The organism is Yersinia artesiana (assembly GCF_902726545.1).
In the GTDB taxonomy this organism is placed as follows: Bacteria; Pseudomonadota; Gammaproteobacteria; order Enterobacterales; family Enterobacteriaceae; genus Yersinia; species Yersinia artesiana.
On record NZ_CACVAD010000020.1, the window covers coordinates 1 to 86141 of the forward strand.

Below are 86141 nucleotides of genomic sequence, written 5' to 3' on the forward strand. Positions count from 1 at the left end.
GCATTTATAGTAACCAAGATTAATCAAAAATGCCATAGAGATTCTGTATGCATTCCCATTAAGGTATAAGATTTATGAGTTATCAGTGTGAGCAAGGGACAGAAATTTGGTCTTATTGTCATTCAGTTTGGCAGCTACAACTATCGGCCCGGACTATATTCACACTAATGCTATTTGTCTGAAGAATATTTGACAAACAAACCTGTGAGGGAAACGCTTTCACTTGAAAATTTGTCAAAGATGCACTGCATTCCCGTAGCCATCAACCTGTCGATGCGTTCACGTTTCTGAGCAGCTGTTAATATCCTGTCCCGGCGCATCATTTCAATTTGGGCGTTCAATGCCTTGACCGGCTTTTGGGTAGCTCCCATCACATAACTTCCCAGCGTGCCTGTGTTTCCATGAAGTTATGTGCCACCAGCTACAACAATGTGCCTAAATCGGTGTCCGGTTTTAGTTGACCGTTACACCTGTTATTGAGGCTTTAAAGAGTCAAATGGCAAAGGGCGACATTGTTATTCGCTCGGTTCCGTTGGAACAGCATGGAATGCGATGCTCAAGAAGGCGGGAATAAAACACAGAAAAGCCTATGAATCTCGCCATACATTTGCATGTTGGGCACTAAGCGCGGGGACTAACCCAAACTTTGTTGCTAATCAAATGGGTCATGCATCAGCACTGATGATTTACAACCTGTACGGAAAATGGATGTCAGAAAACAACCTTGATCAGATGGCAATCTTGCACGCTGGTTTTGATAATGGTGCCCCACTGATGTCCCAAACAATAGCTATCTGATATAAATTTCTTATATATCAATAGTTATCTGGCCCACTGCGGTTTATTCAAGATGTGGTCTTGCCAATCAATCACTTCACTCTCGCGCACAGCAATATGACGTACCGAAATTCGCTCGCCATGCATGGCCGATTTTGAACCTGTTAATAAGGGGTGCCATTTGGGTAAGTCATGACCTTCACCAATTAAGCGATAGGCACAGGTGGGTGGCAACCATTCAAAAGTCACCAGATTTTCGCGAGTTAACTTGATGCAATCTTCTTCTAATTCAAAGCGACGCTCATAATTACGGCATTGACAGGTTTTAATATTGAGCTGATCACAGGCCACATTGGTGAAGTAGATTTCATCAGTGTCCTCATCAATCAATTTATTCAAACAACATTGACCGCATCCGTCACACAGTGATTCCCATTCGCTATCTGACATCTCTGCGAGTGTTTTTTGTTGCCAAAAAGGAAGTTGTGACATAACGGTATCCGGTGTAGTGAATAAATATAGAGTTAAATGAGCGGGTCGTTATAGACGCTTTGGCTACCAGATGCAAGTTTTGCCGCCAGAACCATAACCCTGACGGCATATATTCACTTAAAGTACACGGGTGCTCAACGTCTTGCCATTCAGGCCAATTTTTAGCATATCGCCCGAAGCCATCGGCCCGACGCCTTGTGGCGTGCCGGTCAAAATAATATCACCAGGCCGTAAGGTAAAGAAGCGGCTGATATAACATATCAATGGCAGGATAGGTGTAATCATATCGCGGGTGTTTCCCTGCTGACGGACTTCATCATTAATGACCAGAGATAACTCGGCCTGTTGCGCATCACCAAACTCAGCGACAGGAATAAAACCCGAAATCGGACACGAACCATCAAATGCTTTGGCCTTTTCCCACGGCTGGCCCGCCTTTTTCAACCCAGACTGTAATTCGCGCAAGGTTAAATCTAATGCCACACCGTAGCCCACAATCGCGCGGGCAGCTCTATCTTCATTGGCTTGTTTTAACGGCATACCGATCAAAACGGCTAATTCTACCTCATGATGTACAGCACCAAACTCTTTCGGAATAGCAACCGGCTGGCGAATATCACACAATGCCGTTTCAGGTTTGATAAACAGCACTGGCTCGACTGAGGTGGTACTGCCCATTTCTTTAATATGTTCGGCATAGTTACTGCCTACGCAAACCACTTTATTTACTGGAAATTCCAGCAAAGCCCCTTGCCAGTCTCTATGTTGATACATACTGCCTCTCCTGATTACAATCCTGATAGACACTACCCGCCGCCAAAAACGCTGGTGTACGGCGCATTTTGGCTACAGGCTTTATTGACTAATGCCATCTGCCATCATACCAATGCTGATGGCGAAATAGTAAGAACGATTCCAGTGCATAATAGTGCGGAAATTATCATAAACCAGAAACGCGCGCCCTTGCACATCATCAGGCACGATCACCCAGGCACGTAAGTCAGGGTTAGCGACACTCCCCTTGGGGACAACACCCAGTTGCTGCCATTGTGCCACTGTCTTGGCTTGACCGTCTTTCAAGCCAGCAAGTGCAACATTGAAGCCCTCTGGCAACTGTGCTTCCTGACCCCAACCGATACCCGGTTTCCACCCCTCAGTAGACAGATAGTTAGCAGTAGAAGCAAATACATCATCAATATTATTCCAAATATCGACTTTGCCATCACCATCACCGTCAGCACCATAGGTCAGGAAAGAGCTGGGCATAAACTGGCTTTGCCCCATAGCACCAGCCCATGAACCTTTTAACTGCGGATCTTCAACCCGACCTTGTTGAATAATCTGCAATGCGGCGATCAACTCTTTGGTGAAAAACGCCTCGCGCCGCCCTTCAAATGCTAAAGTCGATAAAGCTGAAATCACATCTTCCTTACCTTGAATCTTACCAAAACCACTTTCCATTCCCCACAGCGCCACAATATAGCGCTCAGGGACTCCGTAACGTGCCGTCACTTGTGATAGTTGGGGTTGGTAGCGCTGATATATCTCTTTGCCTTGGGCTATTTTGCTCGGTGTCAAAACTTTGGCGAGGTAATCATCCAGTGTGACCTTTTTTTCTAACTGGTTTCGATCTGATTGAATCACCCGATCAACAAAATGAATATTGGCAAAAGCAATATCCAGCGTCGCCTCACTGATCCCTTTGGCACGAGCCTGAGCTTTCAATTGTTCAACATAAGCAGGAAACTGCGCCGGGTCACGCCCCTGTTCGGATAACATTTTTTTGTTGTTATTGCTGGTAGGTGATGGGGCTGCTTGCGGTGCAGCAACCGGTGTTTGTATTGGCGCGGCTGTGTTCTTATTAGCACACCCCAAAGATATAACAGCCGCAAAAGCGACTGTAATCATTGACAATTTCATCGACGCGTTCCTTTATCAAGCCACAAGCCGTGAGGGAACTAGGCTTTCGTTTCACCCAAATGCATTTTTAATAAGCTTTCTGGCGGCGGTGGGACTTGCAGATAAAACCCCTGCTCTACGAGTGCGCTTTTCACTTTTTCGATATCCGCTGTGGCTAAGCTTTTACGCTCATTAAGTGAAAGCTGCATCGCAAATTGGGGTTTACCAAAGCTGCTGAGTAACTCAGCCGGCACTCGCGAAAAATCGTCTTTCTTTTCAATATAAAGGTAAGTTTGATCCCGTTTCGGGCTTCGGTAGATAGCACAAAGCATATTCTGGACTCTAGTCGATAAATTCAATAGTCATAGCAGGCGATTATAACACGCCCTGCTATATCACCTATCCGAGATATCAATAGACGGGAATATCGATACCGATACGGGCAGCACAAGGGTCCGGAACTAAGTAGGAATTTCTAGCGTTGTCTGCGCGTGGGCGTTGTTGATATTCCCGCTGTTGGCATTTCACCTGTTTTTCTTGTTCATTCCGTGCCGCCTCTGCATCCTTTCTCGCTTTTTCTTCATCCAGTTGGCGTTGCCATGATTGAGCATCAAGGGCGGTAGCCCCCAATGCCTTACGTTTTTCAAGATAATCTGTAGAAACTTTACTATCTTTTGGAATATCAGCGTGATAGCTAAAATCAGCCCCAACTTGCAATGGTGTTGATATGACAATAACGCAGATAAATGATAGCGGGATGAAATTCCTTTTCATCATTGATTTCCTTTAGATTAATGAATGTAGAAGCCGAAAAATATCACAAAATGATTATCATTCTCAATATTAAATAACTAAAAATAGCGGTAATTTGTCTCGTTTATAGACAAAAGCAAAACCATTCAAGTTTGTGACTCATTTCGGCTTTGTCGATACATGGCTCAGATTGACAAAGTATTGAGTGAGATTTCTCCGAAATAATATTACGAAGTATTTCACTCATCGGATAATAGCCACATTACACCCTCATATTTCTTCATCATAAAAACGATAATAACGAGTATGAAGCCAGTCTGGCTGTTGAAAAAATAAACAACACAATCATGACAGTGATATTAACCAAATATTGACAAACCGGGGCTAGCGAATAAGGAGAAGTTATGCTGTAATTTCCTACAAGATTGGCATCATTGGGATGTTGGGATTCAATATATTGATACGGATAGATTTATTTTTATATTACCTATAACATGCTTGGGAAGATCAGAATATTGTACCCCGAATGATATTCCGGGGATTAAACGCAGCTGAAACTGAGTCAGGATAGATGTCACAATCGCCAATTGAGTTAAAAGGCAGTAGTTTTACCCTATCGGTCATTCATTTACATGATTCCCGACCGGAGGTAATCCGTCAGGCATTACAGGAAAAGGTCGATCAAGCGCCCGCTTTCCTGAAAAACGCCCCTGTTGTGATTAACGTTGCAACGTTACCTAACGGTGCTAACTGGAAAGATCTCCAACAGGCTGTCACTTCAGCGGGTCTGCGTATTGTTGGCATCAGTGGTTGTCAGGATGAACGTCAAAAACGTGCGATAGCGCGGGCTGGTTTGCCATTACTGAGCGAAGGTAAAGGTCAGAAAATGGCACCAGAGCCGGTGGTGAGTCCGCCGGAGAATGTTCCTACCAAGACGCGAATCATCAACACGCCTGTCCGTTCTGGCCAACAGATTTATGCCCGTAATTGTGATTTGATTGTTATCAGTAGTGTCAGTGCTGGAGCTGAATTAATTGCCGACGGTAATATTCATATCTATGGAATGATGCGCGGTCGTGCGCTAGCAGGCGCATCAGGTGATGCGCAGTGCCAGATTTTTTGCACGCATCTGGGTGCTGAACTAGTCTCTATCGCAGGGCAGTACTGGTTGAGTGATCAAATACCCAGTGATTATTTTGGTCAAGCTGCGCGTTTGCATTTGCTGGATAACGCATTAACTATACAACCTTTAAATTAAGCCCTTTTGACAAGGAATCCATTTCATGGCACGCATTATTGTTGTTACATCGGGTAAAGGGGGCGTTGGCAAGACCACATCAAGCGCGGCTATCGCAACCGGCTTGGCCCAAAAAGGTAAAAAAACCGTTGTTATCGATTTTGATATCGGACTGCGGAACCTAGACTTGATTATGGGTTGTGAGCGCCGGGTGGTTTACGATTTTGTTAATGTGATTCAAGGTGACGCCACGTTGAACCAGGCATTAATAAAAGATAAGCGCACGGATAATTTGTATATTCTGCCCGCTTCTCAGACCCGTGATAAAGACGCTCTGACCAAAGAGGGTGTCGAAAAGATTTTAAACGATCTTGGCGAAATGAATTTTGAGTTTGTAGTGTGTGACTCACCTGCCGGCATCGAAAGCGGTGCGTTAATGGCACTGTATTTTGCTGACGAAGCTGTCATCACGACCAACCCTGAAGTTTCTTCAGTTCGTGACTCAGACCGTATCCTCGGGATATTGTCATCCAAGTCACGCCGAGCTGAGAATGGTCAGGAACCAATTAAAGAACATCTGCTGTTGACCCGCTACAACCCAGGGCGTGTTAATCGCGGCGATATGCTTAGCATGGAAGATGTCCTTGATATTCTGAGGATACCACTGGTTGGCGTTATTCCAGAAGATCAGTCCGTATTGCGCGCCTCGAACCAAGGCGAGCCTGTGATTCTGGACAAAGAGTCAGATGCCGGTAAAGCTTATGACGATACCGTTGACCGTTTGCTAGGAGAAGAACGTCCCTTCCGCTTCATTGAAGAAGAGAAGAAGGGCTTCCTGAAACGCCTTTTTGGGGGATAAACCATGGCTTTGTTAGACTTTTTTCTGTCCCGCAAAAAACCGACAGCCAATATAGCCAAGGAACGGCTGCAAATTATCGTCGCTGAGCGTCGTCGTGGGGACAGTGAGCCCCATTATTTGCCTGACTTGAAACGCGATATTTTGGCGGTTATTTGTAAATATATTCAGATCGACCCTGAAATGCTGCATGTGCAATTTGAGCAGAAAGGGGATGATATTTCGGTACTTGAACTTAACGTGACATTACCGGAAACGGAAGAAACGCCTAAATGATTTCTTCGCAATAGCTACCCCCTGTATTTATTTACAGGGGGTAATTCTTTTTTTGTTAGCTGTATATATATACAGTTTTATTTTTGTTATATATATACCCGCCCAAACAAGAAAATCCTTAACGCTTATTTCTGCTATTAATATTGCTGTAAAATCTCAGTCAATTCCGTAGCCATTAAATCTCCACGCCAGCCACTTAATAACTCAGGTTGAGTTTCTGCTGACTTCAATTTCCAATGCCAACTCAGTAATTGGTTTATTTGCCGGCGTGACGCTAACAATTCACTGCTTAACCCACTGCGCTCACTGACCGACACAATAAGTGCTTTAATATCTTTAAAGACTTTCTTGTAGCCCGGCTGATCAACCAGATTGATAACCGGTGGCGGCAGTTGATCTTCAGGAACGGCATTCCCTTCGACAACCAGTGCCAGTAAGGTGCGGCCATGATAGCGAATCTCCTGCCCACTTAAACCCAGAGAGTCAAGCTCACCCAGCGAAGTTGGCTGATAACGGGCAACTTGCCACAGGTTCTCTTCGCGAACCACAAAGTTCACCGCCAGATCACGTTCACGAGCCTGACGTAAACGCCATGACGCCAGCTTTTGCAGACAAGCCAACTGATGGCCGCGCAATTGCCAGGCATTGGTGATTTCACGGTAGGCTAATTCGGGATCGAGTGTTTCACTGCGACGGCGACACAACAGCTCACATTCGTCTTTAGCGGCATCCATACGCCCTGCTGCTTCGGTCGCTTCAACTAATTTAGTGGCTAACGGTAACAGGTAAAATACGTCAGCAGCCGCATAATCACACTGCTTTTCACTTAGCGGACGAGCAATCCAATCCGTGCGAGATTCGCTTTTATCTAATTCGACCCCTTCAAATTCATTCACCAACATGGCGAAACCGCAAGATAACGAACGGCCAGAAAATGCCGCCAACACCTGAGTATCAATCATCGGTGTAGGCATGAGTTCAAAAGCATTCAAGAACACTTCGAGATCTTCACTCCCGGCATGTAGGTATTTCACTACATTTAAATCTTGCAACAACTCACGGAAAGGCTGCCACTGCGTGATGGGCAAAGGATCAATCAGCGAAAGTTGTTCACCGTCATACAGTTGAATCAGGCCCAACTGAGGGTAGTAGGTGCGGGTTCTGACAAACTCTGTATCCAGCGCAACATGGGCATGTGTTCGGGCTTGTTCGCAGACCTGCTGCAACGCACTGTCGGTCGTGATCAACTGATAATTCAAAACGTGATTCTCTATTAGTCGTTAGTTCTATGGCAAACACAACAACGCCGGTGATAACCGGCGTTGTTGATGATGATTGAGTGACTCCCTCGTTAAGCTAAGCCGCGTTTTGCTCGCTAGTCTTAGCTTTAATCTGATCGTCACGCAGTTCCCTGCGCAAAATTTTGCCAACATTCGATTTTGGCAACTCGTCACGGAACTCTACTATTTTCGGTACTTTATACCCTGTTAGGTAGCGGCGGCAATGGGTTAGCAGCTCTTCCTGAGTCAATGAGGCATCTTTTTTTACGACAAACAATTTTACTGTCTCACCGGAAACCTCATTAGGCACCCCGACAGCGGCAGACTCCAGCACTTTCGCATGTAACGCCACCACATCTTCAATCTCGTTGGGGTAGACGTTAAAACCTGAAACCAGAATCATATCCTTTTTACGATCAACGATGCGCAAGAAGCCTTGTTCATCTAGCGTCGCAATATCACCTGTTGCCAGCCATCCGTCTTTTAATACTTCATCTGTTGCTTCAGGGCGTTGCCAATAGCCTAACATAACTTGCGGCCCGCGCACCCACAGTTCGCCCGGTACCCCCATGGCAACATCATTGCCTTCATCATCCACTAACCGAACATCGGTGGAAGGCACGGGTAAACCAATACTGCCACTGTAATGTTTCAAATCATAAGGATTACCAGTGACTAACGGCGAACACTCGGTCAAACCATAACCTTCCAGTAAATGTTTCCCGGTCAATTTTTCCCATTTTTCGGCCACCGCTTTTTGTACGGGCATACCGCCCCCCACCGAAAGCCGTAATGTCGAGAAATCTAATTTGGTGAATTCTTCATTATTTAACAACGCATTAAATAACGTATTCACTCCCGTTATTGCCGTGAAGGGGTAGCGACTGAGCTCTTTCACCGTACCAGCAATATCACGCGGGTTGGTTATCAGTAAACTGCGCCCGCCCAACTCGATAAATAACAGGCAGTTCATGGTTAAAGCAAAGATATGATAGAGAGGCAGTGCCGTCACTACCAACTCGTGACCTGGCTGCAACAATGGCGCGTAAGCAGCCTTGGCCTGCTCCAGGTTTGATTGCATGTTACGGTGCGTTAACATGGCCCCTTTCGCCACGCCGGTAGTACCGCCGGTGTACTGCAAGAACGCCATATCGGTATTGATGACATCCGGCTTCACATACTGCATCCGCCGACCTTTCTGTAAGGCGGTGCGAAATGAAATGGCATCAGGTAAATAGTATTTTGGCACCAGGCGCTTGATATATTTCACCACAAAATTAACCAGAGTCCCTTTTGCGGTCGACAATTGGTCGCCCATCCGCGTCAAAATGACGTGTTTGACCTGGGTCTTAAATACGATTTTTTCCAATGTATGAGCAAAGTTGGAAACAATAACGATGGCCGCAGCGCCACTATCATTAAGCTGGTGTTCTAATTCTCGCGGGGTGTACAAGGGGTTAACATTCACCACAACCATTCCGGCGCGCAGAATACCAAACAAAGCGATAGGATATTGCAGCAGGTTCGGCATCATCAATGCAACACGGTCGCCTTTTTGTAACCCCAAGCCTTGCTGTAAATAGGCGGCGAAAGCACGGCTACGCTCTTCCAGCTTACGGAAGGTCATCACCTCCCCCATATTGATGAACGCAGGTTGGTCCGCATAACGCAATGCGGCATTCTCAAACATTTCCACCAAAGAAGAATAGCGATCCGGGTCAATTTCTGCGGGGACATCTGCCGGATACCGCTTGAGCCATACTTTTTCCAAGGTAGCACTCCTGAAATTATTATTAGTCGCCCAAATAGGGAGGCAAACTTATTTACACCAGAACTTTAACAATATTTTAACTCAGCTTACCAGTTTGCTTTTAAACAATTTTGAGGTTGGGATATACATCACTATTTTCTGGCGTTGAGATCATAGAAATAATCAAGTTGAAAAATAAATCTCAGTAAAATCAACATACTATTTTAATTTAATAAAATTAAATAATATAAGCTTTTGATTATAAAATCTTTTATTAAAATTCTGCATGTGATAGATGCAAAAAGGGCGCTGAATTCAGCGCCCTTCTGTTAAATACACTTCCGCGCAGGTAACCGGCCCACTACTCCGTAACGATAGTTTGTATCGGTGCTGGCCCCGGATTGTACCAACCGCCCCACCCAGGCCCCCACATGCCAGGGTTACGATAACCCCAAGGCCCCATGGTTGGCGGCATCAATACTTGTTGTTCAAGGTGCCAACGCTTATAACCCGTAACATTCATCACCACGAAGTCATAAGGGGTCATGCCGATTTTACCCGCTTCAACACCGGTAATCGGCCCGACAACAGTGACAAGATGCCCACGGAAATCGACCGGTTCCAGGAAACCATTCACATAAGCAATAACACGCCCTTGTGAAGGTTCACCCAAAATAGGTCTGGCTCCGGAATCTAACGGTACGCTAGCAATTTCAAGCCGGGTACGTCGAGCCTCGTTGGTCACATTAATAACCGTTCCACCAAAGCGCGCTTCCTGACCGATAAATACTTTCGGATCGGTTCGAACCAAATTAAGGTTTTGCTGTGGTGTCGCAGTTGTTCCCTGAATCGCTGGCGGGATCGTGACACAACCGGAAAGTAGCAAAACGCCTAATCCTAGCCAACCATACATCCATTTATGGCTTCTGTTCCTGGTAGGTTGAGTTGTTGACGTTATTATCGCCATAACCTGAGGCTCCTTATCATATCTCTATCTTGGTATTTTAGACTCTAAACAGCATGACAAGTTGCTATCTTCTTAATTCTTCAAATTACAGCAGCAACGCCAGGTTCTAGCGACCAGGAAGTTTTTTCCAGGTCACTTCATTGCGCAGATACACCGGCTCGGCATTCTCCACATTGACAACCTGCCCATTCGCCCATGATGATAATGCCAGCGGCAACATATCTTCGGCATGGGGCAAGGTGATTTCACCGTCAACCAGCACTACACTGCTGCCGCTAATCAGATCAGGATAAGTCTGCCAGCCCGTCCCCACCGTTGACCAAGTGCCACTCAATGATTGCGCGTGCTCCAGCGCTTGTGCCGGTGTCATCACCGCTTCACTCGCGTCGCCAAGCCACAGCCCTGCGTCGTTGCGCTCAAATTCGCCCCAATAAACTTCGCCCATCCGCGCATCTATCGCCGCTAAAACGCGAGATGCCCCTGTCAGGCGAAACGCCCCCTGAGCCATGGTTTGCAAGGTAGAAACACCGATCATTGGCAAATCAGCGCCCAATGCCAGCCCTTGGCCAATGCCGATGCCAATTCTTACACCGGTAAAGCTGCCGGGGCCACGACCAAAGGCCAGTGCATCGAGTTGTTGCAGTGATAGGCCCGACTCAGCCAACACTTGCTGCACCATCGGTAAAATTCGTTGAGTATGTTCTCGTGGGCAAAGCTCAAATAAAGCCTGAACCTCACCGTTGTTCCAGAGTGCGACAGAACAAGCTTCTGTTGCGGTATCGATCGCTAAAATTCGCGTGGACATGCCAACCTCGGCAGGAAAAGAAGATGAATTCAACACAGGGCGCGCATGATAGCACACCCCTCCTCGCTTTTCCCTCAATCGCGCTGCTTGAGAAAAGCGATAGCTTTCGCTAAATCACGGGTACGGGGCGCGGGGGGCAAACTATTAAGGAACATCGCGCCATAAGGGCGCATCACCAAACGGTTATCACAGATGACTAACACGCCGCGATCATCAATATCACGAATCAAACGCCCGACACCTTGCTTGAGCGTAATAACGGCATCGGGTAATTGCACATCATTGAACGGGTCGCCGCCACGCAGGCGGCAATCTTCAATGCGCGCTTTCAACAAAGGGTCATCCGGTGAGGTAAACGGCAGTTTGTCGATGATAACGCAAGATAAAGCATCACCCCGCACATCCACCCCTTCCCAAAAGCTGCTGGTCGCCACCAACAGCGCATTGCCCGCCGCCACAAATTGCGCCAGAAGCTGCCCTTTGCTGGTTTCCCCTTGCACCAATACCGGTAACGTCATGCTGGCGCGGAACTCTTCCGCCAGCCCGCGCATCATCTGGTGCGAGGTACACAGGAAGAAACAGCGCCCTTTATTGGCATCAATCAACGGCTTTAGCATCACGGCCAGTTTACGCGCCGCCCCCGGCTCATTGGCGGAAGGCAGATTGCGTGGCACGCACAGCAATGCTTGATTGGCGTAATCAAACGGGCTAGGCAGCAACAGTGTCCTGGCATTGGTCAGCCCCAGTCGGGAGGTGAAATGCTCCAACTGATCATTCACCGACAGTGTGGCTGAGGTGAAAATCCAGGTGCCGGGTTTTTCTTCGATTAACTCGCGAAAGCGGTCAGAAACTGAGAGTGGCGTGAGCGCCAGAACAAAATGCCGTGAGTTACATTCATACCAATAGCTGTAACCGGGCATGGAGACATCTTTTAATCGTTTCAGGCGGTTGCGATACACCGTAGCGCGTTCAAAGGCCGCATCCAGCATGGCGCTACGCCCCAAAGAAAGCTTCATAACGTCGTAACACAGCTCCAGCGCATCATCGAGCAACAGCAACGCCCGCTGAATGGCAGGTTGCTCCATCACATCGCGCAGATTACCGCGATAACCTGGATCCCCCAACACCAAACGAAAATCTTGTGTACTTTGTGTCAGGCGGTCGGCACTTTTTTGTAATTGCGCTGAGTCACGCACCTCAGTGCGATAGGCAATAATAATATCTTTTGCCAAATCCATTAGCTGCCTACTGGTCAGTTGCTGACCAAAATATTGACTGGCAATATCAGGTATCTGATGGGCTTCATCGAAAATCATCACGTCGGCAGTGGGGATAAGTTCTGCAAACCCGCTCTCTTTCACCACCATATCCGCCAGAAACAAATGGTGGTTCACCACTACCACGTCAGCATCCATCGCCCGACGGCGCGCTTTGACCACAAAACAATCTTTGTACAGCGGGCAATCGCTGCCCAGACAGTTATCATTGGTGCTGGTGACTAACGGCCAGACAAAGCTGTCTTCTGCCACTTCACCACAGGTACTGATATCACCGTCAACGGTTTCCGCCGACCAACCGCGCAGTCGAACTAAATCCACTAAAGTTTCACTGGCAAGTTCGCCACCCGCCAGAGATTGCTGTTCCAGTCGCTCCAGACACAGGTAGTTCGAACGGCCTTTGAGTAACGCCAACTTTCCTTTGTATTTTAGGGCCGTCGCGACCGTGGGCAGATCGCGGGAATAGAGTTGATCCTGTAATGCTTTGGAGCCAGTGGAGATAATAACTTTGCAATCAGCCCGTAAGGCGGGTGCCAAATAAGCAAATGTTTTCCCCGTACCAGTACCGGCCTCCACCACCAATTGTTGTTTGGCATCAATAGATTCACTGATTGCCGCAGCCATCTGGCGCTGGGACTCACGGGGATTAAAACCTGTAATGGCCTGTGCTAATGCACCATCTGTTGCAAAATCGTCTGTCACGCTGTCTCTTCCGGGCGAAATCAGCGGTGATTATGCCAAGCCTAACGCCTCACGACCACACATTCTCGCGGCGAGCTATGCTACTCTAATGCGATAACTGACATTCACATTCACACAAGGGAGTGAAAATGAGTATTGAGCGCATTAATCCAGAAAAACGTTGGTCAGACGCAGTGGTATTTAACAACACTATCTATTACACCAGCGTACCGGAAAATTTGGATGCAGATGCTACGGCGCAGACGGCAAACACCCTGGCTGCGATTGATATGATATTGAATCAGCTCGGCTCAGATAAAAGCCGTATTTTGGATGCCACCATTTTTCTGGCTGATAAGGCCGACTTCGCGGCGATGAATGCAGCATGGGATGCCTGGGTGGTTGATGGCAGTGCGCCGGTCCGCTGTACCGTAGAAGCCAAGCTGATGAATCCAAAGTATAAAGTTGAAATCAAAATTATTGCGGCTATTTGATTAGCAGCCAAATTTCCTTGGCTTGTCTCAGACTAATCACAACGTGAATAGGCGGGGAAATGTGCCGAATGGGTCGTAGCGGCGTAAGCCGCCGGAGCGCCCATCGGCGCAGTCGCCCCGCCAGACTCCAGATTAGGATAGCTTTATCATTACCATGCCAGCCAGCAACAAGGTCAAGCCGATCCAGCCTTTATAGTTCAGGCGCTGATTAAATAAGATCCAACCGGCTGCTACAGTGGCGGCGATACCGAACCCGCCCCATAAAGCATAAGCCACTGACAACTCAATACCTTTTACTGCCTGTGCCAACGCACTGAATGCCCCTAACACTGACAGCAGCGATAATATGCCCAGCCACACGCGGCGAAAACCATCTGACATTTTCAGCAAGATATTGGCGATGATTTCCAGAACGACAGCTAAAAGCAGAAACGCGATATGGTAAAACTCAAGCTGTTGCATGATTATCACCTGAGTTTCTGCTTTGACTGTTTGCTTTCTTCGGCTTACGAGTCCCTGATTTCACTAACATTATGCCACCGACCAGGGTGACTAAACCGGCAATTTTCAGTGGCGATAAGCTTTCATCAAACCACAACACACTGAAGACTGTAATAATCAGGATACCAATCCCTTCCCACAGAGCATAGGCCACACCTAAGGCCACTTTCTTCACTGCCAGCGCCAGCATGATATATGAGCCAGTTATCATAAAATACATCACGATATGCCCGGTCATCTCACCACTGATACTGGCGTATTTCATTGATAACGTGCCGATAATTTCAGCAACAATCGCTAAACCTAAAAATATCCAATAAATCATCATTCTTCTCCTAACACGCATAAACGCACGCTAAGGTCTATTTGTTACGGTTATCCTCACTCGGCACCCTATTCACAGGGAATAGACGTGCGCAGGCCGTAAGAAATAGAAACTCACTTGGCGTATAAATTTGGTTAACTACGGAAGAAGAACGACGCTACAGCTCGCTGCACCAGTGATGCTCACTGGCCAGAATGGCGGACAGGAAGAGTTGACAGGTAGAAGGTTTGAAAGTAATTCCATTAATTTTCATCATAATATATCTCTTTTTTTTAGCCACACGCGGTTTAGCTACATTCTTGTATGCAAAACTTAGTGTGATACGCCTAAAACCCTCATCAAATTGGAATAATTAACTGCTGTATTTTTACCACAGTCAATTTTATAAAGCAAACCATCAATTTGGTAAATAGTTTATAAAAAGAGATTATAAAATAATAAGTTAGTGATTCCAAAAAAACAAAACCCCTGCATCGCAGAGGTTTTATCATTGGCAACGAATGCCTGTATCTCCCATCAGTTCAGGAGGTTAGAGCAACTTATGCGCTAGCACCGGCAACAGCTTGTTTGGCTAATTCAGTAATGCGAGCGTAGTCACCTTTTTCCAAGGCATCAGCAGGAACTAACCATGACCCGCCGATACACAACACGCTTTTCAGCGCCAGGTAATCACGATAGTTATTCGGTGTGATACCGCCAGTTGGACAGAAACGCACTTGAGAGAATGGGCCGCCAATGGCTTGCAAGGCTTTCACGCCGCCGTTAGCTTCTGCCGGGAAGAATTTAAACTCACGCAGGCCATAACTCATGCCCAGCATCAGTTCTGAAACCGTGCTGATCCCTGGGATCAACGGTATAGAGCCTTCAGTCGCTGCTTTGAGAAGTTCATCTGTCAACCCCGGGCTAATAGCAAATTGAGCACCAGCCTCAACCACGTCAGCCAATTGCTGCGGATTAAGAACAGTCCCCGCGCCAACTATCGCTTCAGGCACTTCTTTAGCAATGGCGCGGATAGCCTCAACAGCACAAGGGGTGCGCAACGTCACTTCCAGCACCCGAACACCACCAGCCACCAGGGCTTTTGCTAATGGTACCGCTTGCTCGAGCTTATTAATCACGATCACCGGGACAACCGGGCCTGCGGTCATGATTTGTTCTGCGCTCGTTTTCCAGCTTTTCATCAGTTGTTATCTCCACTTATGCCGATTGGCATGTACTCACCCGAAGGTGTTAGTTGAAATATGGCAGGCAGAACATGCATTCCGGCTTTCTGCCTGCCATAAAGAATCACAATGCGAGCCGGCTAACGACTCTTTATTATTAATTATTTAGGCTATAGTCATAACCTAAATATTTATTCGAACTCATTCCATGAACGACCATCACGAGTGATCATGGCAACAGACGCCACTGGCCCCCATGTCCCGGATTGGTAAGGCTTAGGAGCCTCATTATCAGCAGCCCATGCATCCATGATGGAATCGACCCACTTCCAGGCTTCTTCTACCTCGTCACGGCGCACAAACAGTGCCTGAATACCGCGCATCGTCTCCAACAGCAGCCGTTCGTAAGCATCAGCCATATGCTGTTCGTTAAATGTTTTAGTAAAGCTAAGGTCAAGTTTGGTGGTTTGTAAGCGGTGCTTGTGCTCCAGACCTGGCACTTTATTCAGCACTTCAATTTCGATGCCTTCATCCGGTTGCAGACGAATGGTCAGCTTATTTTGTGGCAGTTGCTGATAAGATTCACGGAACAGGTTCAGCGCAGGGTTTTTAAAGTACACCACCACTTCAGAACATTTGGTCGGCAGGCGTTTACCGGTTCTCAGATAGAACGGCACACCGGCCCAGCGCCAGTCATCAATATCGACACGAATAGACACGAACGTCTCGGTATTGCTGCTCTTATTAGCGCCCTCTTCTTCCAGATAGCCCGGCACTTTATTACCTTGCACAAATCCAGCGGTATACTGACCACGCACCGTGGTTTCGCGCACATTGGTGTGATCGATACGGCGCAAAGAGCGCAGCACTTTCACTTTTTCATCACGGATACGGTCAGTGCTCAAATCGGCTGGCGGTGACATGGCAATCATGGTCAGAATTTGCAGCAAATGGTTTTGAATCATGTCGCGCATTTGGCCGGCCTGATCAAAATAGCCCCAACGCCCTTCAATCCCCACTTCCTCAGCGACAGTTATCTGCACATGGTCAATCGTGCGGTTATCCCAGTTTGACGCAAACAGCGAGTTGGCAAAACGCAGAGCCAACAGATTCAATACTGTCTCTTTACCTAAATAATGGTCAATACGGTAAACCTGACACTCGTTGAAGTATTCGGCAACCTGATCGTTAATCACCCTTGAGGAGGCTAAATCTTTCCCCAGTGGTTTTTCCATTACCACCCGCGCTGGCTCTTTATTCAGCCCTGCCTCGCCCAAGCCTTTGCAGATTGCACCAAAAGTATTAGGTGGCATAGCAAAGTAATTGATCGTTATGCGGTTTTTTTGATCCAACATTTTGCCCAATTTGGCAAAGTGTTTGCTGTCATTAACATCTAAATTACAGAAGTCGAGACGAGAACTGAGTTTTTGCCACAATTCATCATCCAGCTTCTCTTTCATAAAGGTATCGAGGGCTTCCTTTACCACGGCTGTGTACGCGTCTTTATCCCAATCGGCACGGCCTACGCCGATAATCCGAGTTTCAGGGTGGATGTGACCCGCTTTCTCTAATTGGTAAAGGGAAGGCAACAGTTTCCGGCGAGCCAAGTCTCCCTTAGCGCCGAAAATCACCAGATCACACGCCTGGGCTGCCTGGGCTGTATTAGTTACCGCCATGTTATTCTCCTCGTTGCAGGATATTTGTAATTTTCTTACATTACTAATGTACTCTCTTTGACTATAGCCAGTAAACCCAGATAAAAGTGGGTCAAAAAAGGTCAAAAAACACGCGATAGAGTGGCAAGCCGCGTCAAATCAGGCGGTGCAACTTTAAAATGTAATTTTATGACGTTTCTGACAACCATTTACCATTATGAAAATTAGACACAGGTCATATTCTGGTGAAAAAGAGTCACTTCTTACCAGATGCCTCTGCCAACGGGTCCCAGCTCGTAGTATATTTTCATTAAACCGGCATAGATTTCTCCTTTAAATGAAATCGGTAAAACCCATGGGTGATTCTCGATATATGAATACGCTGGAAAATATCCAAAATAATCTGGACCTCCTGAGCAAATCGGAACGGAAAGTTGCCGAGGTGATCCTCGCTTCCCCACAAACTGCCATCCACTCAAGTATCGCCACTCTCGCCAAATTGGCGAACGTCAGCGAGCCCACGGTAAACCGTTTTTGCCGTCGGTTAGACACCAAAGGTTTTCCTGATTTTAAACTTCATTTGGCACAAAGTCTGGCTAATGGCACACCTTATGTGAACCGAAATGTTGAAGAGGATGATAGTGTAGCCGCTTACACGGGGAAAATATTCGAATCGACCATGGCCAGTTTGGATATGGTGAAGAATAATTTAGATATTGCAGCCATTAATCGAGCTGTCGATTTATTGACACAAGCGAAGAAGATTTCTTTCTTCGGCCTGGGCGCATCCGCTGCCGTGGCTCATGATGCCATGAATAAATTTTTCCGCTTCAATATCCCGGTGATCTATTTCGATGATATTGTCATGCAACGCATGAGTTGCATGAATTCCAATGAGGGTGATGTCGTGGTATTGATATCTCACACTGGGCGAACAAAAAGCCTGGTAGAGTTGGCGCATTTGGCTCGTGAAAACGATGCCACCGTGATTGCCATTACCTCGCGTGATACCCCGCTGGCTAATGAAGCAACACTACCGCTGTTGTTGGATGTGCCAGAAGATACTGATATGTACATGCCAATGGTGTCGCGCATAGCTCAATTAACGTTAATTGATGTGTTAGCCACCGGATTCACGCTGCGTCGCGGTGCGAAATTCAGAGATAACCTAAAACGGGTCAAAGATGCATTGAAAGAATCCCGTTTCGATAAAAACTCACCGCGAGTCAATAGTGGTGAGTAACATGCCAGAAGCCACACGCAGAATGCAAACTCACTTTGTTTTGTGCTAGCGCAGCTTCTGAAATGGTAATCTGACATATTATTGGCACATAATTTTCACCATGGCTCCGGTAAATATTATCTGAGCCGATAAGTTAAGATAGTTTGAGTATATTTTACTATCGGATTTATTATCCGCTGTTTTAACAACACCATGCTTCACCAGTCAACGGAGTAAGAGATGTCCAGACGGCTTAGAAGGACCAAAATTGTTACTACACTGGGGCCGGCTACCGACCGCGACAATAATCTGGAAAAGGTTATTGCTGCTGGTGCTAACGTAGTCCGCCTGAATTTTTCCCATGGTAGCGCTGAAGATCATGAATTACGGGCCAATAAAGTCCGTGAAATCGCCGCCAAACTGGGCCGGCATGTAGCGATTCTTGGCGATCTACAAGGTCCTAAAATCCGTGTATCAACCTTTAAGGAAGGCAAAGTATTCCTTAATATTGGCGATAAATTCCTGCTAGACGCCAACATGGCCAAAGGTGAAGGCGACAGGGAAAAAGTGGGTATCGATTATAAAGGGTTACCTGCTGATGTGGTTCCCGGTGATATCTTGTTGCTAGACGATGGCCGTGTGCAGTTGAAGGTGATTGAAGTTCAGGGCATGAAAGTCTTTACTGAAGTCACCGTCGGCGGCCCGCTCTCTAATAACAAAGGGATTAACAAGTTAGGTGGCGGTCTATCGGCCGAAGCATTAACTGAAAAAGATAAAGCCGATATCATTACAGCGGCCAAGATTGGCGTTGACTTCCTGGCCGTCTCCTTCCCTCGTACCGGCGAAGATTTGAACTATGCTCGTCGTCTGGCCCGTGATGCAGGGTGTAATGCTAAGATCGTCGCTAAAGTAGAACGTGCAGAAGCCGTTGCTACCGATGAAGCGATGGATGATATCATTCTGGCCTCTGATGTGGTGATGGTAGCTCGTGGTGATTTGGGCGTTGAAATTGGTGACCCTGAGTTGGTGGGTATTCAGAAAAAACTGATCCGCCGCGCTCGCCAACTGAACCGTGCGGTGATCACTGCGACTCAGATGATGGAGTCGATGATAACCAACCCAATGCCAACCCGTGCTGAAGTGATGGACGTGGCTAACGCAGTGTTGGATGGTACCGATGCGGTGATGTTGTCGGCGGAAACTGCCGCAGGTCAGTATCCGGCTGAAACCGTTGCTGCGATGGCAAAAGTTTGTCTGGGTGCAGAAAAAATCCCCAGTATTAATGTGTCAAAACATCGCCTGGATATGCAATTCGATAATGTCGAAGAAGCTATTGCGATGTCGACCATGTATGCGGCAAACCATCTGAAAGGTATCACTGCGATTATCGCCATGACCGAATCAGGGCGCACTGCATTGATGATGTCCCGTATCAGTTCAGGTTTACCGATTTTTGCCATGTCACGTCATGAACATACTTTGAACCTGACTGCCATCTACCGTGGTGTCACGCCGGTGTTCTGCGATACTCACACTGACGGTGTTCTTGCGGCAACTGAAGCGGTTAACCGCTTGAGAGACAAAGGTTACCTGCTTTCCGGCGATCTGGTTATTGTCACTCAGGGTGATGTCATGGGGACGATCGGCACGACCAATACCAGCCGTATTCTGCGTGTTGAGTAATATGACTTGGTAGTAAAAGAAAAGCAAAAACCCGCTGACAGCCAGCGGGTTTTTTTATGTTTACTCATTAATTCCAGCGCTGCAACTGCGCTAAGCGTTACAAGTCTTTGCGGACATAAGGTTCTATTTCACCTTCTTTGCGGGTTTTCAGCAATTTTAAAATCCAGGTGTATTGCTCTGGATTCGGCTTAACCAGCAGTTCAACTTCTTCATTCATACGGCGCGCAATATAAGCATCGTCTGCATCTGCCAAATCATCCATTGGTGGACGAATATAGATATCAAGGCGGTGTTCACGATAATTGTAGACAGGGAACATTGGAACGATCGCCGCACGGCAAACCTTCATCAACCGGCCTACTGCCGGTAGTGTGGCCTTATAAGTCGCGAAGAAATCAACAAACTCACTTTGCTCAGGGCCGTAGTCCTCATCGGGCAAGTAATACCCCCAGAATCCCTGACGCACGGAGCCGATAAAAGGCTTAATACCACTCTCACGCGCATGGATACGACCACCAAACCGCAAGCGCGCGCTGTTCCATAAATAATCGACGACCGGATTACGTTGATGATGGAACATACCCGCCACTGGCTTGCCTTGCTCAGCTAATAACATGGCTGGAATATCTATCGACCAGGCATGGGGCACCAACAAAATAACATTGCGCTCCTGTTGTTGCAGCCCGTCTAAAATATCCAGCCCATGCCAATGAACACGCGTCAGCACTTTCTTAGGATCGCGGAAACACAGTTCCGCCATCATCATTAAAGGTTGTGCTGCGGTCGCAAACATTTGATCAATAATATGTTCGCGCTCTGCTTCCGGCAGCTCTGGCATACAATAAAGCAGGTTAATGCGGGCCCGGCGACGGGCACTTTTAGCCAATTTACCGGCAAGACGCCCCACCCCGGCCAATAGCGGATCACGGAATTTCGGGGGGACATAAGCCATCGCGGCCATGGCCCCCGCACCTAACCACACTCCCCAAAAACGAGGATGTAGGAAGGATTTTTTGAATACCGGAATAAAACCAGCTGCGTCGTTTTTCTCTTTATGCATGGGGAACTCTTGGAATTGGCGGTGAGCTAATAATATAACGCTGGGTAGAACCGCGCCGGTAGCCCATCGCTACCGGCGGGCGATTAATCCAGTTGCAACTGCGGAATGACCTGTTTAGCAACAGCCAGATAGTCGCTGCGATCTTTACCACTCAACCCTTCTGAACGCGGTAACTTGGCGGTCAATGGGTTCACAGCTTGCTGGTTCATCCAAAATTCATAATGCAGATGCGGGCCAGTGGAACGGCCGGTGTTACCTGACAATGCGATGCGATCACCACGTTTCACTTTTTGACCGGGTTTCACCAGTAGCTTCTTCAAATGCATATAACGGGTGGTGTACTGACGGCCATGACGGATAGCAACATAATTCCCCGCCGCCCCACTGCGTTTAGCAATAACCACTTCACCATCACCCACTGCCAGCACCGGTGTGCCAACTGGCATTGCAAAATCCACCCCTTTGTGTGGTGCGATACGCCCTGTTACCGGGTTGATTCGACGCGGATTGAAGTTAGATGAAACACGGAATTGTTTCATAGTGGGGAAACGCATAAAACCACGCGCCAGGCCAGAACCCTGGCGGTCATAGAATTTACCGTCTTCGGCACGGATAGCGTAATAATCCTTACCACCTGAGCGCATACGCACCCCGACCAATTGACTTTGCTCACTGCGACCATCAAGTATTTCACGAGACATCAACACCGAGAACTGATCACCTTTGCGCAGCTTGGCGAAATCTAACTGCCATTGTAATGCTTTCGTCACCGCGCGAATCTCAGCAGCCGTCAAACCGGCCTTTCTGGCGCTGGTAACAAAACTACCATCAAGCCGACCAGTAAGAACGGTATTGGTCCAGTCGCCTTTCTGTAACTCTTTTGTTTCTTTGAAATTATTGCCTACGCGGTCATAGGTACGGGTTTCTCGACGAGAAACTTCCCAGGTCAGGCGCTGCAAATCACCGGTATCATTGACGGTCCAGGAGATTTGTTGCCCGATCTTCAGATTACGCAAATCGCGGTTTTGGGTTGCCAGCAGAGAAACATCGGAAATATCGATGCCATATTGAGTAAGAATGCTGCCAAGAGTATCCCCGGTTGAGACGACATACTCGTGGACACCAGTTTCACTGACATCTTTAGCATCTAATTCATCTTGTGGGATTTCATCATCAGGGGTCGGCTGATCAATGGGTTCACTGGCTTCAGGCAATAAAATACGAGTTTGGCTGGTATCTAATACCACGCTTTTGGCGATTGGCTCATGCTCCGGATGATAAACAAAAGGCCGCCAAACAGCGACGGCCAATGTCATTACAGTCAACGACCCCAGCATGATACGGTGGGGGCGTGGGAGATTGTTATACGCCAAGGTGATAGTTCGGACTATCTGCTGCACTTATGAGTATCCTTTTAATCTTACTTCAGGCAGCTCACGTATTGGTTCGACAACTGAGACATAAAGTTCACATAGCTGTCCTTGCCTAATACTATGCCACTCCCCAAAGGATCTAAGGTGCCTGAACGCACGTCTGTTCCTTTGGCGACAGCATTAATGACGGCCGGCCTGAATTGTGGCTCAGCAAAAACGCATACCGCTTTATGCTCAACCAACTGTGTTCGAATTTGATGTAAACGCTGCGCACCAGGTTGAATTTCAGGATTGACTGTAAAATGCCCTAACGGGCTCAAGCCAAAGTGTTTTTCAAAGTAGCCATAAGCATCATGAAAAACGAAATATCCTTTCCCTTGGGCAGGCTTTAGCATAGTAGCAATATTTTTTTCATTTTGCGCTAGTTGATCCTCGAATCGGCGCAGGTTTGCATCTAATTTGTCCTTATTTTGTGGCATAAGTTCCAATAATCTGTCGTGAATAGCAATTGCAGATTGTTTGGCGATGGTTGGGGACAACCAAATATGCATATTATATTCGCCGTGGTGATGCTCATCATGCTGATTATCTTTAGCATGATCATGGTCATGCCCATCGCCTTCCCCTTCATGTTCATCATTTTCGTTACCTTTCATCAATAAAGGCATGACTGAAGGTAACTGCGCCAGTGCTATCTGCTTATTATCAGCAACTTGAGTTAAAGGTTTCGATAAAAACGCTTCCATTTCTGGCCCAACCCAAATAACCAGGTCAGCGCTGCGTAACCGCTGGACATCTGATGGGCGCAGGGCATAATCGTGCGGTGATGCACCATCGGGCAGTAATACCTCTGTCGGCAATACGCCATCAGCAATGGCTGAGGCAATAAAACCCAGCGGTCGCACTGATGTAACGACCGCAGCAGAGGCAATATTAAATGGATTAGCCATTAATATGGCACTGGCCAACATTGCGCGCTTTAGCCATTTATTTTTGTGTAACATAATACGAATTCTCGACGTTTTGATGGGTTAAGCGTAATATTATAACATTCAATCGGTTCTGCAAACGTAATCATAATGTCCACACTGGTAACTCTAAATAAGATATCCGTCACTTTTGGTAGTCGGCGGGTGCTCAATGATATTTCCCTTTCGCTGCGTCCGGGAAGAATTCTTACTCTGCTTGGGCCAAATGGCGCGGGCAAATCAACCTTGGTGCGCGTGGTGTTAGGGCTGATTGCGCCCACCAGCGGCTCGATTATTCGTGATCCGGGTTTGCGCATCGGCTATGTGCCGCAAAAGCTCCATCTGGATACCACGTTGCCACTGACAGTGAGCCGTTTTATGCGGCTAAAACCCGGCGTCAAAAAAGCAGATATCTTGCCAGCACTTAAGCGGGTGCATGCTGCTCATCTATTAGATCAGCCGATGCAAAAACTCTCCGGTGGTGAGAACCAGCGGGTGCTATTAGCTCGCGCATTACTGAATCGCCCACAGTTGCTGGTGTTAGATGAACCAACGCAAGGTGTTGATGTTAATGGACAACTCGCGTTGTATGACTTGATTGAACAATTACGTCGAGAGCTCGGTTGTGCCGTCCTGATGGTGTCCCATGACCTACATTTAGTGATGGCTAAAACCGATGAAGTATTATGTCTCAACCAGCATATTTGCTGCTCCGGCGCGCCAGAGGTAGTCTCAACGCATCCTGAGTTTATCGCCATGTTTGGTCAGCGTGGCGCTGAGCAGTTAGCGGTTTATCGTCATCACCATAATCATCGTCATGATTTGCACGGAAAGATTATTTTGAAAAACAGTGGGAGCCGTGGCGCATGATTGAATTATTGTTACCCGGCTGGCTAGCCGGTGTGTTGTTGGCAACCGCGGCTGGCCCTCTGGGGTCATTTGTAGTCTGGCGGCGGATGTCCTATTTTGGCGATACCTTAGCGCATGCATCATTACTCGGTGTTGCATTCGGTTTACTGCTCAATGTAAATCCATTTTATGCAGTCATCGTGATGACCATGTTGCTGGCCCTGATTCTGGTGTGGTTGGAACGCCGTCCACAACTGGCCGTCGATACATTACTCGGGATTATGGCTCACAGCGCATTATCTTTGGGCTTAGTGGTGGTTAGCCTGATGCATAATGTGCGGGTCGACTTAATGGCTTATCTGTTTGGCGACCTGCTTTCAGTTACATTAAGTGATATCTGGTTGATAGCCGCAGGAGTGGTGGTGGTGCTCGGGATATTGTGCTGGCAATGGCGGGCGTTGCTATCAATGACTATCAGCCCGGAACTGGCTCATGTGGACGGTGTTAATTTAGAACGCGTCCGGATGCTGCTGATGCTGGTGACCGCACTGACTATTGGCTTGTCGATGAAGTTTGTTGGCGCACTGATTATTACATCCTTGCTGATCATTCCTGCCGCCGCCGCGCGCCGTTTTGCCCGCACGCCAGAACAGATGGCCGGTATTGCCATTGGTATTGGTATTGTTGCCGTGACCGGTGGCTTAACCTTCTCTGCTTTTTATGATACCCCGGCTGGCCCGTCAGTCGTGTTGTGTGCCGCAGTGATGTTTATCTTAAGCCTGTCGCAAAAAGCGCGCGGGTAATAATTGTTAAGTGGGGTTTTATTGATAAACCCCATGAGGTTAATGAAAAAGTGCTCGTAACGGTGAAAACAGGCAGATCGTAAAGACGCCGTAAACCCTTCCCTGGGGGTTCGAACCGCGCCATCCCTGGCGCGGACGCTTTACTCTTCTACCTGCCTTCACCTTGCAAGATCGAGTTATCAATGTTTGTCAGCAGTCTGGTGGGGTTTATATTAATAAACCCCATTCTTAACTCTTTCTCCTATTTGCCCATCACTTTCCATAACCATCAATTCTGTTTTTTATATTTTAATTAGTGAACCACAAATACAAGAAATAGGCAGTGTAATACCCTGCTTAGCATTCAAAACAATGAGCAATATATTGATTATGCAGATTCCTAATTTGGTGCTTTTGCTGCGTTGGTTATGGCACTACTTATCCCATGGCTTAACCGAATGATTAATACATCAACCACGAGAAAACCTTCGCCTGAGAATAGCGCGATCAGGACTGGCATCAGCGCAGCCCTGCATCAAAGAGGTTTACTCTTCGCGGGTGATACCAAAATGTTTATAAGCATGATTGGTAGCAATCCGCCCGCGCGGAGTACGCTGAATAAAACCTTGTTGGATTAAGTACGGCTCCAGAACATCTTCAATGGTTTCCCGCTCTTCACCAATTGCCGCGGCGAGGTTATCTAACCCCACCGGGCCACCCATAAACTTATCGATGACCGCCAGCAAAAGTTTTCGGTCCATAAAATCGAATCCTTCAGCATCAACATTCAGCATATCCAGCGCTTTCATCGCCACATCGCCATTGATAGCTCCATCGGCCCTCACCTCAGCGAAGTCACGCACCCGGCGTAACAAACGGTTGGTGATACGCGGTGTTCCTCTGGAGCGGCGTGCCAACTGGTGCGCGCCTTCTGGGGTCAATTCAAGCCCCAGACACTTGGCGCTGCGTGAAACAATATGTTCTAAATCAGCAACTTGATAGAACTCAAGCCGCTGTACAATACCAAAGCGGTCACGCAATGGAGAAGTCAGTGAACCGGCTCGCGTAGTCGCACCAATTAAGGTAAAAGGCGGTAGGTCGAGTTTGATGGAACGCGCAGCCGGGCCTTCGCCAATCATGATATCCAGTTGATAATCTTCCATTGCCGGGTAGAGAATTTCCTCTACCACTGGAGATAATCGGTGAATCTCATCAATAAACAACACATCATGTGGCTCAAGGTTAGTCAACATAGCGGCTAAATCACCCGCTTTTTCCAACACCGGGCCGGAAGTGGTGCGCAAATTAACCCCCATTTCATTAGCCACAATATTGGCCAATGTCGTTTTACCCAGACCTGGAGGGCCAAATATCAGCACATGATCCAACGCATCACCGCGCTGTTTTGCCGCCTGAATGAAGATTTCCATTTGCTCACGGACATGGGGTTGCCCGACATATTCAGCCAATAGTTTCGGGCGAATAGCCCTGTCAATACTCTCTTCATCACTGATAACACCCGCAGAGATCAGGCGGTCTGCTTCAATCATTATCTACCTCTACCTATAACGCAGCACGCAAAGCATCACGGATCAGGGTTTCACAATCGGCACCCGGTTTAGCTATTTTACTCACCAAACGGCTGGCTTCTTGCGGTTTATAGCCCAAAGCCACCAGCGCAGAAGCGGCTTCCGCTTCGATATCGGCATCTGAAATTTGTGACGAATTGCTGGCAGGCAATTGAATATCACCGGTATTGTTGAACAAGTCACCATTGAGGCCTTTAAAGCGGTCTTTCATTTCAACCACTAACCGCTCAGCGGTCTTCTTGCCGACCCCCGGTAATTTCACCAGAGTGGTGATATCTTCGCGTTCAACCGCAGCCACAAACTGCTGCGCTGACATGCCGGAAAGAATGGCCAGTGCCAGTTTTGGCCCCACACCATTCACTTTTATCAATTCACGAAACAGTGCTCGTTCCTGCTTATCATTAAAACCGTATAGCAGTTGAGCATCTTCGCGCACCACAAACTGAGTAAAGATAATGGCTTCCTGCCCCACGTCTGGCAGCTCATAAAAACAGGTCATAGGCAGTTGGACTTCATAACCAACACCGTTTGTTTCCAGCAGCACCAGGGGTGGCTGTTTTTCCAGAATGATACCTCTGAGGCGCCCTATCACGTTGACTCTCTCCTCGTTTACCCACATTCGGGTATAAACATAATGGCTGTTTATAGCATAAAAAAGGCTGGATGGATATCCAGCCTACAATAACAGTTAACCTGCTCGCATTAAAATACCCGTCAGCGAAGCCTCCCGCGCGCCAGCATCATTTGGTCATTGCCCAAACGCAGGGTATTTTGACTAAGATGGCAATGGGTTATGGCGATGGCAAGCGCATCTGCGGCATCAGCCTGAGGGTTCGCAGGAAGCTTCAACAGTGAGCGCACCATGTGCTGAACCTGGCTTTTTTCCGCCGCACCCGTGCCTACCACGGTCTGTTTAACCTGGCGAGCAGCATATTCGGAAACTGGCAAATTCAGGTTCACCGCCGCAACAATCGCCGCTCCTCGCGCCTGCCCCAGCTTTAAGGCCGAATCCGGGTTTTTCGCCATAAACACTTGTTCGATTGCAAAAAAATCGGGTTGGAACTGAGTGATAATTTCAGTGACACCTGCATAAATCAACTTCAGGCGAGTAGGCATATCATCAACGACAGTGCGGATGCAGCCACTGCCCAGATAGGTGAGCTGACGACCTTGTTGGCGAATTACGCCATAACCGGTGACACGAGAACCGGGGTCGATGCCTAATACGATCGCCATACCAGTTTATTCACCTTGTTCAGTGCTTCTAATGTCATGCACCGGCCACAAAATGTGGCCAGTATTTAGGGTATTAAAATAGAGCTAACTAGCAAAATAAACACTGAGTTACAGTGTTGCTGCCACTTCATCAGAGATTTCACCATTGTGATAAACCTCTTGTACATCATCTGAGTCTTCCAGCATATCAATCAGACGCAGCAGTTTTGGTGCAGTTTCAGCATCAAGTTCGGCTTTGGTTGATGGAATAAGAGAGACTTCAGCGCCTTCGGCAACCAGACCGGTAGCATCCAATGCATCTTTCACCGCGCCGAGAGATTCCCAGGCAGTAAACACATCAATAGCACCATCATCATAGACCACGATATCATCAGCACCCGCTTCCAGCGCTGCATCCATCACCGTATCTTCATCCAAACCCGGTGCGTAGGAGATAACACCTTTTTTGGTGAATAGATAAGAAACCGAACCATCAGTCCCCAAATTACCACCGGTTTTGGTAAATGCATGGCGAACTTCAGATACGGTACGGTTACGGTTATCACTTAAGCATTCAACCATTACGGCAGTGCCGCCTGGGCCATAGCCTTCGTAAATGATGGTTTCCATATTGTTATCTTCATCACCCCCCACACCACGGGCAATGGCGCGGTTCAGGGTGTCGCGTGTCATATTATTTGACAGCGCTTTATCGATAGCCGCACGTAACCGTGGGTTCGCACCAGGATCACCACCGCCCAGACGTGCAGCAGTCACCAATTCACGAATAATTTTAGTGAAAATCTTACCGCGCTTGGCATCCTGTGCCGCTTTGCGGTGTTTTGTGTTGGCCCATTTACTATGACCTGCCATAAATAAGTATCTCCAAAATAGCCTAATTAGACTGAATAAAGAACGTACTCTTCAATCGCTTGCTGATTGCTCCAGGACTTGGTTAATGCTGCGGCATCCGCAGCATCTAACCACTGGTAAGCAAGATGTTCGGTAATCTCAACATCCCGCTCTTCGGGTAACGCCAAACAGAACCAATGTTCTTTATTGCGCGTAACACCCGGCGCATAGCGACGGCGCAAATGCACAAAGAGTTCAAATTCCACACAGCGCTGGCAGTCGAACAGCTCCAGATTTTCACCCAGTATATCAATGCCGACTTCTTCCTTTACTTCGCGCTGGGCGGTTTCCAACGGCGTTTCATCACCTTCCAGACTGCCGGTGACCGACTGCCAAAAATCAGGATCATCACGCCGTTGTAACATCAACACCCGGCCACTGTTTCTGGCGTAGATCACCGCCAGTATGGATTCGGGCCGTTTATAATTCATTACTGATTCTCTTCTGCGGCGCTATCAGTGGCCCCTTTCTTCGCTACCACGCTGATAGACAGCTCTTGCAGTGAAGCAGGATTGGCAAAACTTGGCGCATCAGTCATCAGACAAGCCGCAGCCGTGGTTTTCGGGAAGGCAATAACATCACGAATGTTATCAGTGCCGGTCAACAGCATAACCAGACGATCCAAACCAAAAGCCAGGCCCGCATGTGGTGGAGTGCCGAATTTCAATGCATCCAGCAGGAAGCCAAACTTCTCACGCTGTTCTTCTTCATTGATACCCAGAATACCAAACACTTGTTGCTGCATTTCAGTGCGGTGAATACGCACTGAACCGCCACCCACTTCGTAGCCGTTAATCACCATATCGTAAGCATTGGCAATAGCGGTGGTCGGTGCCGCAGCCAATTGTTCCGGACTCATGTCTTTAGGCGCAGTGAACGGATGGTGCATAGCGGTTAAACCGCCTTCGCTATCGTCTTCAAACATCGGGAAGTCAACGACCCACAGCGGCGCCCATGAATCCAGTTTGGTCAATGCCAGGTCACGGCCGACTTTGAGACGCAATGCGCCCATGGCATCAGTCACCACTTTATAGCTGTCAGCACCAAAGAACAGAATATCGCCGCTTTCAGCCTGAGTGCGGGCCAGAATGGCTTCCAACACGTCCGCACTGAGGAACTTCGCGATTGGGCTTTGTACCCCCTCAAGACCTGCGGCACGGTCATTCACTTTCAACCATGCCAAACCTTTCGCGCCATAGATGCTGACAAATTGAGCGTATTCGTCAATTTGCTTACGCGTGACCTGTGCACCACCCGGTACCCGCAATGCTGCGACACGGCCTTTGGCATCATTGGCTGGGCCGGAGAAGACTTTAAACTCAACATCTTTAACTAAATCAGCGACATCGACCAATTCCATTGGGTTGCGCAGATCCGGCTTATCAGAACCATAGCGACGCATAGCTTCGGCAAAGGTCATCACCGGGAAATCACCGAGATCGACACCTTTGGTTTCCTGCCATAATTCACGCACCAATTTCTCCATCACTTCACGCACCTGATCGGCGGTCATGAAAGAGGTTTCAACATCGATCTGAGTAAATTCTGGCTGACGGTCAGCACGTAAATCTTCATCACGGAAGCATTTTACAATTTGATAGTAGCGATCAAAACCAGACATCATCAGCAGTTGTTTGAACAGCTGCGGAGACTGCGGCAGTGCATAGAACTTGCCTTTATGGACGCGGCTTGGCACCAGATAGTCACGCGCACCTTCCGGAGTCGCTTTGGTCAGCATCGGGGTTTCAATATCCAGGAAACCGTGGCTGTCCATAAAGCGGCGCACAAAGCTGGTAATTTTAGCGCGCGTTTTCAAACGATCAGCCATCTCAGGGCGACGCAAATCCAGATAGCGATATTTCAGGCGTTGTTCTTCGCTGTTGGTCTGATTAGAGTCCAGTGGCAACGGCTCAGAACGGTTAATGATATTCAGTGTATTGGCAAAGATTTCCACTTCACCGGTCGACATATCTTTATTGATTTGGCTATCAGGACGTGCACGCACAGTACCGGTAATCTGGATACAGAACTCATTACGCAGTTCAGAAGCTTGCTCGTAAGCGGCTTTATGATCGGGATCGAAGAATACCTGAACAATGCCTTCGCGGTCGCGCATATCAATAAAAATCAGGCCACCGAGATCACGACGACGGTTAACCCAACCACAAAGTGTCACTTCCTGGCCAACATGGGACAGATTCAACTGCCCACAATACTCAGTACGCATACAATATCCTTTTACTCAGCCGATGCCGCACGCGTTATGCACTGTCCGTGCGGCTATTTTCTGATTAGCTCTTATGAGCCTCAGCTACTACTGTCTGGTTTACTCTTATTATCTGGTTTGCTGTTACTGCCCGGCTTGAAATCTGTCGCATACCAACCGGTGCCTTTCAATTGAAAGCCGGCCGCAGAGATAAGTTTCGCTAACGCGGGCTGATGACACGCAGGACATTGAGTCAGTGGCGCGTCGGAAAATTTCTGCAATTTCTCTAATCGATGGTTGCAAGCGCTACACGCATATTCGTATATAGGCATATATGTATAGGTATTTTGGATTAAAGAGTGTTGAAAAAAGGGGGTCATTATAAAGGAAATTCGTGGCGTAGATAAGAGCGAACGCACAGCTCAGGCACGACAAAACCTCTTTCAGTGCTGTTTTAACACATCATTTAACAAAATTATCTCCTCACAAGGACGTCCCGATAACATATGTTGGCATAAACTGGTCAGCAGATTAAGTCTACCGTCCAGAATTTCTCCAATCATATCGAGGTATAACACCATGAAACTTGATGCAAAAACCACCGCATTGGTGCTGATTGATTTGCAACAGGGGATTTTACCCTTTGCCAAAGCCCCTTACAGTGCAGAACAGGTCGTCGCGACCAATGCAGGCCTGGCAGAACGCTTTCGTAAGCTCGGTGCGCCTGTGGTTTTCGTGCGCGTGGGTTGGTCAGATTCATTTGCTGAGGCGCTGAAACAACCGGTCGATCAACCCAGTCCAAGTCCGGCCGGTGGTTTACCTGAGTCATGGTGGACTTTCCCGTCAGAGCTTGCAGTTACAGATAGCGATATCAAAGTGATAAAACACCAGTGGGGGGCGTTTTACGGTACCGATTTAGATTTACAACTGCGTCGCCGCGGGATCAAAACCATCGTGCTGGCGGGAATTGCCACCAATATTGGTGTTGAATCCACCGCCCGCGCCGCCTGGGAGCACGGTTATGAGTTAGTGATTGCAGAAGATGGTTGCAGTACTGCCAGCAGCGAAATGCAGCAATTCGCAATGAAAAATATCTTCCCGCGTATCTCTCGCGTACGTAGCAGCACCGAGATCCTTGCAGCCCTGAGCGCGTAACGTTATAAGCTTATCTCCGCTAACAACGCAGCAGCGCCAAGTAAGAAGGGTTTCCCCAAATTAATTGGTGTTACAGCTAGGCAGCAAATGGATAAATCCCGATGAGTCTATTTATTTTAACGTCAACGGGCAGTCAGTGATTCGGGTGCGTGAATACAGCTAACAACGCGGCAGCGCCAAGTAAGAAGGGTAAAAAATGTATATAGGACTGCCGCAATGGCAACACCCAACCTGGAACCGCCTGGGTATCAAGGACTTGGCTGATTACAGTCGCTACTTTAATTGCGTTGAAGGAAATACTACTTTTTATGCTCTGCCACGGCTGGAAATAGTACAACGCTGGCGCGATATGACGCCAGATAGCTTCCGCTTTTGTTTTAAATTCCCGGCTACCATTAGCCATCAAGCGGCCCTGCGTGACTGTGATAAAGATTTGCAGGCTTTTTATCAATGTCTGTCCCCGCTGCACGACCGGATTGGACAATTGTGGTTACAGCTACCCGCCGCTTTCGGGCCAAATGAACTCAATCGTTTATGGCAATTTATCGACAGATTGCCAGCGGGTTTCCATTATGGCGTGGAAGTGCGTCACCCAGAATTTTTTGCCAAAGGTGATGCCGAACGCGCGCTCAATCAGGGCTTACACCAGCGAGCAATCAATCGAGTGATGCTTGATAGCCGCCCTATTCATGCAGCAAAGCCTCTCACTGAAGCAGTTCGTGACGCGCAAAGTAAAAAACCGCGCCTTCCTGTGCATGCGATCGTCACCGGCAGTCAACCGTTGGTACGCTTTATTGGTGGTGACCAATTGGAGGATAACCTGGCATTATTCTCGCCCTGGCTGCAAAAACTGCCAGTGTGGGAACAACAGTATCAACCCTATGTCTTCATTCACACACCAGATAACAGCGACTCCCCCCAGCAGGCGCAAAAGATTTGGCAACAATTAGCCACCGTGATGACCACCTTACCCCCAGCCCCTGATTGGCCGGAACAAGATACGCTGTTTTAACCCCGCCTGTGCACTTTTTAGCCGAACACATCACTACCTACAGGGCATGTTTATCCCTGTCTTACAAGTTCATCATTCCAAACACTAAACCGAGCATCAAGAAATGTGATTCCTGCCATTTTTCTAGCGACAGTAACACAGTAGGCGGTTATCATTATCTGGCCAGTCTATGGTTGGGCAATGGAGTTAAAAATGGTTAGCTCGCTTTATGTGGTGTTGGGCGCACTGTTATTGATCAAGCTTTCATTTGATGTGGTTAAATTGAGAAATCAGTACCGAGTCGCTTATGGCGACGGTGGTTTTTATGAATTACAAACCGCCATCCGCGTACATGGCAACGCCGTAGAATATATTCCTATTGCTGTCATTTTGCTCATTATGATGGAAATGAACGGTGCTGAGACATGGATGATTCACATTTGTGGATTAATGCTGATAGTTGGCCGCCTGCTACATTATTATGGTTTACGCCATCGCGAAATTCGCTGGCGCCGCTCCGGGATGAGCGCCACCTATGTTTCGTTGGTTTTGATGATTATTGCTAATATTTACTATCTGCCTTGGGATCAGATTTTCAGTCTGACCTAATAGGCCTGTTCGGATTGTTGCTCGGTTCCAAAACGGAACACGGTTAGTTCGGGCGGCGAATAGCCGCCTTCATGCTCACCCTCACCTATCTACTATCCACTCGCGCTTTATCGCGCTCATCTGTTATGTTTTCTGTTATAATATGCGCCTTTAATTTCTTGTTCATTTCTTACTTAATGCCAATGACAGTCATGCCAAAACGCGACACGCAATCTCTACACGATACGCAGCAGCAGTCTGGGCCAGCAGCGCCACAGCGTGATAGCCTGTTTGCTGCCCCTATTGCCCAGTTAGGTGACTGGACTTTCGACGAAAAAGTCGCTGAAGTCTTCCCTGACATGATTCAGCGATCGGTGCCCGGTTACTCCAACATCATCTCGATGATTGGCATGCTGGCAGAGCGTTTTGTGCAACCTAATAGCCAGATTTACGATCTGGGCTGTTCGCTCGGTGCAGCAACACTGTCAATGCGCCGTAATATCAAAGCCGCAGGCTGTAAGATCATTGCCGTGGATAACTCACCGGCAATGGTTGAGCGCTGCCGCCGTCATATCGATGCCTTCCGGGCAGAAACGCCAGTGGACGTGGTGGAGTCCGATATTCTGGATATCCAGCTTGAGAATGCCTCAATGGTGGTGCTGAATTTCACGCTGCAATTCCTTGAGCCAGCGGATCGCCAGCGGCTACTCAATCAGGTATACCAAGGGCTACGCCCAGGTGGTGCTTTGGTGCTATCAGAAAAGTTCAACTTTGAAGATAATGATATTGGCGAGTTACTGTTCAATATGCACCATGATTTTAAGCGTGCGAATGGTTACAGCGAGCTGGAAATTAGCCAGAAACGCAGCATGCTGGAGAATGTCATGCTGACGGATTCGGTTGAAACCCATAAAAAGCGTCTGCATCAGGCCGGTTTCGAACACGCAGAAGTGTGGTTCCAATGTTTTAATTTTGGTTCGTTAATTGCCCTGAAAGCGGGAGAGGCTCAATGATTGAATTTGGCGATTTTTACCGGCTGATTGCCAAAGGCCCGCTAAGCCCATGGCTAGACACCCTGCCCGCCCAGCTCAGTGCCTGGCAGCGCGAATCATTACACGGTAAGTTTAAAACCTGGTTTAACGCCGTTGAGCACTTGCCGCAACTCACACCAACCTCGCTGGATTTACGCGAGGGTGTGCGAGCAGAGATGTCCCCACCGATATCAGCAGGGCAACGTGAAGGGATGGAAAACATGTTGCGCGCCTTGATGCCGTGGCGCAAAGGCCCCTTCTCTTTGTACGGGTTAGATATTGACACCGAATGGCGTTCTGACTGGAAATGGCAGCGCGTTTTGCCGCACATCAGCCCACTAGCAGGTCGCACTATTCTAGATGTCGGCTGTGGCAGCGGATATCACTTATGGCGCATGCTTGGCGAAGGTGCTCACCTGGCGGTGGGAATCGACCCGATGCAGCTATTTTTATGCCAGTTTGAAGCTATTCGTAAACTGCTGGGGGGTGACCAGCGCGCCCATGTATTGCCACTGGGTATTGAGCAACTGCCGGAACTGGCGGCGTTTGATACCGTATTCTCAATGGGCGTGCTGTATCATCGCCGCTCACCGTTGGATCACCTCTATCAACTCAAAAATCAGTTGGTTAATGAGGGTGAGCTGGTGCTTGAGACGTTAGTGGTCGAAGGTGATAGCCAGCAGGTATTAGTGCCCGGTGATCGCTATGCTCAGATGCGGAATGTGTACTTTATTCCATCGGCTCCAGCCCTGAAATCCTGGCTGGAAAAATGCGGGTTTGTCGATGTTAAAATCGCCGATATGGCCGTGACCACCACCGATGAGCAACGCCGCACCGATTGGATGACCAGCGAGTCATTAGCTGAATTCCTTGATCCGAACGATCCTACTAAAACAGTTGAAGGCTATCCGGCCCCACTCAGAGCGGTGCTCATCGCCCGTAAACCATAAAAAAACCCCGGTCTGATTGGCCGGGGTATTGACAACTTTATTACTGCAAATGCGTAAAATCTAAGCAGATTGCGGTAACGGTGCGCCCATCACCAATAAACTTTTCATCGCTTCAACCACTTCACCGTCTACACAATAATGAGCAAACTCATCGACATCACTGTCAGCGCACATGGTTACACCCGCTTTGCGGTATTTCATGGTTGACGGCACAGTTCGGCCGGCAGAACTGTGGAGTTCGCGGATACCGGCATCAATAAATTTCTGCATATTAGTGAGACGAACCCCCGCCCCGGCCATGATAATCGGCCCTTGGCCCTGAGTTGCTGCAACCAAATCTTTCAATAATGCCAATCCCAGCTCAGCATTTTGCTGCTGACCTGAGGTTAAAATGCGCGCCACATTCAGATCCGCTAACTGCTGTAAAGCAATCATCGGGTTCTGACACATATCAAATGCCCGATGGAATGTGACCGCCAATGAGCCACTAACGGACATGATTTCTCGCATCCGGCGCATATCAATGTGACCATCATTATCTAATACGCCCACGACCACTCCGGCAAATCCCATATCACGGATTCTGGCAATATCATTCTTAATGATAGCGAAATCATTGTCGCTGTAGCAAAAATCACCCCCGCGCGGGCGGACAATCGGGTGAACGGGAATGCGTACCGTTTCCCTGGCTTGCATCAGTGCACCGATACTCGGCGTTAATCCTCCTTCGGACTGACCGCAGCATAATTCAATCCGGTCGGCTCCTGCCTTTTCTGCTATTTGCGCACAATCCACGCTATAGCAACAAATTTCCAATTTAGTCATTCTCTCCCCCGTTTGACGGATGCCACTGCGGCAGTAATACCCTATGACTTCTCAGCATATAAATATCGGCTTAATAGTTAATCGACTGAATAAATAAAAGGCTAAATAATGTCTCATACTAAAAAAGCGTTAATCAAGCATACTGAAGCATTCACTATGGCACTCATTTTGAATTAATGAGTAGACGTCAGTCACAGTGATAACCATAAGTGATAGTCGATATTGAAATAAATAACCCATATACGTTAGACATTGCGCTCGCTATTTACAATTTGTCGCAAAGTATAAGGATGAAACTTGATGGTTATCTCACCATCACTCACCGCCAATGTCGGATTAGCTAAGCGCTCATGCTCACCTTGCGGAGAACTAAACTTAGTCGTAACCCCCTCTGGCAGGATCGCGGGTAATAAGGCGTGAGCGCGCTGCATCAAGGTTTGTGGGTCACCCGGTAACACCAGTTCAACATGCTCCCACCCTTCATGTGGATAATATTTTTTCCCCGGATAAGGCAACTCAACACAATCTATTTGCCATGGCCCAACGGCCAGTGGTGGTGTTAAATCGAACAAGCAAATTGACCGGCCATTAATTTGTGTTTCGGACATCAAATGGCCACATTGTTGTAAACCATTGCGCCAACGTTGTGCCGTTTCTGTTTGATGACAGCGCAATGAAATATGGTCAGCACTGAATTGCGTCAAATCCAGCTTTAATTTAGCCGCGAAAACAAGCAGCTTTTGCTCAAAAGTGGGCAAGTCGGTGAATAAGTCCGATAATTCGACGATATCTTTCAGGCTGCTCATTTTATTCTCCTGTTAAACTGTTATTTCCGGCATTGAAGCGACCATAATCTACAGTTATTAGTTCTAATCAGCCATATCTAATCTATACACTCAATGATCCGTTGTTCCATTTGCGACAGTAACCACTGGCCCGATGCTGACGTCAGGGGCCAAATATGGTATAAATCCTGCCATCTTGTGACTCACGCTCTGCCAAACCTTCCCGCTGCTGGCGTGATAGGTTTTTTGGCCCCGTTTGAATTAACTGGCACAGCAATGCTCGTGTGCGTCATTAATATGTTTTTTGTGCGTAATTAAGGTAACCCGGTGAATATTCAGGCTCTTCTCTCAGATAAAGTCAGCCAGGCGCTGATTGCAGCAGGTGCTCCAGCAGGCAGCGAACCTCAGGTTCGTCAATCTGCCAAAGCGCAATTTGGCGATTATCAAGCTAACGGTGTGATGGCCGTTGCCAAAAAACTTGGCATGCAGCCCCGACAACTGGCAGAAAAAGTCATTGAACTGCTCGATCTTGACGGTATTGCCAGCAAAGTCGAAATTGCCGGCCCCGGCTTTATCAATATCTTCCTTGATCGCCAATGGGTTGCCAGCAAAGTAGAAGAGGCACTGAAGGCCCCTAAACTGGGCGTTCAACCGGTTGAGCCACAAACTATTGTGGTTGACTACTCTGCGCCGAATGTGGCTAAACAGATGCATGTTGGTCACTTGCGTTCAACCATCATCGGTGATGCTGCGGTACGAACTTTAGAGTTCCTGGGGCACAATGTTATTCGTGCCAACCACGTCGGCGACTGGGGCACCCAGTTCGGTATGCTGATTGCTTATCTGGAAAAAATGCAAAACGAAAATGCCAGCGATATGGGCTTATCGGATTTGGAGCTTTTCTATCAGCAAGCCAAGAAAACTTATGATGAAGATGAAGAATTTGCCAAACGTGCCCGCGCTTATGTGGTGAAACTGCAAAGCGGTGACGAATATTGCCGTCAGATGTGGCGTAAATTGGTAGATATCACCATGGCGCAAAACCAGATTGCTTACGATCGCCTGAATGTCACCCTGACCAAAGATGATGTGATGGGTGAAAGTCTGTATAACGCCATGTTGCCCGGCATTGTCGCTGATCTGAAAGCCAAAGGGCTGGCAGTGGAAAGCGAAGGCGCAACTGTTGTCTATCTGGATGAATACAAAAATAAAGATGGCGAACCTATGGGCGTCATTATCCAGAAAAAGGATGGCGGTTATCTCTACACCACCACCGACATCGCCTGTGCCAAATACCGTTACGAAACACTGGGTGCTGACCGCGTGTTGTATTACATCGATAGCCGTCAGCACCAGCATCTGATGCAAGCCTGGACTATCGTGCGTAAAGCGGGTTATGTGCCAGAATCTGTGCCATTAGAACATCATATGTTTGGCATGATGCTGGGCAAAGATGGCAAACCATTTAAAACCCGCTCCGGCGGTACAGTCAAACTTTCCGATTTGCTGGATGAAGCCATCGAGCGTGCGGGTAAACTGATTGCCGAGAAAAACCCGGATATGCCTGCGGATGAACTCAAGCAAGTGGTTGAAGCTGTGGGTATTGGTGCCGTGAAGTATGCCGACCTGTCAAAAAGCCGCACCACTGACTATATCTTTGACTGGGATAACATGCTGGCACTGGATGGCAATACTGCACCTTACATGCAATATGCCTATACCCGTGTGGTTTCAGTATTTAAGCGCGCTGGTGTTGATGAAAGCAGCCTGACCTTGCCGTTAGTGATTACAGAAGACCGCGAAGCTGCGCTAGCGACTCGCTTGTTGCAGTTTGAAGAGGTCATCACTACCGTGGCCCGTGAAGGGACACCGCATGTGATGTGTTCTTATCTGTATGACCTGGCCGGTTTGTTCTCCAGCTTCTACGAGCATTGCCAAATTTTGAATGCTGATAGCGAAGAGAGCCGTCAGAGTCGCCTGAAACTGTCCATGCTAACAGCAAAAACCCTGAAACAAGGGCTAGATACCTTAGGTATTCAAACGGTTGAACGGATGTAATTTGTTATTGCGTTAAAACACAAAAGGCCCCTTGAGGCCTTTTGTGTAACTAAAGTATCAATTGGTTCTGCGAGCGAAATCGCGCAATTTAAATCCAAGCAAAGCAAGTGCTGCAAAATAGGCAACAACTCCCGCGATAACAACAGCAGAAAGCCGTAGCAGGCGATAAGCCATCCCCCCGACGTCCCAGGCTGGCATGACCCACAATAGCCCCAGCAACACCACGGACATCACCACCACACCAATCACCAATTTAGCCAGGAAAACCGCCCAACCCGGTTGCGGCTGGAAAATCTTCTGCTTACGTAATTGCCAATATAATAAGCTGGCATTCAGACAAGCCCCCAAACCAATCGACAGTGATAAACCGGCATGTTTAAGTGGCCCGATAAAAATCAGGTTCATAATTTGGGTGATTATCAGCGTAATAATGGCGATTTTGACCGGGGTTTTAATGTTCTGACGTGAGTAAAAACCCGGCGCCAGCACTTTTACAACAATCAACCCCATCAATCCGACGGAATAGGCCACCAGCGCACGTTGTGTCATCAGCGCATCAAACGCACTGAATTTCCCATATTGGAATAATGAAACAACTAATGGTTTAGCTAAAATGCCCAAAGCCACCGCACTTGGCAATGCCAGCAGGAAACACAGGCGCAACCCCCAATCCATCAACTTAGAATATTCATCATGATTGCCGCTGGAGAAGCTCTTTGCCAGTGAAGGCAACAAGATAGTGCCCAGAGCTACCCCCAGCACACCGGAGGGGAACTCCATCAAGCGGTCAGCATAATACATCCATGACACCGAGCCTGAGACCAGGAATGATGCAAAAATGGTATTGATAATCAGGGAAATTTGGCTTACCGACACACCAAGAATAGCTGGCCCCATTTGGCGCATCACGCGCCATACACCGGCATCACGCAGTGACAACCGAGGCAATACCAACATGCCTATCTTTTTCAGATGAGGAAGCTGGTAGCCCAATTGCAGTACTCCCCCGACCACCACCGCCCACGCCAGCGCCATCACCGGTGGATTGAAGTAAGGTGCAGCGAAGAGCGCAAAACCTATCATGCTGATATTCAGAAAGGTTGGAGCAAACGCCGGAATAGAAAAGCGGTTCCAGGTATTCAGAATCGCCCCGACAAGGGATGCCAACGAAATCAGCAAGATATAAGGGAAAGTCACCCGCAACAATGCAGAAGTTAATGCAAACTTGTCTGGTGTATCGGTGAAGCCGGGCGCAGTAATAAAAATGACCCAGGGTGCAGCCAGCATCCCCAGTACTGTCACCACTGCCAGAATAAGCGTTAATAAGCCGGAGACATAGGCAACAAATGTCCGGGTTGCCTCCTCACCTTGCTGGCTTTTATATTCGGCCAAAATCGGTACAAAAGCCTGTGAAAATGCCCCTTCAGCGAATATCCGCCGCAATAAGTTAGGTAACTTGAATGCGACAAAAAAAGCATCCGTTGCCATACCGGCACCAAAAACCCGCGCCACAATCGCATCACGCGCAAAGCCCAACACGCGAGAAAACATGGTCATAGAACTGACGGCTGCCAGTGATTTCAGTAGATTCATAAATTTTTCTGATCTGTTTTCCGATCTGTATTTGCAAAATACGCTGTAAATATCAACGCCTGCTATAAGCAGGCGCTGCTTCTACCCAATATTGAATGGATTGTATCAGTTCTGGCCGGTTATTCCGCCACCCACTGTTGTAACAGAATCTCTATCGTTCGTTGCGCGAGGATAGCCTCTTCACCTGACACTTGTGGTGTTGTCTGATTACTGACCGCCTCGATAAAGTGATGAACCGCCCCGCTAAAGCCTCGTTGTTCTAATGTGGTTTGCCAACCAGGTGCGGGCAAAGTTATCACCTGCCCGTCGGACTCCTGCTGCCATTGGCGCATATCCGTAATCTGATAGCAGCTACCGGGGCTAACCGCTTGTACACTTTCGCGTTGAGTCCCGCCATGGCGATGCATGCTGGTGGTGATCAGACAATCGCCCGCCTGGAAATGGTGCTCGGCATACAACATCTGTTGTTGCGGGTTTGTTTGTATCGTCCCACTCAATAATTTGGCCGTAGCCCCCCCCAGCCATAGTGCCGTATCCACCACATGCAGATAATCATCAAGCAAGGTAAAACGGACATCATTTGGCCCGATACTATTCTGCCGATGTTTCTCCATACGCAGCGATGCAGGGTGACTCATTTGCTGCTTAAGCTGCTGATACAATGGCGCAAAGCGTCGATTAAACCCCACCATTAGCGCCAACCGCTGCTTCGCCGCCAGCGCAATCAATTGTTCGGACTGCGCGATGGTTTCGGCTAATGGTTTATCAACATAAACATGAACCCCGGCCTGCAATAACTCGCTCACCACCTGAAAATGGCTGGCGGTACTGCTGTGCACGAAGATGGCATCACATTCAGCGGCCAAGGTATCCAATCGTGAGAAATAACGCATGCGATAGCTGTCGCACACCGGTTGTGCTTTTATCTGATTGGGAGAAAACGCCCCCACCAACTGCCAGCCCTGCGTTTGAGTCAAAATAGGTAAATAGGCCTTTTGCGCAATACCACCAAGGCCGACTATGCCGACACGCAGTTTTTTATCAACACCGGATTGTTTCATAGCATCCTTATTAATCATCCAACTGTATCAACACTTCGTCCAGGCGACGAGTCAGTGCCATAACCTGCTGTTCGAGCTGAGCGACTCTGGCTTCAAGGGTGCCAGTTGACCCCGATGCAATTTCTTCTGTCGATGATGCTGGTGCGACATCACCACTTAACAGATGCATAAAGCGGCTTTCTCGCTTACCTGGCTCACGCGCCAAGCGCACCACAAAAGGCCCATCTTCGCGTAAAGATAACTGATTGAGCACTTCTTCAGTTTCAGCCACATCGGAAAACTCATGCATCCGGTTGGTACGCGTACGCAACTCGCCCGGTGTCTGTGCCCCGCGCAAAAGTAATGTGGTCATCACGGCCAGTTCAGCGGGAGAAAACTTCAAATTGCCAAATTCTGAATTACAAAAACGGTGCTCATACTTCATCACCCGATTGCCACTTTGGGTGCGGATAAGATGTTTTTTCAACAAAAAATCCAATGTTTGTTGCACCTCAGATTCAGATAACTCCATCACCGGTTCACGGTTGGTTTTCTGATTACAGGCAATCGTAACCCCATTGAGTGACATCGGATATTGCTCCGGCGTTGTCACTTGTTTTTCCAGCAAACAGCCAATAACTCTGGCTTCTTGTGCATTCAAACTGTGTTTCATCCTGACCTCAGCGAGTTGGCATCCATTCTTTGTTAGTTAAAGCCGTCAGCACATGATCGCGCCATTGACCATCGATCAATAAATAATCTTTCGCGTAGCCTTCACGTTCAAATCCAAGGCGTTCAAGCAAGTTACCACTGCGGTGATTATGCGGCATATAGTTAGCCATAATACGATGCATCCGCTCCTGCCGCTGCATGTAGCGAATCAGTGGTTGCAAGGCTTCAAACATCAGCCCCTGCCCCTGCCAGCGCTCACCTAATGAATAGCCAAGAAAGCAGGCATGGAACGAACCGCGCAACACATTGCTAAAGTTCGCCACACCACGAACTTCTTTTTCTTCTGGATCTAACAAAATAAAATAATAGGCGCTGCCCTGTTTTTGCAGCTCCATGATCATTCCCAACCGTGCCTGCCAGCCAGAAGGCATGCAATGACTTTGATCACGCACCGGCTCCCAGGGTTTAAGAAATGCCTGATTTTCAGCGTAATACTCCGCCATGCGATACGCATCACGCTCATTAACCAGCCGCAGTGACATTCGGTCTGTTGTTAAGCGGATTTTAGGTGTTGCTGAATGATAGCCGAACATCTGCTCCCCTTGGGCTATGTGCTGTACTCAATTAGTGACAATCTTTTTATTCAATATACCTGCTGTCTGGCTGCCACGTAAAACGATGGCCGCGCTCTTTTTGCACATCAATACAGCAAGATTAGGCAACTAAAGAGCCAAAAAGACATTTTATTATGAAACTGTCGGTGAGGTAACGTATTGACGATAAAAAATATTATCCATCCAAACCCAGCACTGTTGTCATCTCAGCCAGGTTGTTAGACTAAAGCACCACAGCAAATTGAAACAGGCGATCGCCACCATTTGAAATCTTTCCAGCAGCAAATATGAATTCTATTATCCAGATTGGCTCGCTTAGCCTATAAATTTCATTATACCTGTCACACTTGTCATTTATTCTGTTGAATTAAATTAAAGGTTTTTTCTCTTGATACATCCATTATATGCTTTTGTTGCAGAGACTCTGCCTGGCAGTATTTATAGCGATGAAATGCAACTCAGTTTAATGAGTATAATATGTGAAGTTTTATGCGCAAAACATATACAATCTCTTTCCTAATTCGGTTATTTGTATTAATATTGCGCTGAAGGAAAATAAGGATCATCAACTAATAATCAAGGGACATCATGGACATTCATCTTAATCAAAAAAGAAGATTTATCGAGTATTATCAAGCCATTGCAATGACTAACAGTGACAAGCTATTAAGGGTAGCCAGAGATGTTTCGCGTTTTGTTCTTCGTGATGCTCTAGTTAGGGCAAGGTTTGAAAACGAAATAAAAGATTTTATTAGTGAACAGATGAAAATAATAAAATCAGCCAGAACGGAATCTGATTGCAAGATAGCTATCGATAATTTGAATAAAGAGTGTAGCAATCTGCTTGAACAAGATCTTATGCTGAAAACCAAACGAGCCAAAACTGTTGTCGCTATAGAACTTAAAAAGGATCGAGATACTTGGGGTTATGTTATACAAGGAGTTTATTTAACTCTGGGTGGACTTACAATATTGGGAGGTATTAGCCTAACTGCGAGCTCTTTAGCATCAGGAAATATAATTGGCGTTATGGCTGGAGTAACGATAGTGTTACACGGGGCTAATAGTCTCCAAGAAATATATATGAACTTGAGAAACGACACTGATTCATCAACAGGCCTTATCCAGAATGGATATATCGCCACTGCAGAATTTTTAGGCTTTGAGAAAAAGGTTGGTGTATTAGCCTATAACTTTATGAGTATTGGATTATCAGGTTATGGAATGGCAAGAATGGTTCTGAAGCCCGATGCATGGAGACTATTTAGACATATCCCAACTGATTATGTGAGGAACATAAAGACTATGGGATATGGTTCATTAGCCATTGAAGGCACCGGTAATGCTTTATCAGTTAAAGCAATTAACGATAGCAAATAACGTTAATCACATTACTATTTCAATGGTACAAATAATAACTTCGCTCCTAATACAACAGGGGCGACGATATGTATCATAATAATTACGACTATCGCTACAAAAATAAAAGACTCAAATTGAAGTGAATCACCTGTGACAAAAGCCACAACAGCTAACAAGAAAAATAGTAGTTGCAGGAATATCATTCCCAATGAAATTCGTTTGAGTTGTGCTATCGCAGTCTTAAATGGAATGTTATTTCCTGTAGCTTGTTTGCGTATAAATTCAATATCTCTTTTTGAGATAAATTTCTTCTCTGATAACAACAGCTCAATACTTTTATCATCCATAATAACCTGCCATCCATATTAAACAATTTCATATGATATCTGATTTCCGTATGATGCTGCAATCCTGCTACTTAAAATTAGGATTTTTGCTTGCACGGTTTATGCCGTAGCAGCAGTAATAGCAGTCGGTTTCACTGTTATCAATGTTGCTTGAGATAAACGCCAGCTATAACTTTTATATGCTAATAAAAGATGCCAGAAAACAAAGTTGCCCTAACGTCGTTGCTTCCCCATAGGTGGATTTCATATTTGTTATCAATAATTGTTCACCTATTTGGCTGTTGCCGCAAAATCGGTCGTAACAAACATTGATGATGTTTCTGCTGATAACACCGGTGGCAAATAATTTCAACATGGAACTATCTGCGCGTTTTTATCTTTAAATGCTGAGCCAGGTTCTGCACGAAGCCAAACCCTGTGATTAGCGTTTAGACGAAAAGCTGATTTTTCTTTATCAAATTGATTTTTAACGTAATAGACAAGACTACTAGCCTGTCGAGTCATTCCGTAACCATTACCTTGCTGCTCACCAGAAACTCATGCGTAGCAGTATGCAGTTCAATTATTAGTTGATATCATTATTGCTGCTCTCACAAAGGATATAGTTTGTATAACACTTCAAACTATAAACGTATTTTCTATTCCCTCCTTTTTTAATTTCTGACGGTGAAGCATGGCCTTGGTATCGCAAGCTCGGAGCTTGGGTAAGTACTTTTTATTGCTTGATAACTTATTAGTTGTGTTGGGGTTCTTTGTTGTTTTCCCACTCATCTCTATCCGATTTGTCGATCAGTTAGGTTGGGCTGCGCTACTCGTGGGTCTGGCCCTGGGATTAAGGCAACTGGTGCAACAAGGACTAGGGATCTTCGGCGGCGCTATCGCTGACCGTTTTGGTGCGAAACCCATGATAGTCACCGGTATGCTGATGCGTGCGGCAGGGTTTGCTTTAATGGCGATGGCCGACGAACCCTGGATACTGTGGCTAGCTTGTGCGCTGTCTGGTTTGGGAGGAACCCTCTTTGACCCGCCGCGTACCGCACTGGTCATCAAGTTAACTCGCCCCCATGAGCGTGGCCGTTTCTATTCCCTCTTGATGATGCAAGACAGTGCCGGTGCGGTTATCGGCGCATTGATCGGCAGTTGGTTGCTGCAATACGACTTCCATTTTGTCTGCTGGACCGGCGCAGTTATCTTTATATTGGCCGCGGGCTGGAACGTCTGGCTGCTGCCGGCTTATCGAATTTCTACCGTGCGCGCACCGATGAAAGAAGGGCTGATGCGAGTGCTACGTGACCGCCGCTTTGTCACCTATGTGCTAACTCTGACCGGTTATTACATGTTGTCGGTGCAGGTCATGCTGATGCTGCCGATTGTGGTCAATGAAATTGCCGGCTCCCCTGCCGCGGTTAAATGGATGTATGCCATTGAAGCTGCACTCTCACTGACTTTGCTCTACCCGATTGCCCGCTGGAGCGAAAAGCGTTTTCGCCTTGAACAGCGTCTAATGTTCGGTTTGTTGATAATGACATTAAGCCTGTTCCCTGTAGGCCTGATTACCCATCTGCAAACATTATTTATGTTTATCTGCTTCTTCTATATGGGTTCTATTATTGCCGAACCCGCCCGTGAAACACTGAGTGCTTCACTGGCAGATTCGCGCGCTCGTGGCAGTTATATGGGCTTTAGTCGTCTGGGGTTGGCGCTGGGTGGTGCACTGGGTTACACCGGTGGAGGATGGATGTACGACACTGGACGAACGCTGGAAATGCCGGAATTACCCTGGTTCCTGCTGGGTGTTATTGGTTTAATTACACTCGTGGGATTGTACTGGCAATTTAACCAGCGCCGTATTGAGTCCGCCATGTTGAGCGGCAGCTAGCGTGTCACTCGCCGGAGCGCCCTGCTCCGGCATACCGCCCTCATGCCGATTCAGGGTTATCTGATTGGCAACCAGCATACTCTGCTGCACTATTCTCCATCCCAACCGTCATTGAACAAACAGGGTAAATAATACAAAACGATAAGCTAACCAGTTACTATTAGGTAAATTTGGTTTGTTTAATGTCATTGTTACGAGGCTTTAATGAATAAATTAATGTGGGGCGCTGCGGCGCTAGTGGTTACTGCAACACTGGTCGGTTGTAACCAACTAACTCAATACACACTGAGCGAACAAGAAGTTAATGACTATCTGCAAAAGCATAATAACTATGAAAAACAGATTGGTATTCCAGGGCTGGTTGATGCTCATATCACGCTAACACAATTGCAAAGCCAAATTGGTCGTGCGGAACCCGGTAAAGTCACCTTAACCGGTAACGCCAAAGTCGATATTACGTCGATTCTCGGCCCGCAAACTGCCGATATGACATTAACCTTAAAAGCGCAACCAACATTTGATCGCGATAAAGGTGCTATCTTCCTGAAAGATATGGAATTAACTGACTACACGGTGAAACCGGAGAAAATGGATTCAGTAATGAAAGCACTGACACCTTATTTAAATCAGTCACTGAAATCTTATTTTGATCAGCAGCCTGCTTATGTGCTGGACGGTGAAAAGAGTAAAGCTGAAGCCATGGCGAAAAAATTGGCAAAAGGTTTAGAAGTGAAACCGGGCCAATTAGTCATCCCACTGACGGACTAATTGGCACCGCACATTTGATCTCAATGATACGGGGGGTTACTCCTCCGTATCATTATTTTCTGAAAGTTCATCCCACATGGCCTGCAAGGCTTCGCGGCTCAACTGTGCCAAAGTGCGATAAAAACCGCTGGTGGCATGGGCTTCTACTTTGCCAAGAAAACGGCCACACCAAGGCAGTAAATAGGCATCAAACAGTTCAATTTGCGCCGCCACTTCATCTTCCGCAGCTTGATCTTCCAGCCACGAGGCTGCCAGTAATAAACCACCAAAATGGTCTGTTGGCGCTTCTCCTAACGGCATACCGCGTTGTTGAAGAAAAGCTCTAACCTCGGCTTCCGGGCGAGCATTGTCATAATCGGAGCCATAAGGCGAAACGCTGCGCTCGTCACCGACAAACAAAGCATTATAATCAGCGACCAGAGCTTCAGGTTGATACTCATGTTGCAGTCGCGTCAGCAACTCACTCTGTTCCAGTGGCCAATGTTGTTCCAATTTACCCTGACCTATCAGCGCAAAAAGCGGTTCTAACAGCGGATCTTGTGGCTGGCGATAAAAAAGTGACCCAAGAATGCGGCACACCAGAGAAAAATCATTCATTTACATCATCCTGTTTCTTATTGGTTTTTAAATCAAAGAAATGTGACAGCGTCACATAAAAATCACAACCCGGCCAACTCTGGTATCGCCGCGCGGCCACGTTGCTCAAGGAAATTCAACAAACGTCGCGGGCTGACATTCAAAATGCGCTCTTGCGGGAAATTCACTTCAGCAATAATGCGCTCGCAATGTTCAAAAATTCCCAATGAATAAGCAATATGGGAGTCTGAACCCAAGGCCAACCAACCACCCGCATCCCGCACCGCTTGCGCAATCGCACGACAATTCGCTTCGCTCCCTTTGCGTGAATGTGTAAATGATGAGTTATTCAATTCCAGCGCCACATTATATTTTGCAGCAGCTTCAGCAATTGCTTTAATATCAACCGGATATTTAGGATTACCGGGGTGGCTGATAATATGCACATTCCCCTGCGCCATGGTGGCAATCATCGCCTGGGTATTGGCAGCCTTATCTTGAGGCGGGAACACGGGCTCGTGGAAACCGGCAATTAGCAAGTCGATGGCATCCAGCATCGGGCCAGTACAATCAATGTCACCGTCCAGATTTTTAATATTCGCTTCAATACCACGCAAGATCCCCACGCCATCAACCAACCGCGGCCATACGCGCATGTTCATAAAGTGCCAATAATGCGGGGCATCAGCCATATCCGGGCCATGGTCAGTAATAGCAAACAGTTTGATATTTTTGAGCTTAGCTTCGGCGATATAATCGTGCAGGGTACTGTACGCATGGGTACTGGCAATGGTATGCATATGTAAATCAACAGGATACATGACTACTCCACAAGGTCTTTTTAAGGCGGGATAGCTTTTTTGCAGGCAAAGCATAGTCCGCTAATGATAGCAGGAATTCTTCTCATCAGCAGCGCTAAAACCTCGCCGGCAAGTTCGTTAACCCCATCAAGCCGTGGCAGCCCCTAAATCAGTACCCTCTCACGACATCAACCAACCCAACCGGCTCTCCTCCTGCTTCTATCGCCTGAATATTGGCGACCACCTGATCCATTGCCGCTTCGGGCAGAGTAACGGCAGCAATATGTGGCGTAATGGTGACCCGAGGATGGCTCCAGAAAGGATGCATTGGCGGCAAAGGTTCTTCAGCAAACACATCTAATGTCGCCGCCGCGACTTGCCCGGCATTCATGGCCGCCAGTAGATCCCGCTCCAATAAGTGCGCTCCCCGTGCAATATTGATGATATAAGCATTGGCATTCAGTTGTGAAAAGAGTGACTGATTAAGAATACCGGCTGTCTGTGGGGTATGGGGCAACAGATTAATCAGCAATTGTGTCCCCTGAATGAAAGCGGGTAACTTTTCTTGACCGGCGAAACTGGTCACGCCGGCGATTTGCTTTGCCGTACGGCTCCAACAACGGACAGTAAAACCAAACTCGACCAGTTTGTGGGCAACACTTTTCCCTAATACGCCCGCGCCGAGAATGCCTATGGTGAATTTATCGTGCTGATGCGGTTCGAGGGGTTGCCACAATTTTTGTTGTTGTTGCAGTTGATACTCATCCATGCGACGGAAATAGCGCAATACGGCGGCAACGACATATTCCTGCATCTGCAAAGACATTCCAGTATCTTCCAGTCGTACCAATGGCACGCCCGCCGGTAAAGTTCCGGGATAACGCCGCTCTTGATCCAAAATAGCGTCTCCCCCCGCGCCCAGCGCAAACACGCCTTTCAATTCAACACGCTTGGCAAGCATCTCCTGAGGCGGCTGCCAAACCAGCGCATAATCTGCCGGTTGGGTGTCGCCACGCCGCCATTGTCTGATATTCGCGGTGGGTAAACGCGACTGTAGCCCTGACAACCACTGTTTTGCCTCAACGAATGGGTGATAAAAAATAATATTCATTATTTGCCAGCTCCTTGCGAAAGTATTGAATAGACTTTCGCGATTAGCTCGCAGATGCAAGCGCTACTCGCAAGAAATGACGATGAAATCAGCAAACTGCTGTAACTTTCGCTAAACAGTCATAAAGCACACATAAGAGGGTTGACGCTGGGCACACTTTTGCCTACATTACGCCGGTCAGCCACATTGAACACGGCTGATGGTACTAGCAGTAACACGGTGAGGTGTCTGAGTGGCTGAAGGAGCACGCCTGGAAAGTGTGTATACGTGTAAGCGTATCGAGGGTTCGAACCCCTCCCTCACCGCCATATTAAAGTGAAAGGCTCATGAGATTCATGGGCCTTTTTCGTTTCTGACCGTTCATGATAATTTCAGTTACCTGCCAGCAATTATAAATAACATTTGTCATTAATTGATTATGTAGCCCTGTAGCATCCCATGCTACAACGTGAAGAGTATTTCGATTTTCGAATATAATCCACGAGGGCATAACTATATGAAAATTTCATTTATTTCTTTCTTAATTCTATTGAATCTACAAACTTCATTTGCTTCCCCTCTTATTGTTGCACATCGAGCTGGCGCCGCTGATTTTCCTGAAAATACACGATATGCCATTGATAATTCGTTAGCTAATGAGGTTGATATTATCTGGATTACCATTCAACTCAGTAAAGACGGTATACCAGTGCTATATCGCCCCAAAGATTTAAGCGAGCTTACTGACGGCAGTGGCCCTGTTTCTGACTATACGTTGGAAGACTTACAATTATTGGATGCGGCTTATCACTTTAAACATGATGAGCACTATATTTATCGCAGCCGCGGAGTCAAGATCCCGTCATTACACGCGATACTATTATCCTACCCTCAGGTGAAATTTATTATTGATATTAAATCCCCTGACACAGATCCGGAAATTGTAGCGAATGCTTTAATAGAGTTGAGAAGAAATATCCAGTCACCTGATCGACTTGTTTTCTATTCTACTGAAAAAAAATACCTTGATGCACTACCAGTATATTTTAATAAATTCGAACCGCGTAACATAACTCGTAAAATTCTGGCTAATGCGATAATGGCAGGTAAATGCATAATAGCTAAAAATAAAGGCAATTCATTCATTATTAGCGAAAATAAACATTATGCCTTCGAATTAAGACGCGATGTAAAAGTCGTAGAAAAATTCACTCTGGGTAGAGGGACGACCCGCACTCAGTTAGTTTGGAACCAGCAAGCAATGGACTGTTTCAAGGAGAGCGAAGCGGCAAAAATATTGCTGATTGGCATAAATTCAGCAAAGGATTATCAATTAGCTAAAAATCTGGGGGCCGATTATGTGATGGTCGATTCGCCGCTTCAAGCGAAAGAGTGGCGCTAAACCCACCTTATTTGTCTGTGATTCAGTCTATCTGCACGCAGAATAACCAAATGACAAACAACAAATAAATACTGCTTGACCATCTATCTGCCGATCTTTATAGTACCGCCCCGTTGCAGTGCATAGCGCGGTAACGAAACGGTGAGGTGTCTGAGTGGCTGAAGGAGCACGCCTGGAAAGTGTGTATACGCGTAAGTGTATCGAGGGTTCGAACCCCTCTCTCACCGCCATATTCGAGCGAAAGGCTCTGACGAAAGTCAGGGCCTTTTTCTTTGGTACCAAATTCGGAATCAATCCATTATAAAGAGCGTCGGCGTTTATCTTTAACCATACGGTCACCCAGCGGAGAAAAAGGCATTAATCGGCTATAAACCACCTGATTACGCCCTCGATTTTTTGCCAGATACAGTGCTTCGTCCGTCATTTTCAATGCCTTTAACATCGACATTCCAGGTAAATAGAGAGACGCGCCAATCGAAATAGTTGCTTTAACTTTTCGTCCATCAGGTAATTGCACATCTAAATCCTCAACGCGCTGACGAATTCGCTCTGCCACCGATTTAATGGCTTGGGGATCATGGCGATGGGTTATAATAATAAACTCCTCTCCACCGTAGCGCCCCACAAAATCTTCATCCCTGACTGTCGTCATCAATAATTTCCCAACCTCGGTTAACAATATATCGCCCCCGTCATGGCCGTAAGTATCATTAACGGATTTAAAATGGTCGAGATCCAAAATCATTAAGCCACATGCCTGGCGATTGTGATGAATACTGTTTAGGCGGTAATCGACACTCGACCGGTTATTCAGTTGGGTTAATTTGTCGATATTTGCTCTATTTTTCATCGCGAAATACGCATAAATATGCCGCTCTTTAAAATTCAGAGCGTGATAACAGATAGCTAAACAAAGAGCAGAAATGAGTTGATATACCACAACCTGCGTCCAGACGAGAGCATTCGGAACTAATAAAACAGCGGTAAACATTCGATAAATAGCAATTAAGATAATAGTGATATAAAAGATGCGACTACTCTTTTTCTGCCATACTTTGGAAAACAAGAGTGGAACAATCACTATTGTTATTAATACGTTGTCTAATGTCACCCAACCGGTAAAAGCGAAATTTATCACCAACGCAGTTAAGCCACTTAACCAACCGCCATAAAATGTGACCAAGACAATCGGAATCAGCTCGAAACTATAGAAGTACGACCCAGAAATAACCCACTGATCTTGATTAAGATAAAGTGACACCAACCCTGATATCAGCCCAAATACAATACGCTTCCAAACCTCTCCATTATAAGAGAAAGGGCTATTCTGGCTTAAAGCAAAATAACCAATAGAAAGTGTTGCATAAGTGACACAAGCATCTCGGTATAGCGTTGACAAAGAATCTAATTCACTCATGGCGTAGCATCAGTCCTTTGAATTCTGACTGTTAATTTTACATAACACTGGGACAGGCGATTTCTCACTAAGATTAAGTCATGTTCTAATCTAAATTTGCTCATCGGAACCTTAGATATTAGGCAAAGATTAATAGTTTCTAACCTAAATTTTAGCTGCGAGATAGGCTTTATTCCTGAATAATTTCATTATGTGGCCTCCCCCAATCTTTGGGTAACCAGATATCTCCTAATCATTTAAATCCATTCAGACACACTCCATTCCTTTACTGTTAAAACTTTTTACTCAGTTTCTAACACCTAATGCTCAAATCAAGCCCTACCCGCGATAATAGGCACTTTGTATTTAGCCATGCAGGAAATTGTCTTGCCGGTCATGAATCCGCCGATTTAAACCACTTTATAAAACTGGCCGTTATCTACATTTCTGTCAGAGATTGATATACATCTAGATCTCATGCTGCGAATTGGCGTATCGTGGCTATCTGCTACTCGAGACGGACCCTTATTGGCCCGCCATTTATTTTGTCTTTTCTTTATTTGGTTTGCACCTTAGATGAAAACGCACGGAATTAACGGCATTAGGCCGTTCAGCGCGATTATTGACGCTTGCTGGCGAGAAACCTATACATTTCAACGGCTTTTAAAAGATATAATTGCCGGTATTACTGTCGGCATTATTGCTATCCCACTGGCTATGGCACTGGCTATTGCCAGTGGTGTTCCTCCACAGTACGGCTTATATACCTCGGCAATTGCCGGGATTGTTATTGCGGTCAGCGGCGGCTCCCGTTATAGCGTATCTGGCCCCACCGCAGCCTTTGTGGTCATTCTTTATCCTGTTTCACAACAATTTGGTTTGGCTGGCTTATTACTGGCAACATTACTCTCCGGTGTATTTTTATTGTGCATGGGGCTGGGGAGATTAGGCCGCTTAATTGAATATATTCCGCTGTCAGTCACGCTTGGCTTTACCTCGGGGATTGGTATCACCATCGCCACTATGCAAGTGAAAGACTTCTTCGGTCTACACCTGCCAGAGGTACCGGAAACTTATGTGGGTAAAGTGGCTGCACTTGCCCAAGCGCTGCCAACCATCAACTTCAGTGATACGTTAATTGCGACTGTTACTCTGATGGTATTGATTCTCTGGCCACGATTAAAATTAAAGTTACCGGGTCACTTACCTGCGCTCGTCGCCGGTACCGCTGTTATGGCAGTTTTATCGTTATTTGATCATCAAGTTGCCACTATCGGCTCACGTTTTGGCTATTTGTTGGCTGATGGCACACAAGGCCAGGGTATCCCCCCTATTTTGCCGCAGTTTGTCTTACCCTGGCATCTGCCAGCCGCCAATGGGCAAGAATTTGTTCTGAATTGGGCAACACTTTCGGCGCTGCTACCAGCCGCCTTTTCGATGGCGATGCTCGGGGCGATTGAGTCGTTATTATGCGCAGTGGTTCTTGATGGCATGACCGGGCAAAAGCATCACTCGAACAGTGAGTTAGTCGGCCAAGGGCTAGGCAATATGGTGGCACCGTTCTTTGGCGGCATCACCGCCACTGCGGCTATTGCCCGCTCAGCGGCTAACGTCCGTGCAGGAGCAACCTCGCCGGTGTCAGCCATTATCCATGCCCTGTTAGTGTTACTGGCTTTATTAGTTCTGGCACCAATGTTGTCATACCTGCCGCTGGCTGCCATGGCCTCGTTGCTACTCATCGTGGCCTGGAATATGAGTGAGGCGCATAAAGTGGTCGATTTACTGCGCCGTGGCCCCAAAGATGACATTATCGTCATGCTGCTGTGTATGAGTCTGACGGTATTATTCGACATGGTGATTGCTATCACGGTGGGTATTGTATTGGCCTCGCTGCTGTTTATGCGTCGCATTGCCCGCATGACCCGTCTAAGTGAAATTCCGACTGAAATGAATGAACATCGGCTAGTGTTGCGGGTTAATGGGCCACTGTTCTTCGCCGCCGCAGAGCGGATATTTAACGAATTACTCAGTCGTAGCGAAAATTACGACACCATCATTCTGCAATGGGACGCGGTACCGGTTCTGGATGCAGGAGGGCTGAATGCGTTTCTGCGCTTCACGGAGGCCTTAGGCGAGCATCAGCAACTCATTATCACGGATATTCCTTTCCAACCGCTGAAAACGCTGGCAAGAGCGCGTGTTAAACCTATAGAAGGTAAGTTGAGCTTCTACGGTTCACTCCCTGAGGCTTTGGCAGCATTAGCGGTAAAATAGCCTTTTCCGCGATCAAAAAAGGCAGCGTAGATGATCTACACTGCCTTGTTACCTATTCACCGCGATAACGCTAAGGACGCAGGATATAGATTGGATTACTTGCTGGTATCAAGTTCCGGGAAGCTTTTCACCAAATCGTCAATCGCTTTCATCTGCACCAGGAATGGTTCCAGCTTGTCTAATGGCAGTGCTGATGGGCCGTCACATTTAGCGCTGTTTGGCTCTGGATGCGCTTCAATAAATAGCCCAGCCAAGCCAACAGCCATGCCAGCACGAGCCAGTTCAGCCACTTGCGCACGGCGACCACCTGATGCTGAGCCAAACGGGTCGCGGCACTGCAATGCATGAGTTACGTCGAAAATTACCGGATGACCGCCCGTCGCCTGTACCATAACATTGATACCTAACATATCAACGACCAGGTTGTCATAACCGAAGTTACTACCGCGATCACAAAGGATAACCTGATCATTACCGGCTTCTTTGAATTTCTCAACGATATTACCCATTTGACCTGGGCTAACAAACTGAGGCTTCTTCACGTTGATAACCGCACCGGTGCGCGCCATCGCTTCAACTAAATCGGTTTGACGCGCCAGGAATGCTGGCAATTGGATAACATCCACCACCTCTGCAACAGGCTTACACTGGCTTATTTCGTGCACATCGGTGATCACTTTCACGCCGAATTGCTGTTTCAGTTCCTGGAAAATTTTCATCCCTTCTTCCAGGCCTGGACCACGGTAAGAGTGAATTGAAGAACGGTTGGCTTTGTCGAACGAGGCTTTAAAGACGTAAGGAATACCCAGTTTCTGGGTGACAGTCACATAATGCTCGCAGATGCGCATCGCCAGATCGCGAGACTCAAGCACGTTCATGCCACCAAACAGCACGAAAGGCAGGTCGTTCGCAACCTTGATATCGCCAATGCTAACCACTTTCTGTTTCATACAAATACCTTTATAAAGGATAAATCGAGATTAATTACAGTGAGTTATTACTCAACAAGGTGATTACCATAAATATACCCAAATAATTCGAGTTGCAGGAAGGCGGCCAACGCACATGCAGCTTGAAGTATGACGGGTATCAGTGCAATGTCACTCGTTGTTGCTCAATGGAGTGGATCTGCATTTTTATCATTTCAGCGATGGGGTCTTCCGGGCACTGTTCGACAAAATAGCTTAAATCAGAAATAGCGATATGGTTGCAATCCAGTTGGGCATAAATCAGGCCACGATCACGGATTTCATACGGGTCATCGGGGTCAAAGGCCAACACCGCTTCACTGGCACGTAAGGCCAGTTCCATCTGCTTCTCTTCCATTAATGCGGCTTTTAAGGTATCGAGCATTTTGCGCACAATCAGCGTGTTTTCCGCTTCTTCCAAATCCTCATCTTCCAATTCGGCGCTCAAGCCCAGATTGCCCTTGATCCACACTTCCAGCATATGCTCATTCAGTGTTTCACCGTTCAACGGGTTAATCAGCCACATCTCTTCGTCTAGCCAATCCGCGCGAAGAATCAATTGAGTTGGAAAAATAACGGGCATCAATGGCAAGTCCAGTTGATGTGCGATATGTAAGAAAATCACCCCGAGTGATACCGGCGTCCCCTGCCGCTTATCCAGTACTTTATCCAGCCAGATAGCATCTGACAGGCGGTAAACACCGCCCGCACCACCAAACTTCCACTTACGGTAAAACAGATCAATAAGCACTTCTAATTGCTGATCCTGATTGAGACCGTCGGGCATTGCAGCCCTGGCATCATCAACGAGCTGTTGTAGTTGATTGCGTACATCAGCCAGTGGAAAATTCTGTCGAATCTCCTGGGTTACCAGTAACACCCCATCACACAGGGACGCGTTGTTAAATTCGAAATCAGCAATGCTACTCATAAATATCCCATCAGCAGTGGTAACTTAGTTGTTGCCAGTTTTATAATCAAATACAGGCAACCCAATGCGAGTATAAAGGCAAGCCAGCGACGATTCTGGCTGCGAGTTCGCTTACCTAGTGCAACATAGCCAAGCAGGATATAGATAATAACGCCAAACAACTTTTCAGTCAGCCAGGTTCCTTGCGGGCTGAAAGGATAAAATCCAGTAATAAAAATCAATACAATGCCGCTGACAAACAACAGCGTATCATTGATATGCGGCGTTATTTTTACCCAGCGTTTATCCATCATAGCTGAACCGCGACATTTCCAGAAGAAACGTAACACAAACAGCGTAATACTGATAACCACTGTGAGTAAATGCAAATACTTCATGGCGATGTAGTCAACCCACATGTCTCTCAGTCCTTAATTTATGCTGAACGGGAATTTTCTTGTTTGAGCGCCCATTGTCCCAACGTCACACGATCATTATTACCATAATCTTTATACGTCATTACAGCACTAAATCCGCTATTATTAAGTAGTTTTTGTACCGCCGTAGCTTGTTGCCAACCGTGCTCTAGCATCAACCAGCCTCCCACTTCTAAATAAGTCGGAGACTGGCGAATAATTTCAGCCAAATCCGCCATACCCTCAGCAGGTGCCACCAGAGCACTGTGCGGTTCATAGCGCACATCACCTTCAGTTAGATGAGGGTCATTGCCATCGATATAGGGAGGGTTGCTCACAATCAGCGTAAATCGCCCGCTCACCGAGTCAAACCAGCTACTTTGCAGGAAATCCACATTAGTTATCGCAAGTTTTTTGGCATTATGGCGGGCCAGAGCAACAGCATCAGCTTTAATATCAACCCCCATCACCGCGCAATCTGGCCGCTCGCTGGCTAATGCCAAAGCAATGGCACCAGTGCCAGTTCCCAAATCCAGAATACGGCATGGCGTGGCAGGCAAATGCGCCAAAGCTTGCTCAACTAAGCATTCGGTGTCCGGGCGAGGAATTAATGTGGCGGAGGAGACACTCAACGGCAGCGACCAAAACTCGCGTTCCCCCACCAGATAGGCAATCGGCTCACCTTGCTCACGCCGCGCGGCCAATGGCTCTAACACCGCCAACTGCTCGGCGGTAAGTTGAGTTTCACCAAAAGCCAATAAATAGGTGCGGGCGCGCCCTGTGACGAAACTCAGCAGAATTTCGGCGTCGCGCTTTGGGCTGTCACTTTGGTTAAAACGGGCTGCCGCCTGCGACAGCCACTGCTGATAATCCATTAATCTTGCTCGGACAACGCAGAAAGCTGATCAGCTTGATATTCCTGCACAATCGGCTGGATAAGCATATCCAGTTTACCTTCCATCACCTCATCCAGACGGTAAAGTGTCAGGTTGATGCGATGATCTGTCACACGCCCTTGCGGGAAGTTATAAGTCCGATTGCGGTCAGAACGGTCGCCAGAACCTAATAAGTTACGACGCTCAGAGGCCTCGGCTTGCTGCCGTTTTTGCATTTCTGCGGCACGAATACGCGCGCCCAGCACTGACATCGCCTTAGCTTTGTTCTTATGTTGCGAGCGCTCATCCTGACACTCCACCACAATTCCGGTGGGAATATGGGTAATACGAATGGCTGAATCCGTGGTGTTAACGTGCTGACCACCCGCGCCTGAAGAGCGGAAGGTGTCGATGCGCAAGTCACCCGCATTGATTTCCGGCATTTCAGCTTCGGGAATCGCCGGCATCACCGCAACAGTACAAGCGGAGGTGTGGATTCGACCTTGTGATTCGGTTTCTGGTACCCGCTGAACACGGTGACCACCCGACTCAAATTTTAACCGCCCAAAGACGCCATCACCAGACACTTTGGCAATCACTTCTTTATAACCGCCATGTTCACCTTCACTGGCGCTCATGATTTCCACTTTCCAGCGACGGGATTCAGCATAGCGGCTATACATGCGGAACATGTCACCGGCAAAAATAGCGGCCTCGTCACCACCGGTTCCGGCGCGGATTTCCAGGAAGCAATCACGCTCATCATCAGGGTCTTTGGGTAGCAACAGAACTTGCAGTTGTTGTTCCAGCTCTTCACTGCGAGCTTTAGCTTCTTTCAGTTCGTCTTGCGCCATTTCACGCATTTCGGGATCTTCGAGCATCATTTCTGCTGCTTCGATATCATCTTGTACACTGCGCCATTCTTTGAAGCAGCGAGTGACATCCGTCAATTGCGCATATTCACGTGATAACGCGCGGAAACGGTCTTGGTCGGCAATAACATTGGCATCGCCAAGGTGCGCTAACACTTCTTCGTGGCGCTCTTGTAACGCTTCCAATTTGGCAACAATAGAAGACTTCATCCGTGGTTTTAAACCCTGTAATTAGAGGAAACTAGTGCTGATCCAGCCCAAGGCTGTCGCGTAATAATTGCAACCGCTCCATATCGCCATCACTGGCAGCTTGCTGGAGGGATTTGGTGGGAGCATGAATCAGGCGGTTAGTTAGCTTATGGGCCAGTTCATTTACCACCTGTTCAACATTGGCACCCTGCTCAATGGCGGCTAACGCTTTTGCCGTCATTTCACTACGAACTTGTTCAGCCTGAGAGCGGTAATCACGAATGGTTTCCACCGCCCCCTGAGCGCGTAACCAGGTCATAAAATTCATGCTTTCTTGCTGTACTATCGACTCAGCCTGAACTGCGGCAGCCTGACGTTGCGCCATATTGTGCTGAATAATCGCCTGTAAATCATCAACGCTGTATAAATAGGCATTCGACAGTTTACCCACTTCCGGCTCAATATCACGCGGCACCGCGATATCAACAAACAACATAGGTTGATTGCGGCGGCTTTTCAGCGCGCGCTCCACCATCCCTTTACCAATAATGGGCAGCGGGCTGGCGGTCGAACTGATAATAATATCGGCATCGGCTAAACGCGCATCAATCTCTGGCAATGTAATCACCTCTGCTCCGACCTCTGTCGCCAGCGCTTGGGCGCGCTCGCGGGTCCGGTTAGCAATAATCATATGCTTGACTTGATGTTCTCTCAGATGACGAGCCACCAGCTCAATGGTTTCCCCCGCGCCAACCAACAATACATTCAGCTCTGACAGTGACTCAAAGATTTGCCGAGCCAATGTACAGGCGGCAAAGGCCACCGAAACAGCACTGGCACCAATTTCAGTTTCTGTGCGAACCCGTTTAGCGACCGAAAATGTTTTTTGGAATAATCGCTCCAATTCGCCAGAGAGCGATTGCTCGCGTTGCGACTCTGCAAAGGCTTTTTTCACCTGCCCCAGAATTTGGGGTTCGCCCAATACCAAAGAATCCAACCCACTGGCAACGCGCATCAAGTGACTGACCGCATCATTACCATGATGCCAATAAAGGCTTTTTTTGACTTCATCCGGACTGAGCTTATGGTAGTTACACAGCCAGGCGATAAGTTGTTCGTGCAGATTTTCTTGCTGTTCTACGCTGAGGTATAACTCAGTTCGGTTACACGTAGACAATACGACACCGCCCTGCACCAACGGTTGTTGGAGCAAGCTGGCAAGTGCCTGATCGATCGATTCAGGTGAAAATGTCACCCGTTCACGTAACGATACAGGAGCGGTTTTGTGGTTAATGCCTAATGCAAGCAGAGTCATGAGAACGGCTTCGAGTAATACTGGTGTTAGTATGGATTCTCGTTTGAACCGCATTCTACTTGATGCGCGGGATCAATAAAAGTCGCAGTGCATCATCCTAAGTATTATCCCAAATTATGCTCAATAATTGATTATATGATGTACAACATAGAACAAGATATTGACGCTCAGCCCTCAGGTCGTTAGCGTGAGCAACAATGATGTCCATTATTCAAACGCATCAACCGAATTTGCTTTATCATAATATTGCTTTATAAAACGTGCCGCCAGTGCGACCGATAGGATTTATACCCATATGCCTCAGCGCAAAATCAGTTTTTATCGCCTACTTCCGTTAGCTACGTTGCTATTAGCTGCCTGTAGCACCACGCCGCCATCTGGCCCTGCGACCAGCCCCACATCGCCACAATGGCGTCAGCATGAGCAACAATTACAGCAATTGAGCCAATTTCAAACCCGTGGTGCCTTTGCTTATATCTCAGAAAAACAAAAAGTTTATGCGCGTTTCTTCTGGCAACAAACGGCTCCTGGGCGCTACCGCCTGTTGCTGACCAATCCGTTGGGTAGCACTGAATTAGAGTTGGTCGTACAACCCGGAGTGACCCAATTGACTGACAATCAAGGCAAACGCTATGTCAGTGATGATCCGCAAGAAATGATTCAAAAATTAACCGGGATGTCGATTCCGTTGGAAAGTTTGCGTCAATGGATTCTGGGCTTGCCCGGTGATACCACTGATTTCACTCTCGACGACAAATACCGCCTGAAACAACTGACTTACCAACAAGATGGCGTTACGTGGGTGGTTGATTATCAGGAATACAATACGCAGGTCACACCGGCATTGCCTAGCCGCATGGAGCTCAGTCAGGGTGGTCAGCGCATCAAGTTGAAGATGGATAACTGGACGGTCAAATAGTATGGCGAATACCAATCAATACGTCTGGCCGTCACCCGCTAAATTGAATTTGTTTCTTTATATCACCGGGCAGCGCACTGATGGCTATCATCTATTACAAACACTGTTCCAGTTTCTCGATTATGGCGACGAACTGACGATTGTGCCCCGCGATGACGATCAGATTCGGCTATTAACCCCCATTGTCGGGGTGGAAAACGAACAAAATCTGATAATCCGCGCGGCACGATTGCTGCAACAGCACGCCAGCTCAGCAAAAGTACCTCGGGGGGCAGACATTAGCATCGATAAACGCTTGCCAATGGGGGGCGGTTTGGGGGGAGGTTCATCCAATGCGGCAACGGTGCTAGTCGCACTCAATACCCTGTGGCACTGTGGTCTGTCTGATGAAGAATTAGCCGCTCTTGGACTCACATTGGGGGCCGATGTGCCAGTATTTGTTCGCGGTCATGCGGCCTTTGCCGAGGGAATTGGTGAAAAGTTGCACCCCGCAGAGCCTGTAGAGAAGTGGTATTTAGTGGTTCACCCCGGTGTAAACATCCCAACACCGATTATTTTTTCCGATCCTGAATTAAAAAGAAATACGCCAATTCGCCCACTGGCGGCGCTTTTAAGCGCTCCGTACGCAAATGATTGCGAACCAATCGCAAGAAAACGTTTTCGCGAGGTTGAACAGGCACTTTCATGGCTGTTAGAATATGCCCCGTCACGCCTGACCGGAACCGGAGCTTGTGTCTTTGCAGAATTTGACACGGAGTCATCGGCCCGGCAGGTGTTAAGTATTGCCCCGGAGTGGTTGCACGGTTTTGTTGCCCGTGGAGTGAACCTTTCGCCACTGCATCGCGTACGCTCTGGGAAAATGGAAAGCAGTGAGCACAGATAAGAATGCATTACAAAGGTCTAGATCATGGCACCACTGACCTGAGTTTGCGAAAATACCTGTCTCATTTGATTGAAAGCCGGTTCATAATACTGTTTTGGCTTTAAATACCCGTATGTATATTGCAATCAGTATGAATAGTCGCCCGTGATTACTGATCTGACAATATCTTCTCTGGACGCATGCCTGAGGTTCTTCTCGTGCCTGATATGAAGCTTTTTGCTGGTAACGCCACCCCGGAACTAGCACAACGTATTGCCAACCGTTTGTACACCAGTCTTGGTGACGCCGCTGTAGGTCGTTTTAGCGACGGCGAAGTGAGCGTGCAAATCAACGAAAATGTACGCGGTGGTGATATTTTCATCATCCAGTCCACCTGCGCACCCACGAACGATAACCTGATGGAACTGGTTGTCATGGTTGATGCCCTGCGTCGCGCCTCCGCAGGACGAATTACTGCTGTTATTCCTTACTTCGGTTACGCCCGCCAGGATCGCCGTGTGCGCTCCGCTCGTGTGCCTATCACTGCCAAAGTTGTTGCCGATTTCCTCTCAAGTGTTGGGGTTGACCGCGTATTGACAGTGGATCTTCATGCTGAACAGATCCAAGGCTTCTTTGATGTTCCGGTTGATAACGTATTTGGTAGCCCAATCCTGCTGGAAGACATGTTGCAGCAGAATCTGGAAAACCCAATCGTCGTCTCTCCAGACATTGGCGGCGTTGTTCGCGCCAGAGCCATCGCAAAACTGCTGAACGATACTGATATGGCGATTATCGACAAACGCCGCCCACGCGCTAACGTTTCTCAGGTGATGCATATCATCGGTGACGTTGCTGGCCGTGACTGCGTATTGGTTGACGATATGATCGATACCGGTGGCACTTTGTGTAAAGCGGCTGAAGCCTTGAAAGAACGTGGTGCGAAGCGTGTGTTTGCCTACGCGACTCACCCGATCTTCTCTGGTAATGCGGTTGAAAACATCAAGCATTCCGTGATTGACGAAGTGATTGTTTGTGACACTATTCCGTTGTCAGCTGAAATCAAAGCATTGAAAAATGTACGTACTCTGACACTGTCCGGCATGTTGGCTGAAGCCATCCGCCGCATCAGTAATGAAGAGTCAATCTCTGCGATGTTTGAGCATTAATCAACATTCAGTTGTGGATATCCCTGCGGTGTTATTTAGCCGCAGTGAGCTGTTCAGATAAAGAAAAACCCGTTGAAGCAGCCGCTCAACGGGTTTTCTACTCTTGGTCTATAGGTTCTTGATCTGTGGATTCTTCGGCCGTCATTTACTCCTCCTGGACATCAGCTCGATTTAAAGCTGTGCTAACAGGTTATATGTTATACACCTCGTGCAACACTCAGATGTTATGAGTGGCGCTGGTTGCGATTGCAACGTTTATCAAAGTGCTTAACCCACCAATAACGGTCTGCAACTTCTTCACGCCCACCAATTCGAGCGCCGACCAGCCATAGCAGTGCACCAACAAAAATACTCATCACAGCACCGTGGGCAAAGAATTGTGGTAAACCAAACTGTGTAACTTCGGCCAAAATTGAGTAACCTACCCCAACGACCATTGTCACCAATCCCAGTCCCATTAGCACATTACCGAGTCTTGCTGCGCTTTTACGTTTCATAAGCCACCTCCACTTGGGTTGCTAATAAATAATCACTCAGTTGAGCATCCAAAACTGCTTGCTTAATGCGATTATTCATGTCCACTTAATAACTAAGTATAGTCAGACTGGTAGTGAAGGTATTGCGTTGGCGATCACAACTGGCGAATATAATCCTACAAATCTTTACACTTTCCAGCCATTTGGCACTAAAGTTGAATTGTTACACAAATGAACTATTCACCGTTCAAACTATTAACTCTCAACAAACTCACACTCGCAGTTTTGTCATTACGCGCCATGACAGGTAAACTGTCATACTTTAATTCCTTTAGTAATAGCGAATGACGACGTGAGTAGCATTAAATTAATCGTTGGGCTGGCAAATCCGGGCGCAGAATATGCCCAAACCCGCCATAATGCGGGAGCCTGGTATGTGGACTTATTGGCGCAGCGCCATAACCAACAACTGAAAGAAGAGAGCAAATTCTTCGGTTATACCGCACGGTTAAATCTGGCAGGCCAAGATGTGCGCTTGCTGGTACCGTCTACTTTTATGAATTTAAGTGGCAAGGCTGTTGCGGCGATGGCAGGGTTTTACCGCATCTTACCGGAAGAGATTCTAGTCGCACACGATGAGTTGGATATTCCACCGGGTGTGGCGAAATTGAAGCTAGGTGGCGGCAATGGTGGTCATAATGGTCTGAAAGATATTCAGAGCAAGCTCGGTAATAACCCGAATTTCTATCGTTTACGCATTGGTATCGGCCATCCTGGCGATAAAAGTAAAGTCACCGGTTTTGTTCTGGGTAAACCCCCCGCCAGTGAACAAACCTTAATTGACGACGCCATTGATGAGTCTATTCGCTGTACTGAAGTGTTGCTGAAAGAAGATATCACCAAGGCTATGAATCGCCTGCATTCTTTCAAAGCGACCGTGTAGTAGCTGTTTGCCTAATTCCCCGGAAACCGCCATGCACCGGGGAATTAACCTCTCACTTTATTGATTTTTATTGCACAGCGCATTGATCCCCTGCTGGCCTTCACCAGTCAGGACAACACCGCCAATAATCACTCTAACCCGCCCTAGAAAATGATTACTTTTGGCGTCATATTCATCCGCAATATCTTGCAGTTCATCAGTGCAAAAAAGCGTCTCCCAATCGGCAGCTTTTTTCTTATTATCTGATAAATCGTGGCTACGCTCGAACTTGTCATTGATGGCGGTGAATTTCAATTGAACACCGTCAAAATCCTCATAAAGTGTTTTTTTCTGGTAACCCACATACCTCACGCTTTTGCCTGATCGGTTTTCTATTTGTAGACCATATTGATCAACCAACTCGGCAAAACTTGGCCCAACAGGTTCAGAATCTGCCGTCAGAAAGCGCATTCCCAAGACCCCCACCACTCCCCCAAACAAAATCACTATCAGCCATTTATAGATATTCATTTCCATGGGAATAATCCAAATTCAGTATGCTGACCCTAATGTTTAGTTATCGGACATTAAGCAAAAAACTTCAGGTAGTGGAAGCGTGATCCAGAGCACAGAGTTAGAAAAATCAATTACCTATCGGATATTGCGGTAAAAGCAATTCATACAATGAAACAGCATGTTCGAGATAAATCGTCAGAATGTGTATAATGGCGGCATAAATTTTGATTGCATCGGCCCGTTAACCCTAACGAGTTGATTTTTAAGTTATTTAAGGTGATATAAACATGGGATTCAAATGCGGTATTGTGGGCCTGCCTAACGTTGGTAAATCCACCCTGTTCAACGCGTTGACACAAGCGGGTATTGAAGCTGCTAACTTCCCGTTCTGTACCATTGAACCCAATACGGGTGTGGTGCCAATGCCGGACCCGCGTCTGGACCAACTGGCCGAGATTGTAAAACCTCAGCGCATTTTGCCAACCACTATGGAATTTGTGGATATCGCAGGCCTGGTAAAAGGGGCATCCAAAGGTGAAGGGCTGGGTAACCAATTCCTGACCAATATTCGTGAAACTGAAGCAATTGGCCATGTCGTGCGTTGTTTTGAAAATGACAACATCATCCATGTTGCTGGTAAAGTTGATCCCGCTGATGATATTGACACTATCAATACTGAATTGGCTCTTTCCGATCTGGAAACTTGCGAACGTGCTATCCATCGCGTGCAGAAGAAAGCTAAAGGCGGCGATAAAGAAGCTAAAGCTGAACTGGAAGCTCTGGAAAAATGCCTGCCGCATTTAGAGAATGCTGGCATGCTGCGTGCGTTGAATCTGACAGCAGAAGATAAAGCGGCTATCCGTTACTTGAGCTTCCTGACGCTGAAACCAACCATGTATATTGCTAACGTCAATGAAGATGGTTTTGAGAATAACCCATATCTGGATCAAGTGCGCGCCATTGCTGCCGCTGAAGGTTCCGTCGTGGTTGCCGTATGTGCAGCAGTTGAATCAGACATTGCTGAGCTGGAAGATGCAGACCGTGCTGAATTTATGGCCGAGTTGGGTATTGAAGAACCAGGTTTGAACCGTGTGATCCGTGCCGGTTATGAATTGTTGAATCTGCAAACTTACTTCACCGCCGGTGTTAAAGAAGTCCGTGCCTGGACCATCCCTGTGGGTGCAACAGCGCCACAAGCTGCCGGTAAAATTCACACCGACTTTGAAAAAGGCTTTATCCGCGCCCAAACTATCGCTTTTGACGACTTTATTACCTACAAAGGTGAACAAGGCGCAAAAGAAGCCGGTAAGATGCGTTCAGAAGGTAAAGATTACATCGTAAAAGATGGCGATGTGATGAACTTCTTGTTCAACGTCTAAATAAAATTTGTTGTCTTATGAGGTTTCGCCAAATCTCATAAGAATCGCAAAAACTATAAAATCCACGCAATTGCGTGGATTTAGACTACAGACAACCCCTCATGACTCGATCTTGCAAGGGGAGAACAGGTAGAAGAGTAAAGCGTCCGCGCCAGGGACGGCGCGGCTCGAGCCTACAAGGATGTATTTACGGCGTCTTTACGATCTGCCTGTTTTCACCGTTACGGGCACTTTGTCATTAATCTCAAGCGCGGCTTAATGCCACTCTTTAATTTAAGTGCAGAATACGTTTTCACTCGGTTACTGCGGAATAGGTGTCACCAACGGCTCGCCAGAAAAATAGGCGTTAACATTTTCCAGCACCAGGCGCGACATCTCTTTGCGCGTTGCCCAGGTAGCACTCGCCATATGCGGTGTGACGACCACATTTGCCCGGTGTAACAACGCTTGCGGGACTTGCGGTTCGTCGGTGAAAACGTCCAGACCAGCCCCCCCGAGTGTTCCCTCTTCGATGGCTTCAATCAGCGCCCGTTCATCAACTACCGATCCACGGGAAATATTGATCAGAATGCCTTCTGCGCCGAGGGCATTCAACACATCGCGGTTAACGAGACTGCGGGTTTCTGCGCCACCATTTGTACAGACCACCAGAAAATCACTCGCCTCCGCCAGCGATAATAATGTTGCATGGAAGGTGTAATCCATGTTGGCAAGTGCCGCTCGATCCGTATAGGCGATCGACATATCAAATGCGGCAGCGCGTTTGGCGATAGTACGCCCAATACGCCCCATGCCAATAATGCCTAACCGCGCCCCTGAAACTTTACGGGTCCACGGGTAACCGCCCTTCTGCCATGCACCCTGCTCGATAAAGCGTTGTGCTGCGGGGATCTGGCGTGATGTTGCCAGCATCAACCCCATGGCCAGGTCGGCAACATCATCCGTCAATACGCCGGGGGTATGGGTCACGGCAATCTCACGCTCTCTTGCTGCGGCAACATCAATACCGTCATAGCCCACACCAAAGTCGCTGATGAGTTCAAGATTAGGTAACCGTCCCATAAATTCGCGACTGACCACAGCTTCGCCGTTGGTGAGTACTACACGAAACTCGGCAGCCAAACGCTCAAACTCCCCGGCGGCCATGTCGTTGTATTCATATACGTCGTATAGCGCGTTCAGTTGTGCATTCAACTGATCGGGTAGCGATGCCTGTTTTAATACTTTATGTTTAACCGCGATATTATTCATAACGAGACCTTAATGTTGCGAAAGCGATGAGGCTGACGATTTTGTCGCCATTATTTTGGATGGGCGGCCGACATAGATACCGACGATACCGCCGATAACCAGTGCCGTAGCAATGATCAATAAGCCATAATGGAAACTGCCGGTGACATCCTTTATTCTGCCCAGTAATGGCGGCAATCCCAGGCCGGCAAAGTTGGCAATGGCATTAATGAAGGCGATAGACGCCGCCGCAGCGACACCCGCTAATTTTTCGGTCGTTACCGCCCAGAATATTGGGGTCAACGCGAAGTTAAAACCAACGGTTAATACCAGCATAATATAGGCAATAAAGAGATTACTGGTGTATATCGACGCGGCCAACAGTAAGCCGGAAATAATCAACGGCACACCCAGATGCAGCGAGCGCTCTTTGGTCAGATCCGAATGACGTCCATTTATGTACATAAAGAGAGCTGCAAAGGCAAAAGGAATAGCCGACAAAACGCTAATAACGAAATTGCTCTGTTCGGTAGCGACACTTTTAATAATTAATGGCAGGAAGAGCGTAATACCAATTGAGCAAAATGCTTGCAAGAACCACACCAGACTCAATAGCAATACCACTTTATTCCTGAGCGCACTGGTCCATGAATGCTGTTTCCCAACGACTGCGGCACCATTATCTTGTTGTAACGTGGTGTTCAGCCATTTTTTCTCGTCCGCACTCAGCCAGGTGGCATGGTTTGGCGTATCCGGCAGACGTAACAGTACCAGGCAGCCGAGAATGATGGCTGGGATACCTTCCATCGCAAACAGCCAACGCCAGCCCGCGATATCAGCAATACCGTGCATATTGAGAATACTGCCGGAAATCGGTAATCCAATCACTGACGCCAGCACCGATCCCATATAGAAGAATGACATAGCACGGGCACGGTTACTCTTGGGAAACCAGCAGGAGATATAGTAGATAATCCCCGGTGTAAACCCGGCTTCGGCCATGCCCAACAAAAAGCGCATCACATACAGTTGTGTCGGCGTTTGAACCAATGACATCCCGGCGCTAACAATCCCCCAGGTAATCATGATGCGCGCAATCCAGATACGTGCACCAACCCGAGTCATAATGACGTTACTGGGTATTTCAAAAATGATGTAGGAGATATAAAACATACCTACACCCAGGCCATACATACTGGCAGACAGGCCCAAATCGGCATTCATTTGTAGTGCCGCAACGGATATATTAGTTTTATCCAGATTGGCAACAAAATAGCAAATAATAATAAACGGTATTATTTTTGCGTTTAATTTCTTTAGTGTTGTAGAGCACAGATCGATGTTCATTAATATCACCTTAATGAGTGTACCCCTGGTGTCAGGGCATAAGATGGCCATTCCACGTAATGTGGATTCAAAACAAATATGTATATATCGATATTTTTATTAATTACTTTATTGATATAGTTTTACTGTATATCCCTGTTATTTAAAATATATAGGATAGGTTACCATTCGGCTACGGCACCATCTTCATAACGCCAAATTGGGTTGCGCCAATCAGGTGCATTTTTACTGCGCTCAATCACCAGCTCTTCATTAATTTCAACGCCCAGCCCGGGTTTATTTAGCGGATAGAAATAACCATCGGTCATGGTAAAGTCGTCTTTATTAATGACATAATCCAATAATTCGGCCCCCTTATTATAATGGATACCCATACTCTGCTCTTGGAATACCGCATTACGCGCCACAAAATCCAGATGTAGACAAGAAGCCAGTGCGATCGGCCCTAATGGGCAATGCGGTGCCAGCGAAATATCGTAAGACTCTGCCATTGCCGCAATTTTGAAGCATTCCGTGATCCCACCCGCGTGCGACAAATCCGGCTGGATAATGGCTAAACCACCGTCGGCTAATACGCGTTTGAAGTCAAAGCGCGAAAACATGCGTTCACCGGCAGCAATGGGAATATGCGTTTGTGCGGCCAGACGAGGATAATATTCGGCCTGTTCGGCCAGTACTGGTTCTTCAATAAATAGCGGGCGGTAAGGTTCGAGTTCTTTGATCAGGATCTTCGCCATAGGTGCATTGACGCGGCCATGGAAGTCGAGCCCAAACTCAATACTGTTACCGAATGCTTCACGTATTTGCGCCACAACAGCAACGGCATCGTCAACTTTACGTGAGTTATCTATCAAGCCCATCTCTTCGCAACCATTGAGTTTAAAGGTATCAAAACCAATGCCTTTCAGCTTGTTAATACCTTCAATCACATCCGCTGGGCGGTCGCCGCCAACCCAACTGTAGGCTTTAATCTTATCGCGAACCAGACCACCGAGCAGTTGATAAACAGGAACGCCCAGAGCTTTGCCCTTAATGTCCCACAGTGCCTGATCGATGCCGGAAATCGCGCTCATCAGAATCGGGCCACCGCGATAAAATCCACCGCGATAGAGCGTCTGCCAAATGTCATTGATTCGCGCCGGATCCTGCCCGATCACATATTCAGACAGCTCATGCACAGCGGCCTCAACACTGCGGGCACGGCCTTCAACAACCGGCTCACCCCAACCGACAATACCTTCATCCGTTTCTATTTTCAGGAACATCCAGCGCGGCGGCAACCGGTATGTGGTTAGTTTAGTCACTTTCATCGGGTCGATTCCTTATAGGCTTTAACAAAGGCGTTGGCTTGCTGTATCGTACGTTCAACCGACTGCCCGGCGCGGTAGAGATCGCTTCCCAAGCCTGCACCGATACAACCGGCATTAAGATAGAGATGTAAATTTTCAGGGGTGATCCCCCCCACCGCAAAGACCGGAATTTCTGGCGGTAACACCGCTTTCAACGCTTTGATGTAATCCGGCCCAAATGAGTTGGAAGGAAAAATTTTCAGCGCCTGAGCGCCCGCATCCAGCGCATTGAAGGCTTCCGTCGCGGTCGCGCAGCCAGGGCAAACGGTCATACCATACCCCACCGCTCGGCGAATCACTTCCGGCTGAATATTGGGGGTGACCACCAGACGGCTGCCCATCGCATGCAGCTCATCAACTTGCGCAGGTTGCAAAACCGTACCGGCACCAATCAGCGCGCGATGTCCAAACTCTTTCACTGTTTCACTGATGCTGAGCTGCCAGTCAGGAGAGTTGAGTGGGATCTCCACTGCATCAAAACCTGCCTCCAACAATGCGGCTACATGCGCCTGAACATCTTGTGGCGTTATGCCGCGCAAAATAGCGATCAACGGAAGATCAGTAGTCCAACTCATTGATAATACTCCTCATACCCGTCTGGAAAGCACGGTTGCCTTCCAGCGTTTGCCAGGTCAGTCCGGCAAACTTCAATGCTTGCTGATAACGCACGGTCAATTTCGGACTACCAATTAAGGTTATTGGCTTATCGCCAGTGGCGCAGTACTGCCGCTGCATTTGTGCCACTTCATTACCGATCAACAATCCTGATAGCCATTCACTGACGGCGCTTTTATCTAATTGCCCCAATACATGCGCCGCACGGGTTTCAAAAAGACTGCGAATAATGTTGGTTTCGTTAAAACCACTCTCCAGCCCTTGCTGGAATACCGCCGGATTTGCCTGTTGCTCAGTCAGCCCGATGCCAATAAGTGAATGGTGCATCAGCAAATGGTGAAGTTCGCCCGTCATGACGGTGCGGAAATCAACAATCTCGCTGCCATCCATCTGTACCCATTTACTGTGCGTTCCCGGCATCAAATACAGTGCAGCTGGACATTCTGTATAGGCACCGATTAACTGTGTTTCTTCACCGCGAATGACATTGCAATTGCCTTCGTTGACCACACTCAGACCGGGAATAATCCACGCGTTGAACGGTGTGGCCTGCTCAACCCGCGTTAACTGTTTGGATAAATCAGTCAACTGCGTCGGGCAAGGCAGATACGGCACCGTCATCCATCCTGCGTTGCTGCCAACCATCCCTGCCATCAGAACCGGTACCTGATGAGCTTGCCATGGCAAAAGTGTGTCGCGGAAAACCTGTTCGGGTGTACGTCCATTGAGCCGGGTAACACCCGCTTCTGACTCCAGGTAATCGGTACATTCACCGTTCAGGTAGAGCCAGGCGCGCAAGTTGGTCGAGCCCCAGTCAATGGCGATATAACTTTCTCTCATGTAATATCCTTCAGCCTTTTGGTCGAACTGGCGATCATTGTCAATGCCGCCTGTTCTGCTGCATCTGCGTTCTGATGCCGTATCGCATCGTACAAATCCTGATGCTCCTGCAAGGTGCGCGGCATGTTGGCTTTATCGGCCATATAGGTCCGTTCAAATACGGCACGCTGCAAGGAACTTATCGCCACACTTAGTTGTTGCAGCACCGGGTTATGCACCGACGCCAGTACTGCTTCGTGAAAACGGATGTCAGCCTCATTGAACGCATCACGATTTTGGTGATAGGCGATCATGTCGTTAAGTGCTTTTTCAATAACCGCCAATTCGCTGGAGGTCGCCCTTTCCGCAGCCCAACGGGCAACGACCGGTTCAACCAGATTACGCACCTCGCTCATCGCCGAGATCAGCCGGGGATCGTAATCATTCGCCAATGACCACTGCAAAACATCCGTATCCAGATAATTCCACTGATTGCGTAAAGCCACAAAGGCACCGCGATAACGTTTTATCTCCACCAACCGCTTCGACATCAACGAACGCAGCACTTCACGAATGATGTTCCGTGACGTCTGGAACTCTTCGCACAGCTCGGTTTCAGCTGGCAGTGCAGACCCTGGAGCATATTTACCACTAACGATTTGCTGCCCTATCTCGAGAATAATGCGATCAGTTTTGCTCAACTCTTGGCTACTCATAAGTGCTCCACGAAAGACAAAAAGGAAAAGTTGCCAAGTATTTTAACTGTATCGAGCCTTTGCGTCGCAAGATCACCGCACAATTCACAACTATTGTTCTTAACCTTCGACTGGATTGTAGTACCAAATACAATACGTGTACTGCAATGCGGATCACAAAACGGTCAATACCTTGCCGTTTTGCTGAAAAGTTGGGATTTGCGCGAAGAACGTTTAAAGGTTTTGGCACACCTTGATGAGCCAAAAAAGAAATTCATCGAAGTGATATAAGTGGGGGCTAAGGGGGCAAAGCCATGCGTAGGGAGGCTTTGCATCTCTTGAGAGTTAACTGAAAATCCACGCAGTTGCGTGGATTTTTTCACAGTATTTTAACTTATCTCATAAAAGCGCAGCAGAAATATTTAGCTATCTGTCGTCTCAACGCAATGCTTGAAGAATATCGTATGCTGCTTGTACGCGGACTGGATTAGGGTAATTCTTGTTCGCTAACATCACTATGCCAACCTTCTCCTCTGGGATGAATGCAATATAAGCACCAAAGCCATTGGTCGCACCGGTCTTATGAACCCAGGATGCTCGCACGGCAGGTTGTGCGGGTACCAATACCTCAACCTTACGTGGTTTTAGCGCAATATCATTGCCACTATCAGCAACCACCTTCTGCGGATTGATGGGCCAGTTATACATTTCCCATCCCAGGCCCTGGAACATCTCTCCCGCCTGAAAATAACGTGATTGAGATGCGATGATCGCTTGTTTTAGCTTATCGTTACCGGCAGGTAAGCTTTCTGGCTCCATATGGACCTGCATAAATCTCACCATATCTTGTGCGGTGGATTTCACGCCATAGGCTTCCTCACCCAGCATGCCCAAGGTAACGCGCACTGGCTGACCATCTTTATATCCCCACGCATAATTTGACTGCATGGATTCGGGGACAGTGATAAAGGTATGATCCAGTTTTAAAGGTTGGAACACATGCTCCTTCATATAGTTTTCAAATGTTAACTGACTTCTTTTCACCGCCAGCGCACCGAATAGCCCAATGCTGGCATTAGAATAATTGCGCATCACCCCAGGTGCCCACTCTGGCTGCCATTGTTGATAATATTGCCACAATGATTTTTGGTCGGTCACCGAATCGGGGAGTTGCAGAGGAAGTCCACCCGCAGTGTACGTCGCCAGATGCAACATTTTCACCTCTTTCCACTGGCTGCCCGTTAGCTCCGGAGCATATTCCGTCACGGGATCATTAAGGTTCATAATACCGGTTTGCATGGCATATTCTCCGGCGACGCCGGTAAAGGTCTTACTCACTGAACCGAGTTCAAACAGGGTATTTTCGGTTACCGGACGACCTGTTTTGATATCCGCCATACCATAGTTAAAGAATTGCGGCTTTCCGTCATAAAATACTGCGACGGCCATACCGGGAATACCCTGTTTTTCGAGCAACGGCGTAAGGGTGTTATTGACGATAGCCGCAACCTGCTGCTGCGTAAGTTTGGTTTGTGCCAAACTATAAAGTGGGAAAGTTGTGATAGCGGTAAAGATCAAGGTATTGATTATAGACTTTTTCATCATTAGTAAATCTTCCATAGGCTGATAAATGGCATGCAGTGTGGCTCCTTTTGCGTGAAGGATTCTGCAATGATTGACTATGGATAACAATCGATTATATTTAGCACTTGATAATAGAAAATCTAACAAGTAAATCTATGGTTCGCAGCTATATTCCGCTAAATTCACTTCGCGCCTTCGAGGCTGCGGCCAGACAGTTAAGTTTTACTAAGGCTGCTATCGAATTAAATGTTACCCATGCAGCAATAAGTCAGCAGGTCAAAGCGCTGGAACAACGCCTCAACTGTCGCCTCTTTATTCGTATTTCACGCGGATTAGTGCTCACAACCGAAGGGGAAAATCTGCTCCCCATCCTGAACGATTCTTTTGATCGTATCGCCGATACGCTAGACCGTTTCTCCGCTGGAAGAATGCGTGAAAAAGTCAGGGTGGGTGTTGTTGGGACCTTTGCAACCGGCTATTTATTGTCACGACTGAGGGGTTTTCAACAACATTTCCCACATGTGGATATTTTACTCTCAACACATAATAATCGTGTCGATGTTGTGGCTGAAGGGCTGGATTATGCCATCCGTTACGGCAATGGAGCCTGGCATGGTACGGAGTCCCAATTGTTATGTGATGCTCCACTTGCCCCGTTGTGCGCCCCTTCATTAGCAAAAGATTTACGCCACCCTACTGATCTTCAAAGGTTTATGCTGCTCCGCTCCTATCGTCGCGATGAGTGGTCGGCTTGGTTTACTGCTGCGGGAGGATCTGTACCTTCACCTTCCCAGCAAATAATGATGTTCGACTCGTCAGTCAGTATGCTGGAAGCGGCGCAGGCGGAAATAGGTATCGCACTGGCTCCACCCGCCATGTTTATGCACCTGCTACGTAGTGAACGCATAATCCAACCTTTTAGCACAACAGTCAGTCTCGGGGGATATTGGTTAACTCGCCTACAGTCTCGTACTGAGACACCGGCTATGCGGGATTTTGCTCTGTGGTTATTGTCTGAAATGAAGTCTGAGGGAGAATAGAGCGGTATCAACGGCTAATAACACTGTTTGAACGACAAAAATCCGCGAAGTGTCTATCAAAAAACAGTGGCCTATTGGGAAATACCAAAGGCCACCAGCAAGTAAATTAATCGGTAATGCTTTGCTTTTTCTCTCGAATGTCTTGTTCAATTCCATCACGAACATCTTGCGGAATTTTCAGTGCGTCGCCCAGCGCGGCAAGATAACTACGTTCCATAAAATGGTCCACATCAATGACGGCGCAACTCAGGAAGTATAGCTCCAACGCTTCCTCTTCATTTTGAATATCACGCGCCAGTAATTGAGGGTCCAATGGCTGATCAATTGCCTGTTGCACCAGACGTTCACCCTGCTCACTGATACCCGCCTCGCGCATATTCTGCTCAATGATACTGCGCTCTTTCGCATCAATATGCCCATCACTTTTGGCCGCAAACACCAGTGCCATGACCAACCGCTGCACACGCTGATCTATCGGGGCGACTTGCTGACCATACTGTGGTTCATCCTGATGATTCTGACGAATTCTGTCTTTATATTTATTCCATAACACGGTTCCCAGTACCGCGCCGCCGCCGGCTAATAACGCACTGCTACCATATTTGCTCAGTAGTTTACGTGAGGATTTACTGCCAACAAGTAAGCCAGCAAGCCCACCCAATGCGCCAGGCACTAACATATTACTCAGGCCAGAAGCCCCATCACCGTTCTTCTTCGTTGTCTGCCCGAGCATTGACTGTAATTGTTGCATCAAGTTATTCATAATCTTCACCAATAAAGTGGAGTAAACAACCTGAGAATAAAGCAACAAATGTCAAGATGTGTATGAGGGTGTAAAAAAGCCTATCTACCTATATTGAAACTGCCTCTCCAACGTGAAAAAGACAAATAAAACACTTAAAGCCCATGCCATAGTGATGACTTTTCTGTCTAATAAACAACATTAAAATGAAGAAAGAGATAACGCTATTTCTGACATCCAGTGACTTGCGGGTAGTTACGATACACCAACATGAGTTTTCTTTTGGGCTCAAAACCGTTATCCAGCATGCATCGCTGTATATCAGCCGCCTTTCTAATTGCGGATCAGCCAATAAACTCATCCCTGAAACTGAAATCTCGCTATAAATCTTGTGCTGTTAAATGTTACCCGACCATTGTCGGGTAACGCCGTTTATCCGCGCTTCCAATATCCGAATCTTAAACGATAACCTTGTTCTGGCTTTTGACGCTTATTGTTACAATGTTATGATAAGTGGCTGAGGCAATTGAAATCACGATGACAAGGGAAACGTTTTGAACACGAAAAGCAGAATGCGGTTGTGGCCACGGTTGGCGTTATATGCAATGGCTATCTTGCTATTGGCTGGGTGCTCAAACAATGCAAATCGTGATTATGCCAAGCTGCCGAAGGGCAGTTACAACGACAAATCCTATACCGTCAAAAAGGGTGATACTCTCTATTTTATCGCTTGGATCAGTGACAGTGAAGTCAGTGACCTTGCCCGTATCAACAAGCTAAAACCCCCTTATCGACTGGAAGTTGGGCAGAAGTTGCGACTTGATAGTTCGAGCTCAACGGGGCGTCTAACGTCAACTAAACGCAAATCATCAAGTACGACGCTGGCTAAATCGACGCCACCGCCTGGTGCAAGTCGTTGCTGGCGTTGGCCCACCAGCGGCCAAGTTATCTCTAAATATTCCGCTGCCGATGGTGGCAACAAAGGGATTGATATTGCAGGTAAACGCGGGCAGCCAGTCTATGCATCAGCCAAAGGGAAAGTGGTGTATGTCGGCAATCAACTACGCGGCTATGGCAACCTCATCATGATTAAGCACGGCGAGGATTTCATTACCGCTTACGCCCATAACGACACCATGCTGGTGAATAATGGTCAGGATGTTAAGGCTGGGCAGAAAATAGCCACCATGGGAAGCACAGGAACAGATACCCTAATGTTGCATTTTCAGATTCGCTACCGGGCAACAGCGCTAGACCCACTGCGCTATCTGCCTGCACAAGGAACGTCACCGAAGTGCTAGCTAATTTAAGGTTTATGCTATCGCAGATAGATAAAAGGCTCCTGTTCAGGAGCCTCGACTGCTGACGAACTCTCACGACTCGATCTTGCAGGGTGGGACAGGTAGAAGAGTAAAGCGTCTGCGCCACGGATGGCGCGGCTCGAGCCTACAAGGATGTATTTACGGCGTCTTTACGATCTGCCTGTTTTCACCGTTAATGGCACTTTGTCATTAACCTCAAGGCTCCTGTTCGGGAGCCTTGTTTTTGATACTTATTTCAGTCATGAAGCCCTGTTATCATTACGCCAGAATTTGTTTCACGAATGCTTTGATTTCTTCAACCTGACAGTTATCGAAGAAACACTGCTGGAAACGTTCACCACTCACGGCGGTTTTCACCAATTCTGGGTCGATAGCCCGCAGTGTATCCAGATAGTTTTCTTTTACTACAGCTGCTTTCACTTGGTTCAAAATACCCGCGTTGCGCACTTGTGGCTCTTTACGATCCAATGGGTAGCCTTCGCCTTTCACGCCGGTGAAAGCTTTCTCAAAGATGTAACGCACATTCAGTTCAGCACCCCAGCCAAAACCTTTGGCGAATGGCAGTGACAGTGCATTACCGTTGTTAATCTGAGCAAACAGGAAAGCATCCGCTGGATCGATGCAATAACCGCACACTACACCTGGGTGAATGTTCAATGACATCATCGCACCCTGCCCAGTACCGCAGCCAGTAACGACGAAATCAACTGCTTTAGCGTTCAGCAGGATGCTGGCCATAATCCCCAGATGGATATAAGTCAGATGATGGTCATTCTCATCACTCATACCTACGTTGTATACCGGGTACGCTTTTTCTGAGGCTACAGCGTTCAGCTCTTTCAGAATGATTGCGTTTTTACCCGCTTGGCTGTTTTCCATCATCAGTGCGATTTTCATTTATTATCTCCGTTGCGCCAACGAGCTTCAGCCCATTGGGTGTGATAGTTAGACTTGACTGTGCAGACCATAGCAACTTGGAAACAAAATTTCAATTTTAATGAAAGGATGTTTTATAAATGTCACACTTCGGGATTTAACATAGCTCGCCAGAATGGAAGTTTAGGCAGAAAACGACATAATGACTCAAGGAGTAACTCGCCCTTTTAGCTGTTTGAAGCCGCGCAACTCACTTGCGCAGCCTTAGTGCTATTAGTGATGCAACATCTCGTGAACAATATCGTCTTTATCTAACGCTATCGGGTAAAAGGTTGGCCAGTTATCCATTTCTTTCAGCAACTTCTCTTGCGATTCATTACCCATATAAACATGAAAATGATGGGATTTCTGTGGCTCAATGATATGGTCACTGAATTGGACATATTTCGGGGCTTTGGAACTGGCATCTTTGCATTCATATAAATAGCGCACCCCTTTCTTTCCTGAATCATAGTGCATTATTTTAAAGCCAGAGTAGCTGTATTGGCAGGAGTTAACCGCTTCTGAGGTATGGAAATCAATAGTATTGTTCTCGATACCAATCATCGTGATATCAGTCGCATAGCCTTTTTTATAATATTCTCGGTACTCCTCAATGGTTTTATTTTTGTTCTTTTTGGCTTTATCTGCCAGCACCGGATCCAGAGCACCCTGTAACAGATAGGGATTAATCGATTGCCACACACCATCCCAATCACCGAGTGGCCGGTCTTTAACGTCTTTATCTGCAAAGATACCTTCACTTGCGTTGCGTGCTACTTCAGTTTGTTGATGCTCATGGCTATGTTTGCCATGAGCAAATGAATTTAAACTGGTCAAGGACACGCAAACACTAAGTGCAACGATGGATAGGTGGTGCAATTTCTTTGGCATGAACAACTCCTATTGATTGATTTAAATGTAATGTTATATTATTACATAACCATCAATCAACAGGTTTTTATCCCTTATTAACTAACGCAGTTACGGCTTCTGGCTGCTGTACAAAGCTAATAACAGACTTGTTAAATAATCAAAATGATGGGTATTTATCGTTCGGGAAATAAATTAACCCATAATAGACAGCTATCAGGAAGTAGTGGCTGTAATTGACCACCTTTAATGGCTGGTAACCACCAACATCCTTGCGAAGCACTAAGTTCATGCGTTTCTGTGTGGCTGATAAGCCATTTCCCCTTTACGACATAAACTAATCCACCATGTGAGGCTGGAAGTTCTTGCGCTGAATTAACAGATGTTACGCTAGCCTGCCAACAACCTCGCCGGGTCATGATATTAAAATCCTGACTACTTCCCCCCAGCAAATGTGCATAGATAGGTATATCGCCGGGAAAAGCAAAAGACTGCAATGGGGTCGAAAGGGTATGAGCCTCCCACTCGGGGCTGGAGAGCACTACCCCTTCACCTGTGAGCAATGTAATTGAACGATCAATATCGGGGAATACTGAAAATGGACCGTCTTGTTCAATCGTCGCAATGCTGGCACGCCAGGCAAAGTCATCCCCCCCGACGGGCCAACATGCAATTTCACGGGTTTCACCACCACCATTTCGCCAGCGACTAACCGGTAAACTGGCAAAATCAAAAACGGTAAAGCTCATCAGACCTCCTGTTGACAAGCTTTTAGTACCGCCAGAAAAGCCTGCGCAGTTTGCTGTTGCATCGGATGATATCTATCCACTATTACCGCGTTGCCCGCCACATAAACATCCCGAATTTGCGATTTATCCCCCGCAAATAACCATCGATTCAATAAAGAAGCAGATTCTGTGCCACCAATATAAGGATCATCGCCATCCAAAACTAACCAATCGGCACGATAACCTTCGGCTATCTGACCAATATTGCTGCCGCAAGCTTGCTGTCCCCCAGCTAAAGCTTGGGTATAAAGTAAATCGGCAACCGCTGGATACTGTTCATTAGTCAGGCGATTACGACGCTGATCTCGCAAGCGCTGCCCATACTCCAGCCAACGTAACTCCTCCACTACATTCAGAGAAACATGGCTATCGGAGCCTATTCCCCAGCGGCCATGATGCTGTAAATAATCTACTGCCGGGAAAATACCATCTCCCAAATTGGCTTCCGTTGTTGGGCATAATCCTGCTACAGCCTGACTTTTAGCCAATCGAACAAGTTCTGACTCATCCAAATGCGTGGCATGAACCAGGCACCAACGACTGTCAACGGGCACGTGATCGTACAACCACGCCACGGGCCGTTGCCCACTCCAGGCAAGACAATCGTTAACCTCTTTTTGCTGCTCGGCAATATGAATATGCACTGGCAACTGTTTATCCGATGCCTGCAATATCTCCTGCATTTGACTTAACTCAACAGCGCGCAATGAATGAAAGCATATACCTTGATTTTGTAGGGGCTGATTCGCCAGTTGTTGAGTGATAACTTGCTGCTGCTTAAGATAGCTTTCTGTGTTTTGAATAAAACGACGCTGCCCCTGTTGAGCCGGTTGGCCACCGAATCCCGCGTAACTGTATAGCACCGGTAATAAAGTCATCCCTATTCCGACCTCTTGCGCCGCCTGACTTAGGTGTAATGTCATCTCCCCCGGATCACTGTATGGGTTACCGTCAGGGCTGTGGTGCAAATAATGGAACTCTGCGACTTGGGTATAGCCACCTTTTAACATTTCGATATATAACTGACGAGCAATCACACCGACATGTTCTGGTGTCAATCGCTGGACTAACCGATACATCAAATCTCGCCATGTCCAAAAACTGTCCTGCGGGTTACCAGCAATCTCAGCTAATCCAGACATCATGCGCTGGAAAGCATGGGAATGCAGATTAGGCATGCCGGGCACTATCGGCCCCGAGAGAATTTGGCAATCCATATCACTGCTGCCCGTCATAATGCGCTGAATGTTGCCCTGTTCATTGACAGTTATCTGTACGTCATTCGCCCATCCATCAGGTAAGAAAGCACGTTTGGTAAAATAAACTGGCATAGCGATATCCCAATATTTTGTTCAGAGTCAAACGCGCTGAGCAGCAGCTGCGTCAATTAATTAAATCACTAACTTGTATATACATATACACACGCTAAATTCAACCGTAGACTTAGCGTATATTTTCTTATCTGACGAGGTTAACGTCGTGGCGGAACAGCAAACGACCTTACAATTAAGTCCCGCAATGGACGATACCCCTGCCCCTATTTATCAACGCGTTAAGTTGGCTATCATTCGCCAGATTAGAACTGGGGTCTGGCAGCCCCATCAACGTGTACCATCAGAGAGTGAGCTAGTTACCGAGTTAGGGGTCAGTCGTATGACCATTAACCGGGCGTTACGTGAACTCACCAGTGAAGGCTTTTTGATCCGCATGCAAGGCGTAGGAACCTTTGTTGCTGAAGCAAAGGCGCACAGTGCCTTACTTGAAGTTCATAATATTGCTGACGAAATCACTGCGCGTGGTCATCGCCATAGTAGTAAGATTTTGCAGTTAGAGGCGCGGCCAGCAAGTTCTGAAGAGGCGATTGCTTTAGGCATTCAGCCCGGCCAGCAACTGTTCTATTCGCAAATTGTTCATTACGAGAATGATGTTCCCATTCAGGTCGAAAATCGCTGCGTCAATCCCAGCACCGCGCCCGATTATATGAAGCAGGATTTCAACCAAATCACCCCTTACAGTTACCTCACCCAAGCCGCCCCGCTAACTGAAGGTGAACATATTGTCGAAGCCGTTATCCCAAACCCCCTTGAGCGGCAGTTACTGCAATTAGACGATCATGAACCCTGTCTACTGATTCGCCGTAGAACCTGGTATGGAAAAGCAATAGTGACCGCTGCTCAACTGCTTTATCCCGGCTCCCGCTATCAACTCTATGGTCGTTTTACCCCACAAGGTACCGTCACGTCCTGATCAATTTTATTTCTCTGCGAGAAGTGCGAAGTGTTACGCAATTGTTTAAATCCCTATCTTGCCGATAGTGAATTTATGCGTTAGGTTGTCCATGATTGTATATACAACTTAATTTTGTACGTCTTAGGGAGTCAGATGGTGTCAACAATTCACTGCGACAGTTTATGGCACGGTGCCGATATCGTGACCATGCGTGGAGGGAAGTATCACCTGATCCCGCAAGGGGCGATGGCGGTGACTGACGGTAAAATAGTCTGGATCGGGCCATATAATGAATTACCCAGACTCAGTGCTTCACGCGAGATCACCTACTCGGGTGGCCTTATCACCCCTGGATTAATTGATTGCCATACCCATTTGGTGTTTGGTGGTGATCGAAGTGCCGAATTCGAACAACGTCTTAATGGTGTGAGTTATGCAGAAATTGCCGCCAATGGCGGCGGTATCGTGTCAACAGTCAGAGCAACACGAAGCACCAGTGAGCAACAATTACTGGAACAAGCTTTATTTCGTCTAAAGCCATTACTTGCTGAAGGAGTAACCTGTATTGAAATTAAATCGGGTTATGGCCTCAGCCTTGAGAGTGAAATGAAAATGCTCCGCGTGGCGCGCCAGTTAGGTGAATTATTGCCTGTCACAGTCAAAACGGCCTGCCTGGCTGCCCATGCATTGCCACCCGAATTTGCTGGTCGGGCTGATGATTACATTGATTTCGTTTGCAACAGCATTATTCCCCAGGTTGCAAAAGAAAAGCTCGCTGATGCTGTTGATGCTTTTTGTGAACATCTGGCGTTTTCACCTGCACAAGTTGAGCGTGTATTCTTAGCGGCACAACAAGCTGGTTTACCGGTAAAACTGCATGCTGAACAACTATCTTCACTCAATGGCAGCACGCTGGCTGCCAAATTTAATGCCATGTCAGCCGATCACCTTGAATACGCAACGGAATCAGATGTTAGAGCAATGGCAGATGCGGGTACGGTCGCTGTATTGTTGCCGGGGGCTTATTACTTATTGCGAGAAACGCAATGCCCTCCAATTGAACTATTTCGTCAATATAACGTGCCGATGGCATTAGCCAGTGATGCCAATCCGGGAACATCACCAGCACTCTCACTACGGCTGATGCTCAATATGGCATGCACCTTGTTCCGTATGACTCCGGAAGAAGCACTCGCAGGTGTCACTTGCCATGCGGCTCAAGCTCTGGGGTTGCAAGAAACGCAAGGAACACTGGAAACAGGTAAATTGGCAAACTGGGTGCATTGGCCATTGGCGCGCCCAGCGGAACTGGCATACTGGCTCGGCGGCCAATTACCTGTATCTGTTGTTTTCCAAGGAGATGCTCGCCCATGAATCTGGTAGATCCGTTGAGTTTCCAGACTGGGAAACTGCCTTTGCTTATCAGCATCCCCCATGCGGGTACACGGCTGACCCCCGCCGTTGAGGCTGGCCTGACAGAAGCCGCCCGACCTCTTTCAGATACCGACTGGCATATTCCTCGTCTCTATGATTTCGCCCATAATATTGGCGTCAGCATGGTTATCGGTAATTATTCCCGCTTAGTGGTTGATCTGAACCGTCCTGAAGATGATCAGCCGCTATATACCACCGCAACTACCGGTTTGTTCCCGGAAACGCTGTTCGATGGCCGCCCCTGTTTTGTGCCAGGCAAAACGCCCTCTCCTCAGGAGCGTCAATCCTACTTGTTACACATTTGGCGGCCTTACCACCAGCAAATTCAACTCGAATTGATACGACTTAAAGCCAAATTCGGTTATGCATTGCTGCTTGATGCCCATTCAATTGCCTCAGTTATTCCGAGGTTGTTTGATGGGCGACTGCCAGATTTGAATTTTGGGACCAATAGTGGAGCCAGTTGTGCACTATCGCTAAGCACGCAATTGATAGCGTGTTGCGAACAGCAATCTGCATTTAGTCATATATTAAATGGCCGCTTTAAAGGTGGTTATATAACTAGAGCATATGGTTCACCACAGAGCCATCAACACGCAGTACAACTTGAGTTATCACAGTTAAACTATATGTCTGAGGCTGAACCCTATTCTTATCTGCCAGAACGTGCTGCTCACTTACAACAGCTACTCCAGCAGTTGGTTAATACAATGCTGAAGTGGGGTGAACAACAATATCAGCGCTAATTTTTCGTAATACTTTCTTATCCAACGTTTAATAATTTTAAATGCAAAAAAGGCAGGGATAACCCCCGCCTTTTTTATTCACCTATTTCCGACACAGAAAAGGGTAATATTTACTAAATTAACTTAGAAACGATAAGTCAGGTTAACCGCAACAGTATCGTCGGTACTCAGACCCAGCGGGTTGTTTTCATCCAGCAAGTTAATTTGGTAGTCAACATAGGTAAACATGTTTTTATTGATGTAGTAAGTCACACCAATTTCGGCATATTTCAGCAAGTCAGCACTGCCGACTGCATCCAGGTCTTTACCTTTAGACTGAACATAAGCGATAGATGGGCGAATGCCATTTTCGAATTGATATTGAGCAACCAATTCTACGTTCTGGGTTTTGTTCGCGATCAGTGCCTTGTATGGTGTCATATTCAGCGTTTCGCCGTACATAGCTGCGATGTAAACCTGGTTTGCATCATATTTCAGCGCAGTAGCCCAAGCTTGAGCTTTATCACCGGTAGCACTGTTAGCCAGATTTTTCTGACCCAAGGTACGGTTAGAGTTGGAGTATGCTGCTACGAAACCAACGCCGCTGCCTTCGATGTCTTGATAATCAACAGACAAACCGTAACCGTCGCCGTTAGCTTTCTGAATTGCGCGCTCATTCTTGGTGGTATCACCATCATCATTGCGGCCCTGATACTGAGCAGCAACATTCAGGCCTTTTACCAGACCGAAGAAGTCAGAGTTACGGTAAGTTGCCAGACCGGTTGAACGGCCAGTCATGTAGTTATCAGTGTATGCGATTGAGTCGCCACCAAACTCTGGCAACATGTCGGTATAAGCCAGTGCGTCATACACTACGCCATAGTTACGGCCATAATCGAAAGAGCCAAATTCAGCAAATTTCAAACCGGCAAAACCTAAACGGGTTTTATTGCCTTTATCACCCTGAGATTCAGCATTGCTTGCCGCAACGTTATATTCCCACTGGCCGTAACCGGTCAGTTGGCTATTAATTTGGGTTTCACCCTTAAAGCCAAAACGTACATAGGTTGCATCTGAATTATTATGATTTGTAAAAAGGTATTTAGCGGCTACGCGGCCATAAAGATCCAACTTGTTGCCATCTTTATTATAAATTTCTGCTGCGTTTGAGAGAGTAGGAACCATACTCAAGGTGACCGCTAAGGCCAGCACACTGCGCTTCATCATTATTTTTCCTTTAAATTTTAATAAAGTTAACCCGCGGACTAAATTAGTTATTTAGCCTCATAAAAGTTAACTTTTAATTTTTTATAGTTACCTGTCTTTGTAAAGCGAAGAGACATTATCACTAAGCACGAAAAGTTAAAACGGTAAAACTGAAGATATATAGGTATAAACAGGTAATC

Annotated in this window: 86 protein-coding genes, 2 tRNA genes and 2 pseudogenes; 33 read left to right on the forward strand and 57 right to left on the reverse strand. The window is 47.3% G+C overall.

The window, feature by feature from the left end; translation table 11 throughout:
* Positions 1-170: 170 nt before the first annotated feature.
* Entirely contained in the window at positions 171-371 is a 201-nt protein-coding gene (locus HU019_RS20250; RefSeq protein WP_227739444.1) for a hypothetical protein, read from the reverse strand.
* Between the two features lie 124 nt (positions 372-495).
* Between HU019_RS20250 and HU019_RS08465 the strand changes: the two are divergent.
* Positions 496-798: pseudogene (locus HU019_RS08465) on the forward strand (tyrosine-type recombinase/integrase); the annotation flags it as partial.
* 24 nt (positions 799-822) lie between these two features.
* Here the strand turns inward: HU019_RS08465 and HU019_RS08470 are convergent.
* The 5 genes from HU019_RS08470 to HU019_RS08490 all read right to left on the reverse strand — a co-directional run bounded on the left by HU019_RS08470 (position 823) and on the right by HU019_RS08490 (position 3942).
* On the reverse strand, positions 823-1269 hold the full coding sequence (locus tag HU019_RS08470; RefSeq protein WP_174849741.1) for a YcgN family cysteine cluster protein: 447 nt from the start codon (positions 1267-1269) through the stop codon (positions 823-825).
* Between the two features lie 117 nt (positions 1270-1386).
* On the reverse strand, positions 1387-2043 hold the full coding sequence (locus HU019_RS08475) for a fumarylacetoacetate hydrolase family protein (protein WP_174849742.1): 657 nt from the start codon (positions 2041-2043) through the stop codon (positions 1387-1389).
* 81 nt (positions 2044-2124) lie between these two features.
* Positions 2125-3189, reverse strand: coding sequence for a lytic murein transglycosylase (locus HU019_RS08480; RefSeq protein ID WP_174849743.1), 1065 nt, complete (start codon positions 3187-3189; stop codon positions 2125-2127).
* A 38-nt stretch (positions 3190-3227) separates the two neighbouring features.
* Positions 3228-3500, reverse strand: a complete 273-nt coding sequence (locus HU019_RS08485) for a YcgL domain-containing protein (RefSeq protein WP_174849744.1) — start codon at positions 3498-3500, stop codon at positions 3228-3230.
* A gap of 79 nt (positions 3501-3579) precedes the next feature.
* Positions 3580-3942 carry a hypothetical protein gene (locus HU019_RS08490; protein ID WP_174849745.1) on the reverse strand — a complete coding sequence of 121 codons (363 nt, stop codon included), beginning with the start codon at positions 3940-3942 and terminating at the stop codon, positions 3580-3582.
* 550 nt (positions 3943-4492) lie between these two features.
* Here HU019_RS08490 and minC point away from each other — a divergent pair.
* Genes minC through minE form a run of 3 tightly spaced genes read left to right on the forward strand, consistent with a single transcriptional unit; the run spans position 4493 to position 6290 of the window.
* Entirely contained in the window at positions 4493-5179 is a 687-nt protein-coding gene (minC, locus tag HU019_RS08495; protein WP_005169220.1) for a septum site-determining protein MinC, read from the forward strand.
* A 25-nt stretch (positions 5180-5204) separates the two neighbouring features.
* Positions 5205-6017, forward strand: coding sequence for a septum site-determining protein MinD (minD, locus tag HU019_RS08500; protein WP_005163000.1), 813 nt, complete (start codon positions 5205-5207; stop codon positions 6015-6017).
* Between the two features lie 3 nt (positions 6018-6020).
* Positions 6021-6290 carry a cell division topological specificity factor MinE gene (minE, locus tag HU019_RS08505; protein WP_002211180.1) on the forward strand — a complete coding sequence of 90 codons (270 nt, stop codon included), beginning with the start codon at positions 6021-6023 and terminating at the stop codon, positions 6288-6290.
* Between the two features lie 137 nt (positions 6291-6427).
* On the opposite strand, the gene rnd is transcribed toward minE, so the two are convergent.
* From rnd to HU019_RS08530, 5 genes are all read right to left on the reverse strand, one after another.
* Positions 6428-7549 carry a ribonuclease D gene (gene rnd, locus HU019_RS08510; protein WP_174849746.1) on the reverse strand — a complete coding sequence of 374 codons (1122 nt, stop codon included), beginning with the start codon at positions 7547-7549 and terminating at the stop codon, positions 6428-6430.
* A 97-nt stretch (positions 7550-7646) separates the two neighbouring features.
* Positions 7647-9341 (reverse strand): long-chain-fatty-acid--CoA ligase FadD, encoded by a 1695-nt coding sequence (gene fadD / locus HU019_RS08515; protein WP_174849747.1) that lies wholly within the window; start codon positions 9339-9341, stop codon positions 7647-7649.
* Between the two features lie 340 nt (positions 9342-9681).
* Positions 9682-10287 carry a Slp family lipoprotein gene (locus HU019_RS08520; protein WP_174849401.1) on the reverse strand — a complete coding sequence of 202 codons (606 nt, stop codon included), beginning with the start codon at positions 10285-10287 and terminating at the stop codon, positions 9682-9684.
* A 106-nt stretch (positions 10288-10393) separates the two neighbouring features.
* Positions 10394-11092 (reverse strand): tRNA (adenosine(37)-N6)-threonylcarbamoyltransferase complex dimerization subunit type 1 TsaB, encoded by a 699-nt coding sequence (gene tsaB, locus HU019_RS08525; protein WP_174849400.1) that lies wholly within the window; start codon positions 11090-11092, stop codon positions 10394-10396.
* A gap of 74 nt (positions 11093-11166) precedes the next feature.
* On the reverse strand, positions 11167-13071 hold the full coding sequence (locus HU019_RS08530; RefSeq protein WP_174849399.1) for an ATP-dependent DNA helicase: 1905 nt from the start codon (positions 13069-13071) through the stop codon (positions 11167-11169).
* A 128-nt stretch (positions 13072-13199) separates the two neighbouring features.
* Between HU019_RS08530 and HU019_RS08535 the strand changes: the two genes are divergently transcribed.
* Positions 13200-13544, forward strand: coding sequence for a RidA family protein (locus HU019_RS08535; RefSeq protein WP_005169202.1), 345 nt, complete (start codon positions 13200-13202; stop codon positions 13542-13544).
* A gap of 132 nt (positions 13545-13676) precedes the next feature.
* On the opposite strand, the gene mdtI is transcribed toward HU019_RS08535, so the two are convergent.
* The 4 genes from mdtI to zwf form a co-directional block, all read right to left on the reverse strand.
* Positions 13677-14006, reverse strand: coding sequence for a multidrug/spermidine efflux SMR transporter subunit MdtI (gene mdtI, locus HU019_RS08540; RefSeq protein WP_174849398.1), 330 nt, complete (start codon positions 14004-14006; stop codon positions 13677-13679).
* On the reverse strand, positions 13993-14370 hold the full coding sequence (gene mdtJ / locus HU019_RS08545) for a multidrug/spermidine efflux SMR transporter subunit MdtJ (RefSeq protein WP_174849406.1): 378 nt from the start codon (positions 14368-14370) through the stop codon (positions 13993-13995). Before mdtJ ends, mdtI begins: the two co-directional genes overlap by 14 nt.
* Positions 14371-14909: 539 nt before the next feature.
* Positions 14910-15551: a bifunctional 4-hydroxy-2-oxoglutarate aldolase/2-dehydro-3-deoxy-phosphogluconate aldolase gene (locus tag HU019_RS08550; protein ID WP_174849397.1), complete on the reverse strand. Its 642-nt coding sequence runs from the start codon at positions 15549-15551 to the stop codon at positions 14910-14912.
* A gap of 173 nt (positions 15552-15724) precedes the next feature.
* Positions 15725-17209: a glucose-6-phosphate dehydrogenase gene (gene zwf, locus HU019_RS08555; RefSeq protein WP_174849396.1), complete on the reverse strand. Its 1485-nt coding sequence runs from the start codon at positions 17207-17209 to the stop codon at positions 15725-15727.
* Between the two features lie 352 nt (positions 17210-17561).
* Between zwf and HU019_RS08560 the strand changes: the two genes are divergently transcribed.
* Both HU019_RS08560 and pyk read left to right on the forward strand, forming a co-directional pair.
* Entirely contained in the window at positions 17562-18431 is an 870-nt protein-coding gene (locus HU019_RS08560) for a MurR/RpiR family transcriptional regulator (RefSeq protein WP_174849405.1), read from the forward strand.
* A gap of 219 nt (positions 18432-18650) precedes the next feature.
* A complete protein-coding gene (gene pyk, locus HU019_RS08565) occupies positions 18651-20093 on the forward strand; it encodes a pyruvate kinase (RefSeq protein WP_050075484.1) in 1443 nt (480 codons plus the stop codon).
* A 97-nt stretch (positions 20094-20190) separates the two neighbouring features.
* On the opposite strand, the gene lpxM is transcribed toward pyk, so the two are convergent.
* The 3 genes from lpxM to znuA form a co-directional block, all read right to left on the reverse strand.
* Positions 20191-21153, reverse strand: coding sequence for a lauroyl-Kdo(2)-lipid IV(A) myristoyltransferase (gene lpxM, locus HU019_RS08570; protein ID WP_174849395.1), 963 nt, complete (start codon positions 21151-21153; stop codon positions 20191-20193).
* A gap of 83 nt (positions 21154-21236) precedes the next feature.
* Positions 21237-22553, reverse strand: a complete 1317-nt coding sequence (gene mepM / locus HU019_RS08575; RefSeq protein WP_174849394.1) for a murein DD-endopeptidase MepM — start codon at positions 22551-22553, stop codon at positions 21237-21239.
* Between the two features lie 20 nt (positions 22554-22573).
* Positions 22574-23530 carry a zinc ABC transporter substrate-binding protein ZnuA gene (gene znuA, locus HU019_RS08580; protein WP_174849393.1) on the reverse strand — a complete coding sequence of 319 codons (957 nt, stop codon included), beginning with the start codon at positions 23528-23530 and terminating at the stop codon, positions 22574-22576.
* 75 nt (positions 23531-23605) lie between these two features.
* Here znuA and znuC point away from each other — a divergent pair, with 75 nt between their 5' ends.
* Positions 23606-24364 (forward strand): zinc ABC transporter ATP-binding protein ZnuC, encoded by a 759-nt coding sequence (gene znuC / locus HU019_RS08585; protein ID WP_174849392.1) that lies wholly within the window; start codon positions 23606-23608, stop codon positions 24362-24364.
* Entirely contained in the window at positions 24361-25146 is a 786-nt protein-coding gene (gene znuB, locus HU019_RS08590) for a zinc ABC transporter permease subunit ZnuB (RefSeq protein WP_019079627.1), read from the forward strand. Before znuC ends, znuB begins: the two co-directional genes overlap by 4 nt.
* Before the next feature lie 524 nt (positions 25147-25670).
* Here znuB and ruvB read toward each other — a convergent pair.
* The 7 genes from ruvB to HU019_RS08625 form a co-directional block, all read right to left on the reverse strand.
* Positions 25671-26675 carry a Holliday junction branch migration DNA helicase RuvB gene (gene ruvB, locus HU019_RS08595; protein ID WP_005163065.1) on the reverse strand — a complete coding sequence of 335 codons (1005 nt, stop codon included), beginning with the start codon at positions 26673-26675 and terminating at the stop codon, positions 25671-25673.
* A gap of 13 nt (positions 26676-26688) precedes the next feature.
* Positions 26689-27306, reverse strand: coding sequence for a Holliday junction branch migration protein RuvA (gene ruvA / locus HU019_RS08600; RefSeq protein ID WP_174849391.1), 618 nt, complete (start codon positions 27304-27306; stop codon positions 26689-26691).
* A gap of 122 nt (positions 27307-27428) precedes the next feature.
* Positions 27429-27950 (reverse strand): crossover junction endodeoxyribonuclease RuvC, encoded by a 522-nt coding sequence (gene ruvC / locus HU019_RS08605; RefSeq protein ID WP_174849390.1) that lies wholly within the window; start codon positions 27948-27950, stop codon positions 27429-27431.
* Positions 27951-28058: 108 nt separating this feature from the next.
* Positions 28059-28802: a YebC/PmpR family DNA-binding transcriptional regulator gene (locus tag HU019_RS08610; protein ID WP_174849389.1), complete on the reverse strand. Its 744-nt coding sequence runs from the start codon at positions 28800-28802 to the stop codon at positions 28059-28061.
* Positions 28803-28828: 26 nt separating this feature from the next.
* Positions 28829-29272 (reverse strand): dihydroneopterin triphosphate diphosphatase, encoded by a 444-nt coding sequence (gene nudB, locus HU019_RS08615; RefSeq protein WP_174849388.1) that lies wholly within the window; start codon positions 29270-29272, stop codon positions 28829-28831.
* On the reverse strand, positions 29272-31068 hold the full coding sequence (gene aspS / locus HU019_RS08620; RefSeq protein WP_174849387.1) for an aspartate--tRNA ligase: 1797 nt from the start codon (positions 31066-31068) through the stop codon (positions 29272-29274). Before aspS ends, nudB begins: the two co-directional genes overlap by 1 nt.
* 80 nt (positions 31069-31148) lie before the next feature.
* Positions 31149-31427 (reverse strand): FmdB family zinc ribbon protein, encoded by a 279-nt coding sequence (locus tag HU019_RS08625; RefSeq protein ID WP_320407046.1) that lies wholly within the window; start codon positions 31425-31427, stop codon positions 31149-31151.
* Between the two features lie 199 nt (positions 31428-31626).
* Between HU019_RS08625 and HU019_RS08630 the strand changes: the two genes are divergently transcribed.
* The 5 genes from HU019_RS08630 to cmoB all read left to right on the forward strand — a co-directional run bounded on the left by HU019_RS08630 (position 31627) and on the right by cmoB (position 35762).
* Positions 31627-32202 (forward strand): hydrolase, encoded by a 576-nt coding sequence (locus HU019_RS08630; protein ID WP_174849386.1) that lies wholly within the window; start codon positions 31627-31629, stop codon positions 32200-32202.
* 196 nt (positions 32203-32398) lie between these two features.
* Complete coding sequence (locus HU019_RS08635) at positions 32399-33214, forward strand: DUF72 domain-containing protein (protein WP_174849385.1); 816 nt, start codon at positions 32399-32401, stop codon at positions 33212-33214.
* Between the two features lie 192 nt (positions 33215-33406).
* A complete protein-coding gene (locus HU019_RS08640; RefSeq protein WP_025378080.1) occupies positions 33407-33802 on the forward strand; it encodes an MAPEG family protein in 396 nt (131 codons plus the stop codon).
* Between the two features lie 191 nt (positions 33803-33993).
* On the forward strand, positions 33994-34794 hold the full coding sequence (cmoA, locus tag HU019_RS08645) for a carboxy-S-adenosyl-L-methionine synthase CmoA (RefSeq protein WP_174849384.1): 801 nt from the start codon (positions 33994-33996) through the stop codon (positions 34792-34794).
* Positions 34791-35762 (forward strand): tRNA 5-methoxyuridine(34)/uridine 5-oxyacetic acid(34) synthase CmoB, encoded by a 972-nt coding sequence (cmoB, locus tag HU019_RS08650; protein WP_174849383.1) that lies wholly within the window; start codon positions 34791-34793, stop codon positions 35760-35762. Before cmoA ends, cmoB begins: the two co-directional genes overlap by 4 nt.
* A gap of 60 nt (positions 35763-35822) precedes the next feature.
* On the opposite strand, the gene cutC is transcribed toward cmoB, so the two are convergent.
* A complete protein-coding gene (gene cutC, locus HU019_RS08655; RefSeq protein WP_174849382.1) occupies positions 35823-36587 on the reverse strand; it encodes a copper homeostasis protein CutC in 765 nt (254 codons plus the stop codon).
* 245 nt (positions 36588-36832) lie between these two features.
* Positions 36833-37393, reverse strand: coding sequence for a VOC family protein (locus HU019_RS08660; RefSeq protein WP_174849381.1), 561 nt, complete (start codon positions 37391-37393; stop codon positions 36833-36835).
* 306 nt (positions 37394-37699) lie between these two features.
* Between HU019_RS08660 and argS the strand changes: the two genes are divergently transcribed.
* Positions 37700-39430, forward strand: coding sequence for an arginine--tRNA ligase (gene argS, locus HU019_RS08665; RefSeq protein ID WP_174849380.1), 1731 nt, complete (start codon positions 37700-37702; stop codon positions 39428-39430).
* Positions 39431-39487: 57 nt separating this feature from the next.
* On the opposite strand, the gene murJ is transcribed toward argS, so the two are convergent.
* From murJ to rimJ, 4 genes are all read right to left on the reverse strand, one after another.
* Positions 39488-41023 carry a murein biosynthesis integral membrane protein MurJ gene (gene murJ, locus HU019_RS08670; protein WP_174849379.1) on the reverse strand — a complete coding sequence of 512 codons (1536 nt, stop codon included), beginning with the start codon at positions 41021-41023 and terminating at the stop codon, positions 39488-39490.
* Between the two features lie 119 nt (positions 41024-41142).
* The gene (locus HU019_RS08675) at positions 41143-42102 is read right to left on the reverse strand and encodes a Gfo/Idh/MocA family protein (protein WP_227739440.1); all 960 of its coding nucleotides are present in this window, start codon (positions 42100-42102) and stop codon (positions 41143-41145) included.
* Positions 42095-42736, reverse strand: coding sequence for a YceH family protein (locus HU019_RS08680; RefSeq protein ID WP_174849377.1), 642 nt, complete (start codon positions 42734-42736; stop codon positions 42095-42097). Before HU019_RS08680 ends, HU019_RS08675 begins: the two co-directional genes overlap by 8 nt.
* A gap of 7 nt (positions 42737-42743) precedes the next feature.
* Entirely contained in the window at positions 42744-43328 is a 585-nt protein-coding gene (rimJ, locus tag HU019_RS08685; protein ID WP_174849376.1) for a ribosomal protein S5-alanine N-acetyltransferase, read from the reverse strand.
* Between the two features lie 666 nt (positions 43329-43994).
* Between rimJ and HU019_RS08690 the strand changes: the two genes are divergently transcribed.
* Entirely contained in the window at positions 43995-44729 is a 735-nt protein-coding gene (locus tag HU019_RS08690) for a DUF4225 domain-containing protein (RefSeq protein WP_174849404.1), read from the forward strand.
* A 14-nt stretch (positions 44730-44743) separates the two neighbouring features.
* Here HU019_RS08690 and HU019_RS08695 read toward each other — a convergent pair whose 3' ends face one another.
* Positions 44744-45058 carry a hypothetical protein gene (locus HU019_RS08695; RefSeq protein WP_174849375.1) on the reverse strand — a complete coding sequence of 105 codons (315 nt, stop codon included), beginning with the start codon at positions 45056-45058 and terminating at the stop codon, positions 44744-44746.
* 673 nt (positions 45059-45731) lie between these two features.
* Here HU019_RS08695 and mdtH point away from each other — a divergent pair.
* Entirely contained in the window at positions 45732-46937 is a 1206-nt protein-coding gene (mdtH, locus tag HU019_RS08700) for a multidrug efflux MFS transporter MdtH (protein WP_174849374.1), read from the forward strand.
* Positions 46938-47141: 204 nt separating this feature from the next.
* A complete protein-coding gene (locus HU019_RS08705; RefSeq protein ID WP_174849373.1) occupies positions 47142-47705 on the forward strand; it encodes a lipoprotein in 564 nt (187 codons plus the stop codon).
* A 36-nt stretch (positions 47706-47741) separates the two neighbouring features.
* On the opposite strand, the gene HU019_RS08710 is transcribed toward HU019_RS08705, so the two are convergent.
* From HU019_RS08710 to ghrA, 3 genes are all read right to left on the reverse strand, one after another.
* Positions 47742-48302, reverse strand: a complete 561-nt coding sequence (locus HU019_RS08710; RefSeq protein ID WP_174849372.1) for a TorD/DmsD family molecular chaperone — start codon at positions 48300-48302, stop codon at positions 47742-47744.
* Between the two features lie 62 nt (positions 48303-48364).
* Positions 48365-49102 (reverse strand): phosphatase, encoded by a 738-nt coding sequence (locus HU019_RS08715; protein ID WP_174849371.1) that lies wholly within the window; start codon positions 49100-49102, stop codon positions 48365-48367.
* A gap of 148 nt (positions 49103-49250) precedes the next feature.
* The gene (ghrA, locus tag HU019_RS08720) at positions 49251-50192 is read right to left on the reverse strand and encodes a glyoxylate/hydroxypyruvate reductase GhrA (RefSeq protein ID WP_174849370.1); all 942 of its coding nucleotides are present in this window, start codon (positions 50190-50192) and stop codon (positions 49251-49253) included.
* Positions 50193-50410: 218 nt separating this feature from the next.
* Between ghrA and HU019_RS08725 the strand changes: the two genes are divergently transcribed.
* The 3 genes from HU019_RS08725 to HU019_RS08735 all read left to right on the forward strand — a co-directional run bounded on the left by HU019_RS08725 (position 50411) and on the right by HU019_RS08735 (position 51803).
* A tRNA-Ser gene (locus HU019_RS08725) sits at positions 50411-50500 on the forward strand.
* Positions 50501-50688: 188 nt separating this feature from the next.
* Entirely contained in the window at positions 50689-51573 is an 885-nt protein-coding gene (locus HU019_RS08730) for a glycerophosphodiester phosphodiesterase family protein (RefSeq protein ID WP_174849369.1), read from the forward strand.
* Positions 51574-51713: 140 nt separating this feature from the next.
* Positions 51714-51803 (forward strand) — tRNA-Ser (locus tag HU019_RS08735).
* A 68-nt stretch (positions 51804-51871) separates the two neighbouring features.
* Here the strand turns inward: HU019_RS08735 and HU019_RS08740 are convergent.
* Positions 51872-52990 carry a GGDEF domain-containing protein gene (locus HU019_RS08740; RefSeq protein WP_174849368.1) on the reverse strand — a complete coding sequence of 373 codons (1119 nt, stop codon included), beginning with the start codon at positions 52988-52990 and terminating at the stop codon, positions 51872-51874.
* Between the two features lie 555 nt (positions 52991-53545).
* Between HU019_RS08740 and dauA the strand changes: the two genes are divergently transcribed.
* On the forward strand, positions 53546-55243 hold the full coding sequence (gene dauA / locus HU019_RS08745; protein WP_174849367.1) for a C4-dicarboxylic acid transporter DauA: 1698 nt from the start codon (positions 53546-53548) through the stop codon (positions 55241-55243).
* Positions 55244-55338: 95 nt separating this feature from the next.
* On the opposite strand, the gene kdsA is transcribed toward dauA, so the two are convergent.
* The 6 genes from kdsA to hemA all read right to left on the reverse strand — a co-directional run bounded on the left by kdsA (position 55339) and on the right by hemA (position 60788).
* On the reverse strand, positions 55339-56193 hold the full coding sequence (kdsA, locus tag HU019_RS08750; protein WP_174849366.1) for a 3-deoxy-8-phosphooctulonate synthase: 855 nt from the start codon (positions 56191-56193) through the stop codon (positions 55339-55341).
* 139 nt (positions 56194-56332) lie between these two features.
* Positions 56333-57142 (reverse strand): invasion regulator SirB1, encoded by an 810-nt coding sequence (sirB1, locus tag HU019_RS08755; RefSeq protein WP_011816540.1) that lies wholly within the window; start codon positions 57140-57142, stop codon positions 56333-56335.
* Entirely contained in the window at positions 57139-57540 is a 402-nt protein-coding gene (locus HU019_RS08760) for a SirB2 family protein (RefSeq protein ID WP_005169111.1), read from the reverse strand. Before HU019_RS08760 ends, sirB1 begins: the two co-directional genes overlap by 4 nt.
* Positions 57541-57557: 17 nt before the next feature.
* Positions 57558-58412: a peptide chain release factor N(5)-glutamine methyltransferase gene (gene prmC / locus HU019_RS08765; protein ID WP_174849365.1), complete on the reverse strand. Its 855-nt coding sequence runs from the start codon at positions 58410-58412 to the stop codon at positions 57558-57560.
* Entirely contained in the window at positions 58412-59494 is a 1083-nt protein-coding gene (prfA, locus tag HU019_RS08770) for a peptide chain release factor 1 (protein ID WP_050075452.1), read from the reverse strand. Before prfA ends, prmC begins: the two co-directional genes overlap by 1 nt.
* Positions 59495-59525: 31 nt before the next feature.
* Positions 59526-60788: a glutamyl-tRNA reductase gene (gene hemA, locus HU019_RS08775; RefSeq protein WP_005169107.1), complete on the reverse strand. Its 1263-nt coding sequence runs from the start codon at positions 60786-60788 to the stop codon at positions 59526-59528.
* Positions 60789-61083: 295 nt separating this feature from the next.
* On the opposite strand from hemA, the gene lolB reads away from it, so the two are divergent.
* The 3 genes from lolB to prs all read left to right on the forward strand — a co-directional run bounded on the left by lolB (position 61084) and on the right by prs (position 63735).
* Complete coding sequence (lolB, locus tag HU019_RS08780; protein ID WP_174849364.1) at positions 61084-61707, forward strand: lipoprotein insertase outer membrane protein LolB; 624 nt, start codon at positions 61084-61086, stop codon at positions 61705-61707.
* Between the two features lies 1 nt (position 61708).
* The gene (gene ispE / locus HU019_RS08785) at positions 61709-62590 is read left to right on the forward strand and encodes a 4-(cytidine 5'-diphospho)-2-C-methyl-D-erythritol kinase (protein WP_174849363.1); all 882 of its coding nucleotides are present in this window, start codon (positions 61709-61711) and stop codon (positions 62588-62590) included.
* Between the two features lie 197 nt (positions 62591-62787).
* Positions 62788-63735, forward strand: coding sequence for a ribose-phosphate diphosphokinase (prs, locus tag HU019_RS08790; protein WP_004390739.1), 948 nt, complete (start codon positions 62788-62790; stop codon positions 63733-63735).
* A gap of 224 nt (positions 63736-63959) precedes the next feature.
* On the opposite strand, the gene ychH is transcribed toward prs, so the two are convergent.
* Complete coding sequence (gene ychH / locus HU019_RS08795) at positions 63960-64232, reverse strand: stress-induced protein YchH (RefSeq protein WP_005161340.1); 273 nt, start codon at positions 64230-64232, stop codon at positions 63960-63962.
* A 331-nt stretch (positions 64233-64563) separates the two neighbouring features.
* On the opposite strand from ychH, the gene pth reads away from it, so the two are divergent.
* Positions 64564-65154 carry an aminoacyl-tRNA hydrolase gene (pth, locus tag HU019_RS08800; protein WP_174849362.1) on the forward strand — a complete coding sequence of 197 codons (591 nt, stop codon included), beginning with the start codon at positions 64564-64566 and terminating at the stop codon, positions 65152-65154.
* Between the two features lie 57 nt (positions 65155-65211).
* Here the strand turns inward: pth and HU019_RS08805 are convergent, their stop codons facing one another.
* Positions 65212-65670, reverse strand: coding sequence for a hypothetical protein (locus HU019_RS08805; RefSeq protein WP_174849361.1), 459 nt, complete (start codon positions 65668-65670; stop codon positions 65212-65214).
* 266 nt (positions 65671-65936) lie between these two features.
* Here HU019_RS08805 and ychF point away from each other — a divergent pair, with 266 nt between their 5' ends.
* Both ychF and HU019_RS20255 read left to right on the forward strand, forming a co-directional pair.
* Entirely contained in the window at positions 65937-67028 is a 1092-nt protein-coding gene (ychF, locus tag HU019_RS08810; protein WP_174849360.1) for a redox-regulated ATPase YchF, read from the forward strand.
* A gap of 180 nt (positions 67029-67208) precedes the next feature.
* Positions 67209-67284, forward strand: a pseudogene (locus HU019_RS20255) (gluconate 5-dehydrogenase); the annotation flags it as partial.
* 44 nt (positions 67285-67328) lie between these two features.
* On the opposite strand, the gene HU019_RS08815 reads toward HU019_RS20255, so the two are convergent.
* The 7 genes from HU019_RS08815 to ampC form a co-directional block, all read right to left on the reverse strand.
* Positions 67329-68279: a 2-hydroxyacid dehydrogenase gene (locus HU019_RS08815; RefSeq protein WP_174849359.1), complete on the reverse strand. Its 951-nt coding sequence runs from the start codon at positions 68277-68279 to the stop codon at positions 67329-67331.
* A gap of 9 nt (positions 68280-68288) precedes the next feature.
* Positions 68289-69605 (reverse strand): MFS transporter, encoded by a 1317-nt coding sequence (locus HU019_RS08820; RefSeq protein ID WP_174849358.1) that lies wholly within the window; start codon positions 69603-69605, stop codon positions 68289-68291.
* Between the two features lie 161 nt (positions 69606-69766).
* Positions 69767-70915, reverse strand: a complete 1149-nt coding sequence (dgoD, locus tag HU019_RS08825) for a galactonate dehydratase (RefSeq protein WP_174849357.1) — start codon at positions 70913-70915, stop codon at positions 69767-69769.
* Positions 70912-71529 (reverse strand): 2-dehydro-3-deoxy-6-phosphogalactonate aldolase, encoded by a 618-nt coding sequence (locus HU019_RS08830; protein WP_174849356.1) that lies wholly within the window; start codon positions 71527-71529, stop codon positions 70912-70914. The genes dgoD and HU019_RS08830 overlap by 4 nt, the downstream gene beginning before the upstream one ends.
* Entirely contained in the window at positions 71513-72409 is an 897-nt protein-coding gene (locus HU019_RS08835) for a 2-dehydro-3-deoxygalactonokinase (protein ID WP_174849355.1), read from the reverse strand. The genes HU019_RS08830 and HU019_RS08835 overlap by 17 nt, the downstream gene beginning before the upstream one ends.
* Positions 72406-73104, reverse strand: coding sequence for a D-galactonate utilization transcriptional regulator DgoR (gene dgoR / locus HU019_RS08840; protein ID WP_019079666.1), 699 nt, complete (start codon positions 73102-73104; stop codon positions 72406-72408). The genes HU019_RS08835 and dgoR overlap by 4 nt, the downstream gene beginning before the upstream one ends.
* A 417-nt stretch (positions 73105-73521) precedes the next feature.
* Entirely contained in the window at positions 73522-74688 is a 1167-nt protein-coding gene (gene ampC, locus HU019_RS08845; RefSeq protein ID WP_174849354.1) for a class C beta-lactamase, read from the reverse strand.
* Between the two features lie 134 nt (positions 74689-74822).
* Between ampC and ampR the strand changes: the two genes are divergently transcribed.
* The gene (gene ampR, locus HU019_RS08850; protein ID WP_174849353.1) at positions 74823-75707 is read left to right on the forward strand and encodes a LysR family transcriptional regulator AmpR; all 885 of its coding nucleotides are present in this window, start codon (positions 74823-74825) and stop codon (positions 75705-75707) included.
* A gap of 106 nt (positions 75708-75813) precedes the next feature.
* Here ampR and HU019_RS08855 read toward each other — a convergent pair whose 3' ends face one another.
* Complete coding sequence (locus tag HU019_RS08855; protein ID WP_005161358.1) at positions 75814-76470, reverse strand: tellurite resistance TerB family protein; 657 nt, start codon at positions 76468-76470, stop codon at positions 75814-75816.
* A 551-nt stretch (positions 76471-77021) separates the two neighbouring features.
* Between HU019_RS08855 and actS the strand changes: the two genes are divergently transcribed.
* A complete protein-coding gene (gene actS / locus HU019_RS08860) occupies positions 77022-77750 on the forward strand; it encodes an amidase activator ActS (RefSeq protein WP_174849403.1) in 729 nt (242 codons plus the stop codon).
* A 279-nt stretch (positions 77751-78029) separates the two neighbouring features.
* Here the strand turns inward: actS and HU019_RS08865 are convergent, their stop codons facing one another.
* The 4 genes from HU019_RS08865 to HU019_RS08880 all read right to left on the reverse strand — a co-directional run bounded on the left by HU019_RS08865 (position 78030) and on the right by HU019_RS08880 (position 81678).
* On the reverse strand, positions 78030-78668 hold the full coding sequence (locus HU019_RS08865) for an RpiB/LacA/LacB family sugar-phosphate isomerase (protein ID WP_005166458.1): 639 nt from the start codon (positions 78666-78668) through the stop codon (positions 78030-78032).
* Positions 78669-78920: 252 nt separating this feature from the next.
* Positions 78921-79580 carry a metal-binding protein ZinT gene (zinT, locus tag HU019_RS08870; protein WP_174849352.1) on the reverse strand — a complete coding sequence of 220 codons (660 nt, stop codon included), beginning with the start codon at positions 79578-79580 and terminating at the stop codon, positions 78921-78923.
* A 155-nt stretch (positions 79581-79735) separates the two neighbouring features.
* Positions 79736-80308, reverse strand: coding sequence for a HutD/Ves family protein (locus tag HU019_RS08875; protein ID WP_174849351.1), 573 nt, complete (start codon positions 80306-80308; stop codon positions 79736-79738).
* Entirely contained in the window at positions 80308-81678 is a 1371-nt protein-coding gene (locus HU019_RS08880) for a formimidoylglutamate deiminase (RefSeq protein WP_174849350.1), read from the reverse strand. Before HU019_RS08880 ends, HU019_RS08875 begins: the two co-directional genes overlap by 1 nt.
* Positions 81679-81826: 148 nt before the next feature.
* Here HU019_RS08880 and hutC point away from each other — a divergent pair, with 148 nt between their 5' ends.
* The 3 genes from hutC to hutG all read left to right on the forward strand — a co-directional run bounded on the left by hutC (position 81827) and on the right by hutG (position 84756).
* Complete coding sequence (gene hutC / locus HU019_RS08885; RefSeq protein ID WP_174849349.1) at positions 81827-82594, forward strand: histidine utilization repressor; 768 nt, start codon at positions 81827-81829, stop codon at positions 82592-82594.
* 135 nt (positions 82595-82729) lie between these two features.
* A complete protein-coding gene (gene hutI, locus HU019_RS08890) occupies positions 82730-83950 on the forward strand; it encodes an imidazolonepropionase (protein ID WP_174849348.1) in 1221 nt (406 codons plus the stop codon).
* On the forward strand, positions 83947-84756 hold the full coding sequence (gene hutG, locus HU019_RS08895; protein WP_174849347.1) for an N-formylglutamate deformylase: 810 nt from the start codon (positions 83947-83949) through the stop codon (positions 84754-84756). The genes hutI and hutG overlap by 4 nt, the downstream gene beginning before the upstream one ends.
* A gap of 123 nt (positions 84757-84879) precedes the next feature.
* Here hutG and HU019_RS08900 read toward each other — a convergent pair whose 3' ends face one another.
* On the reverse strand, positions 84880-85962 hold the full coding sequence (locus tag HU019_RS08900; protein WP_320407047.1) for a porin: 1083 nt from the start codon (positions 85960-85962) through the stop codon (positions 84880-84882).
* Positions 85963-86141 lie beyond the last annotated feature (179 nt).

Bases quoted from the DNA above. Each gene is read 5' to 3' on its own strand.
- HU019_RS20250 (WP_227739444.1), bottom strand. From the start codon at position 371: ATGGGAGCTACCCAAAAGCCGGTCAAGGCATTGAACGCCCAAATTGAA.
- HU019_RS08470 (WP_174849741.1), bottom strand. From the start codon at position 1,269: ATGTCACAACTTCCTTTTTGGCAACAAAAAACACTCGCAGAGATGTCA.
- HU019_RS08475 (WP_174849742.1), bottom strand. From the start codon at position 2,043: ATGTATCAACATAGAGACTGGCAAGGGGCTTTGCTGGAATTTCCAGTA.
- HU019_RS08480 (WP_174849743.1), bottom strand. From the start codon at position 3,189: ATGAAATTGTCAATGATTACAGTCGCTTTTGCGGCTGTTATATCTTTG.
- HU019_RS08485 (WP_174849744.1), bottom strand. From the start codon at position 3,500: ATGCTTTGTGCTATCTACCGAAGCCCGAAACGGGATCAAACTTACCTT.
- HU019_RS08490 (WP_174849745.1), bottom strand. From the start codon at position 3,942: ATGAAAAGGAATTTCATCCCGCTATCATTTATCTGCGTTATTGTCATA.
- minC (WP_005169220.1), top strand. From the start codon at position 4,493: ATGTCACAATCGCCAATTGAGTTAAAAGGCAGTAGTTTTACCCTATCG.
- minD (WP_005163000.1), top strand. From the start codon at position 5,205: ATGGCACGCATTATTGTTGTTACATCGGGTAAAGGGGGCGTTGGCAAG.
- minE (WP_002211180.1), top strand. From the start codon at position 6,021: ATGGCTTTGTTAGACTTTTTTCTGTCCCGCAAAAAACCGACAGCCAAT.
- HU019_RS08520 (WP_174849401.1), bottom strand. From the start codon at position 10,287: ATGGCGATAATAACGTCAACAACTCAACCTACCAGGAACAGAAGCCAT.
- tsaB (WP_174849400.1), bottom strand. From the start codon at position 11,092: ATGTCCACGCGAATTTTAGCGATCGATACCGCAACAGAAGCTTGTTCT.
- HU019_RS08535 (WP_005169202.1), top strand. From the start codon at position 13,200: ATGAGTATTGAGCGCATTAATCCAGAAAAACGTTGGTCAGACGCAGTG.
- mdtI (WP_174849398.1), bottom strand. From the start codon at position 14,006: ATGCAACAGCTTGAGTTTTACCATATCGCGTTTCTGCTTTTAGCTGTC.
- mdtJ (WP_174849406.1), bottom strand. From the start codon at position 14,370: ATGATTTATTGGATATTTTTAGGTTTAGCGATTGTTGCTGAAATTATC.
- HU019_RS08550 (WP_174849397.1), bottom strand. From the start codon at position 15,551: ATGAAAAGCTGGAAAACGAGCGCAGAACAAATCATGACCGCAGGCCCG.
- zwf (WP_174849396.1), bottom strand. From the start codon at position 17,209: ATGGCGGTAACTAATACAGCCCAGGCAGCCCAGGCGTGTGATCTGGTG.
- HU019_RS08560 (WP_174849405.1), top strand. From the start codon at position 17,562: ATGAATACGCTGGAAAATATCCAAAATAATCTGGACCTCCTGAGCAAA.
- pyk (WP_050075484.1), top strand. From the start codon at position 18,651: ATGTCCAGACGGCTTAGAAGGACCAAAATTGTTACTACACTGGGGCCG.
- lpxM (WP_174849395.1), bottom strand. From the start codon at position 21,153: ATGCATAAAGAGAAAAACGACGCAGCTGGTTTTATTCCGGTATTCAAA.
- znuA (WP_174849393.1), bottom strand. From the start codon at position 23,530: ATGTTACACAAAAATAAATGGCTAAAGCGCGCAATGTTGGCCAGTGCC.
- znuC (WP_174849392.1), top strand. From the start codon at position 23,606: ATGTCCACACTGGTAACTCTAAATAAGATATCCGTCACTTTTGGTAGT.
- znuB (WP_019079627.1), top strand. From the start codon at position 24,361: ATGATTGAATTATTGTTACCCGGCTGGCTAGCCGGTGTGTTGTTGGCA.
- ruvB (WP_005163065.1), bottom strand. From the start codon at position 26,675: ATGATTGAAGCAGACCGCCTGATCTCTGCGGGTGTTATCAGTGATGAA.
- ruvC (WP_174849390.1), bottom strand. From the start codon at position 27,950: ATGGCGATCGTATTAGGCATCGACCCCGGTTCTCGTGTCACCGGTTAT.
- HU019_RS08610 (WP_174849389.1), bottom strand. From the start codon at position 28,802: ATGGCAGGTCATAGTAAATGGGCCAACACAAAACACCGCAAAGCGGCA.
- nudB (WP_174849388.1), bottom strand. From the start codon at position 29,272: ATGAATTATAAACGGCCCGAATCCATACTGGCGGTGATCTACGCCAGA.
- aspS (WP_174849387.1), bottom strand. From the start codon at position 31,068: ATGCGTACTGAGTATTGTGGGCAGTTGAATCTGTCCCATGTTGGCCAG.
- HU019_RS08625 (WP_320407046.1), bottom strand. From the start codon at position 31,427: ATGACCCCCTTTTTTCAACACTCTTTAATCCAAAATACCTATACATAT.
- HU019_RS08630 (WP_174849386.1), top strand. From the start codon at position 31,627: ATGAAACTTGATGCAAAAACCACCGCATTGGTGCTGATTGATTTGCAA.
- HU019_RS08635 (WP_174849385.1), top strand. From the start codon at position 32,399: ATGTATATAGGACTGCCGCAATGGCAACACCCAACCTGGAACCGCCTG.
- HU019_RS08640 (WP_025378080.1), top strand. From the start codon at position 33,407: ATGGTTAGCTCGCTTTATGTGGTGTTGGGCGCACTGTTATTGATCAAG.
- cmoA (WP_174849384.1), top strand. From the start codon at position 33,994: ATGCCAAAACGCGACACGCAATCTCTACACGATACGCAGCAGCAGTCT.
- cmoB (WP_174849383.1), top strand. From the start codon at position 34,791: ATGATTGAATTTGGCGATTTTTACCGGCTGATTGCCAAAGGCCCGCTA.
- cutC (WP_174849382.1), bottom strand. From the start codon at position 36,587: ATGACTAAATTGGAAATTTGTTGCTATAGCGTGGATTGTGCGCAAATA.
- HU019_RS08660 (WP_174849381.1), bottom strand. From the start codon at position 37,393: ATGAGCAGCCTGAAAGATATCGTCGAATTATCGGACTTATTCACCGAC.
- murJ (WP_174849379.1), bottom strand. From the start codon at position 41,023: ATGAATCTACTGAAATCACTGGCAGCCGTCAGTTCTATGACCATGTTT.
- HU019_RS08675 (WP_227739440.1), bottom strand. From the start codon at position 42,102: ATGATTAATAAGGATGCTATGAAACAATCCGGTGTTGATAAAAAACTG.
- HU019_RS08680 (WP_174849377.1), bottom strand. From the start codon at position 42,736: ATGAAACACAGTTTGAATGCACAAGAAGCCAGAGTTATTGGCTGTTTG.
- rimJ (WP_174849376.1), bottom strand. From the start codon at position 43,328: ATGTTCGGCTATCATTCAGCAACACCTAAAATCCGCTTAACAACAGAC.
- HU019_RS08690 (WP_174849404.1), top strand. From the start codon at position 43,995: ATGACTAACAGTGACAAGCTATTAAGGGTAGCCAGAGATGTTTCGCGT.
- HU019_RS08695 (WP_174849375.1), bottom strand. From the start codon at position 45,058: ATGGATGATAAAAGTATTGAGCTGTTGTTATCAGAGAAGAAATTTATC.
- mdtH (WP_174849374.1), top strand. From the start codon at position 45,732: ATGGCCTTGGTATCGCAAGCTCGGAGCTTGGGTAAGTACTTTTTATTG.
- HU019_RS08705 (WP_174849373.1), top strand. From the start codon at position 47,142: ATGAATAAATTAATGTGGGGCGCTGCGGCGCTAGTGGTTACTGCAACA.
- HU019_RS08710 (WP_174849372.1), bottom strand. From the start codon at position 48,302: ATGAATGATTTTTCTCTGGTGTGCCGCATTCTTGGGTCACTTTTTTAT.
- HU019_RS08715 (WP_174849371.1), bottom strand. From the start codon at position 49,102: ATGTATCCTGTTGATTTACATATGCATACCATTGCCAGTACCCATGCG.
- ghrA (WP_174849370.1), bottom strand. From the start codon at position 50,192: ATGAATATTATTTTTTATCACCCATTCGTTGAGGCAAAACAGTGGTTG.
- HU019_RS08730 (WP_174849369.1), top strand. From the start codon at position 50,689: ATGAAAATTTCATTTATTTCTTTCTTAATTCTATTGAATCTACAAACT.
- HU019_RS08740 (WP_174849368.1), bottom strand. From the start codon at position 52,990: ATGAGTGAATTAGATTCTTTGTCAACGCTATACCGAGATGCTTGTGTC.
- dauA (WP_174849367.1), top strand. From the start codon at position 53,546: ATGAAAACGCACGGAATTAACGGCATTAGGCCGTTCAGCGCGATTATT.
- kdsA (WP_174849366.1), bottom strand. From the start codon at position 56,193: ATGAAACAGAAAGTGGTTAGCATTGGCGATATCAAGGTTGCGAACGAC.
- sirB1 (WP_011816540.1), bottom strand. From the start codon at position 57,142: ATGAGTAGCATTGCTGATTTCGAATTTAACAACGCGTCCCTGTGTGAT.
- HU019_RS08760 (WP_005169111.1), bottom strand. From the start codon at position 57,540: ATGTGGGTTGACTACATCGCCATGAAGTATTTGCATTTACTCACAGTG.
- prmC (WP_174849365.1), bottom strand. From the start codon at position 58,412: ATGGATTATCAGCAGTGGCTGTCGCAGGCGGCAGCCCGTTTTAACCAA.
- prfA (WP_050075452.1), bottom strand. From the start codon at position 59,494: ATGAAGTCTTCTATTGTTGCCAAATTGGAAGCGTTACAAGAGCGCCAC.
- hemA (WP_005169107.1), bottom strand. From the start codon at position 60,788: ATGACTCTGCTTGCATTAGGCATTAACCACAAAACCGCTCCTGTATCG.
- lolB (WP_174849364.1), top strand. From the start codon at position 61,084: ATGCCTCAGCGCAAAATCAGTTTTTATCGCCTACTTCCGTTAGCTACG.
- ispE (WP_174849363.1), top strand. From the start codon at position 61,709: ATGGCGAATACCAATCAATACGTCTGGCCGTCACCCGCTAAATTGAAT.
- ychH (WP_005161340.1), bottom strand. From the start codon at position 64,232: ATGAAACGTAAAAGCGCAGCAAGACTCGGTAATGTGCTAATGGGACTG.
- HU019_RS08805 (WP_174849361.1), bottom strand. From the start codon at position 65,670: ATGGAAATGAATATCTATAAATGGCTGATAGTGATTTTGTTTGGGGGA.
- ychF (WP_174849360.1), top strand. From the start codon at position 65,937: ATGGGATTCAAATGCGGTATTGTGGGCCTGCCTAACGTTGGTAAATCC.
- HU019_RS08815 (WP_174849359.1), bottom strand. From the start codon at position 68,279: ATGAATAATATCGCGGTTAAACATAAAGTATTAAAACAGGCATCGCTA.
- HU019_RS08820 (WP_174849358.1), bottom strand. From the start codon at position 69,605: ATGAACATCGATCTGTGCTCTACAACACTAAAGAAATTAAACGCAAAA.
- dgoD (WP_174849357.1), bottom strand. From the start codon at position 70,915: ATGAAAGTGACTAAACTAACCACATACCGGTTGCCGCCGCGCTGGATG.
- HU019_RS08830 (WP_174849356.1), bottom strand. From the start codon at position 71,529: ATGAGTTGGACTACTGATCTTCCGTTGATCGCTATTTTGCGCGGCATA.
- HU019_RS08835 (WP_174849355.1), bottom strand. From the start codon at position 72,409: ATGAGAGAAAGTTATATCGCCATTGACTGGGGCTCGACCAACTTGCGC.
- dgoR (WP_019079666.1), bottom strand. From the start codon at position 73,104: ATGAGTAGCCAAGAGTTGAGCAAAACTGATCGCATTATTCTCGAGATA.
- ampC (WP_174849354.1), bottom strand. From the start codon at position 74,688: ATGATGAAAAAGTCTATAATCAATACCTTGATCTTTACCGCTATCACA.
- ampR (WP_174849353.1), top strand. From the start codon at position 74,823: ATGGTTCGCAGCTATATTCCGCTAAATTCACTTCGCGCCTTCGAGGCT.
- HU019_RS08855 (WP_005161358.1), bottom strand. From the start codon at position 76,470: ATGAATAACTTGATGCAACAATTACAGTCAATGCTCGGGCAGACAACG.
- actS (WP_174849403.1), top strand. From the start codon at position 77,022: ATGCGGTTGTGGCCACGGTTGGCGTTATATGCAATGGCTATCTTGCTA.
- HU019_RS08865 (WP_005166458.1), bottom strand. From the start codon at position 78,668: ATGAAAATCGCACTGATGATGGAAAACAGCCAAGCGGGTAAAAACGCA.
- zinT (WP_174849352.1), bottom strand. From the start codon at position 79,580: ATGCCAAAGAAATTGCACCACCTATCCATCGTTGCACTTAGTGTTTGC.
- HU019_RS08875 (WP_174849351.1), bottom strand. From the start codon at position 80,308: ATGAGCTTTACCGTTTTTGATTTTGCCAGTTTACCGGTTAGTCGCTGG.
- HU019_RS08880 (WP_174849350.1), bottom strand. From the start codon at position 81,678: ATGCCAGTTTATTTTACCAAACGTGCTTTCTTACCTGATGGATGGGCG.
- hutI (WP_174849348.1), top strand. From the start codon at position 82,730: ATGGTGTCAACAATTCACTGCGACAGTTTATGGCACGGTGCCGATATC.
- hutG (WP_174849347.1), top strand. From the start codon at position 83,947: ATGAATCTGGTAGATCCGTTGAGTTTCCAGACTGGGAAACTGCCTTTG.
- HU019_RS08900 (WP_320407047.1), bottom strand. From the start codon at position 85,962: ATGATGAAGCGCAGTGTGCTGGCCTTAGCGGTCACCTTGAGTATGGTT.